The organism is Priestia sp. FSL H7-0729, from assembly GCF_038005685.1.
Lineage (GTDB): Bacteria > Bacillota > Bacilli > Paenibacillales > Paenibacillaceae > Paenibacillus.
This window is the reverse complement of sequence record NZ_JBBOTQ010000006.1, coordinates 230,687-340,632: the sequence shown is the minus strand read 5'-3', so window position 1 is coordinate 340,632 and position 109,946 is coordinate 230,687. Positions and strand designations below refer to the sequence as shown.

87 protein-coding genes and 1 riboswitch (1 of these 88 cut by a window edge) are annotated in these 109,946 nt (G+C 47.1%); of the genes, 28 read left to right on the top strand and 59 right to left on the bottom strand.

The window, feature by feature from the left end:
* The coding region (locus MHH93_RS16750) for a hypothetical protein (protein ID WP_500054919.1) at positions 1–3,388 on the bottom strand (3,388 nt) is incomplete at its 3' end.
* Positions 3,389–3,601: 213 nt separating this feature from the next.
* Here MHH93_RS16750 and MHH93_RS16745 point away from each other — a divergent pair.
* Positions 3,602–4,873, top strand: coding sequence for a YheC/YheD family endospore coat-associated protein (locus tag MHH93_RS16745; RefSeq protein WP_500054918.1), 1,272 nt, complete (start codon positions 3,602–3,604; stop codon positions 4,871–4,873).
* Between the two features lie 84 nt (positions 4,874–4,957).
* The gene (gene asd, locus MHH93_RS16740; RefSeq protein ID WP_500054917.1) at positions 4,958–5,749 is read left to right on the top strand and encodes an archaetidylserine decarboxylase; all 792 of its coding nucleotides are present in this window, start codon (positions 4,958–4,960) and stop codon (positions 5,747–5,749) included.
* Between the two features lie 348 nt (positions 5,750–6,097).
* Here asd and MHH93_RS16735 read toward each other — a convergent pair whose 3' ends face one another.
* Both MHH93_RS16735 and pdxR read right to left on the bottom strand, forming a co-directional pair.
* Positions 6,098–6,883: an AraC family transcriptional regulator gene (locus MHH93_RS16735; RefSeq protein WP_500054916.1), complete on the bottom strand. Its 786-nt coding sequence runs from the start codon at positions 6,881–6,883 to the stop codon at positions 6,098–6,100.
* A gap of 179 nt (positions 6,884–7,062) precedes the next feature.
* Positions 7,063–8,523, bottom strand: coding sequence for a MocR-like pyridoxine biosynthesis transcription factor PdxR (gene pdxR, locus MHH93_RS16730; RefSeq protein ID WP_500054915.1), 1,461 nt, complete (start codon positions 8,521–8,523; stop codon positions 7,063–7,065).
* Between the two features lie 155 nt (positions 8,524–8,678).
* On the opposite strand from pdxR, the gene MHH93_RS16725 reads away from it, so the two are divergent.
* The 3 genes from MHH93_RS16725 (at position 8,679) to MHH93_RS16715 (ending at position 11,149) form a co-directional block, all read left to right on the top strand.
* Positions 8,679–9,296 (top strand): pyridoxamine 5'-phosphate oxidase family protein, encoded by a 618-nt coding sequence (locus MHH93_RS16725; RefSeq protein WP_500054914.1) that lies wholly within the window; start codon positions 8,679–8,681, stop codon positions 9,294–9,296.
* A 178-nt stretch (positions 9,297–9,474) separates the two neighbouring features.
* Complete coding sequence (locus MHH93_RS16720; protein WP_500054913.1) at positions 9,475–10,773, top strand: aminotransferase class I/II-fold pyridoxal phosphate-dependent enzyme; 1,299 nt, start codon at positions 9,475–9,477, stop codon at positions 10,771–10,773.
* A gap of 250 nt (positions 10,774–11,023) precedes the next feature.
* Positions 11,024–11,149, top strand: coding sequence for a YjcZ family sporulation protein (locus tag MHH93_RS16715; RefSeq protein ID WP_206759599.1), 126 nt, complete (start codon positions 11,024–11,026; stop codon positions 11,147–11,149).
* A gap of 167 nt (positions 11,150–11,316) precedes the next feature.
* On the opposite strand, the gene MHH93_RS16710 is transcribed toward MHH93_RS16715, so the two are convergent.
* From MHH93_RS16710 to MHH93_RS16690, 5 genes are all read right to left on the bottom strand, one after another.
* Positions 11,317–12,534, bottom strand: a complete 1,218-nt coding sequence (locus MHH93_RS16710) for an ABC transporter permease (RefSeq protein WP_500054912.1) — start codon at positions 12,532–12,534, stop codon at positions 11,317–11,319.
* A gap of 2 nt (positions 12,535–12,536) precedes the next feature.
* Complete coding sequence (locus MHH93_RS16705; RefSeq protein ID WP_253440582.1) at positions 12,537–13,289, bottom strand: ABC transporter ATP-binding protein; 753 nt, start codon at positions 13,287–13,289, stop codon at positions 12,537–12,539.
* Positions 13,290–13,316: 27 nt separating this feature from the next.
* Positions 13,317–14,690: a DEAD/DEAH box helicase gene (locus MHH93_RS16700; RefSeq protein WP_500054911.1), complete on the bottom strand. Its 1,374-nt coding sequence runs from the start codon at positions 14,688–14,690 to the stop codon at positions 13,317–13,319.
* A 210-nt stretch (positions 14,691–14,900) separates the two neighbouring features.
* A complete protein-coding gene (locus tag MHH93_RS16695) occupies positions 14,901–15,674 on the bottom strand; it encodes an SDR family NAD(P)-dependent oxidoreductase (protein WP_500054910.1) in 774 nt (257 codons plus the stop codon).
* A gap of 56 nt (positions 15,675–15,730) precedes the next feature.
* A complete protein-coding gene (locus tag MHH93_RS16690; RefSeq protein ID WP_062837913.1) occupies positions 15,731–16,189 on the bottom strand; it encodes a chemotaxis protein CheX in 459 nt (152 codons plus the stop codon).
* Positions 16,190–16,645: 456 nt separating this feature from the next.
* On the opposite strand from MHH93_RS16690, the gene MHH93_RS16685 reads away from it, so the two are divergent.
* Positions 16,646–17,548, top strand: a complete 903-nt coding sequence (locus MHH93_RS16685) for a LysR family transcriptional regulator (RefSeq protein ID WP_036605798.1) — start codon at positions 16,646–16,648, stop codon at positions 17,546–17,548.
* Positions 17,549–17,578: 30 nt separating this feature from the next.
* Positions 17,579–18,388, top strand: a complete 810-nt coding sequence (locus tag MHH93_RS16680; protein ID WP_500054909.1) for a histidinol-phosphatase — start codon at positions 17,579–17,581, stop codon at positions 18,386–18,388.
* 483 nt (positions 18,389–18,871) lie between these two features.
* On the opposite strand, the gene MHH93_RS16675 is transcribed toward MHH93_RS16680, so the two are convergent.
* The 6 genes from MHH93_RS16675 to MHH93_RS16650 form a co-directional block, all read right to left on the bottom strand.
* Positions 18,872–19,504 (bottom strand): GNAT family N-acetyltransferase, encoded by a 633-nt coding sequence (locus tag MHH93_RS16675; protein WP_500054908.1) that lies wholly within the window; start codon positions 19,502–19,504, stop codon positions 18,872–18,874.
* Positions 19,505–19,670: 166 nt separating this feature from the next.
* Complete coding sequence (locus MHH93_RS16670; RefSeq protein WP_500054907.1) at positions 19,671–20,402, bottom strand: metallophosphoesterase family protein; 732 nt, start codon at positions 20,400–20,402, stop codon at positions 19,671–19,673.
* Positions 20,403–20,666: 264 nt separating this feature from the next.
* Positions 20,667–21,641 (bottom strand): metallophosphoesterase, encoded by a 975-nt coding sequence (locus MHH93_RS16665; protein ID WP_500054906.1) that lies wholly within the window; start codon positions 21,639–21,641, stop codon positions 20,667–20,669.
* Positions 21,642–21,816: 175 nt separating this feature from the next.
* The gene (sdhB, locus tag MHH93_RS16660) at positions 21,817–22,581 is read right to left on the bottom strand and encodes a succinate dehydrogenase iron-sulfur subunit (protein WP_036605794.1); all 765 of its coding nucleotides are present in this window, start codon (positions 22,579–22,581) and stop codon (positions 21,817–21,819) included.
* A 473-nt stretch (positions 22,582–23,054) separates the two neighbouring features.
* Positions 23,055–24,797, bottom strand: a complete 1,743-nt coding sequence (gene sdhA / locus MHH93_RS16655; protein ID WP_500054905.1) for a succinate dehydrogenase flavoprotein subunit — start codon at positions 24,795–24,797, stop codon at positions 23,055–23,057.
* Positions 24,798–24,840: 43 nt separating this feature from the next.
* Complete coding sequence (locus MHH93_RS16650) at positions 24,841–25,509, bottom strand: succinate dehydrogenase cytochrome b558 subunit (RefSeq protein ID WP_500054904.1); 669 nt, start codon at positions 25,507–25,509, stop codon at positions 24,841–24,843.
* A 295-nt stretch (positions 25,510–25,804) separates the two neighbouring features.
* On the opposite strand from MHH93_RS16650, the gene MHH93_RS16645 reads away from it, so the two are divergent.
* Positions 25,805–26,728 (top strand): LysR family transcriptional regulator, encoded by a 924-nt coding sequence (locus MHH93_RS16645; RefSeq protein ID WP_500054903.1) that lies wholly within the window; start codon positions 25,805–25,807, stop codon positions 26,726–26,728.
* A gap of 59 nt (positions 26,729–26,787) precedes the next feature.
* Here MHH93_RS16645 and MHH93_RS16640 read toward each other — a convergent pair whose 3' ends face one another.
* Positions 26,788–27,459 carry a potassium channel family protein gene (locus MHH93_RS16640; RefSeq protein ID WP_500054902.1) on the bottom strand — a complete coding sequence of 224 codons (672 nt, stop codon included), beginning with the start codon at positions 27,457–27,459 and terminating at the stop codon, positions 26,788–26,790.
* Between the two features lie 17 nt (positions 27,460–27,476).
* Positions 27,477–28,796 (bottom strand): TrkH family potassium uptake protein, encoded by a 1,320-nt coding sequence (locus tag MHH93_RS16635; protein WP_500054929.1) that lies wholly within the window; start codon positions 28,794–28,796, stop codon positions 27,477–27,479.
* A 444-nt stretch (positions 28,797–29,240) separates the two neighbouring features.
* On the opposite strand from MHH93_RS16635, the gene MHH93_RS16630 reads away from it, so the two are divergent.
* Complete coding sequence (locus MHH93_RS16630) at positions 29,241–30,938, top strand: CPBP family intramembrane glutamic endopeptidase (protein WP_500054901.1); 1,698 nt, start codon at positions 29,241–29,243, stop codon at positions 30,936–30,938.
* Here the strand turns inward: MHH93_RS16630 and uvrC are convergent.
* Positions 30,907–32,994: an excinuclease ABC subunit UvrC gene (uvrC, locus tag MHH93_RS16625; protein WP_500054900.1), complete on the bottom strand. Its 2,088-nt coding sequence runs from the start codon at positions 32,992–32,994 to the stop codon at positions 30,907–30,909. The genes MHH93_RS16630 and uvrC overlap by 32 nt on opposite strands.
* Before the next feature lie 192 nt (positions 32,995–33,186).
* A complete protein-coding gene (gene trxA / locus MHH93_RS16620; RefSeq protein ID WP_278298389.1) occupies positions 33,187–33,504 on the bottom strand; it encodes a thioredoxin in 318 nt (105 codons plus the stop codon).
* A gap of 264 nt (positions 33,505–33,768) precedes the next feature.
* Here trxA and MHH93_RS16615 point away from each other — a divergent pair, with 264 nt between their 5' ends.
* Positions 33,769–33,924: a hypothetical protein gene (locus MHH93_RS16615; protein WP_017692450.1), complete on the top strand. Its 156-nt coding sequence runs from the start codon at positions 33,769–33,771 to the stop codon at positions 33,922–33,924.
* Between the two features lie 132 nt (positions 33,925–34,056).
* On the opposite strand, the gene dnaI is transcribed toward MHH93_RS16615, so the two are convergent.
* The 11 genes from dnaI to MHH93_RS16560 form a co-directional block, all read right to left on the bottom strand.
* Positions 34,057–35,007, bottom strand: coding sequence for a primosomal protein DnaI (gene dnaI / locus MHH93_RS16610; RefSeq protein WP_500054899.1), 951 nt, complete (start codon positions 35,005–35,007; stop codon positions 34,057–34,059).
* A 248-nt stretch (positions 35,008–35,255) separates the two neighbouring features.
* Positions 35,256–38,054, bottom strand: a complete 2,799-nt coding sequence (locus MHH93_RS16605; protein ID WP_500054898.1) for an alpha-mannosidase — start codon at positions 38,052–38,054, stop codon at positions 35,256–35,258.
* The gene (locus MHH93_RS16600) at positions 38,051–41,230 is read right to left on the bottom strand and encodes a beta-galactosidase (RefSeq protein ID WP_500054897.1); all 3,180 of its coding nucleotides are present in this window, start codon (positions 41,228–41,230) and stop codon (positions 38,051–38,053) included. The genes MHH93_RS16605 and MHH93_RS16600 overlap by 4 nt, the downstream gene beginning before the upstream one ends.
* Entirely contained in the window at positions 41,227–42,546 is a 1,320-nt protein-coding gene (locus MHH93_RS16595) for a glycoside hydrolase family 125 protein (protein ID WP_500054896.1), read from the bottom strand. The genes MHH93_RS16600 and MHH93_RS16595 overlap by 4 nt, the downstream gene beginning before the upstream one ends.
* Before the next feature lie 255 nt (positions 42,547–42,801).
* Complete coding sequence (locus MHH93_RS16590) at positions 42,802–46,017, bottom strand: alpha-mannosidase (RefSeq protein WP_500054895.1); 3,216 nt, start codon at positions 46,015–46,017, stop codon at positions 42,802–42,804.
* Positions 46,018–46,021: 4 nt separating this feature from the next.
* Positions 46,022–48,376, bottom strand: a complete 2,355-nt coding sequence (locus MHH93_RS16585; RefSeq protein WP_500054928.1) for a glycoside hydrolase family 3 N-terminal domain-containing protein — start codon at positions 48,374–48,376, stop codon at positions 46,022–46,024.
* Positions 48,377–48,412: 36 nt separating this feature from the next.
* Positions 48,413–49,333, bottom strand: coding sequence for a carbohydrate ABC transporter permease (locus MHH93_RS16580; RefSeq protein WP_062837930.1), 921 nt, complete (start codon positions 49,331–49,333; stop codon positions 48,413–48,415).
* Between the two features lie 23 nt (positions 49,334–49,356).
* Positions 49,357–50,286: an ABC transporter permease gene (locus tag MHH93_RS16575; RefSeq protein ID WP_500054894.1), complete on the bottom strand. Its 930-nt coding sequence runs from the start codon at positions 50,284–50,286 to the stop codon at positions 49,357–49,359.
* 77 nt (positions 50,287–50,363) lie between these two features.
* Complete coding sequence (locus MHH93_RS16570) at positions 50,364–51,836, bottom strand: ABC transporter substrate-binding protein (protein WP_500054893.1); 1,473 nt, start codon at positions 51,834–51,836, stop codon at positions 50,364–50,366.
* Between the two features lie 257 nt (positions 51,837–52,093).
* On the bottom strand, positions 52,094–53,629 hold the full coding sequence (locus tag MHH93_RS16565) for a response regulator (RefSeq protein WP_500054892.1): 1,536 nt from the start codon (positions 53,627–53,629) through the stop codon (positions 52,094–52,096).
* A gap of 1 nt (position 53,630) precedes the next feature.
* Complete coding sequence (locus tag MHH93_RS16560; protein WP_500054891.1) at positions 53,631–55,460, bottom strand: sensor histidine kinase; 1,830 nt, start codon at positions 55,458–55,460, stop codon at positions 53,631–53,633.
* Between the two features lie 276 nt (positions 55,461–55,736).
* Between MHH93_RS16560 and MHH93_RS16555 the strand changes: the two genes are divergently transcribed.
* Positions 55,737–58,559: an endo-beta-N-acetylglucosaminidase gene (locus MHH93_RS16555; protein WP_500054890.1), complete on the top strand. Its 2,823-nt coding sequence runs from the start codon at positions 55,737–55,739 to the stop codon at positions 58,557–58,559.
* Between the two features lie 145 nt (positions 58,560–58,704).
* Here the strand turns inward: MHH93_RS16555 and MHH93_RS16550 are convergent, their stop codons facing one another.
* Positions 58,705–60,279 carry a class I adenylate-forming enzyme family protein gene (locus MHH93_RS16550; protein ID WP_500054889.1) on the bottom strand — a complete coding sequence of 525 codons (1,575 nt, stop codon included), beginning with the start codon at positions 60,277–60,279 and terminating at the stop codon, positions 58,705–58,707.
* A 251-nt stretch (positions 60,280–60,530) separates the two neighbouring features.
* Here MHH93_RS16550 and MHH93_RS16545 point away from each other — a divergent pair, with 251 nt between their 5' ends.
* The 4 genes from MHH93_RS16545 to MHH93_RS16530 all read left to right on the top strand — a co-directional run bounded on the left by MHH93_RS16545 (position 60,531) and on the right by MHH93_RS16530 (position 64,710).
* A complete protein-coding gene (locus MHH93_RS16545) occupies positions 60,531–60,878 on the top strand; it encodes a winged helix-turn-helix transcriptional regulator (protein WP_500054888.1) in 348 nt (115 codons plus the stop codon).
* Between the two features lie 292 nt (positions 60,879–61,170).
* Positions 61,171–62,052 (top strand): SDR family oxidoreductase, encoded by an 882-nt coding sequence (locus MHH93_RS16540; RefSeq protein WP_440391494.1) that lies wholly within the window; start codon positions 61,171–61,173, stop codon positions 62,050–62,052.
* Between the two features lie 692 nt (positions 62,053–62,744).
* The gene (locus tag MHH93_RS16535) at positions 62,745–64,133 is read left to right on the top strand and encodes an N-acetylmuramoyl-L-alanine amidase family protein (protein ID WP_500054887.1); all 1,389 of its coding nucleotides are present in this window, start codon (positions 62,745–62,747) and stop codon (positions 64,131–64,133) included.
* A gap of 31 nt (positions 64,134–64,164) precedes the next feature.
* Positions 64,165–64,710: a GerMN domain-containing protein gene (locus tag MHH93_RS16530; protein WP_500054886.1), complete on the top strand. Its 546-nt coding sequence runs from the start codon at positions 64,165–64,167 to the stop codon at positions 64,708–64,710.
* A 152-nt stretch (positions 64,711–64,862) separates the two neighbouring features.
* Here the strand turns inward: MHH93_RS16530 and MHH93_RS16525 are convergent, their stop codons facing one another.
* Both MHH93_RS16525 and MHH93_RS16520 read right to left on the bottom strand, forming a co-directional pair.
* Positions 64,863–66,398: a replication initiation and membrane attachment family protein gene (locus tag MHH93_RS16525; protein ID WP_500054885.1), complete on the bottom strand. Its 1,536-nt coding sequence runs from the start codon at positions 66,396–66,398 to the stop codon at positions 64,863–64,865.
* 385 nt (positions 66,399–66,783) lie between these two features.
* Positions 66,784–67,077, bottom strand: coding sequence for a YuiB family protein (locus MHH93_RS16520; protein WP_124117510.1), 294 nt, complete (start codon positions 67,075–67,077; stop codon positions 66,784–66,786).
* Positions 67,078–67,487: 410 nt separating this feature from the next.
* Here MHH93_RS16520 and hemQ point away from each other — a divergent pair, with 410 nt between their 5' ends.
* Positions 67,488–68,234 (top strand): hydrogen peroxide-dependent heme synthase, encoded by a 747-nt coding sequence (gene hemQ, locus MHH93_RS16515; RefSeq protein ID WP_024632647.1) that lies wholly within the window; start codon positions 67,488–67,490, stop codon positions 68,232–68,234.
* Between the two features lie 255 nt (positions 68,235–68,489).
* Here the strand turns inward: hemQ and MHH93_RS16510 are convergent, their stop codons facing one another.
* Together MHH93_RS16510 and MHH93_RS16505 are read right to left on the bottom strand one after the other, a co-directional pair.
* Positions 68,490–68,744, bottom strand: coding sequence for a hypothetical protein (locus MHH93_RS16510; RefSeq protein WP_500054884.1), 255 nt, complete (start codon positions 68,742–68,744; stop codon positions 68,490–68,492).
* The gene (locus MHH93_RS16505) at positions 68,741–69,934 is read right to left on the bottom strand and encodes an NAD(P)/FAD-dependent oxidoreductase (protein WP_036605766.1); all 1,194 of its coding nucleotides are present in this window, start codon (positions 69,932–69,934) and stop codon (positions 68,741–68,743) included. Before MHH93_RS16505 ends, MHH93_RS16510 begins: the two co-directional genes overlap by 4 nt.
* A 568-nt stretch (positions 69,935–70,502) precedes the next feature.
* On the opposite strand from MHH93_RS16505, the gene MHH93_RS16500 reads away from it, so the two are divergent.
* Both MHH93_RS16500 and MHH93_RS16495 read left to right on the top strand, forming a co-directional pair.
* Positions 70,503–71,477 (top strand): NAD(P)/FAD-dependent oxidoreductase, encoded by a 975-nt coding sequence (locus tag MHH93_RS16500; RefSeq protein WP_500054927.1) that lies wholly within the window; start codon positions 70,503–70,505, stop codon positions 71,475–71,477.
* 76 nt (positions 71,478–71,553) lie between these two features.
* Positions 71,554–71,805: a hypothetical protein gene (locus MHH93_RS16495; protein ID WP_500054883.1), complete on the top strand. Its 252-nt coding sequence runs from the start codon at positions 71,554–71,556 to the stop codon at positions 71,803–71,805.
* A gap of 21 nt (positions 71,806–71,826) precedes the next feature.
* Here MHH93_RS16495 and MHH93_RS16490 read toward each other — a convergent pair whose 3' ends face one another.
* Positions 71,827–71,970 (bottom strand): sporulation histidine kinase inhibitor Sda, encoded by a 144-nt coding sequence (locus MHH93_RS16490; protein ID WP_017692430.1) that lies wholly within the window; start codon positions 71,968–71,970, stop codon positions 71,827–71,829.
* 355 nt (positions 71,971–72,325) lie between these two features.
* Positions 72,326–72,985: a YheC/YheD family protein gene (locus MHH93_RS16485; RefSeq protein ID WP_500054882.1), complete on the bottom strand. Its 660-nt coding sequence runs from the start codon at positions 72,983–72,985 to the stop codon at positions 72,326–72,328.
* 238 nt (positions 72,986–73,223) lie between these two features.
* Here MHH93_RS16485 and MHH93_RS16480 point away from each other — a divergent pair, with 238 nt between their 5' ends.
* Positions 73,224–73,478 (top strand): hypothetical protein, encoded by a 255-nt coding sequence (locus tag MHH93_RS16480; RefSeq protein WP_062837940.1) that lies wholly within the window; start codon positions 73,224–73,226, stop codon positions 73,476–73,478.
* Positions 73,479–73,504: 26 nt separating this feature from the next.
* A complete protein-coding gene (locus tag MHH93_RS16475; protein WP_500054881.1) occupies positions 73,505–75,034 on the top strand; it encodes a Ppx/GppA phosphatase family protein in 1,530 nt (509 codons plus the stop codon).
* Here the strand turns inward: MHH93_RS16475 and ppk1 are convergent.
* On the bottom strand, positions 74,994–77,075 hold the full coding sequence (ppk1, locus tag MHH93_RS16470) for a polyphosphate kinase 1 (RefSeq protein ID WP_500054880.1): 2,082 nt from the start codon (positions 77,073–77,075) through the stop codon (positions 74,994–74,996). The genes MHH93_RS16475 and ppk1 overlap by 41 nt on opposite strands.
* A 248-nt stretch (positions 77,076–77,323) precedes the next feature.
* Between ppk1 and MHH93_RS16465 the strand changes: the two genes are divergently transcribed.
* The 3 genes from MHH93_RS16465 to MHH93_RS16455 all read left to right on the top strand — a co-directional run bounded on the left by MHH93_RS16465 (position 77,324) and on the right by MHH93_RS16455 (position 79,915).
* Entirely contained in the window at positions 77,324–77,551 is a 228-nt protein-coding gene (locus MHH93_RS16465) for a hypothetical protein (protein ID WP_017692425.1), read from the top strand.
* 349 nt (positions 77,552–77,900) lie between these two features.
* Entirely contained in the window at positions 77,901–78,950 is a 1,050-nt protein-coding gene (locus tag MHH93_RS16460; protein ID WP_500054879.1) for a glycoside hydrolase family 53 protein, read from the top strand.
* Between the two features lie 509 nt (positions 78,951–79,459).
* Complete coding sequence (locus MHH93_RS16455) at positions 79,460–79,915, top strand: hypothetical protein (RefSeq protein WP_500054878.1); 456 nt, start codon at positions 79,460–79,462, stop codon at positions 79,913–79,915.
* A 9-nt stretch (positions 79,916–79,924) separates the two neighbouring features.
* On the opposite strand, the gene MHH93_RS16450 is transcribed toward MHH93_RS16455, so the two are convergent.
* From MHH93_RS16450 to MHH93_RS16425, 6 genes are all read right to left on the bottom strand, one after another.
* Positions 79,925–80,263: a hypothetical protein gene (locus MHH93_RS16450; RefSeq protein ID WP_500054877.1), complete on the bottom strand. Its 339-nt coding sequence runs from the start codon at positions 80,261–80,263 to the stop codon at positions 79,925–79,927.
* 190 nt (positions 80,264–80,453) lie between these two features.
* Positions 80,454–81,332, bottom strand: coding sequence for an EamA family transporter RarD (rarD, locus tag MHH93_RS16445; RefSeq protein ID WP_500054876.1), 879 nt, complete (start codon positions 81,330–81,332; stop codon positions 80,454–80,456).
* 150 nt (positions 81,333–81,482) lie between these two features.
* The gene (locus MHH93_RS16440; RefSeq protein WP_500054875.1) at positions 81,483–82,061 is read right to left on the bottom strand and encodes a hypothetical protein; all 579 of its coding nucleotides are present in this window, start codon (positions 82,059–82,061) and stop codon (positions 81,483–81,485) included.
* A 211-nt stretch (positions 82,062–82,272) separates the two neighbouring features.
* Positions 82,273–82,914 (bottom strand): NAD(P)-dependent oxidoreductase, encoded by a 642-nt coding sequence (locus tag MHH93_RS16435; RefSeq protein WP_472476469.1) that lies wholly within the window; start codon positions 82,912–82,914, stop codon positions 82,273–82,275.
* A 310-nt stretch (positions 82,915–83,224) separates the two neighbouring features.
* Positions 83,225–87,124 carry a carbohydrate binding domain-containing protein gene (locus MHH93_RS16430; protein ID WP_500054874.1) on the bottom strand — a complete coding sequence of 1,300 codons (3,900 nt, stop codon included), beginning with the start codon at positions 87,122–87,124 and terminating at the stop codon, positions 83,225–83,227.
* A gap of 495 nt (positions 87,125–87,619) precedes the next feature.
* Positions 87,620–87,976: a HesB/IscA family protein gene (locus MHH93_RS16425; protein ID WP_253440679.1), complete on the bottom strand. Its 357-nt coding sequence runs from the start codon at positions 87,974–87,976 to the stop codon at positions 87,620–87,622.
* Between the two features lie 671 nt (positions 87,977–88,647).
* On the opposite strand from MHH93_RS16425, the gene mqnE reads away from it, so the two are divergent.
* Both mqnE and MHH93_RS16415 read left to right on the top strand, forming a co-directional pair.
* Positions 88,648–89,754 (top strand): aminofutalosine synthase MqnE, encoded by a 1,107-nt coding sequence (gene mqnE / locus MHH93_RS16420; protein ID WP_091020813.1) that lies wholly within the window; start codon positions 88,648–88,650, stop codon positions 89,752–89,754.
* Between the two features lie 236 nt (positions 89,755–89,990).
* Entirely contained in the window at positions 89,991–91,052 is a 1,062-nt protein-coding gene (locus MHH93_RS16415) for an NAD(P)/FAD-dependent oxidoreductase (RefSeq protein WP_253440680.1), read from the top strand.
* Here the strand turns inward: MHH93_RS16415 and MHH93_RS16410 are convergent.
* Entirely contained in the window at positions 91,049–91,303 is a 255-nt protein-coding gene (locus tag MHH93_RS16410) for a YuzB family protein (protein ID WP_036605750.1), read from the bottom strand. The genes MHH93_RS16415 and MHH93_RS16410 overlap by 4 nt on opposite strands.
* An 80-nt stretch (positions 91,304–91,383) precedes the next feature.
* Here MHH93_RS16410 and MHH93_RS16405 point away from each other — a divergent pair, with 80 nt between their 5' ends.
* Positions 91,384–91,629, top strand: a complete 246-nt coding sequence (locus MHH93_RS16405) for a NifU family protein (protein ID WP_062837977.1) — start codon at positions 91,384–91,386, stop codon at positions 91,627–91,629.
* Between the two features lie 152 nt (positions 91,630–91,781).
* Here MHH93_RS16405 and MHH93_RS16400 read toward each other — a convergent pair whose 3' ends face one another.
* A complete protein-coding gene (locus MHH93_RS16400) occupies positions 91,782–92,561 on the bottom strand; it encodes an SDR family oxidoreductase (protein WP_500054873.1) in 780 nt (259 codons plus the stop codon).
* Positions 92,562–92,734: 173 nt separating this feature from the next.
* Between MHH93_RS16400 and MHH93_RS16395 the strand changes: the two genes are divergently transcribed.
* On the top strand, positions 92,735–93,733 hold the full coding sequence (locus MHH93_RS16395; protein ID WP_500054872.1) for a DUF2167 domain-containing protein: 999 nt from the start codon (positions 92,735–92,737) through the stop codon (positions 93,731–93,733).
* Positions 93,734–93,856: 123 nt separating this feature from the next.
* Here MHH93_RS16395 and MHH93_RS16390 read toward each other — a convergent pair whose 3' ends face one another.
* The 6 genes from MHH93_RS16390 to MHH93_RS16365 all read right to left on the bottom strand — a co-directional run bounded on the left by MHH93_RS16390 (position 93,857) and on the right by MHH93_RS16365 (position 99,383).
* Positions 93,857–94,696: a MetQ/NlpA family ABC transporter substrate-binding protein gene (locus MHH93_RS16390; RefSeq protein WP_215075674.1), complete on the bottom strand. Its 840-nt coding sequence runs from the start codon at positions 94,694–94,696 to the stop codon at positions 93,857–93,859.
* 74 nt (positions 94,697–94,770) lie between these two features.
* Entirely contained in the window at positions 94,771–95,430 is a 660-nt protein-coding gene (locus MHH93_RS16385) for a methionine ABC transporter permease (protein ID WP_500054871.1), read from the bottom strand.
* The gene (locus MHH93_RS16380; protein ID WP_500054870.1) at positions 95,431–96,465 is read right to left on the bottom strand and encodes a methionine ABC transporter ATP-binding protein; all 1,035 of its coding nucleotides are present in this window, start codon (positions 96,463–96,465) and stop codon (positions 95,431–95,433) included.
* 125 nt (positions 96,466–96,590) lie between these two features.
* Positions 96,591–96,733: riboswitch (SAM riboswitch) on the bottom strand.
* Positions 96,734–96,870: 137 nt separating this feature from the next.
* Complete coding sequence (locus MHH93_RS16375; protein WP_500054869.1) at positions 96,871–97,587, bottom strand: Cthe_2314 family HEPN domain-containing protein; 717 nt, start codon at positions 97,585–97,587, stop codon at positions 96,871–96,873.
* A 198-nt stretch (positions 97,588–97,785) separates the two neighbouring features.
* Positions 97,786–98,724, bottom strand: a complete 939-nt coding sequence (locus MHH93_RS16370; RefSeq protein WP_036605745.1) for a COX15/CtaA family protein — start codon at positions 98,722–98,724, stop codon at positions 97,786–97,788.
* A 314-nt stretch (positions 98,725–99,038) separates the two neighbouring features.
* Complete coding sequence (locus MHH93_RS16365) at positions 99,039–99,383, bottom strand: thioredoxin family protein (protein ID WP_017692403.1); 345 nt, start codon at positions 99,381–99,383, stop codon at positions 99,039–99,041.
* 142 nt (positions 99,384–99,525) lie between these two features.
* On the opposite strand from MHH93_RS16365, the gene MHH93_RS16360 reads away from it, so the two are divergent.
* On the top strand, positions 99,526–100,812 hold the full coding sequence (locus MHH93_RS16360) for a DUF2515 family protein (protein WP_500054868.1): 1,287 nt from the start codon (positions 99,526–99,528) through the stop codon (positions 100,810–100,812).
* 108 nt (positions 100,813–100,920) lie between these two features.
* On the opposite strand, the gene MHH93_RS16355 is transcribed toward MHH93_RS16360, so the two are convergent.
* From MHH93_RS16355 to MHH93_RS16320, 8 genes are all read right to left on the bottom strand, one after another.
* The gene (locus MHH93_RS16355) at positions 100,921–102,549 is read right to left on the bottom strand and encodes a putative polysaccharide biosynthesis protein (RefSeq protein ID WP_500054867.1); all 1,629 of its coding nucleotides are present in this window, start codon (positions 102,547–102,549) and stop codon (positions 100,921–100,923) included.
* 61 nt (positions 102,550–102,610) lie between these two features.
* Positions 102,611–103,102 carry a DUF456 domain-containing protein gene (locus MHH93_RS16350; protein ID WP_500054866.1) on the bottom strand — a complete coding sequence of 164 codons (492 nt, stop codon included), beginning with the start codon at positions 103,100–103,102 and terminating at the stop codon, positions 102,611–102,613.
* A gap of 3 nt (positions 103,103–103,105) precedes the next feature.
* Positions 103,106–103,855: a Cof-type HAD-IIB family hydrolase gene (locus tag MHH93_RS16345; RefSeq protein WP_091020802.1), complete on the bottom strand. Its 750-nt coding sequence runs from the start codon at positions 103,853–103,855 to the stop codon at positions 103,106–103,108.
* 504 nt (positions 103,856–104,359) lie between these two features.
* Positions 104,360–105,232, bottom strand: coding sequence for a metal ABC transporter permease (locus tag MHH93_RS16340; RefSeq protein ID WP_500054865.1), 873 nt, complete (start codon positions 105,230–105,232; stop codon positions 104,360–104,362).
* Entirely contained in the window at positions 105,232–106,191 is a 960-nt protein-coding gene (locus MHH93_RS16335) for a metal ABC transporter permease (RefSeq protein WP_091037906.1), read from the bottom strand. The genes MHH93_RS16340 and MHH93_RS16335 overlap by 1 nt, the downstream gene beginning before the upstream one ends.
* Before the next feature lie 3 nt (positions 106,192–106,194).
* Positions 106,195–107,016: a metal ABC transporter ATP-binding protein gene (locus MHH93_RS16330; protein WP_500054864.1), complete on the bottom strand. Its 822-nt coding sequence runs from the start codon at positions 107,014–107,016 to the stop codon at positions 106,195–106,197.
* Positions 107,017–107,046: 30 nt separating this feature from the next.
* Positions 107,047–107,991 (bottom strand): metal ABC transporter solute-binding protein, Zn/Mn family, encoded by a 945-nt coding sequence (locus tag MHH93_RS16325; RefSeq protein ID WP_500054926.1) that lies wholly within the window; start codon positions 107,989–107,991, stop codon positions 107,047–107,049.
* Positions 107,992–108,228: 237 nt separating this feature from the next.
* A protein-coding gene (locus MHH93_RS16320; protein ID WP_500054863.1) for a peptidoglycan D,D-transpeptidase FtsI family protein crosses the window boundary here: on the bottom strand, positions 108,229–109,946 show its 3' portion. It continues 262 nt past the right edge of the window; only the last 1,718 of its 1,980 coding nucleotides appear in the window; the start codon falls outside the window, past its right edge — the gene reads right to left on this strand; it ends in the stop codon at positions 108,229–108,231.

The window sequence follows — 109,946 nt, the reverse complement described above, 5'->3', positions numbered from 1 at the left end:
CACTGCCATCGGCCAACTTGGTACTTATTACGGATCCATTTTGCAGATGAATGGCACTTACCGCTTCCTCTTCCAAGTGGAACATGCCGATGCTGTGCTCCTGGATATGGTCAGCAAGGATCGCTCCTTCCTGGATATGGCGGGATTGCACACTTTCGGATGCGATGTGGATTCCCGACACGGCATCTTCGAGCAATTTGCTGCCGGTTACACTGCCGTCTGCCAGTTTGGCACTGATGACGGACCCATTTTGCAGATGAATGGCACTTACTGCTTCCTCTTCCAGATGGATTGTGCCGATGCTTCGCTCCTGAATATGGTCAGCTTGAATGGCGTCTGCCTGAATATGCTCGGTTTGCACGCTTTCGGCTGCAAGATGAACTCCCGATACCGTACCTTCAAGTAACTTGCTGCCGTTTATACTGCCGTCCGCCAGTTTGGCACTCGTTACAGATCCATTTTGCAAATGAACCGCACTTACGGAGTCCTCATCCAGATGTATTGAGCCAATACTGTACTCTTGAATATGATCAGCAAGGATCGCTCCTTCCTGGATATGACGGCTTTGCACACTTTCGTTAGCAATGTGAGTAGCTGATACTGCCCCAGCGGCCAATTTGCTGCCATCTACACTACCACTCGCTAGTTTGGAGCGGGTTACGGATTCATCCTGCAAAATAATTGTGCTTACCGCTTCTTCTTCCAGATGAGACGTTCCGATGCTGCGTTCATGGATATGATGAGGCAGAATTTCACCATCCTGAATATGACGGGAATGTACAGCTCCTTGCTGCAAGTGAACAGCACTTGTCGACTCTGCCTGAAGATGCAAACCACTGATCAAACCCGGCTGAAGATGAGCCGCTGTAATGGATAAAGGAGCCAGATGGTCTGTTTCGACAGATCCAGGTGCCAAGTGATGTGATGTGACCACCTGTTCAGCAATATGCTCCTCATGAATGATGTCTGCCTTCAGATGCTGTGAGCTTACAACTTGAGTTCCCAAATGTTCAGATTTCACGCTGCCTTCAGCCAGATGCACGGATTGTACAACGGATGGTTGCAAGTGTTCGCTACCTACAGCAGCCTGTTGCAGTTCTGTTCCGGATACCGAGTCTGCTGTCAAATGGTCCCCACTTACAGACCCATGCCGAAGTTTGTTGCCCGTAATACTGCCATCAGCAAATAATTCCGGTGAGCGTATTTCTTCCGACAAATGTTCGAGGGAAACAGCGTGCTGCTTCAAGTGATATCCGCGAATCGTTCCTGCCGGAATATGTTTGGCGTTAATACTTTCTGCCATAATTTTGGAAGACGTTACGCTCCCGTCTGCCAGTTTAGCTGACGTAACAGCAAAATCCGCCAGTTTATCTGTGGCAACACTCTCTGGTGAGAGCTTCGGGGAGGTAACCGCATGATCTGTTAAATGAGGCGGAAAAATGGACCCGCCAGCCAGCTGGGCTGAAGTTATACTACCCGGAGCCAATTTGTCTGTTGTGACCGCTGCCCGTGCAATAGCATCCGTTTCAACACTGCCTGGTTGAAGATGAGGTGCGCCTACGGCATGTTCTGTCAGGTGATCTGACTTCACTGCATAAGGTCTCAGAGCCTCGGAACCCACACTCCCTGGAGCCAGATGTGTACCCGTGACTCCACCGTTCGCCAGATGCGAGGAACTAACACTTCCCGGGGCAAGCGCTCTGCTGCTCACTGATGCTGTTCCAAGCTTATCTGTTGTTACACTTCCATCTGCGAGCTTAACATCTGTAACGGCAGCATCCTGCAGCTCATACGTACCTACGGCAGACTCTGCAAGATGCCGCTCGGACACCACGCTATCTGCAAGAGCATCTCCGGTCACACTTCCGGTAGACAGATGTGTTGCCTCGATGCTTCCACTTGCAATGTGAATGGAGTGAATTGCAGCATTATCCACATGTACTGGCGTGATTCCCCGATTTGCAATGTGTTCCGCACGAATGGACCCTTTGGCAAGATGTTTACCCTGTACGGCTTCATCCGCAATTTTGGCAGAAATGACACTCTGATCAGCGATCTTGGTGGCCGTAATGGACTGCTCCAGCAATTTTGCTGTTCCAACAGACTGGTCTGCCAGCTTGCTGCTGGTTACCGCACCTTCTGTCAAATGCTCACTGCCCACTTCTCCATTGCCAATCTGCTCCTTGCCAACGGCATGAGCGCGTATCTGGCTTGAACCGATCGAACCGTCCAATAGATGTCTTCCACTTAGTGAACCCTCAGCCAAATGTCTTGTTTGGATGGACCCATCTTCAATCTGGTCACTTCCAATACTGCCATTGGATAGGTGTGAACGACCGACAGCCCCTTCTGCCAGATGTGTCTGTTTAACAGCACCTGCCTGAATATGGTGAGACTCGATGGATAATTCTTCGATTTTGCTGCCTGTGACAGCAGCTTCACGAATTTTGGAGGTAGTCACTGCATCGTCAGCCAGTTTGGAAGTATGCACAGCTCCTCCGGTGAGATGCCTTGTATCCACACCACTAATTGCAATCTTGTCTCCAGTTACGGCATGATTCTTGATTAAATCTTCCGTTACCAGCATGCGGCTAAGATGCCTTGTACCGATAGAACCATCGGCAATTTTGCTTGAATCGATGACCTGGTTGCCAAGCTTCTGAGAAGTAATACTGCCATCCCTAATTTTCTCACCGGCGATGGAAGCATTTCTTATTTTTTGACCAGACACAGAGCCGTCAATCAGGTGCTCCTCCGATACAGACGCTTCTGCAAGTTTCGCGGAAACAACGGCCCCGTCTGCAATGTGAATGCTCGTCACCGCATAATCCTGCAATGCTTCACTACCGACCGCATCCGGTTTCAACTTGGAGGCATCCACAGAGAAAGGAGCCAGTTTGCTCTCTGTGACAGCAAATTCACTCAAGTCATCCGTGTAGATGTAATGTCCGGTATGACCCGGCATCTGGTTCTGGTTCAGGATCTGCAGCCGATCCCGGCTTGCTATTTCCTGCTTGTTGATGTCCGGTTCTTCTACCAAAGCAGGCGGAGCCACGCTGCTAACCTGAATCTGCTTTTCCAGGTTATCTTGCGTCTCCACTTCCTTGCTATCAGACTCAACAGGTTCCGGCTTGATTTTGGCTTCGCTCTCTAGCTCTTCCAGCTCGTTCGTTGAAGCAGGCAGTTCTGTTGATTCAAATTGGAATTCTTCCGATGCCTGAACAGCCTTCGAATCCCTTTTATTCGCATTCAAGCGTTCTTCCCTATTCATGGTGAAACCTGAATTCATCTTGTCTGCCCGGCGATCAGTCAGTTCCAATTCCTTGAATTTCGGGCTCACATGCCGCAGTTTCGGCGTTGGGACCTTCTTTTTGCCATTTTTACTCATGCAGCTTGCTCCTTCCTCAAACGTTCATCTCCGGCATCATATGCTTCCATATGGGCATCTGCCACTTCATTTATGAGTTTCACGGAATCCAGAGCACCAATGTATAGGCATCAAGACAGGAAGGTTCTATGATCTTCGTGGAAATAGGCGTGTCAGGGCAGCTGAGGAAAGGCGGCTGTCCACGCCCCCGTCCCAGTCATGTCATAGGATATTATGTCTGAGCAAACACTGGTGCTTGGCGATGCATCTTACACACCGGTCTGCGTTATCGCGATGTCTGAGCCATGCGGTGACAGGCCGGCATTCCATGAATGGACGATCCATGGTCGCGATAACATCGAAGGAGGAACGGTCATGCTCCAAGAAACGATCGGCATTATGTTCGATTCACGCATGTACCGGGGGATACCGGCCGGAAGGACCGGTCAGGAATCACTCGCGAATTATGAACAGGCAGCGGCCAGTTATGGATTAACTCCCTGCTTTTTGCGGCTGGAAGATATTGATTCGGATCAAAAAACATGTCTTGCCTATGTAAAAAAAGAAGGCAGATATGTTCGCGAGCGCATGCCATTGCCCTCCGTCATTCATAACCGTTCACTTCAGCTTCGCCGGACGGAACAGCATCAGATCACCAAGCTGATGTTGCAGGGTATCCAGGTATTCAACGTTCGCAATCGGTACCGTAAAGATCACATTCATGACATGCTTCATCAGGACCTCGCCTTGCGAGAACACCTGCCCCATGCAGTTAAAGCTACGCCAGAGTCTCTGGCCTATATGATGGAACATTATGATGACCTCGTCATCAAACCGTGCAGCGGCAGTATCGGTCATGGCATTATGCGAGTCTTTCAGCGAGATGGACAGTGGAAACTGACCTGTGAGACAAAGGCTGCACGTAGAGGGTGGGCCACCTTCCGATTGAGCAAAGGACAGCTTCCTTCCTCCACCCTAAGGCGGATTTTTCGCCATGCCTACCTCATTGAAGAGCGTATCCCACTACTTCGTTATGAGGGCAGGCCGGTAGATCTGCGGGTATCTGTACAACGTGGCAGCGATGGTCTTTGGGGAATTACAGGCATGTTTGCCAAAGCGGCTCCTGCCCATACGTTTGTCACCAATATCGCCCAAGGTGGTAAAGTCATGAAGCTCGAGGAGGCTCTTGGATCAGGAGAACCTGGTTTCGACCTGGGCCGTTTGGAACGCAGAATCGGGTTCGTTGCACTTCGAATTGCCCAGATATTAGCGGCCAGTCTGCCACACCTGGCTGATCTGGGCCTTGATCTCGGGATAACGCGCAGCGGCCAGATCTATTTCATTGAATGCAATGGACGCGATCAACGTTACGGTTTTCGCAAAGCAGGAATGTCGGAACACTGGAAGTCAACGTACAGCAAACCCATGGCTTATGGACGGCTGCTGCTGGAACAGAATTCGAGAATTCCGAGACAACCGCAGACATACGATAGGAGATCATATTGATTTCGTGTGCATTCTGTGTCAATATTATGCAGAACGGCCGGTCTTCCGGCCTTGAAGTTCGCATTAACCCTAAGGGGGATATTCATGGCAAAAACGCTGTTGCGATTAATGACCGAGCTTTCTTCGCGCAAATGGATCTCCCGGACTGTGGGAGCCTTCTCCAAAAGCCGGGGAAGTAAGGCATTTATCCCTTATTTTGTCCGGACCTACGACATCCCTGTTCAAGAGGCCGAGAAAGATTGGAAAGAGTACCGTTCACTGAACGATTTCTTTACCCGCAAATTAAAGCCGGGCATGCGCCCGTTGGAACTTTCAGAGCATGCACTGATCAGCCCGGTAGATGCCAAGATTACGGCAGCCGGTCCAATATCTGCAGGGACACTCCTGAATGTTAAGGGACAAAATTATACACTTGCTGAATTATTAAACCATTCTCCCCATCTGGAGAAGTACAAGCACGGGTACGGGTTCGTTCTCTATCTCAGCCCTCGCGACTATCACCGCATTCATGCACCTGTTAGCGGCCGTAAAATAGAGAGCGAGCACATCAAGGGCAAAGTTTATCCCGTGAATGACTTTGGGCTGACCCATATGAAATCCGTGCTTAGTCGAAACGAACGGCTCATTACGTATATCGCACACGATTACGGTGAAGTGGCGGTTGTCAAAGTAGGTGCGATGAACGTGAGTAGCATACAGTATGCTAGCGCGGACACAAGTACCTGGGCTCAAGGCGATGATCTGGCCTATTTTGAATTCGGTTCCACTGTTGTTCTGTTGACGCAGAGTGGCACATTCGAACCGAAACCGGGCCTACAGCCAGGCGATTCGGTCAAAATGGGTGCATTGCTTGGTCGTTTGAAACCGAAGAAATAATGAGTTCCTACGCAAATAAAGAGGATGGCGCAGCACCTGTAACCAGGTATTGCGCCATCCTCTTTATGCATTCATCTTCCATCCATGTATACATGCAATACGAAGCTTCGCTTCGTCGTTATTGGTCTGCTGAGTTCTCCTCAAAACCATACATCCTGCAAATCCTCTGCCGGTTTGAATCGGCGGAGACGGTTCCGGAAAATATTGCATCCCTTCGTAGAGCATCCCCGGTTGCGGACCCGACGTTTTCCGTTCATCACAAGTTCCCCCTTTTGGTCATCTGGAATGCTAGATATTTACCCTTGCGTTCCAGACTTGAAACGTTGTCATGTTCTTCCCATCCAAATGTTAACGAATCTCGGACGGGCTTTTGCCTGTATACTGCTTGAACTGACGACTGAAGAAGAAAATATCCCGGTACCCCAGGGCATCAGCCACTTCGGTCACATTCATGCCGGTATGTACCAGCAGATGTTCTGCCCGTTCAATACGCATGCGGATAATATAAGATTGCACGGATGATCCGACCAGTTCCTTGAACTTGATCGAGAAATATCGGGGCGACAAGCCAGCCCGGGCAGCCAGATCTTCCACCCGATGTGTAATCCCCGGATGCTGACGCACATAATTGGCGACCTCCTGGATGACATCGGACAACTGGTTGCTTACCTTTTTCTCCACAGGTTCTTCCGTATCGGCGCGCAGCAAATGAATCATCAATTGCTTCAGAATCAATCGACTCTCTTCATCACGTCCGTACACATCCGATAAGAATAATCTTACATAACGTGCCAGCAAGTGCTCAAACTCCACTGTTTCCTGTACCTCGCGATAGGACTGGGGAAGATCAGTAACAGGCACGTCCACATCAAAATGAATATACGTAAGTACCAACGGTTTTTGCTTATTATGTGTTGCAGTAGGATGATCTCCCGGCCTGAACAAAAAACAACTCCCCTTGCCAACCTCATACGACTGGTCATTCAGTACAAGCGTTCCCTCACCACTCCATACATAAAATAAATCATAGTTTTGCATCGGTTTTTCCCGCTTCTGCCACTTCCAGCCCGGTTCACAGACAATTTTGGCGACAGCGGGCAAAATAACAAATGATGACGGCGATGCCTGCAGCATGTCGCCACTCCCCCTTGATAGTTAATCTCTCTGCATATGGCATCATTCTGATCTGAATCTCACATCTTCAATCAAGGCCATATGTACTTCAGCATCTAGCATCATTCAATACAACTTGCTCATATATGATCTCTGCTCCAATAGGAGCGAAATGGTCTTATCCTATTATACAGCGGAATTCACCGAAACGAAAATGTGCACTTCTCCCAGGCTAGCCGCATTCGCCGAATTCCCTCTGTCATCTCTTCTTTCTCCAGATGTGCAAACCCAAAACAGACCGCCGGATGAGCTGAAGTCAGCCAATATCGCTCTGCATCTCGAAACAGTACGCCATCCTCCTGAGCGAACTTTTTAAACTGCTGGTAGCTGTCAGCATCGCCATTCCAGGTGGCATAGATATGCAGTCCTGCATCACCAAGTTGCATGGTGAATGCTTCCGGTAACTGTAGTTCCATCTCTCGGACAAAAAAATCATGCCGTTCCCCATATAACCGGGTTAACCGTCGTAAGTGCCTCAGATAGCCTCCTCTGGTCATGAATTTGGCCAGTGCGCGCTGCTCTAACAGCGCCGGAGGTACCGGTTCATACAGCGTCTTGGCGGCAAGGAGGGGTTCTACCAGACCCGGTGGCAGTACGGCATAACCAAGTCGGAACGAAGCCACCATCGTTTGTGAGAATGAACCGACATAGATGACGCGCTGTTCACGATCAAGCACTTTGAGGGGTTCAATCGGTCTTCCACCCCATCGGAATTCACTGTCATAATCATCTTCAATAATGACCGCATTCCGCTTTGAGGCCCACGCAAGCAAGGCACGTCTTCTGTCCAATCCCAATACGGCCCCTGTTGGAAACTGCCGGGTGGGAGTGACAAATAACGTCTGTGCCTCCCAGGGCTGAGGTATAATGCCTGCGGTATCCACCTCTGCCGGGATGATATGCCCACCACAGGACTTGACGGCATGGGCAATACCCGGATAACCCGGATTCTCCAATACAACTGCTGTATTCTCCGTAATCAGCAATTGAGATAGGAGAGTGATGCCTTGCATGGAACCACTGAACAGTACAATCTGAGATGATTCTGCCTGGATGCCGCGTGTCCATCTGAGATGGGAGGCGATGGCCTCCCGCAGCTCCCGATCCCCCGCTGCGCCGCTCGGTTCTCGCCAACCACTGCGATGAACCGCAGCGAGTGCACTCTTCCACTCCCCTAGTGGGAAATGTTCTGCGGGCATGCGCGCCATCTGAAAATTAATGAAGGACGGGTTCGGTGAAGACATCTGCGTCCGCAGGACATCATGTTGCGTATTCAACCTCTGCACCCGCTCGCCCCATGGAGACAGTTTGAGAACGGCTTCCTGTTTCTCATTTTCTCGAGTGGATAATGTTTCGGTTACAAAGGTACCTCTTCCCCGATGTGCATGAACATAACCATCCGCAAGCAGCATGTCGTATACCTGAGCTACCGAACCACGTGACATCTCATATTGCCTTGCCAACTCACGGGTGGAAGGAAGCCGCGTGCCTCTCACCAATGTTCCTGCATGAATGGCATCACGTAACGCATGGTACAATGCCTCATATTTGTATCGATGCTGAAGTTCATAGGTATCCATCGCTAGCCACAATTCCATCATGCACCTCTCTTCTTCATTCGTCTTCATTATGTGATCCTGACCAATTGGCCTACTAAAGTGAATCTAAATTGGATCTATTTCATTGTCAATGTATGAACTATTGTTATGCATAAGATATGGCGTTCTATTATACATTCAATGATGGGGGAATACACATGAGACGGAAAGAATTCACAGTAGATGAAGAACAAGAGATTACGGCATTTCTGGATCAGTGCTCCTTCGGGTTTCTGGGGACGGTCAGCCCGGATGGACAGCCACGGGTTACACCGCTGAATTTCGTTTATATGGACGGTTGCTTTTATTTCCACGGCAGTCTGGCTGGCGAGAAGATGAAACAGATCAAACAGGATTCCTCGGTCAGTTTCACGGTAGCTGAAGAGTTCTCCCTGATCCCCTCCTATTTCAGTGATCCTGAGCTTGCCTGTCCGGCGACTTCTTTCTTCAAAAGTGTCATGGCCTTTGGTCAGGCAGAATCGGTTAAGGATCTGGACATTAAGGGTAAAGTACTGCAACGATTCATGGAAAAACTCCAGCCGCAAGGCGGATATGTACCGATTGATGCTACTGACTCACGTTACACAGGCAACCTCAAAGCTGTAGCCGTTGTAAGAATCATCCCCGAACGAGTCACTGCCAAATTTAAATTCGGACAAAATTGGTCCATTGAACGCTTGGATCATATACGGGGTGAACTGGAACAGCGCAATGAGGGACGAGATGCTGAAACCGCTGAGATGATGCGGAAATATTGTCCATTTCATCAGCAATAAATTTCATCTTCAGAGGATTCATCCAAGGTTGAATTCAACGATAACTCACGCCAAAACCCTCTGCAACAACGCGGTAAAGTGATATAACTGTCATATTGCGTAATTTCCGTGACGGGGGCATGTCAAGGTGATATAATGTTAGGCAGTTGAATCACAAAGACTTGGAAGGATGAAAAGAATGAATCCACTGGCTGAACAGTTGAACGAAAGTATTCAGACAGGCAGCAGTCACGTCTACTCCATGCTGTCACAGCTTGGCAAAGAAATTTATTTTCCTAAAGAGGGGATCTTGAGTCAATCTGCTGAAGCAGCAAGCTTGGCCAAGACCCATAATGCCACGATTGGTATCGCCCTGGAGGGTGGTGTGCCGATGCATCTTCAGGTTATTCAGGAGAAGCTGTCTGCATTCCAGCCAAAGGATCTGTATCCTTACGCTCCACCTGCAGGCAAACCTGAATTGCGGACCGTCTGGAGAGACAAGATGCTGAAGGAAACGCCTTCTCTGGAAGGCAAAACATTCGGCAATCCGATTGTCACCAATGCATTAACCCATGGACTAAGTATCGTAGCCGACCTGTTCGCCGATGAAGGGGACGCTGTCATATATCCGGATAAAAACTGGGAAAATTACGAGCTGACCTTCGGAATTCGTCGTCATGGCCAGTTGGTTCATTATCCCCTGTTCGATGATCAGTTGAATTTCAACAGTGACGGTCTGCTTCAGGCGTTGCTTGATCAAAAGGACAAAGGTAAAGCCATCGTACTGCTCAACTTCCCGAATAACCCTACAGGTTATACGCCTGGAGCCGAAGAAGCAGATGCCATTGTAAACACGATTCGTCAGGCAGCCGAAGCCGGCGTTAATGTGGTTGCTGTAACAGATGATGCATACTTCGGGCTGTTCTTCGAAGATTCCATTCATGAATCCCTGTTTGGCAAGCTTGCCAATATTCATCCACGTGTATTGACCGTAAAAGTGGATGGTGCAACGAAGGAAGAGTTCGTATGGGGCTTCCGCGTTGGATTCATTACGTATGCCCATGAAGATGCAGCTGTTCTGCACGCTTTGGAACAGAAAACTCTTGGTATCATCCGGGCAACGATCTCCAGTGGCCCGCATCCTTCCCAGACTTTTGTACTGGATGCGCTCAAAGCACCGGAGTTTGAAGCACAGAAACTGGAGAAGTTCGAGATTATGAAAGGCCGCGCCAACAAAGTGAAGGCCATTCTCGATAGCGGCAAGTATGAAGATGCATGGGACTATTATCCGTTTAACTCCGGTTACTTCATGTGCCTGAAGCTGAAGGAAGTTGGCGCTGAAGAACTTCGAAGCCACTTACTTCACAAATACGGCGTGGGTACCATCGCGCTAGGTGAAGCGGATCTGCGAATTGCATTCTCCTGTATTGAAGAATCCGGATTGGAAGATCTTTATGAGACCGTCTATCGTGGAGTTCAGGATCTGCGAACGACTTAGTTAAAACAGACCTGAACCCTGAAGATATAAGAACCCTTTGTATACTGGCGACGTTACATGTCTCCGAATATACAGAGGGTTCTTTTGTATTTTACAATTCGCCTGAGCCCCCGTACCTCACCGGGACAGTTGCCCAAAACCTCCAAATTCCAGCTTTACCGGGCATCGGCCCAATCAGCCCACCCCCATCGCACATAGTATACGATGTACGCAAGGGCGTGCCAAACAACCACTTGAAAGGGGAATGACCATGTCTGGAGTTGAAGATACAAGAGGCGGTTATGGATGCGGCGGTTACGGAGGATTTACGAACACAGGTGCCATTCTCGTTCTGTTCATCTTGCTCGTCATTATCACGAAATCATTCCTCTGTTAGTACCAATACACACATGCGCGGGAAGCAAGTGATCTGATTGCAACATGAAGAAGGTTATTCCGGGACACAGCCCGGAATAACCTTCTTTGTTGTTTGTATAATAATGATCACCGTCCAACTCGAACCACCATCTGGGCTGGCGAGAGGTACGTATTTCGATCAATCGTTTACTCGTCTTCTTCTTCCTTCAACCACTTGTTGCCTTGCGAACGGCGCATGATCACAATCACCAGTATGCCCAAAATAAGGGCTACCCCGGTGACAGCCAGTCCACTCGCTCCGCCAGCCAGCATAGGCAGCCACATGAGCAACGCAGCCAGCGCATGTAAATGGAATATGAATCCCAACACCTGAGAACGACGACTCTCTCCCGAGATCGGATAGATCATGATCCAGAACGATTCACTATGACTGCGACGCAGCGCACCAAGCTGTACACCTGCAAGCAACAGGAAGAACAGATACACGCCAACACCAAAGTAGCTGCCTGCCGTCCACCAGGATAGTAACATGCCCAGTACAACTAGGCGTAACACGATGGAAAACACTTCGGTTCGAATAAACGTTTTGGTCATCAAATAACGGTAAGCTTTCCCCGCATTCCATGGGAGACCGCTCCCCCATTTGCTAAGCCAACGACGCGAACTTACTTTCTGTCCGGATGAAGGTACATCCACGAACCAGCCAAGTGTACGCATAACTCTGCCAGCCTGCCCCTGCTCCACCTGAATCAGACGTTCCCACGCCACCCGATGTTTCACTGGTACACGCAAAGCGACGATGTAGACGACAGCCAGTAACAGCAGGAACCATACGCTGCGCTGAGGTGGCTGCCATAGCCATGCACCAACCGCCAGCACAGCCAGTGCCCAACGTAAGAGACGATATCCTCTTGATGCCCCGACCTGAACCATTCTTAGCTCTTGCCATGCTCCATAACTGGACAGCCCTTTCCACAGCAGTAGGAATACGATGAACCAGCCAAACGGGCGTGCATCCAGATCTGCTCTAACATAGAGAGGCCACAGTGTAACAAACACAAGCAACAGGCCCAGACTTTTATAGATGATGCCCCGGGCAAAGCTGTTCTTCAAATATTCCTGCATCCGGTATTCCTGTGGTCGCAGGAACACAATATCTGCCGGAAGCAGATATGTACGATAACTGCTAAACATCACCAGTGGTGCGAGCAGTAACAATGCAATCCAGCGAATCGGGAATTCGGCGGGAATGTTCTGAACAAACGATGTATACCAGGCGGAGAACGCAATGACGAGAAATAAAAAGACCATAGCTACACCGCTCTGGATGACATATCCCAGATAAGGAAGAATTTCGTTCCAGAATCCTGTGCGTCTTTGTTTCCATAGCAGCTTGAGATCCATGCTCAATCCCTGCCTTGTACGAGGGAATAGAACATGTGCTCCAGCGTGGCATCGGATTCCCCGAATTGAAGGCGCAATTCATTCAATGTCCCTTGAGCAATAACCTGTCCACGGTGCAGAACGATAAAACGGTCACAGTAATTTTCAATCGTGGACAAAATGTGTGAGCTGAGCAAGATGGATGAACCCGAAGCCTTCATCTCAAGCATAAAATCAAGCAAGGAGCGAATACCCAGCGGGTCAAGCCCCAGGAAAGGCTCATCAATAATGTACAGTGGCGGTCCTGCCACAAAAGCACACATAATCATGACCTTTTGCCGCATCCCCTTGGACAGATGAGTCGACAGACTTGTACTTTTCTCATTCATACGGAATAATTGCAGCAATTTCTCCGTACGTTGCTTGAAGTCAGCCTCCGACACATTGTACGCTCTTGCCGTAAACTCGAGATGTTCCATCACCGTCATCTCATCATACAGTTCAGGTGATTCCGGTACGAATGCCATGGCCGATTGGTAGATCTGCGCATCCTCGTCCCGCTTTTTGCCCATCACTCGCACTTCGCCCTGTTGTGGGGTCATCAAGCCGAGAATATGTTTCATCGTTGTACTTTTGCCAGCACCGTTTAAGCCGATTAGTCCGACCATCTCCCCACGTCCAACTTCCAGATCGATACCGTGAAGGACCGGTCGTTTGGCACTATAACCTCCGCTTAACCCGCTGATTTGCAGAACAGGCGATTGAACGTTTTCCATCTATCCCTGCACCCCTTTCGTCAGATTCTATTCTTCGGAGCGTGGCGTTTTGTCTTTACTCCACTTGGGTGCTCCCTTGTTTTTACGATCCTGATCGCGCTCCGTGCGGCCTGTATTGCCAGTTGGTTTGCTACCCGTTGGACGCGAATTGGAGATTGTAGCTCGGGTACCGCCATTGCGGCTGCCCTGACCTGGTTTGCGATCTCTGTTTTGTCCCGGTTTTCTGGAGAAAGAATGCCCCTCCGGACGCGTGTCCGGACGCGGATCTGCTTCCAATACTTTACCGCCGAAGAGAACACGTTCCTGCAACTCGATGCCGAGTTCACGCGCGAATTTGCGCATAATGAAGATCTGCGTCTCATCCACAATGGACAGTACAATACCCGAACGTCCCATGCGGCCTGTACGGCCTGCGCGGTGAACATAATGCTCCGAGTCAAAGGCAGGGTCATAGTTAATAACCATTGGAAGTCCTTCGATATCCAGTCCTCTGGCAGCAACTTCGCTGGCGATCAGCAATTGCAGTTTGCCGTTACGGAAGGCAGATAATACGTTGCTGCGGGTCACTTTGTCAGCATCCCCATACAGTGCAGCAGCGGACAATCCCAGATGATTCATTTTTGCTTCCACTTCACCAATGTCTTCAGTTGCATTTACAAATACAATTGCCCGATCCGGATTGTACTGTCTGACCAGACGACGCAGCATGTCAATTTTATTACGGTTTTCTTCCACAAAATAATAATGCTCCAAGCCCGCAGCAGTAGCGCGATCCGGCTCAATTCCGATCTGAACAGGCTCTTTCATCTCACGCTTCGCGAGTCCAGCCGTATGCTCATCAATTGTTGCTGACAGGAAGATCAGCTGACGATCACGCAATGCGCTCTTGAGTACAAAGTTCACGTCACTTACGCCGCCGAGCTGGAATACTTGATCCGCTTCATCAATGACGATGGTGGAAACATTGTGCATTTTCAATTTTTTAAGTGTAATTAATTCCTTCAGTCGTCCCGGTGTGCCCACAACCAATTGTGGATGCTCACGCAATTTTTCGATCTGACGTTTAGCTGCTGCGCCACCAATCAGACCCAATACGCCGATCTTGCGTTCTTCCCCGTAGCGCTGTGCCTCACGTACAATCTGCATCGCCAGTTCTTGTGTAGGTGCAATAACGAGTTTCTGCGTACCTTTGACATCCATTTTGATGGATTGTAGCATTGGCAAAAGATATGCCAGGGTTTTCCCTGTTCCCGTCTGGGATTTGGATACAACATCCCGGCCTTCCAAAATAACCGGGATCGTCTGAGCCTGTACAGGTGAAGGTTCGTTAATGCCATGTTTCGCCAAAACGGCCTCCAGATCCTGTTCCACGCCAATTGAAGCAAATGTTTGATTCGTCATGTATGTCCATCCTTTTAATTTATTCATTTTGATGCTAGCCCTGCTTGCACTTATTAAAACCGAAGCCTGTCATCACATTACCTTTCATTATATGCGAAAAAAGCCTACGTACCAAATCTTATTCCAGAATTGTATGTATACACGCCAAAAAAAAGAAAAGCCCCTCGGCGGAGCCTTTCTTTCATCCGTATATGATGCCTCGTATCACATTTACTTCTGATTCATTACACCGTGCGACAATCGATCTGCAAGACGTGGGAATAGCTGATACAGCCATATGCCAGCAGAAGCAAGTCTCGGTAGATTTACTTCTTCCTTGCGCTTTTTCATCGCCCGAATCATATGACCTGCAACGTCTTCCGGTTTCAACATCATCCAACGTACATTATTCACATAATTGCCAGATGGATCAGCCCGATGGAAAAATGGTGTATCAATCGGACCTGGATTAATCGTAGTCACCATGACTCCGGTCTTACGAAGCTCTTGACGGAGCGCATTACTAAATCCGAGTACAGCATGTTTCGTAGCTGTATAGGAAGCGGATTTGGCTGTACCGATTTTGCCAGCCATGGAGGCCACGTTCACAATCTGACCTTTGCCACGTTCCAGCATTTGCGGAAGCACTGCTTTGGTGCAGCGGACAATGCCCATGTAATTCACGTCCATCATCTCATCGAATTCCTGTACAGACATCTCTGTCATCGCTGCAAATTTTCCATAACCTGCGTTGTTCAGCAAGATATCGATTCGTCCGTATCTATGCAATATTGCCTCCACAGCTGCCTGAACCTGCTCACTATCCGTAACATCAAGCGTGAGTAATTCATGCGGCCCTTTCAGCGAGGCACCAATCTCTTCCAGCTTGTCCCGCGAACGGGCAGCCAGAATCGGGATGGCTCCTTCTTCTATCAGCATCTGCGCACACAGCGCACCGATACCACTCGATGCACCTGTGATAAACACTACCTGATCTTTCAACATACCCGACGTCCTCCCGTATTGAACACATATTGCCTCTTGAGGCATATGGCTCTATTCTACGAGATCATGACCTGAATATCCATCTCACCAATACCGTCCATCAGCAAAGGAATGCTTAATGCTTTCGTTGCACTGAATGTAGTCAGATGTTCGGACTTCATCACTTGTGGAGGTGTAATATCAACTACAACACCCTGATTCGACAGGATGGTACTAGCATTACCACTGATCATATTACCCAATTCCGAAATCGCGCTTTTGCTCATTTCATCCATTTCTGTAATGACAAAACCACCCATCATCGCAGATACAATTTTCAATGCCACTTGTTCATTGATTCCAAATACAATGTTCCCGCTAAGTTGTCCAGTCATTCCAATCACGATCCAGACATGGTCTGCAATGAACTCTACATTTTTCACGCCAAGACTCCCGGTGGAAGGCGAAACCTGGATGAGCTGTTCGAATACGTTCCGTGCCGATTCCAGGAAAGGATTAATCACTTCCGCTTTCACTGTCTATGTCCCCCTCACACTGGGTTATTGGTCACACACCAAAAGTCCCATATTCATTAAATTTATTATACTTTATCACGTACAAGAATTCATTAAGAATTCGTTAAATCATGTGTACTATAATTTATCGTCATCCGTAGGGCAAATGTTTATAGCTGATTCTAGCGAATAAATAGAGCTTTTCACTTCTTTTGAAGAACGGATTTCGATCATTGCGCGTGGCAAAAGGTATTTAGGACTTTATTACTGCTTTATCACAACTGTTAAAAAAATCAAATTCTTGTATTCGCATTTTTTTCACAGTCTCTTGAACTACTTTTACTCCTGACAATTACCTTCATTGCTCTGCTGTCCTGAATCACCTATAATTTAAGATAAAGGAACAATAACCAGTTACGGGATTTCATCGCACCACATCTACATATCGAAGATACTTTTCCTGCAAGGAGGTCACCTATGAACATAAGCCAACTGGAGACATTAATTACCATTTCCAAAACGATGAGCTTCCGCAAAGCGGGTGAACTGCTAAACTTGACTCAGCCTGCCGTCTCGGCTCAAATCAAAAGTCTGGAGGACGAATTCAGCACTGTTCTTGTAGATCGTAACCAACCCGTTACCCTCACAGACCGTGGACAGGTATTTCTGGAACATGCTGAACGCATGCTCGACATCGTCGATGAACTGAAACAAAAATTGTCCGATCTCGATGAAACGCCTCAGGGACGGATCGTGCTGGGCACGACGACTTCCATTGCTATTCAGATCCTGCCGAGGGTGTTATCCTATTTCCAGGATCAATTCCCGCTCATCAAAACCAGTATTCAATCCCTTCCTTCATCACAGATCTATACCCAGGTCGAAAATGGTCTGGTTGATATTGGTATCGGTTATCTTACGGAGCGTAATCCCAACCTGAATACATCGGTGCTGTACTATGACACATTTGAACTTGTGGTATCTCCTTCCCATCCACTGGCGAAGAAAAAACATGCTGCAGTGGATGTGCTCCGGAGCACCCCATTGATTCTGCTGTCCCCTGATACCGTAGGGCGACGGTTTACGGAAACCATCTTCAAGAAACATAATATTGAACCTAATATTGTAATGGAGTTATCCAGCAGCGAAGAAGTGAAACGGATGGTCGAGATTGATCTAGGGGCAGCTGTGATCTCCAAACAATCGGTTGCGCATGAGTTGCGTCAAGGTACATTGCGAATGATACCTTTAAGTGAGCTGGAGGTCAGTCACCCTGTTGGTGTCATCTATAAGTCGAGTCGGTACCTCAACTCAGCGATGCAGCAATTCATAAGTGACCTCAAAGGCATGCCGGAAACCCAATTCATCAGTTCAGAATGACAATGGGCCATGAGAAAGGAAGGATTCCATATGAAATTTGATCTTCATACACATCATTTTCGTTGTGGTCACGCAGACGGCAACATCCGCGATTATATAGAGGCAGGTATTAAGGCAGGTCTTCAGGCCATCGGTATCTCGGATCATACACCCTACTTTGGTAGCGAACTTGAGCAAGCATTCCCACGGATCGCAATGGGCAAGTCTGAATTGCAACATTATGTGGAAGAGGTTCTTGCTCTGAAAGAGGAGTACTCTGGTAAAATCGATGTGCTGCTCGGCATTGAATCGGACTACTTCCCTACTCATGCGGAATTGTACCGTACCACACTGGGACAGTATCCTTTTGACTATATTATTGGTTCCGTTCATCATACCGAGGATGTAAGCATCTTTAACAAAACCCGGTGGAACGGACTGAGCGATGCTCGCAAAGTTGAAGTGAAAGAAAGCTATTATTCATTGATCCGGCAATCGGCTCGCAGCGGTATGTTCCAGATCCTTGGACACATTGATGCTATGAAAGGAAACTATCCACCGTTCTCCGAAATTATCGCGGATCAGGCCATTGATGAAACGTTGCAGGTCATCGCAGAATCCAATGTAGCGATCGAAATTAACACATCTGGCAAAACCAAACTCAGCGGTGGCTGGTATCCCTCGGATGCCATCCTGGAACGCGCCCATCATTATGGGGTGAAGGTGACATTTGGATCGGACGCTCATAAACCGCAGCGGGTTGCAGACGAGCTGGATGACGTTCGTACACGTCTCAAGGAGATCGGATTCACCGACTGGGTATACTTTAAGCAGAAACAGATGCAGGTTGTACCACTGTAAAATAGAGCAAACACAAAGACCCCCACAGCGCGCTTGTAAACGCCGTGGGGGCCTTTGTGTTTAATTCTAAATTAAAACTATGATATAAGTTCAACTGAACATTTACACGATAACGGAGAGGACAGAAATAACCTGAAGAAACGAAGTGTTCGCCTAAAAGCTTTCTGAAAGAAAGCTACATTGAAGCATACGCTACCCCCAGATTTGCCCTTTTCAAAAGGGGATCAAAAAATCTGGGGATAACAGCGATCGGAAGGTTATTCTGTCATCGGAGTGTCCAGTGTAACTACTCCACAGTTAACTTATATGGACAAAAAAAATGAACCCGCTCGCGCGGGTCCCAACAGCATTATCTATTATCAAAAAGGGGGTCATGAGATAAGTTTACCCCCTGTCTGTTAGAGTTCAATTGCAGCTATATTTCAATTGTGTAACAAATGATTGAAGTTCGATTCATTTACGTTTGACTACCCTTACTCTATGTCATTGCGGCTTGTCAGATACCAGGGTTTGCAGGTCTTTTTCCTGAAGCGGGCGTACGTATTGTTCCCGGTACATACTGTACACTTTAACATCCATCAGGGATTCTGATCCCTCGTCGTCCTCATCATTCAGCCCGAACGAGGGAAGACTCCGCTCATAGGACATCCCTATTTTGCTTAGCACCCGTTGTGAAGATACATTGGCCTCATAACAACGTGCTTCCACCCTCCCCAGATGAAGATCGTCAAATCCAAACTGCAGCAGCCGCTGTACCGCCTCGGTAGCCACCCCCCTGCCCCAACAGGACCTGTTCAGGATATAACCAATCTGTGCGGTACCATTCTGATCATTCCAATGCTGAAATGAGGTGATCCCAATGACCTGCTCCTTGCCTCTCCAGCAGATCCCATAATGTAACGAATCCAGCTTGGCACTGCTGCTCCGTATCTGGTTCAATAACCGTCTCGCCCTAATCGGCGGAGGATGGCTTCCCCTATTCACATATCGTATGACTTGAGGATCGGAAAAGAGTTCTGATAATGTGCTGTAATCACTCTGACGTAAGGATCGCAGGACAAGACGCTCTGTCCACAAAGCCGGCAGGCCTTGAACCAGCATTTTTCGGGTAAGCATGACAATCGCTCCTTTTGCCTAACGGGCTTGAGTCCGGTAAGACAAGCATGCTCTTAAGGTGATCCGGCGTAATACCATTTGAACTGAACCACGAAATGTAGTATTCGCTTTTAGTGTGAATATATTGCATCATTCAATTCCTAACGCTAAAGAGCCCGGATGTTGACTACTCCTGCAACCCGCGATAGATGCCCGTACGAATCTCACGAATATAGAAATCTAGTGCAGGAACATTCGCGGACTGTGCAACCTTTACTTCCTGCTCAATATCATAAGGCACCCGCACAAATTGAACATTGAACGGGGTATTGTTATCGTTGCTGTCTTCACCCTCCAGAATACAGTAGGAAGCCTGGGGAAGATCAAGTGGATTACCGACACTGCCTGCATTAAACAGCAACTTGCCATTCATATACTGCAAGTATGCGTTATGCACATCTCCATATCCTACAACATCTGCTACACCTTGCTCAGGTTGATCCGCCGGCGGATCAAACATCGCCAACCTCTTTTCCATCCCGTCCCATGGCTGCACACGATGGTATACACTTTGAGGTGAAGCGTGGACCAGACGGATGGTACGACCGCTAAGTTGAAATTGATGACTGAAGGGTAGGTTCGCCAAGTATACCAATCGTTCCTCACCGAGCCGTTCTGCTTGCCACGTGAAGTTTTCGTTGTCTTGGTTAACCGCAACCAGTTCATCCCAGTTACCCCGGATGACAAGTTCGCACGTCGCTCTTACCTGATCCACAACCTGTACCGGTTCTGGGCCCTTACCCACGAGGTCACCAAGACAAAAGATTCGCTCCACGCCACGACTTCGGATATCTTTTAACACTGCTTCCCAGGCAGTCATGTTGCCATGAATGTCGGATACAATCGCAATTCTTTCCATCTGGATAACCTCCATTCATGTTGAGTCGTTCACTGTTGTACGTTTACACTTGCCACTACGATGACAGAATAACCTTCCGATCGCTGTTATCCCCAGATTTTTTGATTCCTTTCTTGAAAGGGAAAATCCGGAGATAGCGTATGCTTCCGATGTAGCTTTCTTTCAGAAAGCTTTTAGGCGAACGCTTCGCTTCTTCACGTTATTTCTGTCCTCTCCGTTCTCGTGTAAAAAGTTTAGTTGAACTGATATGATCTCATATTCCTTTTATGTGGTTAATCCTTTAAGTTCAAAAACCGTTAGTTCTGGTCTGCACAGGAAACGAATAGGCAGTTGAGTCATGCCAAAACCACGATTCACATACACCGGCATCTGTGTCTGGGTGGTGTAATACACCCCCTGGACATCCGTGTAATACAATCCCTGCACATACTTGTGTGAACCTCGCGGAGTTGTCAGTGCCCCGATCCAGGGAAAACGTACCTGTCCACCATGGCTATGACCGGAAAGTTGCAATCCGAAACCATAGGGAGTGGCAATGTCGGCATAATCCGGTTCATGCATAAGTAACAATTTCCACACATCATGATCCAATCCCTTGATGGCTTGAGCAGGATCAGGCCTGCCTGTAAGTGCGTCATCCAGACCAGCTATGGCCAGACGTTCGTTCCCTTGTTCAATCACCACATGTTCGTTCCGTAACAATGTGAATCCAGCTTCTTGGAACATGGTTGTCACTTCATTCTCCTGTCCGCCCCGATAATCATGATTCCCCAAAACAGCAAATTTGCCATACTTCGCTTGCATGGAGGCGAGTACCGGAATACATTCGCGCATCGGCTCTGATTGCCTCTCGACGATATCTCCGGTGAAACAGATCAAGTCCGGTTGCTGCTCAGCAATCGTTGCTGCCAGCTTCTTCATCTCTTTCACCCCGGTATGAAAACCAAGATGGGCATCGCTGAACTGAACTACACGCAAACCATCGAACGCCTTTGGAAACTTCGGAAGTTTCAGCTCTACTTGCTTGATCTCCAGACGACGCGGTTCCCATAACCAGGCATAACCTCCTGTGAGCAAACTGGCACCCGCTGTCATCAAAACCATGCGCAATAAGAAACTTCGGCGAGAGGGATCATGATCCTTTTCTTCCCCAGGAAACACAGACTCTTCTGCACCTGGTGCTTTTGGCGAGCGCTGGGACGGTGAGTTGTTGCTACCCTGACGCGGTGTCTCTGCCATATCTCCCCCTCCTTCTACGCTATTAATCCATCCCCTTAGTATATCATATTCTGCATGGGTAGCCCGGTTCCTCTGCTTCATTACAAAAAGAAGCCGGGATCTCCGGCATGTTGTTGCACGGGATCACGACTTCTTCTAAGTTGCAGATTACACTTCTGCACATGTTATGACGAGATTATACACCCAACCAGCGTTTGAACATATGCTTGGTTGTTTGTTTGTTCATTTCGGCAATGGAGGTTGTCAGTGGAATGCCTTTTGGACACGATTGCACACAGTTCTGTGAGTTACCACAGCCCTCAATACCTCCGTCTTCCATCAACGCTTCCAGACGATCGTCGGCGTTCATCTCCCCTGTGGGGTGAGCATTGAACAGGCGCACTTGAGAAAGTGCTGCTGGACCGATAAAGTCTGTTTTCTCATTGACGTTCGGACATGCCTCCAGACATACACCACATGTCATGCATTTGGACAGCTCATATGCCCACTGACGCTTCTTCTCAGGCATCCGTGGACCTGGACCGAGGTCATAGGTACCATCGATCGGAATCCATGCTTTTACGCGTTTCAGGGCGCTAAACATCCGGCTACGGTCGATGACCAAGTCACGAACCACCGGGAAGGTCTTCATCGGTTCGATACGAACGGGCTGTTCGAGCTTGTCGATCAGGGCTGCACAGGCTTGACGTGGCTTACCGTTGATAACCATAGAGCAGGCACCGCAGACTTCTTCGAGACAGTTGGAATCCCAGCATACGGGAGCAATGGATTTGCCATCTGTATTGACCGGGTTCCGTTGAATCTCCATCAGGGCGCTGATCACATTCATGTTAGGACGGTACGGAAGCTCAAATTCTTCGTTGTACGAAGATGACTCCGGGCTATCCTGACGGGTGATGATAAACTTGACGGTTTTGTTGGCTGTAGCTTGTTCCGCCATATCGTAGTCCCCTCCTCTGGTGACGATGATTGGTGTTGCTGATGCGCAAAATGTTTTGGTGCACGGGAGACGCTTCGTCAGCGGAATGCCCCTCTGATCGCTGTTATCCCCGGATTTTTTTGATCAACCCTTTCCAGGGTTAAAATCCGGTGATAAAGGCGAGCGCTTCGCTTCTTCTGGGCATTTCCGCTTCCTCCGCTACGTCGTGCACTGAGTCACTTTGCTGGAAACTGCACTCCATTCATGCTGGATTGCGGTAATTTTAAATATGCAAGCTTTGCCAATGCGTTGCTTGCTTATGAACAGGTATTCCGGCTTCCTCTGCTGCGTTGTGCACACAGAGTATCTTTGCTGAGAACCTTCACTCCATCACGTTGATGGCAGTAACTTTGAAGAAGGCTCTGCTTCTCCAAAGTTCTCTTGCCTTCTGTTCAGGTGTTTAACTATTCATTGCATGAATAGTATGGTACTTCTTAATCCTTGGAGTAATCCCGGATACGTGGTGGGATCAGGGATACGTCTACTGGCTCGTACGAGATTTTCGGGCCTTCCTTCGACCAGCTTGCGATGGTCGTTTTCAGGAACTCTTCGTCATTACGTTCCGTGAATTCCGGTTTGTAATGCGCGCCGCGGCTTTCGTTACGCAGCAGTGCGCCGAGAGTCATTGCTTCTGCCAATTCAATCATGTTCCACAATTGGCGAGTGAATGCTGCGCTCGGGTTATTCCAACCGGAGCTGTCATACATGTTGATTTTGCCATAACGTTCTTTCAATTCCTTGATCTTGCCAATCGTGGCTTCAAGCTTGTCGTTGTAGCGCACAACCGTCATGTTGGCTGTCATCCACTCGCCAAGCTCTTTATGAATGACATAGGCATTTTCCGTGCCCTGCATTTTCAAGATGCCTTCATATTTGTCGCTTTGTTGTTTGGTGTGTTTCTCAAATACGGAAGAAGGGATATCTGCGGACGACTTTTTGAGTCCTTTGATATATTCAGCCGCTTTTGGTCCAGCCACCATACCACCATAGATCGCGGATACCAGTGAGTTTGCACCCAGACGGTTCGCACCATGATATTGATATTCACATTCACCAGCTGCGAACAGCCCCGGAATGTTAGTCATTTGGTTGTAATCTACCCACATGCCGCCCATGGAATAATGGACTGCCGGGAAGATTTTCATCGGGATTTTACGCGGGTCATCGCCCATGAACTTCTCATAGATCTCAATGATTCCGCCCAGTTTAACATCCAGTTCCTTCGGATCTTTATGAGACAAGTCGAGATAAACCATGTTCTCGCCGTTCACGCCAAGTCCCATATCCACGCAGACGCTGAAGATCTCACGTGTTGCAATATCACGTGGAACCAGGTTTCCGTAGGAAGGATATTTTTCTTCAAGGAAGTACCACGGCTTGCCGTCTTTGTACGTCCAGATCCGTCCACCTTCACCACGCGCGGATTCGGACATCAGACGCAGCTTGTCATCCCCCGGAATCGCTGTCGGGTGAATCTGAATGAACTCGCCGTTGGCATAATTTACACCTTGCTGATACACCGCACTTGCCGCTGTACCTGTGTTAATGACCGAGTTGGTCGTTTTACCGAAGATGATCCCCGGACCACCGCTCGCCAGAATAACCGCTTCTGCGGGGAAGGTCTGTACCTTCATCGTTTTCAGATCCTGAGCTACGATTCCGCGACATACACCTTCATCATCCAAAACGGCCTGCAGGAACTCCCAGTTCTCATATTTCGTAACCAGGCCCGCTGCTTCCCAGCGGCGTACCTGCTCGTCTAATGCATAGAGCAGTTGTTGTCCTGTTGTTGCTCCGGCAAACGCCGTACGGTGATGCTTTGTTCCCCCGAAACGACGGAAATCAAGCAAACCTTCCGGTGTCCGGTTGAACATTACGCCCATACGGTCCATCAGGTGGATGATGCCAGGTGCTGCTTCGCACATCGCTTTAACAGGAGGTTGGTTCGCAAGGAAGTCACCGCCATATACCGTATCGTCAAAGTGTACCCATGGGGAGTCGCCCTCACCCTTGGTATTCACCGCTCCGTTAATGCCGCCTTGTGCGCATACAGAGTGGGAACGTTTAACAGGAACCAGTGAAAATAAATGAACATGGACTCCGGCTTCAGCCGATTTGATCGCCGCCATCAATCCTGCGAGACCGCCGCCCACAATAATTACATTCGATGATGCCATTGCTGTTCACTCCCTTATAAGTCAGCATTTATACACTAAATGCTTAAATTAGAACTGTTTTTACTGCATCAATCATTGAAGTTGCTACCTGGAAATCAATGCTCCGGAAAGCAAATAGTGAAGCAATAAACATGATGGAAACAATTGCGAACAAGGTCATACATACATAAGAGGATACACGCTGCGCGCGCGGACCAACTGTAATTCCCCAGCTAACGAGGAACGACCACAGACCATTAGCAAAGTGATATGACGCCGCAACCACACTGATCATATATATCGCAAAGGTTATCGGATTCGTCACCGCATCATGTATGACGCCGCCAATCTCTTCATGGGATACATTACCCAGCGCAATCTGTACACGCGTTTCCCATACGTGCCAGATGACGAATACAAACGTAATGATACCGCTTATCCTCTGCAACGTGTAACGCCAGTTGCGCTCATTGCCAAAACGGCCCACGTTAGGCTTGGCCTGATAGGCAATATAAAGACCGTATACACCGTGATAGAACAACGGCAGCCAGATAAGTAACGCCTCGATCACAATAACAAGAGGCAAACCGTTCAGAAATGCAACGGCACCGTAAAAAGCTTCTTTGCCGCCTTCAACTGCTGTGAAGTTTGTCACCAAATGCTCAGCAAAGAACAGACTGAGCGGAATGACGCCAAGCAAGGAGTGCAGCTTTCTGGAGTAAAACCCTTTCATAAAATGTCGATCCCCTTTCGCTAAATACAACGTTTTCATAAATAATTTCACTTATCATGACACGAATCCTTTTCCATGAAAAGGTTCGACAAATTGTTCCGTTTTCCCCAGGTGTGAACAACTTGTGTCACGAACCATGTTACTCCTTTTTTTCTTATAAGGGAATTGCAATATAATTATTAAATGTTATAACCTATAGGTATAAGCAGTGAAACATTGGGTTTACAGGCCATACAACATGGAAAACGATTAAGCAAGGGCAAGAATCACATTCATGGAAAAGAGGTTATTGTTCATGTTTGAGGAGTTAAATGCATTTGCGGCGGTCGTGGAGCAGTCCAGTTTGAACCGCGCATCGAAGTTACTGAACTTGTCCCAACCCGCACTCTCACGCAAAATTGCCAAGTTAGAAGACGAACTTGGGGTAGCCCTCTTTCATCGTCGAGGTAAACGTCTGGAATTGACCAGTGTGGGCCAGTTCGCCTATACCTTCGCGATAGAACAGAAGCAGCAGCAACAGAGATTCCTCACCATGCTCGCCCAGTATAAAGATGAAGAACAGAGCGCCATTACACTCGGAGCCAGTCTGACGACACTTCAAACCACGTTACCACCGCTCGTCAATGCCTTCATGGAGAAACATCCAAATGCCGAACTGAAACTGTTGACTGGGAAAACACATGAGATTGTCTCGTTTGTACGTGATAAAAAAGCAGATGTGGGCATTGTCGCTTCTTCCATCAGCGAAGTAGGGCTGAACTGCGTACCGCTCTTTGACGATCACCTGGAACTGGTAGTGCCGCTCACTCACCCTTTGTCTGGCAAGGAAGCCGGAATGGAGCATCTGCAGGATCTGCCGATGATCACATTCTCCAAAGGCACCTGGTACCGCAAATTAACGGACGACCTCTTCCAGCGCTGTGCCGTGATGCCGGATATTCGCATGGAGATTGATTCCTTCGAAGCAATCATCCGCCTTCTGCCTTCCGCCAAAGCTGCTGCCCTATTACCCAAGTCTTATCTTCGTCCACAATTGCTTGCAGACAACGATCTGGTTTCTGTTCATTTGCCACAACTACAGCAGACCCGAAGAACAACCTGTATGATCTATGGGGAAAAGGAAGACCTCAGCGAGACCTCCAGACAATGGGTCAAGGAGACGGCTGCGCTCTTTACAGCAAAGGCGCCATTGCCCTCACGGAGGACTACGACGCCTTAGCATTGATCTGAATCAGCCAGGCTCCAACGCCTGGCTTCCATTTTCACTCATTATAATGATCAGCTTTCCTGGCTGATAACCTCTTCCTCAAATCGGTCAATATCTGCATTATTACCGATAATCACCATAATATCCCCCATCTGAAGTGAATCCAGAGCTGTCGGAGCGATGATAACCCCAGTTTCTTTCTGCAACGCCACAATGCTGCACCCAAAACGTACACGTGCATTCAGGGTCGAGAGTGTTTTGTTGTGCAGACAAGCGGGAACCTTCATCTCGACTATACTGTAATCGTTGGATAGTTCAATGTAATCCAGCAAGTTCGGGGTAACCAGCTGGTGGGCAACCCGAATGCCCATATCCCGCTCGGGATAAACAACACGATCAATCCCGAGCTTATCCAGTGCTCGTCCGTGAAGAACGGATATGGCCTTGGCTACGACCGTCTTGACGCCCAGCTCTTTTAACAGGATCGCGGTGAGAATGCTCGTCTGAATGTCATCCCCGATGGCTACGATACCACAATCAAAATTGCGAATACCCAGAGAGCGCAACACTTCCTCATCCGTCGCATCGGCTACAACGGCATGGGTAACCAATTCACTCATGTCTTCGACGACTTCTTCATTTTTATCGATCCCGAGAACCTCGTAGCCGAGTTCCATTAATTCCTGTGCCAGACTGGAGCCAAAACGCCCAAGCCCAATCACCGCAAACTGCTGTGTTTTCATTGTTCTTCACGAACCCCTTATCCAATAATCATTTTGCCTTCCGGATACCTGTATAACTCTTTACCCTTTTTCTGCCCAAGTGCATACGCTAATGTAATGGGTCCAAGCCTTCCTGCAAACATGGTAAAACAGATCAGGAGCTTCCCGATGGTGGTCAGCTTCAGCGTCAGTCCGAGCGATAATCCCACGGTGCCAAAGGCCGATGTCGTTTCAAATAAAATCATCATAAAACTGGCTTCTTCTGTAGTACTTAGCGCCATCGTTACGGCTATGATGAACAAGAGGGCCAGCAATGTAATGGTGAGTGCCTTGAAAATCCGTTCCTGTACGAGCCGATAGCGGAAAAACACGATATCTTCCCGTCCACGCATCATGGCGATGACCGCTCCAGCCATAATCATAAATGTCGTTGTTTTGATCCCGCCTCCGGTAGAGCCTGGTGAGGCACCAATGAACATCAGAATGATCATAAAGAACTGCGTTGCCTGTCTAAGCCCGGCAATATCTACCGTATTGGCTCCTGCTGTTCGCGGCGTAACGGACTGGAAGAATGAACCGAGAATTTTGCCACCCCAGTTCAGGCCACCCAGTGTCCGAGGATTGCTGAATTCAAATACGAAAATAACGAGTGCACCAAACACAATCAACAATCCGGTCATCAGCAATACCACTTTGGAGTGCAGAGACAGCTTCCGCGTTTTGCGGTAATCCACCAGATCTGACAACACCACAAAACCGATACCGCCAGAGACAATCAGGAACATCGCTGTAAAATTAACCAACGGATCATACACATAACCGGTCAAACTGCGGAAATCCCCAAACATATCAAACCCCGCATTGTTGAACATGGAGATCGCATGCCAATACCCATAATAGATCGCCTGTCCGACTGGCATGTCGAATGACCAGCGAATGGCAAACAGTGTGCCACATATGCCTTCGATAATGAGTGAGTAGATCACCACTTTACGAATCAGTCGGACGATGCCCTCCATCGTGCTCTGGTTCATCGCTTCCTGTAGAATCAAGCGTTCTCTAAGCGAGATACGCCGTTTGAACGCAATGGCGACCAATGTGGACATCGTCATGAAGCCCAGTCCGCCAATCTGAATCAGAATCGCAATCACAACCTGACCCAGCACCGAGAAATGAGTCCCTGTATCCACCACTACCAAACCGGTGACACAAACAGCCGAAGTTGCTGTAAAAAGCGCATCAATAAAGGCAAGACTGTCACCATTACGGCTGGATGCCGGAAGCATTAATAACAATGTGCCTACCAATATGATGCCAGCAAACCCTAACACAAGAATACGGGGTGGCGATAATCGCATCCATTGAACATTCAGTTTCACTTGAGTACTTTCCACCTCTTCTTAAATGAAAATAACTCCACACCCGTGGAGCCTTCTTCATTTGAAATGCTGTTACCAAACGTTAAACATGTATGATCCAGATTAAAACGACATATATAATGAAGTTGGAATATATTCTATTCGTTCCCTTGTTGGGCGAAAGACATGCGAATCATTGCACATTTGCTTCAAAATTATAAGCGCTGCGGCGTTTACAGACAAAACGTTTTTTGTGTAAATCGGATCGAATTCAGCCAAAAAGGGAAGAACTCAGATATGGCGACGGATGGATCAGATTCTTTCGATCCTTTTCATTCATTTTCAAGGATTTACACCAGTTTTCGTTACATGATTGGCATTCCATGCTTGCCCTGTGCTATGTTAACTTTAATATCCATATTAAATAAGGAGGAACACCATTACATGAATCCCTTAGGGCAGCCTTTGCAACTCAAGGCTAACTTCAAGCGGCTGGGGTTGCTTGCGGCGATTGGCCTGATTCTATTTTTTGTATTTCAGATCTTTCCTGCTACCTCATCGCAAACGACAGAGATTTCGTCCACGTCCTTCATAAGCAAGGAAGAAGCGACACAATCCGCACGATCATTCGCAGCTTCTGTGGATGACTATACACTGCCAAATGATGGCGGAAAACCCCTGGTAACCTACCAGACACATTCCGATATCTACGGATATATGGCCAAAACCAAACAACTTGATACCTATAATCAGAAATGGGAAACAAGCTATCCTTACGATGTATTCCGCGTCCGTTTGCCTGATCAGGACAGGGGCGGTTATCTTAATGTTGACGTACATATGAAAACAGGAAAAGTGGTTGGCTTCAAACGGGAACTGCCTTCTTCCCTTTATACCGCTATTGAGGCGGAACAAAGCACCGGCAAGGTGACCACATCGCAAGTGCTTGCCGAAGGCAATATTTCCCTGGAAGAGAAAGAACGGCTGGCAGCTGGCGTTCTGACCGAATTCGGTTATGAAGTGCCAACACTTCAACTGGATACTCGCGATGGTGAAGCCGGACTGAAGTATACAGATTCTGCAAAAGCCATCGGAGACTCCAAGCTTGAACTGAATTTTACGTTTGAAGAGGGTGCGGTACGATCGTTCGATCCTGGCTTTTCGGTACCTGAATCCCATACCGACTATGTAAAAGCTCAGACGAGCCAAGCCAACTGGATGACTTATGGCGGCTATGCATTCCTGACCTTTGTTCTGGGCGTGCTGGCCATCATCTATAGCATCCTGACCCGCGCACATACGTCGTTCAAACGAGGGATTATTCTCTCCCTGGTGTATTTCGCAGCTTCGGTAATTGGTACACTGAACATGATTCCACTCTTCCAGGCACAAGGGCTCTCCAACTTCATGTTAGCATTCCTGATGTTAATACAGGCGGGTATTACACTGGTTATGAGTGCAACCATCTATCTGTCCCTCGTTGCCGGTGACGGCATGTGGCGTAAAATAGGTCTGAACCCGTGGCCTCGTGCCAAAGAACCGGGATACGGAAAATATGTACTCCACAGCATGGTTGCTGGTTACCTATGGGCATTCATTCTACTGGGTGTGCAATCCATCCTGTTCTTCATTCTGGAGCGAAGCATCGGCACATGGTCAACAACGTCAGCAGATCAATCTACATTTAATATGTCCTATGCCTGGCTCTTCCCGATCATGGCCTGGATGGCCGGTATTGGTGAAGAAACGGTCTATCGACTGTTCGGCATTCGCATGATGCAGAAGATTGTGCGGAACACGTTTATTGCCTGTCTGATTCCAACCATCATATGGGCACTTGGACACACATTGTATCCAATCTATCCCGTAATCACCCGGCCCATTGAGCTGATGGTGATTGGACTTCTGTTCAGTCTGATCATGCTGCGTCACGGCTTCATTGCCGTTGTATTCGCGCATGTAATCTTCGACAGCTTGCTGATGGGACTCAGCCTGGTCTTTATGGGCGATGCCCTGAATATGACTGCTGGACTCTTCTGGATTGTTTTGCCGGCCATTGTTGGATATGTGGTCTACAAATTCAATCCAAAACAAAAAGAGAAGCCGTATGTTACGACTCCTCATCACGAAGTGCTGCAATAATCTGATTTGCCAACTTGTCACCAATAGATAGAGGCCGGAAGTCTTCGACGCTGGCCTCTTTTATTTTGCGCAAAGAGCCAAAATGCTTCAACAGCAGCTTACGCCGCTTCTCACCGATCCCTGGAATGGCATCCAAACGTGAAGTCACCATCGATTTACCGCGCTGTTCGCGGTGGAACGAGATGGCAAAACGGTGGACCTCTTCCTGTATCCGCTGTAACAGGTAGAATTCCTGACTATCCCGAGGCAGGGAGATGACTTCCGGTGGAGTACCGATCATCAACTGTGAAGTCTTATGCTTCGCATCCTTCACCAGTCCGCATACCGGGATAAACAGCCCCAGCTCATTTTCCAAAATATCGACCGCAGCCGAGATCTGTCCTTTACCACCATCGACCACAATCAGGTCAGGCTGGGTCAGGTTTTCTTTCAGTACCCGCTCGTAACGGCGACGGATGACTTCTCTCATGGTTTCATAATCATCCGGTCCTTCAACCGAACGGACCTTGTATTTCCGATATTCCTTCTTATCCGGTTTACCATCCGTAAATACAATCATGGCAGATACCGGGTTCGTTCCCTGGATGTTCGAGTTATCAAATGCTTCAATACGGTGAAGCTGATCCAGTCCAATATATCGGCCTAGCCCTTCAGCAGCTTTGGATGTCCGTTCTTCATTTCGCTCAATTAGGCGGAACTTCTCTTCCAGCGCCACACGTGCGTTATCCACAGCCATCGTAATCATCTGCCGTTTCAATCCACGTTGCGGAATGAGCACTTTAATCTCCAACCACTCCTGTAAAGCAGCAGCGACCTGCGTTGGGTCCTCCAGACCTGCCGGAAGTTTCTCAGTTAGTGCAGATGCATCCGTTATTGAAGCATCCTCTTGCATGCTCTCAGGTTGCTCACCTTCTGTTTCAGCGGAACTTCCGTAAGCTGCACGAGATTCAGCAACCAGTGATTGGGAAGTGATCGTTTGCTTCACTTGTCCCGTCTGTTCGGACTCCACTGTAACAGCGGCAGATACTGCTCCGTCTGCAACAGCTACCGAACCCTCACTATCTCGATCTTCAGCGAAGTCTTTAGGCATTTCCGGCAACAAAATTTCTTGCGGCAATGCTGGATTATCGCTGTAATACTGCGTCACGTAGGAAATAAAGTCACTGTACGCCTCACCGTAAAACGGGAAGGTTGATACGTGACGTTCAATCATTTTACCCTGACGCATATATAGAATCTGGACACACATCCAGCCTTTATCAATGGCAAAACCAAATACATCACGGTCTCTGGCATCGGCCATCGTAATTTTCTGTTTTTCCATCATTGCATCGATGGCGATTACCTGATCGCGCAGCTCCTTGGCACGTTCAAAATAAAGATCCTCCGCAGCCTCTTGCATCTTACGCTGCAAATCCTTCTTGATCTCTTCGTGACCACCACTCAGAAATGAACCTATCTCTTGTGAAATCTGGTCGTACTGCTCCTTCTCCACTTCCTTCACACAAGGGGCAAGACACTGTCCCATGTGGTAATACAGGCACACTTCTTTGGGCATTACACCACATTTGCGCAGTGGATACATACGATCGAGCAATTTTTTCGTTTGGTGTGCCGCATACGAGTTCGGATAAGGCCCGAAGTATTTGGCTTTATCTTTCAGCACTCGCCGGGTTACTTCCAACCGGGGGTGCTTTTCATTTGTAATTTTAAGATACGGAAATGTCTTGTCATCCTTGAGCAACACGTTGTAACGTGGCATATGTTTCTTGATCAAGTTACATTCCAGAATGAGTGCTTCCATATTACTGCCTGTCACGATATATTCAAAATCACGGATTTCGGACACCAGACGCTGCGTCTTTCCGTTATGACTGCCGATAAAATAAGAGCGTACGCGATTCTTTAGCACTTTGGCCTTACCTACATAGATAATCGTGCCTTCACTGTTCTTCATCAGGTAACACCCAGACATATCTGGCAACAGAGCGAGCTTGTGGCGAATCTGCTCCAATGCCTTCTCCTGATCCTGCAGTTCATTCATGAATTGATCCATAATTCGGTGTATCCTCCTTCCCGAAAAAGCTGAAATCCTCGCCTTAGAAAAATTCACACAAACGCTACGATAACATGTAAATTTCCAGTTTCATTTTATATAAATAGTATACTTTATATTGTCCTATATAAAGGTATTCGACGCAAAACGCCCCCGGCATGTAAACCGGAGGCGTATGTGTAAGCCTGTAACTTATTGGTGTTTTGCGATAATTCCTTTGAGTGCATCTTTCGAGTTCAGACCAACCACTTTATCTACTGGTTGACCGTCTTTGAAGAAGATCAAAGTTGGAATGCTCATTACGCCAAAGCGGGAAGCAGATTCCGGATTTTCATCCACGTTAACTTTAGCAATTTTCACTGCATCGCCAACTTCTGTGGACAGCTCTTCCAGGATTGGAGCGAGCATTTTACAAGGACCACACCAAGGCGCCCAGAAATCAACAAGAACCGTTCCTTCGCTTTCTACTTCAGCGTTGAAGGATTGATCGGATACGTTAACAATAGCCATGAAATTGTCCTCCTTATATATACTTACGGTTTATTTTAACCTGTAACGTCGTGAACGACACTCCCAGTATAACACAGGTACGTCAAACTTGTGAATTGAACGCTGCAATGTTCATCTTCCCAACATCAAATCTTCACAATTATAGAAGTTGGCATGCCAACTTCAAAATCTTTACAAACGCTTTCTTTTCCAAGTATACTAAAATTACTCCGGGTTTCAGCCCCCATACGGGCAAGCTGTCATTCCCCATAAGGAGGCAATAACATGGATGCAAATGTGCGGATCAGCGACCCGCGTGAACATGTGAACGAGGAACCCCGCAACGATCTATTTGATCTGATCGCGGGTGTTGCCGGCATGGCCGGCCTGATGACAGTGATCTTTTTCGGTATGGTTATCTTCAAATTCCTCACCGAATAGGACACTCACAGGTCTCACGCAGGACCAGAAAAGCCCGGTTTTCGCGACAATGCGAAAGCCAGGCTTTTTTTGGGACTACTTATTGATTGAAAAGAAAGTACATGTTGACGATCAGACCCATAGATTAACCGATTAACGTTTGCCTCGCTGATTCTCACCCCGAACGGAGATGACATCCACGAATGGACGAATCCGGTCCATGAGACGCTGGCCTTTATTCATTTCCTCGCCGTCCCGGTTGGTGAAGCTAAGATGTTTCTCCAGCCCATCCAGATTGTAATTGGACGTATAGAACGTTGGTTTGCGATTCATCCGATAGTTCAGAATGGACCCCATCACATGATCCCGAACCCAAGGGTTCAGATTCTCTGCCCCGATATCGTCAAAGATAAGCAGATCACAACTTTTCAGAATATCTGTCATTTCCTTCAGCTTCTGCCCTTCACTGATCATGGATTTCAGATCCTCCACAAAGTCAGGCATATAAATAATGACACCCGTGTGTCCTGCAACCGCCAGTTCATGCAGCAGGTAACACATCAGAAACGTCTTGCCTGTTCCGAACGTCCCTTCCAGAAACAGTCCTTGCGGAGATAATCCGTTCTCCTTGGTCTCCCTAATATAACGAAGCACCTGATTCACTGCCGGAGCACGCATGCGATCCTTGCCCATGATCTCCACATCGTTGTATCCGGCACTGAGCGCACGCTCATCCACATAGAAACTGCGAATGCGTTGCTTAATGATATGTTCATTTTGCCGGGCGACATGTTTGGAACAAGGTGCTTTTATATCTATAATTTCGGGTTTACCGTTAAAATGTTCTACTTCCAGTTTGCAAAAGTGACCCTGAAAATCGTTAGGACAGTTGTCGAGTCCCGGACAATTCGCACAGTTCTTAGAGTCTTTAGCATACTGAAACAGCTTGCTCAGATCGGTCATGAGCTGTGCATCTTGCAGTTCAGGATGACCTGCACGGAATTCGCGTACGTACTGATTTTCCATCAATTCCGCCGCAATCCGCCGCGATTGCTCACGAAAGGCAGGGTTCAGCTGCTGAAGCAGTCCTCCCAAGGATTCCATGGCTTCAAGCCCCCTTATGTTTCAATATAGAATGAACAATTGAAGTGTACCCATGGCCATCTTGATGGCATAGGCACTTTCGATCATTAGCAATTCTACTGTCCATTCTATAGAAAAACAATCAATAACTCAACAGATACATCTTGTAAATAGCGTAACCTTTCCACCACCGTACATAATGCCTCGTGCATAGTACACTTACAGTCCTGTACCTTTTAGTGCGTGTTCAAAATTTTGCTCTTCAACCTCTATTCGCGACGCAAGCCGACAGTAATAATCTCACATGGACCTGTCTGTATGTTCCATTCCTTGTTGGCAAATGATAATGTCGATGCCTCTTCTATGCTGTAGGCATGAAGCATCTCGCCCTTTTCCTCCAGGATGTTGCTCTTATATGCCGTTTCGAATGGCTGTGGGTTCGCCTGCGATGTTGAAAGCATCAACGTAGCAGTGCCGGTAGTCATATTGAACCAGCGTAGCATCACATCACCGGAATCTTCATTCACCTTGAGTGAAGAAAAAGCCAAGCCGTCCGCTTGCCATGCAAACGGTGTGTTGCTAGGTGTCAGATAACCCGGGTGTACTTCGGTCTGTGCCAACGTCCAAGGAACCTGGAACTGATAGGCTTCAATATATGCACCAGACGCTGCACCATTGCCATCGTGAGGAATAATCTCCATCTGAAATGTATGTTCACCAAGGCATTGTGCTTCCGGTGTCGGGAACAATCCCCAGTCTCCGAGTTCACCCACAGCACGAAGCAACGTAACGGCGATGGTGTTGCGTCCATCCTGAAGAACTTCATATTCATTCAGACCCAGATTGGCTACGACCAGTCCCGCATCTTGTTCACTCACATCCACAAAACTCTGTTGATGCTGTGTATTGCTTGGATTCTGCCACTCTGGTGCAGGCGTGTTATCACGCGTTGCAATTTCGAACATGGAATCCACATGATGAACAGCAGATACAATATCCGTTGGGAAGAGTGCCCGCACCCGATGATCCTTTGCCTGATTGTTGAAGGTCGTTTTCAATTGGACGCCTTTTCCACTACGACTAAGTGATATCACAGTGCGGATCTGTAGCGGGATCATTTTCGCTGAACGCTGGGCTTTGCGGTGTGGATAATAAATCAGCTCCCGTTGTTCCTGATCCAGCATCTCATCCGCTGACTCCGGTATTTCCCAATGGTGAATCACTTCGAACGATGCCAAGTATGATGTGGCCTCAAGGACCCGAATCTCAGCCTGAAGTGCTTCAGTTGTCCGCGCCACTTCGTTCTCTGTTTGCTTGAACATGTATTCATTACCGATATCGCCCACATTTTCGTACACGCCAAGGTCTTTGTAAGTCCGGCCTGTCCGTTTATCCGTGAGGGTGAATGAACCATTGTCTGCAATCGTGACGATCATATGTTGATTTTCCATCCCACGTTCACCACGCAACAGGGTAGTCGTTTTCGATGTAATACCACTCGTTGTGGCATCCATAAAGTTGACCAATGCATACGTCTTCAGGCCAAATGCAGCTACATTTTCTGTTTCAAAACGAATACGAATGCGCCGACAGCTATACGGCTGACGGAAGCGATCATCCGGCAGATCATAGCCAAATTGCAGACCCAGATCCTCCACCGTACATGGAATGTGATTACCATCTTCATCTACCAGTATGCGATTTGACAGGTCAACGGCTTTCATCTGTGCCGCCATTTCCTCCAATATATATCCATCCCGGAAATACAACCGAGCCGCGTCCAGTTCCATCTGAACTACACCGCTGCGTTCCCAACCCGTTGTATTAAATACCACAACAGGTCGAGCCTGCTCGCCGTAACGCTCAAATATGGAGGTATCAACAGCTGTAGCAATCTGGCTGGTGCTCTCTTCAATTAAAGCCTCTGCTACATGACGGCTCTTATCAAACCGTGTCACCATCTCGCGATGTACCTCATCCACACTGCATCCACAGATGCTGTCATGGGGGTGATTCTGCATGAGCGTTTTCCAGGCATATGTCAGTTGATCATGTGGATAGGCATGTCCAAGCAGATAAGCATAGGATGCCAATGGTTCAGCCACTTTTTCCAGCATGGTCTGGCCTAACTGGTTCATCTGTTTCAGATACACACGAGCCGAGGCGGTGTTCACCAGAGTTCCCCAGCCATCGGTACGCTGACTGCGCAGTTCGCCTTTGACCGTGGACAGTTCATGTTCAGACGATGCTCTCAGGGCGGTCAGATAGTCCGGGAAGTTTGAGTGAACAAACTCGATATCGGGATATAATTGCTCAGCCATACGGATGGCTTCCGGCAGGTCTCGCTGAATCGGCTGATGATCACATCCGTTCATGTACAGAAGCTCATTGGTGGATGCATATTTCTCAGCGTCTGCAAGCTTGGTTTCCCAGAACTTGCGAGCCGAAGCCTCGTCTACCGGAACTTCATTCCCGTTGGAGTACCAGTTGGCAAACAATACGCCGAGCACTTTCGACCCATCTGGCCCTTCCCACATCAGCTCCGAGAAGCTTGATTCATATCCGGCATCCGATACCGTATTATTAAATCCTGTAGGCTTCACACCACGTCCAAAAAACACATTATCAATGCCTGATTGCTGCATCAGCTGCGGAGTCTGTCCGACCAATCCGAATGTATCGGGAAAATAACCGATTTTCGAAGGGGGGCCGTAACGTTTGGCATCCTTGTGTCCAACCTGCATGTTGCGCACATTGGCTTCACCACTCGTCAGAAACGCATCCTGCAAAATGTACCATGGTCCAATCACAATCCGGCCATTGCGGATATGCTTCTCCAGTCGTTCCTTCTGTTCTGGTCGAACCTGAAGATAGTCATCGATAATAATCGTTTGTCCATCCAAATAAAAGCTTTTATAGTCTGATCCTTCATCCAGCTGATCCAACAGTGAATCGACGAGCTGAACGAGCCGCATATGATGCTTCTCATACGGCAAGTACCATTCCCGATCCCAGTGGGTATGCGAAATAATATGCGCTCTCTTCGACTTGTTTGTCCGGTTGGTCATCGTGTTACGCCACCTCTTTCCTCATGTTGTACAATCTCAACCTCATCCGGGCGATACACGCCATTCAGCTTTCCGGAAGCATCTGTGGCAAATAACACGGAACGATTTTTCTCCAATTGGAACGCATACGATACACCTGTACGTTGATCTCTAACATGAACTTCATGGTTCAAGGCAAACTCCGATACGAATACATACAGATTTCCTTTTGGAAAACTCAACTTCCGGCCATAAATCCCTGCGATATCCCCACCGGATATCCATTCCAGCTCCTGTTGGACGCCAGCAATCTCAGTGGCATAACGATACAATTCAGCAAGTGGTTCATCCCGTCCATTTAACTCGAGCGGCAGTGGGGTCCAGATCAATTTCCCTTTACCCAAAGGCAAAACGGTTACTTCATCTGGTGTATCTTTATCCTTGTGAAGCAACGTCTCCTTCGCCACCTCGGCGATCCGACGCCGTCCATAGGTCACCCGGTGATTCACGCCATTAATATTCAGCAGTTCTTCCCGCTGCACGTTACCCAAACTGCGTTGGCCTACAAGATGATCAGCTCGGTCAGTTGCTTTCCAATATGCGTCCAGCCCCAGCGGCCCTGTAATGAGCAGGCTCGTGCCTTCCTTCTCTGCAAACGTGAGCAATTGATGCAGTGCGTCGCTGTCCATATTATGCGGACTCGGAACGATAATCAGCTTGGGTGGCTGTTGCTCCAGCGCTTCCAGATGATATTCGGATAACGCACGGAATGGTAGTTTCAGATCATAGGACATCACGCGAGTCAGCTTTGTTGTGGCATCATAGGCCAGGGCACGGTTGGAGAAATCATTGGAATACGGGAACACCACTGCAATATCCTCCAGCTCACGGTCCTCAAAGAGATCACGAATGCCATGCATGAAGCGGCCAAAATCATAAGACACATCCGCCTCCGGCTTCTCCGTACCATCTGCACGCAGCGCTCCGATATGAGACTCATTGGCATTATCCATATAGAAGTTGGTGTTCCAGATCCATTGCACGGCTCCTGCACCGCCTGTCGAGAAAGCATAGGCGTACTTGCGTTCGAGAATGCCGCGCAGCTCTTCTTCCGTACGTTTGGCTCGTCCATCCGGTGTTTCCACATACATGATACCCGTCTCCTGAATGAGATTAGGCTTATGTGGCGTTTTGGCAAAAATTCCGTCCCAGATCAGATCATCGTTTAACCACCAGGAATGCACCGTTGTATAATCCACTTCACGTTCATAGAAGAACGGCGAAGGGCGCTGCGCACCAAGGGCTTCATCCTGCCCCACGGTGACCAGATGATCGGGAACCAGATCCTTGATCGTACCTACAAGCTCTCTTGCCCAAACATTGTGCATCTCCATAGAAAAGAGACAGTAATCGAGCCAGCGTGTTCCTTTTTTGGCCTTGTGCATGTCCTGTACATCAAAATTAATCTCTTCTGCCTCCGGGATCACCGCGGCTGCAAAATTGGGAAGCTGCTTCGGTGACATGTTCCATGCCTCCCGCAACGCTTCAATCGTCTGATGCCGCTGCTGAAGCCACTCGACAAAAGCCTGCTGTTCATACGAATCCCTCGCGGAGCGTGGGCCAGCTGAGAAGATGCGCACTGGATCAAACATCGATGGCTCATTAATCAGATCCCAGTCCACATGCGTTGTGTGCGTATGACGACTGACAATGCTGCGAATGAAACGTTTCTGTGCTTCCACACTTTGCGGGTCCAGATACGGATTCGTTCCTTCCCATGTCTCCGGTGTGAAAGAGAAGAAGGTGAACGTGACCTGCAAGCCATGACGCTTCGCCGTTAAAATAAAGGCATCAATGGCACGGAGTACATCCTCTGCCATATGTCCGTCCACCTGCATCATGTTGCGGTAGGCCGTCCAGATCCCCGTACGTATCCAGTTAATTCCGGCTTTTTCCATCTGATCCATATCTCGATCCCAGACATCCGCATTCGGCAGAAACAGAAATTTCCGTGCCACATCCGATGTCATGTAGGTCATGCCTACAACAGGGAGAGGTCGTCCATCTTTAACAAAATAATCTCTGCTGCGGGTGATTACTTCCCCTTCAGTTAGCAATGCGGCATCCTGTCCCCAGAAGCCTTGACGCAAGATCCGAACTTCTCCGTCAGGTGCCTGTGCGCGGCATACAATCCGATACAGTCCACTTTCAATGGAAACCGGGAGAAGGATTCGTTCGAAACGCTGCTCACCGGAAAGTTCCATCTCCAGTCGATGGTTCCATACCTTCTTCGCCGTGCCACTTGTGCGATCCTCATGCTCCGCTGTTATGTCAAACGTCCACAGCTCAGACGCTGTACGCCTTTTGCCTGCACGCTGTACAATCTGGCCTTGAAGTGTGAGTACTGCCCGCTCATCTGGCTCATACGAGGCATAATTCGTTTTCAGAGATAACTCGGTTACACCTTGCGCACAGAACTGTGCCCACTTCACGATCTCAGCAGCACCATCCTGCTCCCAGAATGAAGGGGTCAACGGTAGATGTACGAACATCCAGCGCGAACCAACGAAAGTCCCGCGGGAGTTTTCCCATAGGACGATTGGGGCAGCAATGCTTCGATCATCTTTGTTGATCCCGCGAAGCAAAGAGTGAATCTGTGTACTCATCGTGCCTGCAGAACCCATCTGGTGCGGCAAATCACTGTTTTTGGTCGTATGCGGAACCAGATTCCATGTATCTGAAATCTCGAAAAGTCCTTCTTTGCCGGCCAGAAGCGGGATCTGTTCTGATGAAGTGAATGATTGCACACCGTCAGCAGATACGTTTAACGCCTCATGAATATAGAGCTCCTGGTGATAGGCGGTCTGCTCGGACTCTACAACCCATGCCCCATTCTCATATCGAACCGGACGTTTGAAAGGCGCACCACCAACACTGATCAGACTCCCTCCCTGATGCAGATAAGCTGCAATCTCCATCCAAGCCGATTTGGGAAAATACGGAGCATGCAGATTGACGAAACATCCTTCACCAGCCGTCGCTTTCAACGCCTCTGCAAGTTCATCAGCGTTTACAACACGAATCTCTCCGACTGCTTCCCATGTATTCAGAGCCTGCTCAGTTGGAAAAGCTCCCTCCACTGGAAACGCAGGATCAGCGAAGATTATCAGCTTTTTATCATTAGGTTGCATACTCATAACAGGCCATCCTTCATGGATCTATAGACCAACTGGGAGAACAGGCTGTTGGACCATGCAAACCATTTTCGTGTAAAAATCGTTGGATCATCGGCGTGGAAACCTTCATGCATATAACCGGTATCTGCATCTGTCGCTTCAAGCATGCGAATAATCTCCAGTTTCTCCTCGGCAGACTGCGCAGTCAGTCCTTGCATGGACAAACCCATATGCCAAATATAATTCGGAGGGGTGTGCGGGCTACCGATTCCTTTGGCAACCTTGCCCTCATAATAGAACGGGTTCTCTTTGCTCAAGGCGAAGCGGCGCGTATTCTGGTAGATTGGATCATCCGCTGTGACGTAACCCAGATATGGAATGGACATGAGTCCCGGTGTACCCGCATCGTCCATGAGACAGTGGTTGCCATAACCGTCCGTCTCATACGCATAGATGGGTCCGAATTCGGGATGACGATAAATACCGTACAGCTGAATCCCGTGATCCACGTCCTGCTCAAGATCCTTCAATTCCTGCAAAAGTTCCATATCCCGGAATACCCACTCGGCAAACTCCTGCATCTGACGCAGAGCGACAACCGCAAACATATTGCCCGGAATGTTGTAGTGGAAATCACAAGCATCGTCACTGGAACGGAAGCCAGACCAGATCATACCCGTGTAGTTTACTGGCATACCTTTGCCGTGATTGCGCAGGGAATCTGTTGGGATACCGTTATTGCGAGTGAAACGATATGGAGATTGTTCCATGTGATGTTGTTCGACTTTGAACAGGTCCACGATTTTACGCATCGCTGCCTTGAAGCTTGAATCAAAAATATCGGTCAGCTCGGTTTCCTTCCAATATAAATAGGCCAACCGCACAACAAAACATAATGAATCGATCTCAAATTTGCGTTCCCACACCCAAGGGGACATGTCGGTCTCGTCCGTGGTGTTCCAGTGCCAGTCGTTGGCCGTCTCATTGAAGGCATTGGCATATGGATCGATGTGAACGTACTGGATATGACGTTTAATCAGCCCGCCAATAATACGTTGCAGATCCTCGTCTTCTTTTGCAAACGGAATGTAATGGACCACCTGCTCCACGGAATCACGCAGCCAGGAAGCTGGAATATCTCCTGTGATGACAAAAGTGGTACCATCCTCCATCAACTTGGTTGTTGTTTCAATGGTATTGGGAAAGCAGTTTTTGAATAATTGAAGCAGTTTTGGACGGTGAGCCAGCTTTTGTTCTGCTTCTTCAAGCACGGCCTGAATGGATTGTGGCAAGGGGACGGGCGGCATTGGTATTTTGGGTAATCTGAACTGTTCCATGGATGAGTGCAACTCCTTAAACAAATTGAATGGTGTAGCTATACAGGATGAAACAAAAAATTTACACGGGACCACTGCGCGGTCAGAAATATCCTCCGATCGCTGTTATCCCCAGATTTTTTTGATTCCCTTTTCTAAAGGGTAAAATCTGGGAATAAAGGCGAACGCTTCGCTTCTTCGAATTCTTTCTGTCCTCTCCGTTATCGTGTAAATTTTTAGTTGAACATGTATAGCTCAGAAATATTTCAAAAAGGTTTACCGCAGTAGCACGGTTTGTATTTCGTAAGGTTTAAAAGATAGTGTGATCTGGCCGTTCGTGTGGGACAGTGGTTTGATTGGTTCTTCCAGTGCATTAGAGTGATATGCTTGCTCGAACGCATGTGGCCATTCCAATGTGATGTCTTCGCGTTTGCCTGATGATTCATAGAAACGCAGCACGGTTCCTTGTCCATCCTCTGCCAGTTTGACGGTATCCAGAATGACGTGATTACTGTTGAAGTTAATCCAGGAGCCTGTTGCTGGACGAGATTGTGCGGCAGTCGTCGTTGCATCTGCGGTTGGATATACTTCTGACTCTGCACTTTGTTGTGATTGATCCCTCTGTTGCACCTGTTCCATCGGGTGCACTTGTTGTGGCTGTTGTATTTGCTCTACTTGTTGAACGACCACTTCCGTGTTCAATTCGGCTGCCTGACGTACGGTGTGTGCTGTTCTCCAGTCTCCGTCGTGTGGGTACAAGGAATATGTGAATTCATGTTCTCCCAGATCGGCGGTGCGATCAGGCCATTTCGGTGCACGCAGCAAGGACAAACGAATCGTGCTTCCTTGCACGTCGTACCCGTACTTGCAATCATTGAGCAGGCTCACGCCGTATCCATATTCGGATACATCCGCGAACCGATGTCCACAGACTTCATACTGGGCTTGTTCCCAGCTTGTGTTGCGATGCGTCGGACGTTCCAATGCGCCAAATGGAATCTCGAACGTGGCCTTGGAGGTCACCACATCAATCGGGAAGCCGACTTTCAGAAGCTTGTGATCTTCATTCCAGTTCACCTGTGTCTGGAAGTCGATTCGCCGTGAGTCATGATAAAAGACAATATCTTGTGTGATCACCGATTGATGAAGCTTCCACCGGAAGCGCAAGACATCCTTCGTTGTACCCGCCAGCACCAGCTTTTTCTCCAACAGTTCCACTTCGCCAGCAATCTGCTCTTCATAACGACTGTCGATATCCCATGCATCCCATAACGTCGGACGATCGTGGAAGAAGTGAAGTTGATTGCCACGTTCACCCGGCTTCAGCATCTCACGCTCCGCAGTTTTATCCCACAGACGGGTGATCTCCCCACGTTCGTTGAATTGCACATGATAAAAGGCGGTATCCCATGTATCAGCAAAGGTTGGTTGTGCGGCAAGGCTCGTCATTTCCCGTACATTCGTTTCCCTTGTATTTTCCGGAACCAGCCATATCGTCTTATATCCAAATGCGGGAATGTCCGTCACGAGAATAGACATGCTGACATCCTCCCGATCCATCCGCAGGCGCTGGCCTTCTTCATCAATTGCGTAGCGATCCAAACCATTCTGCACAGACAACTGAACGACTGCACTCCGTTTCCAGCCCAGGCTGTTGAATACAACATAAGCTACCGAACCTTCTGGTCCCTCGGTGTTGATACCCGTTGTCAATGCTGCAATGCCTTGATGCAGTCCGGTTCTACCTAATTCAAATACCTGTACATATTCCTCATTCGACGTCACGTAGGACTCCGTAATCGCCGATCCTGGTATAATATCGTGGAATTGATTCAGCAAAATTAATTTCCAGCCGTCGTGCAGTGCTGAACGCACCTCAGCTTCGGTATTCGCCTCCATAGTCGGTTGAGCGAGTGTATTCCACAGCTCAGCTTCTCGATACAGAACTTCCGCTTTCCGATTGTTGCGCTTATTGCGTGCATGGGTCGTGTAGGTTCCCCGGTGTAACTCCAGATACAGATCACCATGCCACTTCGGAAGTAGAGGTTGTTCCTTTTCAACTCCGGCAAAGAAAGCTCCGGCTGTGCTGTATCGACTGGCTGGCTGCCCTACCATCAGGTCAGCGCGATCCACATACTCCAGCATTTCGCGTGTTACGCCACCGCCACCATCTCCGTGTCCGTACAGAAGCATGTGCTCCGGATGCGCTGCTTTCTCGCGGTAGGACTGCCAGTGATCATGAATGTCCTTCGGCAGCGTGTGCTCGTTAACACCATGATTGAGATAAGACAGAATTGGCGTGCCGTCAATGCCCACCCAGTGAAACAGATCATATGGAAACACATTTGTATCATTCCAGCCGAGCTTCGTCGTCATGAAATACTCTACGTTGCCATGCTTCAAAATCTGCGGCAGGGAGGCACAGTACCCGAATGTATCCGGCAGCCATTCAATCTGTGATGTCTTGCCAAACTCCTCCATATAGAAAAGCTGACCATATAACATCTGGCGAATCAGGGACTCCCCGCTCGGGATGTTCAGATCCGGCTCAACCCACATGCCGCCCACCAGCTCCCAGCGACCTTCTACAATCCGCTGCTTTACCCGCGCGTACAGCTCAGGGTCATGCTCTTTCAAAAATGCATATAACAAGGGTTGGCTCTGCGAATACACATAGTCAGGATATTCATTCATGAGTGCATCCACGGTGGAGAAGGTACGGCTAGTCTTACGTACGGTCTCGCGCACAGGCCACAGCCAGGCAATATCAATATGGGATTGTCCCACCATATGCTCCAGACCTTCCGCGTTTCCGCCAATCTCACGCACATGATGCTTCAGATTATGCTCAATCTGACGAATACGCTCTCCCTGCTCAATCTCTTCTGCTGACATGCCTACAAATTGATCCATCGCACGATACACCAGTTCTAACAGGCGAACCCGCCGAAAGTCACTTTCCGGTAGCAACACAGCCGAATCACGCACAATAATGACGGTATACATCAGACTACGAACCGCTTCATTTGGTCTCACCAGCAGGCTCGTAATGGATGTGATCGGCGGCTGAATAACCGCCTGTTGATTCAAGGGGTCCACGGGTTCAGGGATCGGATCAAACATCTCGATCTCCAGTTCCGGATTGGTCCCGACTTTGGTCGGATCAAGCGTGACGTAGGTGTGATTGCGGTCCAGACCCTGATAAGAGTGCCCGTTCACCCGCAGCAAGCCTTCTCCGCCGGTTTCAAATACAAGCCCATATGGTGCTTGCTGCCACGTAGCAGGGATCTCCAGACGTGTTCTGAAGAAATAAGTCGTTCCCTGTTTGCTCGGAAAACGCTCAAAATCTTGTCCTTCCGGATATTCACCCTGATCCTCATACTGTCCTGGTACATTATAATAAGCACGGGTAATGTCCCAGCTGCGCAGCTGCAATTGCTCCAGCCACTGATGTTCGGACAACTCGCGAATAAATCGTCTGATACGTTCCACAATTTTACGCCTCCCTTACAGTCAGTTCGGCCATTTGCGTATCGTTTACGCTACTGCCGATATGGATATGGAATTGTCCTGGTTCAACGACAGGCTTCAAATCACGCCCAATATACTGCAACTGCTCCGCTCCAATTTGGAATTCCACGGTCTGTGTCTCTCCAGGCTTCAGGTGCACTTTCGCAAACCCCTTCAGTTCCTTGGCGGGACGAGTCAGTGAGCTGACCAGGTCAGAGATGTACATCTGTACTACTTCTGCACCTGCATAAGGGCCGGTATTGGTCACATTCACCGATACGGTAACTGATTCACCGACTGTCATTGACGAAGAACTCAGCTGCGGTTCGCTGTACTCAAATGTGGTATAACTCAGTCCGTATCCAAATGTATAACGTGGCTCCAGATCCTCTTCAAGGTAACGCTTGCCGCGGGAACGTTTGCCGTTGTAGTAGATCGGTAATTGTCCGACATGCTTCGGAATGGAGATCGTCAATTTACCCGATGGATTCACATCACCGAACAGAATATCTGCAATGGCATGCCCGCCCTCTTGGCCCGGATACCACGCCTCCAGAATTGCATCGGCATGTTCATCTACCCAAGGCTCAGTGATGGGGCGACCATTAATGTAGACAACGACAAGCTTCTTGCCGAGCTTGTGAATCTCCTGAATGAGTTCCAGCTGAACTCCGGCAAGACCCAACGTCATCCGGTCGATGCCTTCGCCGCACTCCATATCGTTCCATGAGTTATCCGATACATTGGAAGCGCCCGTCTTCAGATCGATCGTTCCTTCTCCAAAGTCACGTGCACTGGAGCCGCCAACCACCATAATGACCGTATCCGCCTGGCTGGCAATTTCGATGGCACGCTCAAATCCTTCTTTTGAATCACCTTTAATCCGACAGCCCGGTGCATAAAGAATCTGATCTGTACTGCTGTCACCAGTCAAAGAACCAACAGAACTCTTTTCCGTTTGCCCATTCACATGATTAGCCAGCTTGCTGCGAATCCCATCCAGTACCGTTGCCACTTTGGACTTCGGTTGCGGAGATGTGTAATCGCCCAGTTGATTGTAGGCCTGATCCGCATTTGGACCGATGACGGCAATCTGGCCCACATTTGCTATCGATAGAGGTAGCGTATCAGCCTCATTTTTGAGAAGTACAACACCTTCCGCTGCCAACTGGCGTGCCAGCTGAACGTGCACTTCACTGCCAATCACTTCTGCTGCCCGATCAGCATCCACATAAGGCTGTTCGAATAAGCCCAGTCTGAATTTCAGTGCTAGCACGCGAGAGACAGCCTGATCCAGGACCTGTACATCAAGCTTGCCTTCTGCCACCGCCTGCTCCAGATATTGCCCGAACATCTCACCGGACATTTCCATATCGATGCCTGTCTCTATCGCCTGCACCGATGCATCCAGTCCATCTGACGCGACATCATGCCCACTTGCCAGCATGTTGATCGCGCCACAATCCGTAATGACCAGACCGTCAAAGCCCCAATCCTTACGCAAAACATCTTCCAGCAATTCTGTATTCACGGTGCAAGGCGTGCCATCAATTTCGTTGTACGCTGGCATGATCGACGCCGCCCCAGCTTCAACCGCTTTGCGGAAAGGGTACAGATCCACTTCCAGCAGTTCGCGCCAGCCCATATGCACAGGTCCCGCATTACGCCCACCTTCCGAGCTGCCGTAACCAACAAAATGTTTTAGCGTAGCAGCAACTGCATCGTCCCGTTCCAGACTTTCACCCTGAAGTCCTTCCACGGAGGCAACCGCCAGTTCCCCAATGAGATACGGATCTTCTCCGAAACATTCCTCTGTACGTCCCCATCGCGGATCACGCACAACATCCAATACCGGAGAATAGGTCACCGCGCCACCTTGGGCACGTGTCTCCCTTGCTACTGCCTGGCACATCTCCCGGTATAGATCCACATTCCACGTACTTCCCAATAAAAGGGGAACGGGATAGACCGTTCCGTCAATCGCCATATGTCCATGCGAGCACTCTTCTCCGATCAGGATGGGAATACCCAGTCTGGAATGCTCTACCGCATAGCGTTGAATGAGATTGACCGCCTCCGCGCCTTCTCTGGCGGATAGGCCATTTTCCAGCGTAACGCCAGTCCAGGGATCTGCACGAAGTGCCCCGTAGAGGGAGCCAATGCCCCCATTTTCCACTTGCTGCTTAAAGGAATCGTTTAACGTGATGTTGCCTTGATCATTGGTATAAGTCTGCCAGCCAAATGGCTGCGTAAGTTGGCCTACCTTTTCTTCCGTAGTCATTAGGCTCAGTAGGTGTTGCACCCGTTCCTCTACGGATTTGCTCTGGTCTTTGTAAGTCATCAATCTGCATCTCTCCAATCCTATAACAAGATCCGTTTATTCTTTGACCGCGCCCACTGTCAGACCCTGTACAAAATAACGTTGGAAGAACGGATAAGCGAATATAATCGGCAACGTGGCAAGCACAACCATCGCCATTCGGGACGTATCCTGTGGAATGGACTGCATGGCTGCCAGACTCATCGAACTGTTAGCAGAGTTCTGCTGAATAAACTGGATGCTCGACTCAATCCGCATCAGCATGGATTGCAGGGGCACCAGATTGGGATTATCGATGTATAACAGCGCATTGAACCAATCATTCCAGTAACCGAGTGTGCTGAACAACCCGATGGTTGCAAGCCCCGGCAAGGAGAGTGGAATCACGATTTTCATAAAGGTATAGAACTCCCCGGCTCCATCAATTTTCGCCGATTCAATGACCGCATCCGGTACACTGGTCGAGTAGAACGTGCGCAGAATCATAATGTAGAAGGCATTCATCGCCAGCGGCAGAATCAGTGCCCATAAGGTATCTTTCAGTCCAAGTAGCTGGGAAACAACCATATAGGTTGGAATCATCCCGCCGTTGAACAACATGGTCAGAATGGCAAAGATGGAGAAAAATCTCCGATATCTGAAGCTCTTGCGTGAAATCGCATACGCATACAGCGACATGAGAATCAGACTGATGATGGTACCAAGTACCGTCACCAAAATGGTAACTCCATACGCCCGCAGCAGCGTGTCCCCACTCTGCCAGACAAACTGATATGCCGCCAGACTCCATTCTGCCGGAATCAGACGATATCCATCACGAGCCAGTGCTTTCTCATCCGTAAACGAGATGATGACTACAAATATAAAAGGAAATACACAGATCAGAGCGAATAGACCTGCAATGATGTTCATGATTACGTTCCAACCGCTGGATACGTGGTGGAAGTCGCGTTTTTTAACAAGCCCTGCTTGAGCCATGGTGGTTCACTCCTTTCCCTGTCCTAGAATAGGCTGCTGTCTTTATCTACTTTGCGCACAACATAGTTGGAGATCATAACGAGTACAAAACCTACGACGGATTGATACAATCCCGCAGCTGTACTCATGCCGATCTCACCACTTGTTTTCAATCCACGATAGACATACGTATCAATAACATTGGTAACGGAATAGAGCGTACCCGAATCCCTTGGCACCTGATAGAACAGTCCAAAGTCGGCATAGAAAATGCGACCTACAGCCAGCAAGGTCATGATTGTAATGATGGGTGATAATAACGGAATCGTAATATTGCGAATTTGCTGCCATTTGCTTGCCCCATCGATCATGGCTGCTTCATAGAGCGATTTATCAATTCCCAGAATGGAAGCCAGATAGACAACGCTGCTATAACCAATCGTTTTCCATAACGCTACGAACACCAGAATATAGGGCCAATATTTCGCCTCGGAGTACCACTGAATCGGTTCCATCCCGAACCAGCCAATAATCTGATTCAACATCCCGCGGTCCATACTCAGGAAACTGAAAGCGAAGTAACCAACGATAACCCAGGATAAAAAATACGGCAGAAACATACCGGTTTGATACAGTTTAGCGAGTCGTTTATTCACGAGTTCCGAGAGCAGGATTGCCAATGCTACAGAGAATACCAGTCCCAGGAAGATAATCGCGATGTTATAAAAGAGGGTATTGCGTGTAATGAGCCATGCGTCACTTGTGCTGAACAGGAATTTGAAATTGTCCCAGCCAACCCATTCACTCTTCATCAGACTTGCCCAGAACCCTTCACGGCTGAAGCGATATTCCTTAAAGGCAGCCACTGTACCCACAAGAGGCAAGTAGGAGAAGAAGAAGAACCAGATGGCGCCTGGCAGCACCATGAGCAGCATGACCCGGTTTCTAAGCAGGTTTTTCAAAAATGTAGTCATTGTGGAGTTCCTCCTTCAGGCTTGAATGAAAAAGGACCGGACGCGATAAGCAGCCGCCCGATCCTTACGATGTACTGTTACTTGTTTTCCGCTCTCCAGGCATCCAGCTGGCTTTGGGCTTCAGCCATTACTTTCTCCAGTCCGGCTTGATTGAACTTCTCAATCACTTGATCCAGATTGGCTGCCGGGTCCAGTGTACCTGTCATCAGTGCTGCCCAATACTGTTCTTTCACGTTCTGTACCGCCGTCAGTTCGGCAGATACATTGCTTGCATCAAAGTTAAAGCTCAGGATCGGGGAATTGATACCTTCAGCGTTAAACTTCTTGAACTCATCCCATTTGTTATCCGGGTCATTGCTGTTCAGATAGAGCAGCATGTTGTTCCCAAGGGAGTATGAAGGCATATCGTAGTTTTTCGATTCAGGCAGATTTTCCATATGCGTGTCATCCACTTTTTTGTAGTGTGTACCCTCGATACCGGAATCCACCATATTGCGCAGCACAGGATCTGTATTCAACAGGTTCAGGAACTCCATCGCTTTCTCTGGATATTCCGAGTTGGCCGAGATGGCCATGATGGAACCTTGTACAGAAGTATTCGTTATAATTGCTTCACTTGCAGGTGTTGAAACGACTTGATAACCGTAACTTGCAGACCATTGGTTGTCCGCGAGCGGCTGAGTCTGTGCACGATCCAGGAACCAGTTGCCCGATGTTGTCAGGTCGTTCGTTGAACCTGTTGTTGCCGCTTCTGCTGATACATAACCAGCCTTGTAGTATTTGTGCATCGTGGTAAGTGCTTCTTTCATTTCAGGTGTTTCCAGTATGTTTACAAGCTTATAGTCTGTTGTATCCAGCTTGATTGCCATGGGCAGATTCTGAATGACATAGTCATAAGGCACGTAAGGAACATAGTTTTTATCCATGGCAAATGGTGTTACACTCGCCTCGTTTTCCTTAATTGTTTTGAGCAGAGGCTCCAGACTGTCTAATGTACGAACGCCAGAGATGTCCAGCTTGTATTTATCAACCAGCATTTGGTTAAAGCGCCATACCTCTTGTTGAGGCAACTCTTTGTTGGCTGGAATTCCGTAATTGTGACCGTCTACCTTCGAACCACTGAGGAATGCAGGATCAATGGTCTTGGTGAGATCCTGACCGTATTCAGCAAGCAGGTCATCCAGTTCAAGGAATGCGCCTTTTCTGGCATTTTGTACATAATCGAATCCACCAGAAGAAGTGAACAGAATATCCATTGGCTCACCTGAGGCTACGTTAACCTGCATCTTCTGCGGGTAGTCACCCCAGTCCACCATCTTCATCGTCACGGTGGCATTAATTTTCTCTTTGGTATACTTGCTGACTTCTTCCATTACTTTATTGACGTCTTTCTGAGGGGTACCGATGGTATACCAGATCAACTCTACCGCGTCATCTCCTGCTCCCCCGGATTCTGAAGCATCTTTGCTTCCTCCACAGGCACTAAGAACAAGTGTAACGGCCATTAACAATGCAAGAACGAGTGAGAAGCGTTTTCTTTGTTTACTCATTTCTTTGATCCTCCCTTTTCGTGTTCCCTTAGCTCTACTTACTAACTGCTTTAACCTTATCGAATGAAAGCATTTACAAAAAGAAGATAAACTTAAGTTTTCGAGGTACAAATTAAAGAGAATTCTCCTTGGACAACTATTTTGTACCTGTTTAAATAAATCGCTTACATGAAAGAGACATGCCGGGTAACATATGGCATGATCTTCATCCATGCTTTCCTGTTCCCGATATGTCTCTTGGATCTTCGTCCATACAGTTAGATCTCCCCGTCACCGAAATAACCAAACACCTTGAAGTCAGTCGGCGAAATTCCCACGTATTTGCGGAACTGCTTATAGAAATATCCTGTCTCCCAATACCCCACATTTCGGGCGATCTCATGTACCTTCAGATTGGAATTGCGTAGTTGTTCCTTCGCACGTTCAATCCGGTATTTGTTGATATATTCGGCAAATGTCTCCCCAGTCTCCTTATGGAACAATTGTCCCAAATACACCGGATGCAGATGATAGTGGGCACCCAGCAGCTTCAGGGAAAGTTCTTCTGCGTAATGTTTGTCGATATGTTGGAGCACCTGGTTCACAATCGGATTCTTCAGATCCTGCAATAGGGATTGGATCGTCTGCGCCCCCACTTGCTGAAGCGCCTGCACGAGTTCATCAAAAGTGCCACTGTCCAGTACGAGTTGAAGCCCTTGTTGGTATATGGCAGACTCATCCGAGTGCTTGATGCTCTCCAGTTCCATTTTGAAGCGAATCACAACTTCCAATGCGGTATTCTGTAGCTCCCCAGGCGTAAGCCCATCGCGATGCTGTTCAAAATCCATGCGAATCCGGTCAGCAAGTTGTTCTGTATTTCGGGACAGGATCAGTTTCGCGTAATCCCTCCAGTCAATGAAGAAGGACGCTGCCGAGTTGCCGCAACGATCCAGAATGGCATAGTCAATGACTTTCAGATCAGGATAAATCATCACATACTGGAGTGCCTTTTTGGCCTCAGCATAACTGGTCGGCGCTTGGTACAGCCCTTTCATTAACCTGCCTGCTCCAATGCGTGCCGTAGGGTGGGTTACCGTTATCGCATCAGATAACGCCCGAAGGCCATCCATTAACTCCTGTTCCTCGTCGCGCGAACCATGAATATTGGCAATAATGACGATGTCTCCATCGATATCATGAAATACGTTCAGATGGCGTCTGTCGCTCAGCATCTCTTCTACGCGTTCAAACATGCCGGACACTTGCCCTTTGTCACGCAGGATGGCTACAGCAACGTCCGGTGCATCCAGCGAAAGATTCATGAACTGGGCACGTTCTTCAAATTCAGCAGCTGCAATCTGTCCCGTAAGCCATCGATGAAGAATGTTATCTTTCAGAATCTGAATGCCATACGCATCATCGGCTTGAGGTGATACCGTATGATCCAGCTTGGATGCTGTGTTGCTCAGCGTGGATTCCAGTTCCTCCACATTAATCGGTTTGAGCAGATAGTTTTCGATCCCCAACTGCATGCCTTCCTTCAGATATTCGAACTCATTGAAACCACTGAGGATAATGACCTTAAGCTCAGGTTGTACACGCCTTGCTTCCCGAATCAGATCGAGACCATTCATGAGTGGCATGGATATATCCGTGATCAGAATGTCCACAGGCTGAGAAGAGAGCGCTTGTAACGCGGCCTGCCCATTACCTGCATGACTCACAATTTCCATACCAAACGAAGACCAATCCACAATATCGTATAAGCCTTCAATGATGAATGGCTCATCGTCCACAATAAATACCTTGTACATATTACACACCTGCCCCTTCTGTATGTGGATAACGCACCCTGATCCGTGTTCCTTCTCCGAGGGTGCTTTCTATGGTGATACCGAACTCTGGCCCATATAGGAAGCGCAATCGACTATGAACACTGCGCAAGCCGAACATCTGACCGGACTCTTCAGGACGTTCCAGTTCTTCAAGGATTTCCGTCAGGCGTGCAGGATCAATACCTTTGCCATTATCTCTGACCTCCACCTGAATCACATCATCCGTCTCTTCCACTACAATGGATAATCGGTTATCCGAACGTTCTGTCTGAATGCCGTGTACCACATAATTCTCAATGATGGGTTGCAGCGAAAGTTTCACCACAGGGTGTTGGTAATAAGCAGCGTCGATCTGGATCGTATATATGAAAATATCCTTGTAGCGGATTCGGAATAACTCCAGATACAAGCGGCAAGCTTCCATCTCATCCTTCAACGTATAGTTTTTCTTCTGCTGCACCAGGCTCTTGAACAATACAGATAGGCTATAGATCATCTCGCCGACATCTCTCGCCCCCTGGGATATGGCCCTCATCCGAATCACTTCAAGCGTATTGTAGAGAAAGTGCGGGTTGATCCGCGCCTGTAATGCGACCAGTTCGGTCTCCTTTTGTTTGATCTCGGCTTTGTAGACGCGTTCAATATATAGATTCAGCTCATCAAGCATATCGTTGAAGCTATGTGAGATCTGCCCCAGTTCATCATCACGTGGATCGTCGATGCGAGCCGTCAGGTTGCCGTATTTCACTTTTTGTGTGAATCGAATGATTCGACGGGTTCGTTTCGCAAAGTTAATAATGAAAAACGCCGGAACCAGCACGGCAAACAAAATACATACGATGCTGATCGAGATGATGGTATTGCGAATGCCCGCATAGGTTTCAGCCATCTCTTCCACCGGAACAGTGCCTATGACCACATAACCCTGATCCGCGGAGACAAACTTGTTCACATACATGTTCTGCTCCTTTTTCATCGCATCCATATCCGTCTGATCAAACAAGGAATCGGCCACATTCACATAGGGGTACGGCTTGCCATAATAATGATTGTTGGAGTCGAACAAGACTGTGCCTTTGGCCGATAACACCACGATTTCTCCCTTCAAGTTACTATCGTAGTTATCCAGTGCATTACCGATTCCCTGCGAGTCAAAAAACACAAGAAACTGCCCCAGATTACGAAGGGTCTGCGTATTGTTAATCGGTACGCGGATGGAATAGAGCGCAGGGTCCCATTGATTGATCTCTTTGCGAATCCAGTAGTTGGGTGCACTGATATTGGGCGTTTCCATCGCCATCACGTCCGGTATATAGGAATGGGCTACATTGGTGTCCAGCTTGCGGAACTGCTTGTGCTGATTGAAGGTGGACATATCCTGCTGCTCAGCGCTATATAACATGAGTTGGTTAATCTGCGAATTACGATCCATAATGTTCTGAAAATGTTTCAACACATCGGCCGAATAATCGTCCTGATTGGCGTAATATCCATTCGTCATGTGCTGTACATATTCAGCGTAGGAGTGATTCATCAGATATGTAATATTGGCAGACAGTGCCTCATTCTGATGCATGTCCCTCACCATGTTTTGCACCGATTCATACTGCTGATGCATGTACCGATCCACATGTTCCATCGCCGCTTTCTGGATCGCCAATTCCCGGCGAATCGTGGAGTCGGACACCGTTAGGAAGATGATATAAGACAGCGTAATGATCGTGACAATCGATATCATGGAGAAGATCAGGAGCATTTTCATAAACATATTATTTTTGAAGAAATTATTGTAAACGCTAACAATTTTCAAGTCGCATGTTCCCTCCGATGCTGTGATGACAGAATAACCTTCCAATCGCTGTTATCCCCAGATTTTTCGATTCCCTTATGATTAGTTCAGCTTACATAGAATTATATCACCCGGCTTCTGACATTAACTTGTCACCTGTAACTTTTCTTTAGTTTGTACTCGCGATTCTTTAATTTCACCCTATTTAAAAACGCTTTCATCCACTATCGTTAACCATAAGTTTTATCTTTGTGTAAAAGAATACCAACCATTCATTCCACTTGAAGGAGGAACAGCATGACACGCAAACTCAAACCGAAAGGCATCATTCCCAAGGTCACTGCCATGGTTCTGACTACGGCACTGATTGGACAAGTTGTTGCATCATCCGTTTATGCCGGAGACACGCTCCCTTACACTGGTGAAAGTGCCAAAGGGGTGAATCAGCCCTATCAACACGGGTACACTTCTGCACAGATTCTGAACTGGACACCCGAAAGTGATATCCATGGCGATCTACTTCGTGCCCATGTTCCCTTGCAGCCCCGTAATGAAGCATTCGCTGCAACACAGGCTTATCCTGAGCTTAGTCCGGACACCCAACTGTTCACGATGAGTGGTGATTACGGCAATGCATTCTTTGATAGCACACCATATACGAATGAATTCAGTCAGTATCTGTTCAATTATTGGCAGTATACGGACTACTACAGCTATTGGCATGGCATGGCTTCTGCCGGAGTACCCGAGGAGCTGTATGACCCGAGTAAGGAATGGACGGAGAAATACTTCGAGTTCGGCATTCTGAACATTCCGAATCCGGCCTATACCAACGCAGCCCACAAAAATGGCGTCAAATCCATTGCCAACATCTTCTTCTCAGACAATGACCGTGGACCACAAACGTACAAACAAATGCTGATCCAGGATGAAAACGGTAATTTCCCTGTAGCCGAGAAGCTGGCCGAGATGGCAGAATACTACAACTACGATGGATACTTCTTCAATCAGGAAGAGGTTGCCCGGGGTGTAGCCCCTGAGGATATCGCTTCCTACAAAAAATTCATGAAATATCTAAGAGATAAAGGCCTGTACGTTCAGTGGTATGATTCGACCATCAATACAACAGGCAAGATTCAATACCAGAACCAGTTTAACGGCCTTAATAGCCCCTTTGTACAGGATTCTGTTCTCGGCAGAGTCTCGGATTCCATCTTCCTGAACTATGTATGGAACCACAAGATGCTCCGCGATTCCCGTGATCATGCCCTTAGCTTGGGACTTGATCCACTGGAAACCGTATTTGCTGGTGTTGAAGGTGGTCATGACAAATTCGGTCGCTGGAAGCAATCCTACGACCTGCGCCATAACCTGGATGAGAACGGTCAGCCCATGAATAGTATCGCGACACTGGGTGCCGACTTCACCCACAACGCTCTGGATGAAGAGATGGGCGATGGCAGCACCAATCACCGAGCCGAAGATGAGTACCAATGGATGACCTTTGTGCGCGATCGTGCCTGGTGGTCAGGGCCGAATCAGGACCCAACGGATGCACGTCGTAATGCATCTGCCGATCTGTCGGATGTGTATGCTTCCGGTGCAAACTGGGATGGGATTGCCGCATATCTCACCGAGCGATCCGTCATTAATGGCTCCAATTTTGCGACAAGTTTCAATACCGGCCACGGTCTGAAATATTATGAAGACGGTGCCGTCTCGAACGACAAGGAATGGTCCAATATCAACATTCAGGATATCCCTGTCACCTGGCAATGGTGGATGGATAGCGAAGGCGACAAGCTGAGTGTCGATTTTGATTATGGCCCATCTTATGAGAAAGGCGCAAGGTACAACTACGAATCCATTGGCGCATTCCAAGGCGGCAGTTCACTCGTGGTAAACGGTACACTAAACGCGGAGAATTTCCTGCGCCTGTACAAGACCGACCTGTCCGTCAACGGACAATCCAAATTGGAGCTGACGTATAACAAACCGTCTACCAGCGATGCTTCTTCTCTGCATGTTGGTTTAATCTTCGAAGATGATCCGTCTAACGTGGTCAACGTAAATGTGCCTAATTCAGGCCAGCATACGGAAGGCTGGAAGACAGCTACATTGGATCTGAGTGCATATCAAGGAAAGACCATTGCCGCTATGGGATTATCCTTTGACCCGAACGGTAAAATCATTGAGAACTATCAGATGAATATTGGTGAGATTCGTATGTTCGACGGTTCTGCGGCTGTACCGGATGCACCTACCGGATTCCATATTGCCAAAGCACTGACCAACACCAATGAACTGGTTGTTGCATGGGACATGAAGGACTATTCAGAGGTCAAGCAATACAATTTGTATGAAAATGGTGCCTATGTTGGCGGTGTGTATGATTCCACTTTTTATATTAAATCGCTAAAACAGCCTTCTGGAGAACTGTCCATACGTGCTGTTGGTGCAGATGGTACCGAAAGTGAAGCAACCGTCCTGCCTTATGATCTGAATGCAGCCGTTCAGAATATTGATGTGAAATTCAAAAAGAATGGCGATGCCATTGTAAGCTGGAACAACCCGAAGAAAGCAAAAGATACAGGTAAAGACAAAGACAAAGATAAGAATACGGATAAAGATAAAAATAAAGACAAGGGTAAAGGCAATGAGTCTATCCAACTCACACTAGAAACCGAATACACCAATAAACCCTTCACCAAGTCGCTTCAGGTCAAAAAAGAAAAATCCTCTGCCGTTCTGACCGGACTTCCAACCAACGGTGAACATTATGTACTGAATATCGCCATTAGCGGGCAGAATCCGGTTACCCATACCGGACAGCTCGCAGATCTTCAGATTACACCATATGCCAAGGATAAGGTCACGGTAAAAGATGGGAAGTACACGCTTGCCCTGCCGGATCTGGAGGACTGGTACAAGATCTATGTATATGAAAATGGGGTAGCACGCGAGTTCGGCGTCACTTACGTTTCGCAGAAATTCCCGTATATCATTCGGGGAAGAACGAAGCTGAGTGAACTTACCTTCACACCAGCGTCCAGCAACAGCTCTTTAAAGCTGGTCATTGAGGATTATGCGGGCAATCAAGCCACGACAATTTTGAGATAAATATAATTTTCGTGTACGCCAGTATGCTGGTTGAGATACGTACAGCCCTTCACTTCCCAAAGGAAGTTGAAGGGCTGTTTGTTCCTATAGGAACGCATCCACCTGCTGAACATTCATTGCTTTTTGAACTAACGTATTTCTTTGATTACACCCCGTTGGATAACATTGAGGATAGATACTTCCGCAACTGCTTTTTGTCTATTTTATCCACAGCTGTTCTTGGCAAACTATCCACAATGAACAGTTGAGTCGGCCATTTGTACGGAGCAAGATATGGCTCACAAAACGCTCTCATCCGTGTCAGATCCAGACTATCACCGTTCCGTAACACTATGAAAGCGACGAGTTCCTCTCCTTCGTCAGGAAAAGGAAGTCCGACTACAGCCGCCTCGCTTACCGCTTCATGGTTCATAATGACATGTTCCACTTCGGCACAAAACACATTGGAACCGCCCACAATAACCATATCCTTCAAGCGATCAAACACATAAAGGTAACCTTCCACATCCAGGCAACCGACATCCCCAGTTCGGATCCAGCCATCCTGCATGGTCTCGGCAGAAGCCTCCAACTGGCGCCAATACCCCATCATGGTCTGTGCACCTCGAACAACGATTTCTCCTGCCTTACCCGTCATTGTCTCACTTCCGTCCGGATTTAATATCCGAACTTCGAAGGCCTGCTCACCCTGGGCAGCCAGGTCGGCGGGACGACCTACAGATCGAAGGAGATGAGGATTGCCTATATGTTGAGCAGGAAACAGGCGGCTTATGGACATTCCACATTCCGCTTGTGAGTAGTTGTTCACAATTAAAGCTTGAGGGAATTGCGATACAACCTCCTGTAGTGTATCCGGAGAAATAATGGACCCTCCGCAGCCAATAAGTGTTAGGCTCTTCAAATTTCTCCCCCCGACGGATGCCTCACGAGTAAGATCCCGAAGCAGTTGGCCTACTGTGCTGAGTTGTGTAATCTGATCACGTTCAATAGCTTCCATAATGCGGTTTACATCCGCCGGGTATTCGTCTAGGAATACAAGACAACCTCCCGCAGCCATGGTCGCCCACAACTGGAACTGGCCCACCAGATGGGATAGGTTGAGCACTAACACACGACGCTTGAGATCATGACCGAAGCCTGCAGAAGGCGTAAGTTGATTCCAAGCAGCCATACCACGATGCGAATGCATCACCCCTTTTGGCCGGCCGGTTGTCCCACACGTATAAATCAGGACTGCCGTATCGTCCACACTTCGTTTGAAATGGTCCTTTGGATAGAACGCGGGTTCATGCTGTAAAAGAGCAGCGAGCGAACTGGCATTCGGCACTTTCTCGTCTGTCGTGAACAGTTTTGGACAATACCCAAGAAGCTTTACCGTGGCTAACGCGGCTTCAGCATGTTGGTCATCATGAATAACCATATGCGGTTCTGCATCCTGAAATATGGCAGCGAGTTCAGATACTGTTAGCAAAGGAGACGGCACAAGCGGTATAGCACCGATCCCAACTGCTGCATAAAACGCAACAACGAGCTGGGGATCTGGATCACCTAAAAGGGCAAAGCGATCGCCGGCCCGGAGTCCTTCAACATACAGGGCGTGACCCAGTCTTTCGACTAGACCATAAAGTTCTCCATAACTCATTGTTTGGCCGTGTCGTATTAACGCAGGTTCCTCAGGGTACAGACTTGCTGCAATCGGCAATCGTTCGGATAGAAGCAAGTAAATTACCCCCACATTTAAATTCCCACTTTTTCCGTTAAGAAAACTATGGAATAAAGAGAGAGTAGCATATATCTGGAATAATAAGTAATCACTATCCCCTATTAAAACCATAAATTTTCCTGATATTACAGTTCTGCCAACAGAAGATCCTTACCGTTACCTACTTGGTAGCATAATTAGGCATTTTGATGCCTTCATAACAGATGTACTATAATAATGGGAATTAAATGAGGGATGGTGTTTCTTAATTGAAAACTTTTTATTGTGATCTTGAAATTACCTTAGATGTTATTGGCGGAAAGTGGAGACCTCTTATTCTGTATTACTTAATAAAAGGTCCTAAACGGACGGGTGAATTGAAAAGGCTCAAACCAACCATTTCTCAGAAAATGCTAGTCCAGTCGTTGCGGGAGTTGGAGAGCAATAATTTAATCATAAGAAAAATGTACAATCAGGTACCACCAAAAGTGGAATATTCCATATCAGAAATGGGGATGTCACTTGAACCCGCTTTGCGAACTCTTTGTGATTGGGGTCAGATCTATGCAGAGAAGACGTTGAGCAAGGATGAATATCAGAGATTAAATGTAGAATAGAGTAATTTCAAAAATCAATTTATGATCTGATTCATCACAATTATCACTTTTTGGTTACTATATAACCAAAAAGTACGTACTATTTTAAAAGTGCTACATGGTACATAATGAGCCTTGTAATATAAAGAAAATCTAAAGAATTGAGAATAGGAGTGTGTAAGCATCGTAAGCTGGCGTGAATCAGTCGGTGAATGGGGTAATACACTGACGAATGTAAGACGGTAATTTTTCAAGATGAGAATGTAAAACAACTATTTTCATGTATTTATAGACGTTCAAAGGAGTTGTTAATATGGGGAAAATACTTATTACTGGAGCAACAGGTAATCTCGGTAGCAGAACGCTAGAACTTCTTCTCAAAAAAGTTCCGTCAAGTCAGGTCGCTATATTAGTCCGTGATCCGGAATCTGATAAAGTGGCAAGATTTATTAAAGAAGGTGTGGAAGCGCATCAGGGTGACTATTTTGATTATAACTCTCTTCTACGAGCTTTTGATGGTGTTGAAAAAGTGATGCTCATTTCCGCGGTAGCATTTACCGATCGCAATACACAACATTTCAACGTTATCGCTGCTGCAAAGCAAGCTGGGGTTAAGCAAGTGATCTTCACGTCGATCATACGAAAAGAAAATTCAAATCTTATTTTGCCCGAAGTAACGATGTCAGACTTGTTTGCTGAACAAACGCTTAAAGCATCCGGATTAGACTATACCATCCTGCGGAATCCACCATATCTTGAAGTCCTCAATTCGTTCTCTGGAGATGCACTTAAATTTGGAGGTGTGAGAGTACCCGAGGGTTCCGGTAAAGTAGCCGCTGCATCTCTGGATGATTTGGCGGCAGCCAACGTGGCTGTTCTCACCCAAAACGGGCATGAAAATAATACGTATCATCTTAGTGGCAGCGAGGCGAGTTCTTTTGCAGACATCGCTGAAACCCTCTCGGAGATTAGTGAGGAAAATATCACTTATGCGACCATTAGCGAAGATGATTATCTTGAAGTCATGGGCTGGCCTACCGGTACGAATGATTTCTTATTAGGTTGGATGCGAGCAATCAACACTGGAGAATTCTCGGAAACGTCTGGAGATCTTGAACGTCTGATTGGCCGAAAACCAATGTCATATAAAGAATTCTTTAAAATCAATTCTCCGTTTTCTAAAGTTAAAGATTGAAGTTAGTTAGCTGAATGAATTGGAGTATTGAAAAACATTAGAAAAACACATATCTAATTATGTAAAAAAAAGCCCGGTTCAAACCCGGGCAAACATAAACTTTTGTATAAATCACTTACTTATAAACTATACCATCTTCTGATGCAATTCCTCCTCTGAACATGAAAGATACCAATAAAATCCTGAGGTTACGGATCAATTGATTTAACGAATCTATTCCATATTGTTGAACAACAAACTCCACGAATAGGAACGAGAACCAAAACCTTTCATCGTACCGAAATCCCACGTATCATTATCTAATTGTTCGAACGTTGGGACTGCTAAATATAATTGGTCACCAAAAGAAGACATCATTGCATTTCCTTATGGAAATACGGAGAAGAGCATTTTAGCAATATACATACTAAGAAAGACCGTTTTATTCATCTCCCTCGGGCATTTTTTAGATACAATACAGCAAGCAGCAAAGTTAAACCGGTTAAAAAAATTGGCTCGAAAGAATTCCAGCAGTGGTTTAGATTAGATAAATAAAAAAACACATTTTCTTTACGACTTTCATGTCGTTTGCAGCGTTCATATTAATGAACAGAATATTATTGTAGATTTGGGTTTTCATAAAAAAAACAGGAGGTGATTAGTTTTCCCCCGTTAGGAGTCTAGTACTACGCAAATTATAACCGAGGTGTAAAATGAAGAAATCTATCATCCTGTTACTATTCAGTACGCTGCTACTCATGCTAATTCCCCTGCACACCCATGCAGCTACGAATCAAACTAAAATTATTTTAGATGGTCAGGAGCTAGTTTTACCTCATGATATTGAAGTCGTTAATGTACGAAACAATATTATGATTCCGATTCGAGTAGTCGCCGAGAATTTAAAATTCAACGTGAAATGGGACCAAAAGACACAAAATGTAAATATCGAACAAGCTTCCAATGCAATCTCTTTGACCGTTGGGAAGGATCAAGCTACAGTCCAAAACAACACCGTCCAACTTAATATCGCTCCACAAATGATCAAGAATACGGTTGTTGTTCCTCTGCGTTTTGTTAGTGAAGAGATGGGTCTGCGAGTGGGCTGGAATAACAAAGACAAGATTGTTACGCTAACTAGCAATAATGGTTCGGAGCCACCTTCCCCCTCGAATGGGAATGATGCAACCACTAACCTGGTTCATGATATAACTTATGCCAATAATCAACTCGTCGTCTCATTAGACCGTGAAGTTGCTCCAGTCATTTCTACACTTAAAAATCCTGAACGAATTATCGTGGATTTCCCATCCACCAATTTCGGAAACATGGGACAAGTCCCCTCTGGAGGATCCATGGGAAGATTGGATGTTAACGAATTTCCAAGTGTGACTGAGGTACGATATTCCCTTTTCAAAAATAATCCTCCTCAAGTTCGAATCGTAATCGAATTAAACAATATAAGTTCGGTGAATTACAAAAAGCAAAATATCGCCGGCAAATTTATCCTTGATCTAAGTATGGTCAATGAACCTGCGCCTGCAATCCCAGTGAACAGCGGCAAAAAAATAGTTGTTATTGATCCGGGACATGGAGGAAGTGATCCAGGTACAATAAGTTTTACCAAAAAACAAGAGAAGCATTTTGCCCTTGCTCTAGGCCTAAAAGTGCAAGCTCTTTTGGAAAAGGAACCTGATATAGAACTAATGATGACTCGGGAAACGGACATCTACCCTACAAGACCGGAACGTGTTAAACTCGCCAACGATCTCAATGCAGATGTGTTTGTATCCATACATGGTAACAGTGTCCCTGCTGCTCCTCAGATATCGGGAACAGAAACGTATTATTACCAACGGGAGAGTAGTAAAGCACTAGCGACCCTCATTCATAAAAATCTGATCGATGCCTTGGGATTTAAAGATCGTGGCGTTAAGAACGGAAACTACCAGGTCATCCGAGAAACCACGATGTCTGCCGTTCTTCTAGAAATCGGATTCCTAAGTAACCAGATTGAAGAAGAGGCCATGATGTCGGAAACCAATCTAAATAAAGCGGCACAAGCCATTGTGGATGGAATAAAAGAGTATTTGCAGCTATAGGGTAGAGAATAATTTAAGAGGATGTGCTTCTATGAAAAAAAGAATCTATTTGGTTATCACCATTTGTACGATAAGCATACTAGCGGTAGGTTGTGGTACCAAACCTGCTTCTACCAGTCCAGTGCAGGGTTCCGATCCGACAAGTACGACACCAGCGCCAATTGTTAACCCGAGCGAAGAAAATGAAGAATCTCAAGAAATTGAGGTTTTTTACGCCGATGATCAACTATTACAAATAGAGCAACATAAGAAGGAAATTACATTCAAAGATGACTCCGAAAAATACAGTAAGACCTATGCAGCCCTTCAAAGTAGTGATCAAACCGAACTAATTCCATTGTGGAGTAATATTGAACTACTTTCTGCTACTTTTGATCAAGGGAAATTAACGCTGGATGTGCATATTCCGGATGAAGCAAGATTAGGGTCTGGCGGAGAGATTTTAGCAATTGATGCTTTGAAAGGAACCTTTTTTCAGTTTGATGAAATAAACAGTATTGACTTGCTTGTTGACGGAGAAGCAACCGACAGTTTAATGGGTCATGCAGAATTAGAACATCCACTAACCCGTGAATAGATCCATAGGAAAAAACATTCTCTGTTTGGAGTGTAGAGATGCCACAACATACAATGCATGATTTAAAAATAAGAGCCATTCGCATCAATACGTTGCGAATGGCTCTTATTTTTTCGGTAAAAGTGGATTTGCACTTCTTCTTGGTCAGGGAGTTATAAAGTTCCTTTTTGTTTACTCGCCTGCATCTGCTGGGCAAATCTCATCATCTCTTCGAACTCTTCCTCAGATACGGCATCCCCATCGGTGCTTATGTCTTGTACAATCGGAATTTCGGGCTTGGCTTTGGTTCCTTTGCCGTATGTACGGGTACGGGTTCCAGCTGCACCAGCAGCCTGTTTGCCTTTGACCTTGGCCTGATCACGGATATATTGAACTGCTTTCTCATATGAGTTCACCTGTTTAAGCAACATGTTGGAGGCAATGGCCTCAACGAAGTTACGGTTAATCCGCTGCTCTCCGCCGGATACGAGCAATGCCATCAAATAATGAATCAATACATTGATAACTTCACCCGGCAACTTGTAACTAAGATCAATTTTCTCAAATATATCGATCAGATTGTCCGGTACTGCACCTGGGAAGAACGTCTGTAGCAGACGCGTATACGGCTCATTCCGCAACATCATATTGTATTGATGGATATCACACTTGGTCATAAATTGCGGAGGCACTTCGACGTAGTATTCCATCTGCACTCCATGTTCAAGAGGTGGTTCACCGGAGTCCTCTTTCCGTTCAGGCTCCTCCATGTGCTGTCTCAATGCCACTACCTTGGCTGCCTGTACGGTCTGTTGCTCATGACGCTTCTTCGTCTGTCTAAACTGCATGCTCGCCTTATGCTGGAGATCATCCAGAATCAGCTGGCCCTGTGGACTGAAGATATCATCTTCATCCAGCAGACGGCATACATCCTGCACACTGAGGTTGAACTTGTTCACGACATAATTCACAATGCCCAGTTGTTCATGATCGAACCGCAGTTGCTCCACATGACGGCGATTGACCGACTCTCGCGGGAAACGCAAAATAATGTCGGCGTAGTTCAAACTGTTTTCTTCCGCTGCATCATTCGTGCCTGTCCGCTGTGCCGTAGTTGAGACTTCCGACAAAGCCTGCTCCAACTCGTAATCAATCACATGGGTATTCAATTCAAATATATCGTAAAATGGAACGGAAATATTTTCTTTATTGGCTACCGGATAAGGCGCGTCCCCATTCTCCACTGCCGAGAAACCGGAACGCAGGGAAAGGACGGCGAATTTGCCAATCTTGTCACGAAGCAGCAGTGTCAAATGCTGTGTCCGGAAAAATTCTGCCGGAGAGAGCGGCGGTTGCAGCTCATATTCGTAGATGTAATCATCATTTTCCGGTATATATAGCCGTGAAGTCTGAAGAAGCCCCACTGCCTCAAGCTTGGATGCCTGCTCTACCAGATATTTACGCCCTTTTTCACTTGGCTCCAAGCCAAGCGTCATGAACAACCTCCGTTGCTGTTCAAGCGGCGAATAACCGACCTGTTCACCGGGAAGATGCTGAAACAACAGCCGATACAAGCCAACCGCAAAAGCACCTACCATGGGCTGATATGCTCCTGTAAGCATGCGGTCATCCAGGGCGCTAAGTCCAAACTCCCTGTATACGCAGTAGCGATGATGTTCAGTATAATGGTGCAGATTCTTCATGCGCATAGCCTGATCTCCTTCTCCCCAAAAGTATGTTTATCTATTCTATCATAAATGTCTGATCCTCAAATGTTCAAAAACAGGTAAAAAGATGGCCTGTTCTCGCTCCGTTTCGTCCTAGGTCGACATCATTCACGTTTTCGCCGAATTCAGCAAATTTCTAAAATAAAAATGTCGAGAGCCGCTAGAATACTATAAAAGCTGTAGCCGCAGAATACAAGGGAATATCTGAAGAGAATGTTCTCCAGATGTATATGAAGTACAAGTGTACAATAATCCTTCTAATATAAAGGAATAGCAAAAAAGCCTTCCCTTTGTACTCGTAAGCGTTTACGACAAAGACAAGACTTTCACGCGATTACAGTGGCATGTGTTACCTCGTTCCAACAATCTAAAACATTCTGTACCCACCCAAACGTAACTTCTGGATCGTCCAGCCACTAATTACCGCACCAGCCAGTCCCGCTACGCCCGTCATATAGTCCACAAGCTGGAAAGAACCCAGATGTGACATCAGAGACGACGAATGATCCCATAGAGAGTATACAACAACAGGCAGAATTACAATGATGAACAGATAGGAAGGAAACCAGGTGGTCTTCATCAGCATGTTCAGAATGAAACCGATACCAAACATCATAACAAAAAATAATACCATTAATACCAACACAGGTATAAATTGCATCGGGCGACATTCACCTCTTCTTTCACACATTCGGGTTTCACTTCTGGATAGTAGTTAGTGTACCGCAAAAAATGTGGCGAAGCAACGAACTTTCTGGACAAATTTCCCTATATTCACGCTCTGTTCATTTGCCCTTCTGCTTCATGTTGGGATACAATGTAAACGATAAAGTACTCACCCGTCCCTTATAGTGCGTGTTCAAAAAGACTGGTTTTCAGTACCGAGAAGATGGAATGAAGCTAGAAATGGAGTAGCGGAGCGTAGGAAGCTACGTGAGCAACGGACATTTCGGCTGAATGCCATATTCGATGCTGATGATGCCAACAGGCATTATTCGTAATCAAAAGCAGACTTTTTAAACAACCCCTTATAGGGATTTGGAAATATACCTTGCAGGAGGAACACAACCAATGAACGAAGCAGCATCAACACTGGAGGGCTGGTATGCCCTGCATGATTTTCGCTCGATTAACTGGGCCGCCTGGAAAGCAGCAGATGATGAAGAACGTGCTGTAGCACTGGACGAGCTGGAGGAATTCTGGAAGGAATGGAAAGAAGTCGAGAATTCTTCCCAAGGAAGTACGGTCGTGTATACGGTTGTAGGCCAAAAAGCAGATCTTGTCATGATGCACCTGCGCGAAACGCTGGAAGATCTGAAGGCTGTTGAGAACGCGTTTAACAAAACGATGTTTGCTCAATATACAACCAAATCGTATTCCTACGTCAGTGTAGTGGAACTGAGCAACTACCTTGGCAAAGAAGGCGAAGACCCGATGCAAAATCCAGAGATTATCGCCCGCCTGAAACCTGTTCTGCCACAACGGCAATACATCTGCTTCTATCCGATGAACAAAAAACGTGAGCTGAATGACAACTGGTACATGCTGTCCATGGATGAGCGTCGTACCATGATGCGCAGTCACGGCATGATTGGTCGCAGCTATGCAGGCAAAGTGAAACAGATCATTACCGGCTCCGTCGGTTTCGACGATTGGGAATGGGGCGTTACGCTGTTTGCAGATGATGCACTCCAGTTCAAGAAACTCGTCTATGAGATGCGTTTTGATGAAGTAAGTGCCCGTTATGGCGAATTCGGTTCGTTCTATGTGGGAAGCCTCTTGAACGAAGAAACGTTGGAAGACATGCTTAAGCTGTAAAATAGTACACCGCACAAAAAAGCACCGCGACATCTCCTGTAAGGGATATTGTCAGCGGTGCTTTATTATCTATGAATATTCTACTACCTCAAGCTTGATTTAGATCTATATTGTTTGAACTATTTATTTACACAAAAACGGAAAGGACAGAAAAAACCTGAAAAAGCGAAGCGTTCGCCTTTATCACCGGATTTTCCCTTTAACAAAAGGGAATCAAAAAAATCTGGGGATAACAGCAATTGGAAAGTTATGTCTCTAATCCTGCTCCTCTTCATCAACAGCTTTCAGTGATTCGAGGAATTCGGCTGTGGCCCGGTCACGGTCACGACCTTTCTCTTTAAGCCGCTCAATCGCGGGCATAATGAGAATATCCACTTCTTTCTGCACGATGTAGGCCAGATCATATTGATCCTGTTCCTCGAGATAACCACCGACCTGCATCAGGGCGTTGTATCGATCCAGTTCGTCACGCGTTAATAATCCCCGGACCTGAACACTGCAATGTCTCATCCAAAAAACCGCCCTTTCTTCAGGACTAGCGGAATACCACCAATGATGAACAGATAACGCAGATCAACCAGCTTCTTCAATTGAGCCGCTTTCCAACCCTTGTATTTCTTGCCGCCAACAACAGCAATCGCTTCACCTTTACCCAATGAGGCAACCGTTCCTTTGCTCGTAAATACAAATGGTTGTGGCTGTTTTTTGCGAATGGATGCCACGACGTTCTTGGCGCAGTTCACACCTTGCTGCATCGCAATCTGGGCTGTTGGCGGATAAGGCCGTCCTTCCGCGTTAAAGACAAGTGAATTATCACCAATGACATAAACATGCTCATGTCCAGGGGCCCGCAGATAATCATCTACCTTCACACGTCCTCGCATCACTTCAAGACCTGCCTGTTCAAGCAGTGAGTTACCGCGAATACCACCGGTCCACACCACTGTGGCAGCATCGAGCTTTTCACCCTCACCCACAATAACCCCGTCTGGGAGACATTGCTTGATTGGAACACCAATTTTGAAAGTAACGCCCTTCTTCTTCAGCACATTCATCGCATGTTCTACCAGCTCCGGGTCAAATCCAGGCAAGGCCGAAGGCGCCGCCTCTACATTATAGATGTGCACATGTTTTGGATTCACGTCGAATTCCTTGCACAGTTGTGGAATACGATCTGCAAGTTCAGCTACGAATTCAACACCGCTGAAACCCGCTCCACCTACGACAAAGCGAATACGATTTCGTTTGTTATCGTTTTTGTACATCGCAAATTGATATTCGATGTGCTCTCGAATCAGTCTGACCGAGTTAATACTGCGAATTGTCATGGCATGATCGAGCATACCCGGAATACCGAAGGTCTCAGGCTCACCGCCTAGTCCAATAATCAGGTAATCATAGGATAACGTACCGTCCTCCAGAATGATCTTCCGATCCTGCAGACGAATCTCCTTCACTGAAGATTTCACCAGATCAATCTTGAATTCATCAATCAGCTTCGATATAGGAACTCTTGCATGCTCAATGGTATCCGTGCCGGCTGCCGGCATATGTAGATGTGTAGTAATATAATGATAATCATGCCGATTCACCAATGTGACGTCGGCCTCGTTATAGTTCAATTCCTTCTGCAGCCGCTGGGCTGTCAGAATCCCGCCATAGCCCGCGCCGAGGATGACGATTTTGGGAATACTGCTCATGTCTATACCCCTTCCGGTTTCACTTGCATCAGTCCGATCCTGGGTGAGATGCAAAATGCACATACTTACAAATATTGATGAGGTCTTGCCCATTATGACGACAAATGTTAACTTCGCGAATTTATTTAAACGTTTGCATCAATTTCATAGCTCATTCAATTGATTCGTTTGCCACGCAAGTTATCGTTTCAAGTTGTGAAATTAACCACAAGATTATACAAAATACGGGATCTGTCTTCATATTACATATTGACTCTAAATTAGACAAAAAAAACACATAGTACAGGTCAAGGATATCTGTATTTCTAGCAAAGATCAAGGTTTTTTTTGTTATTTTTCATAACCTTTCATTTCCAATTTCATCCTATTCTCATCTGATCTTCATCAATTATTCTCAGATTCGTGATACAGCTAACTTTGCAACCCTGAATACACCGTTTATAATAGGAAAGACAGTTCAGCACCCATGCCGGTTATGATCCGTAGCCTGCACATTTTACCTGTTAACTACCTATTAAAATATGAAAGGTGTTGTTGATTCTTGACTGCACAGAATTCCAGTCATGATATGACTGATTTACTTATTATCGGTGGAGGCCCTGCGGGTCTGTTCGCCGCATTTTACGGTGGGATGCGTCAGGCATCCGTTACACTGGTTGAAAGTATGCCTCAGCTTGGCGGGCAACTTGCTGCTCTTTACCCGGAGAAATACATCTATGATGTAGCCGGATTCCCGAAAGTAACCGCTCAGGAACTGGTGAATAACCTTATTGAGCAAATGAGTCATTTTAACCCGAACATCCGCCTTGAAGAAAAGGTTGTATCGGTTGAGAAAAAGGATGAACAACATTTCATCGTGAAGACGGATGAGAATGAATATCATGCCAAAGCTGTCATTATTACAGCTGGAGTAGGTGCATTCGAACCACGTCGCCTGGAGCTTGAAGGTGCTGCCAAGTTCGAGAAGAGCAACCTGCACTACTTCATCAGTGATCTGAATGCCTTCGCTGGCAAAAAAGTACTGATCAGTGGCGGCGGAGACTCCGCAGTAGACTGGGCACTCATGCTGGAGCCCATCGCTGAACAAGTGACGCTGATCCATCGCCGGGACAAGTTCCGTGCGCATGAGCACAGTGTCGAAAACCTGATGAATTCCAAGGTGAATGTCGTTACACCAACCGAAATCACCGAACTTCATGGGGATGATACCATTACCAAGGTAACCCTTTCCCATGTGAAAACGAAAGAAACTCAGGAAATCGAAGTAGATGACGTGATTGTTAACTTCGGATTCGTCTCTTCTCTCGGACCCATTGCCGAGTGGGGCATCGAAATTGATAGCAACTCCATCGTTGTTGATTCCCGCATGGAAACATCCATCCCAGGAATCTTCGCTGCCGGGGATATCACAACATACCCGGGTAAATTGAAGCTGATCGCTGTCGGATTCGGTGAAGCTCCAACAGCCGTCAACAATGCGAAAGTATACTTCGATCCAGACGCCAAGTTGTCCCCAGGACACAGCAGTAACATGAAACGCTAGTTTCGCTGTATTAACATATATTGATACAAAAAAGGGTATCTTACTCCTGAGTGAATCCATATCAGGAGGGATACCCTTGTCTTATATATGCCCGCTGTGTAACGGTCTGGTTGTACCGGAGCAGGCTTGCCCCCACTGCCTTCAGGGACTGTTAGAATGCGGCAAATTGGACGACTACACCGGACCATACAGCCCTTACGTATTCCAACCTTCCTCTGACATGGCAGACGAAGCCGAAAACGTTTGCAATCATGTGATGTACTGTCACCATTGTCAGACGAGCACACCATGGCTTGTCTCACTATGGAACTTGTCCGGAAACCTGTGACATTGCCTGCAATGAGGATCTCTAGTGAAGAATGGCAGATACGTCGGTACCCAGTTTGCGCTTATGGATTTCTGCCAACAGCAGTGCGATGAAATCTCGTTCGAGATTCAACTCAATCGCTTTATGGTAGGAATCCAACAACATCTCATCGGATAACATAGCCATTTCCCGCCACAACCTTTCCTTTTTTTTCCTCAAAACTATCATATCAGAGATTCATATAGAGAACAAGCGTTCTTGTTATCCACAACAATATGTGGAAATCCTGTGCATAGTTTGTTGATAAATGGTAAAAATGTTGAGTAATCAACATGTATAGTGTGGACAATACTTATGCACAGGAAGGATGTACGATCATCAGAACGTTGATAGGCATCGTTTTTTTAAAATAAATTCATAGTTTCAAGACTGGTTGCGAGTAAATTACCCAGTAATGTAAAATTTCAAACGTTTTTCATTCTGTTTTCTTCTATATATTATCGGTTTTCCTTACATTTTCTTGAGCTTTTCCATCAATTTTCTATTGCGGTCGGGTATTCACTTCTAAAATCCAGATCTTGCCGGAATAATCCAGTCCATAATCAAAACCAAGCTGACCTACACCAGGGAACTGACGTTCCATAATGTACGTGCATGTCAGTGTAAGTGAACGCATCTCCCTGCGTTTGTGCCGACCGGATATATGAGGCAGGGATAAGCCAAGAGCTTGCCTTCCTGATAACATGGTGCCCCCCTTGCTCAGATTGGTCACACATAATCCGGGACGAGCAAGTCGTCCAACCAAGGAACGGAATACCCAGCCTCGTTCGGTCTTGACAACTTTGACTCTGTAATCGACAGGTCTTCCTTGTATCGTTGCCAGATGAATGCCTTGCTGGATCAAATACCTGCGTCTGGCTTTCACACGCACCAGAGAGCGATACATCTGGCTGAAACTGGCGAAAGAACGTGTCGTTTTCATATGGGTGTATCGATAAGCCCCACCGCTCGCCGATACCCGGATGACACCGTAACCTCCGCCTCCTACAATAGGTTTGACATACACCATTCCATAACGACTGAGCATGTGCAGCAGATTACCCGAGTTGAATGCTTTGGTCTGTGGAATATGGACAGCCGCTACCGGGTACTTCATCAGTGCAGCTGTCTTCCGCCATTTGCTTGCAAGTTGTCTCGACATGGGTTGATCTCCTTCCTTGAAACAATAGTCCTTCCTTATACATACTCAACAGAAGCCTTGCTTTCTTGGATGTTTGTCCGCGGCAGGGGCCCCTTTTCCATGTAACCTGTCCCAGGGTGATGGCGGAAACGGGAACAAGCGCCCGGTTTGCTTTTCAAACAAGTCAATCTGTCGTATGCTACTAAGGAATGGCTTGGAAGGGTTTTAAATATGAGGATCTAAGGAGCGTTTAGAACAAATGGAAGCATTTTTCAAATCCCTGTATGGCGTAGCCTATTTTGCAATGTCGATCGTTCTGGTAGCCGTTACGGTACTTCTCTTTGTCACAGGTATTCGACTGTTTATTCAAAAGCGCAATCGCGGCTTTGCCGTGAGTTGTCTTATATTTGCCTGTTTCATCGTTTTTATCATTGTTGTTATGTTAACTACGCCCTTCTCTGCCACACCGCCGGGTTCACCGGAAGCCATGGCTGCCCTTCTTCACTTCGGGTAGTTGAACCTCTGTAGAAGGAGATGCTTATGACACGTACTAATGAAACCATAGGAATTATTGATATCGGCTCGAACTCCATTCGTCTGGTTATATATGAACTGGATCGGGACGCAGCCTATCGCATCATTCATGAAGACAAATATGCCGCTCGTCTGAGCAGCGTTGTTGAACCAGATGGAACCATCCTTCGTCATTCTCTGGATAAAGCCATCACCATCTTGCGTCAATTCAAGGCAACCTGTGAAGCGTATCAGACCACACTGATCCGTGCAGCAGCTACGGCGGCCATTCGTAATGCAAGCAATGTCTCGCAAATTATAGAATGGCTGGAGACAGAGACGGGGCTTACCATTGAATGTGTATCCGGCGATCGGGAGGCTTATTATGGTTTCCTTGGTGTCACTCAATCCATTGATCTGGCAGACGGTTACGTCGTAGATATCGGAGGCGGCAGCACGGAAATCACAGTCTTTCGGGATCGGAAGAGGTTACATAGCATTTCCCTTCCTATTGGTGCAGTGAATTCACATGCCCGTTATGGGGGTGAAGATCAGTGGACCGAGGCGAATGCAAATGCGCTGTGTAACGAAGTCATCGAAGCTCTCCGTGGACAAGATTGGATTCGTGAGCATCCTGACCTGCCACTCATCGGACTTGGCGGCACGATGCGTACACTCGCCAAAGTGGAACAGAAGCGTACCCAGTATTCACTGCCAGTCACACATCATTATGAGATCAGCAAGGAAGCGATGGAGAACATCGCTCGCTCCTTGCCACATCTCACCTCCGCACAGCGTAAAAAGGTACCTGGGCTTGCCAAAGATCGTGCAGATATCATTGTGCCTGGCGTACTGATCCTGCAAACCGTCTTCCAGTTAATACAGGGAGATCGTTATGTGGTTAGTGGTGCGGGTCTACGAGACGGGTTGTTGCGTGATTACTTGGCTGGAGGTCAGCCGGTCGTTCCGGACGCACTGAAGGACAGTATCCGCAACTTTATCCATTTTGGTCCGCCTATTCCGGAGAAACGTCTGCAACGAATTCATCAGGATGCGGTTGCCCTATATACTGCACTGCAAGGTACCGCTCCTGATGAAGCAGATGCCCGAATCCTCTATGCTTCCTCCATGCTGCATATGGCAGGCAAACAGATTAACTATTTCCGATATGCGCAGCACTCGGCCTATTGGATTATGAATGCAAGCATCTATGGACTTTCTCACCGGGAGACGATCCTTAGTGCCAGTGCGGCCGATTATCATCCGAAAAAAAGAACGCCCCAGCTGCTGAATAAGCATCGGGACATTCTAAAAAACTCGGATGAGCGACATGCTCATCGTATAGGCTCACTTCTGCGCGTAGCCGAAGCCATTAATCGGTCCGAGAGTATCGCTGCGATACAAGCAACAAAAGAAAACGACTCGCTGCAGGTGCAATTCACCTGTACAGCCGAGCCGTTACTGGAACTTGATGGCCTGGAAGAGGCCGTCAAAGATCTGCAGGAAGCCTGGGGAGTTACGTTATCGTACTCCATTCAGCAGGCTTCCAAGGGATAATACCCATGGCCTCCGTCTGACTTCTCAGCGGGGGCTTTTCATTTTCTACAAATACATAATTGCCGCCAGGCATGAGTTCTCTCGCTTTGACATTATCATTAAGTGACAGATTAAGTATATCGACCAGCATCTTCTTCAGCTCTGGATCGAATACAGGGCACATCAGTTCAATTCTTCGATTCAGGTTACGTGTCATCCAGTCTGCACTGGAGATGAATACATCCGGATTCCCATTATTCTCGAAATAGAACAACCGGGAATGCTCCAAAAAGCGATCCACAATGCTGATTACCCGAATATTCTCACTGAGCCCCTCTACCCCCGGACGCAGGCAACATACGCCTCGCACAATCAGGTCGATCTGCACACCGGCTTGAGAAGCCTCGTACAACTCATCAATCATATCCTGATGAGATAAGGAGTTGATCTTCGCAATGATTCTGGAAGGCTTGCCTTTCAGCGCATGCTCCGTTTCTCGACGAATCAGTGAGAACAGTTCATCCTTCATACCATCTGGAGCTACGCGGAATGCCTGCAATGCCTTCGGACCGGAATATCCGGTAATCTCATTAAACAACTCGGATGCGTCTTCTCCAATAATCGGATTGGAGGTGAACAGTCCCACGTCCGTATACACTTTGGCTGTGCTCTCATTATAGTTACCGGTTCCTACATGAACATATCGTCTCAACCCCTGCTGTTCCCGGCGTACGACAAGAATGATTTTGGCATGTGTCTTGAGTCCAACCAGTCCATAGACCACGTGACAGCCCGCCTTCTCCAGCTTACGGGCCCAAGCAATGTTACGCTCTTCATCAAACCGGGCTTTCAGTTCCACCACCACCGTGACCTGCTTACCACTCTCAGCCGCATGTGCAAGTGCCGGGATCAGGCGTGAGTCGCCATTAACCCGATATAATGTCATCTTGATGGCCAGCACTCTTGGATCTTCCGAAGCCTCCAATATAAAATCGGTGACCGGTTCAAATGATTCGTATGGATGATGCACCAATACATCTCGTTTGCGCAGTAATTCGAAATGACTTTCTCTTGGCAAAAATTCAAGTGGATACACCGGCTTCACCGGACTGTATTTCAGATGGGAGAAACCTTCCAGACTATCCACGAATCCAGCCAGAAAACTCAGATCGAGTGGTCCATCAATTTCGTACACCGGGTCCTGGATTTCGAATTCTTCCTGCAATTCTAATAAGGCATCCGGTCGAAAATCCTTGCAGACTTCCAGCCGTACAGGAGCCCCACGGCGTCTGCGTCGCAATTCTTTTTCAATGGCCTCAAGCAGGTCTTCCGCTTCTTCCTCATTAATGAACAGGTCCGCATTGCGGGTCACCCGGAATTCTTGCGCAGCAAGTGAGACATATCCACTGAAAAGCGTATGAATATGATGTTTGATGAGGTCTTCAATCAGGATGAATGTTTTCTTTTTGCTATTCGCCCGAATGGGAGCCTGAACTACCCGCGGCAGATTGGAAGGTACCTGGACAATAGCCATAAACGGTTCGCCCTCTTGCTCCCCTTCCTTCTGAAGCATCACAGATAGATAGACAGACTTGTTGTGTACTAACGGGAACGGACGACTCTGGTCAATCGCCATCGGTGTGAGCACCGGAAAAATAATCTCATGAAAGTACTGGTCCATTGCACGCTGCTGTGTCACATTGAGATCGGTATATTCCTGAATATTCACGCCTTTTTTGGCGAGTAAACGAATGAGTTCACGATACGTTTTATACTGTTCGGCGACCATGGTCCCGGTTCGTTTGATCAATCTGCGATACAATCCCGAAGGCGTGTATCCTGTAAAATCCTTTTGCGTGAATCCGGCCTTGATCTTCTCTTTCGTCTCCGCCACCCTGACACTGACGAACTCGTCCAGATTACTAGCGACAATGCCGAGAAATCTCATGCGTTCCAGCAGAGGCGTTGTTGGATCCTGGGCCTCTTGAAGTACGCGCCGATTAAATTCAACCCAACTCAAATCACGATTAACGTAGTTGCCTGTTTTGACGTCTCTATGCATGTATGGCCTCCGAATGTGTTGCATATCTATTCTTCGTTAGAAGTTCTCCTATAATTGTACTATTCGTAATCAACATCAAGCGTCAGCGCAGTGTAAACGCTACGTAAAATTTATGTAAATGATACCTCATGGCCGCAACTTTTTCCATCCCTTTACAAAGGTCAATAGACAGAGTAAAGTGAAGTACAGTGTGATTTGGTCCGGTTGCTTGTTCTCATTCCAAATATATTTGATTAAAGGAGTATATAATGAAATCCAACAAACCTAGAACGTTACAAAAAAATATAGAGTTTTTCACGGCTGCACTATCGCAATGCATGGTAAGCGCATGGCAGGAAGACCCGGCTGGCGTCTATTGCGAGGTAGGTTGTGGCATTGTGGAACGAATCAGTGAAGACAGTGTGCGCATCCGAAACAATGACGGAACAAAGAGCCATTATGCACGAGATATCACGATGTTCCAGACTGAAAAATAATTTTGCATAAATACGTAAAAAAGACTAGCTTTCCGAAACAAGGTGTTGTATACTCTTGCCACAAGGAAAGGAGGTGCGTCAACATTTCTAATGTCATGTTGAACGTGTCCCTTACCCGATCCACTAGCTCAAATTAAAAGAGTCTAGTGGAGGCGCGGGATACGGATCAATGTTTCAAAAAGCGCCACGGGTAGAAAAGCCGTCTTCGGACGGCTTTTTGTTTTGTCTTTTTTTCTGTAGAGAGGTTGAGAAAACACCCAAAATATTGGAAATAGACCCTTTAGTAGCGCCAACCAAGATGGCTATAATGAAGATGCAACTCAACCAAAATACGAGGAGGCATCTTGTAATGTTCAAAAATGTAAGGGGTTTCAAGACATCCATCATGTTAGCTTTTGTTTTGTTATTCACCTCCATCCTGTTGCCCGCAGGTCAGCATGCCAGCGCAGCACCAAGTTTCGCCAAAGGAGCCGACATCAGCTGGGTTCCCGGCATGGAAGCCCAAGGGTACAAATGGAAAGATAAAAACGGAGTTCAGCGTGACATTATTGATATTTTGAAAAAAGACTATCAAATCAACTCCGTTCGTATTCGGGTATTCGTTAATCCTTCGAATGATTATGGGAACGGTTACATGAATAAAGATCGTGCAGCTGCACTCGCACAACGTGCAAAGAATGCTGGCATGAGCGTGATGCTCACCCTGCACTACAGCGACTCTTGGGCAGACCCTGGTCAACAAACCAAACCTGCTGCCTGGAAAAACTATACCTTCCAACAACTCATGGATGCGGTATGGAACCACACTCGTGATGTGATGACGGCGATGCAAAGCAAAGGCGTTACCCCGGACTGGGTGCAGATCGGTAACGAAACAAGCAACGGCATGTTATGGGAAGATGGCAAAGCATCCACCAACATGAAAAACTATGCGTGGCTGGTGAACACAGGCCATAACGCAGTGAAATCCCTAAGCAGCGGTACCAAAACCATTGTGCATCTGGCGGGTGGGGATGATAACGCCCTCTATGTATGGAATATTGGTGGACTGATCAATAACGGAGCTAACTTTGACATGATCGCCATGTCCCTCTATCCTTCCGCTTCTGGCTGGAACACCGCTGTCACGAATACGGTAAACAACGCCAAGGATCTGATCAACCGTTATGGCAAAGAGATCATTATCTCCGAAATCGGCATGGACAATAATCAGGCTGCCGCTGGTAAAAGTTTTGTCGCGGCGATGAAAAACCAAATCCGCAATCTGCCAAACGGTAAAGGTAAAGGTGTCTTCTACTGGGAGCCTCAGGCTACACCAGGATACAACGGCGGCTACGGCAAAGGCGCATGGCAGTCCAATATGATGCCAACGGCTGTCATGGAAGGATTTATTGACTAGTTACGGTGGGTAGAAGTTTAAGTTTGGAGCAATGGTGGCGTTCCGGGGTCGGATCGTTCTTATGATCGCTGTTGTATCCTAATTTCTTGAACAACTTTCATAAGTTGAAATTAGGATACAAAGGCGCAGTGTATGCTTCCGATGTAGCTTTCTTTCAGAAAGCTTTTAGCTTCGCTTCTTCAGAATCGATTCCGCCCCCTCCACTACGTCGTTGCTCCTTGGGACACTTCTAAAACCGTGTGTAGTCAAATGGATCAAGTAGTAAGGTAAAGCAAGGGCTGAAGGCGCTGTTCCCGATGGGAGTAGCGCCTATTTGTGATGAGGTGCGTTGAGGTTGCAGCGTGCTGGACGTTCCCGGATCAGATCGGGCACTTCTAAAACCGTGTCGCGGTAAATCGAGGGGTGCACACTCAGGCTGGAGACTGATGTTCTTTTGGCTTACATATGAATATAATAAGTTTATTGAGATAAAACATAGATCAACTTCTTATTGGAGCGGGGGAGTATGGATGAGTTTTTTAAAAGGGATGGGTCAATTGGCTGGGGAAGTTACAGGGAAAGTATTGGGTGGCAGTGTGCGGGTGGTCGGTGAACTCGCGGGAAGTCCTTTTATCAAAGAAATCGGGAATGGTGTAGAGAAAGCTACGATTAATACAGGCAAAACCGTTGGACAACTGGCTAGCGGAACATATGATCTGGCCAGTGGTGCAATTCGAAAAGATGATACCGCCATAGACGCGGGACTTGCCGATATTGGAGGTGCTGTAACCAATACCGCAAAAGGTGTAGCGATATCAGCCAAGTATGTATATAACAGCGGTAAAGATGTTGTTGTGGGCATGCAAGAGGAAGATAAGGACAGAGTCAAGCTTGGTGCCAAGAATCTTTTAGCTGCTGCTGCGGTAACAACACTCGCTGTCGGTGTCATTGATGCAGTGGATGGGCCTGAAGGTATGGATACGTAGGAATGTGGATCAGATCACCAATAACACGGCAACTGCAGAAACACAACTTAGCAGGGCAACAAAAATATGGAGACAACTAAATGAGATTTTTTCAAGAACAATTCGCTGTTTCTTCTGAATAAAGCACGAATAGACAAACACTGTCACCACAACGGGCAGATATAAGTGAAGATCAGGACCATCCGTACTCGGTAATAATTTATTAATATATTCACCTATCGTCTCGTTGAGCATCATAAACCCATATATAACACCAATGATCGCTGAAATAGAAAACTGAAATACTGTCCGAACTACATTGTTCTCTGTAAAGAACAGACCACGTTTACCGTACAGCTCATTGACCATAATATATCTGTTGCCTCCTCGTTTTTTGATTACTCTTTCTTTAGCTAATACCCCTGTATTTTACCATAACATTGATCCAGCTACTTTTTAGTTTTTGTCGAGTTATCGTTCCCGCTCAAACAAAAAAATCGCCCTGTCCACCTGAGCGGCAGACAGGGCAACCTATGATGATACCAGAATACCTCTACGTTCAGCTGACCTTAGCAAGTCTCGTAGCACGCATCGATGCAGCAGCGTACACGATGAGCGCTGTCCAGATGAGCGCGAAACCGACGAGCAAAACTGGCGAGACCGTTTCCTTGAACACGAACACGCTCAGAATCAGCATGATTGTCGGCCCAATATACTGTACAAATCCGAGTGTGGATAACGACATCCGAGCTGCCGCCCGTGCAAAGAACAACAGCGGCAGCGCAGTCACCACGCCGGCTAGAAGTAATTCGATGAACATGGGTGCAGGCAGCGTCCATGCCGTTGCTTTTCCCACTATGGCCAAGTAGATCCAGTAGCCGAGTGCGATGGGCAGAACTACAGCGGTCTCCGAAAATAAGCCCACAGAAGCGTCTTGCTTAATCTTCTTCTTCGCCAGACCGTACAAGCCGAACGACACAGCCAGCGAGATCGCGACCCATGGGAAACGTCCGTAGTCGATGGCAATGATAAGCACCGCGACACCAGCGATGGCAATCGCGATCCATTGTCCACGGTTTGGCTTTTCATGAAGGAAGACAACCGCCAGCAGCACATTCAGTAACGGGTTCAAATAATAGCCTAGACTTGTCTCAACCACATGACCATTGTTAACTGCCCAGATGAAAATCAGCCAGTTAATAGCAATTAACAGTCCACTCGCTGTAAGGGACAGCAGGGTCGAACGACTGGTCAGGATGCGCTTCATGTCACCCCAACGACGTTGGACAGCAACGAAAATCCCCATAAAGACAAATGACCAAACGACCCGGTGCGATAAAATCTCGCCTGCCGGTACATTCTCAAACAACTTCCAATACAGCGGGAGAACCCCCCACATGATATACGCAATGATTGCGTTGATTAACCCATTGTTCATAACTTTTTCCCCTCTTAACACTCTGATGTCTCAACGGATTATACGCCTCAATCCTCGTTTTAGTAAAGGGGTAATAGGTCATGCTGGAAGCCATGCTCTCGTTCAACTGACTTTTCTTTGAGCAAAAAGTTTTACTTTAGCGCAATGAAATTATACTTTGCCCTTTTTCTTTCTTATAATCATAAAGAGAATAAAAATTGCTGCTAATACGACTATACCTACGATATACATATCCATATCTTGCTCAAACATAAACCACATTTTGTGTTCTAAGTTTACTTGTTGTTTGGGTGGATATCCTTCCCCGAATAGTTCAGTTGCTTGATTAATACTGTTCATTTCGATGGTCGAACTGCACGGACTACTGTTTAACTCGCCATTTGCTTCACTAAAGTAGATTAAGTATTTGTTGCCTTCCTTGAAATCAAACCCCCAAGTATAGTTCGTTGCGATTATTAGTTGAGAGTTAACTTCAGTATTCCAACTCCTCTCAGCTTCCACTAAAATATATCTGAATTTCTCTTTTGTGCCCGTAAACCCCTCTTGCTTTAAGTCCACCTTTATTTGCTTTACTTCCCCATAGACAGCTCCAGTATTTCTTTCTAACTCTTCTTGGGGACTTGCCGATTCGGCACATGACAAAGCGTTAATATCTTGTGCATTAAAACCAAAAAACACGGTAGAGATTAAAAACATCAACGTGATTATACGTAGCTTCAATTTTTCCACCTTCTTCTCATCATGTTAATTCGTACATCTTTATTGACCTGTTTAACAGGAAAAATGTTGCATTTCCCTCTGGCCTTAGGTAGATCAACAAAAAAGCAACCAACCGGACACAGAGCGAATGCTGAACCCCCCTTTTCAAAACGTAAAAAACGGACACCGATCTGTGAAGATCAGCGTCCGTTTGTATGTTCCATATTATCATTTAAAACTGTTATTTCACTTCGCCAACAACGGTAAAGCGCTCGTTTTTGTGTTGTGGATTCTCGATCTCATCCACCAAAGCAATCGCATAGTCAGCATAGCTGATGTAGCTGTTTCCTTCGCTGTTGACCAGAATTACATCGTTACCAGCTTGATATTTACCTGTGCGTACACCTTCTGGATTAAAGAATCCAGCCGGGCTCAGGAATGTCCATTGAATACCTGAGGATGCTTGCAGATCCAGCAAGTTTTGTCCTTGGTTCGTTGCAGTTGCTTTGTAAGCATCAGGGAATCCAGGGGATTCAAAAACACGCAATGTTTTGGACTCGTCTGTGAACAGGCTTCCTGCTCCACCCACGACGATAAGACGAGTGTTTGGGGCATCCTTCAGGATGTTGATCAACGCTTGTCCTACTTCCACATGCAGGTTCTCTTTCCCCGCTGGGGCACCAAAAGCATTTACAACCACATCGAACGCTTTAAGATCTTCAGCTGTAAGATCGAATACATCTTTCTCCAGCGTATTCAAGCTTTTATCTTCCAATTTGGATGCATTACGAACGATCGCCGTCACTTTATGCCCTCTGTCTGCTGCTTCTTTCAAAATCACACTTCCTGCTTTGCCTGTTGCACCAATGATTGCAATGTTCATCGTAATCTCTCCTTTAAATTATCAATATTGTTTATGTTGAACTTTATATTGTAACTATAATTGTTACAACTAAACTTGTCAACCCGTATTCTTTTCTCTCTTTAAAACCTCGTAAAACGAAAAGATTTGTAGTTGGATTTCTATCTTTTATCGTCCTTCATTCCGAATTAGAAAGGCCCTGTCCATCCATAGATGTACAAGGCCTTCTAACTATAAAATGTATCAGCAATGGGCTAACAATGTAGCCTGACCAGACGGTTCGTTAACCGTCATATTACTTAGATATTATGCATCCATGAATATTTTTACGTCATGCGATTAGTTGTTCCCTTCTTAAAGACAGTCCATTCGCTCCAGCAGATAGGAAAGCTGATGGGTTCTCAATAAGATTCGTACTCGTTGCATTTCCAGGTATTCCTGGAGTTATAACACCTGAATTGTATGTGCTTACCCCGAGAGGAAAGAGATAGTTCCTTCCCGCATTGTTATCCCATGTACCGCTACCGTTGTTAAATACCGCTTCCAGTCCCGTAGCAGTTCCTACATCAATGGTAATTTTGTTATATCCGGTGAGCTCGGATGCCGGAATGGCAACGCCTGGTGGTGTCGTCCAATTACCTCCTGCAGGGCGGTAATGAATATTGGGCTGGGCAAAACCCTGCTTGTAGTAGATGGTTACACTGTTACTTTTCGGGGCATCATCGGTCGTTACGCTTAACTCAGCACTTGCATCCGATTTGTTCTGTGCTGCATCATAGGCCGTGACTGTATAAACATAACTCGTTGATGCCTTCAGGCTATTATCCGTATATGCAGTTGTCGTACTCGTGCCGATTTTGACACCGTCACGGAACACTTCATACCCGGTTACGCCTACATGATCGGTCGACGGATTCCAAGCCAATGTTACACGATCAGCCGCTTTTGCAGTCACGGTCAGACCGGTTGGTACGCTTGGAGGTGTTATATCCACGTGAGGCGCTCCTTGTGTAATGACTCCGGAATTATAGGTACTAACCCCTAATGGAAACTGATAATTTTTTCCTCCATTATTATCCCATGTGCCACTACCATTGTTAAACACAGCCTCCAGCCCCGTCGCTGTACCCACATTGACTGTCATCTTGGTGTATCCGGGCATCTCGGCTGCCATCATTTTCACACCCGGAGCAGTCGTCCATGTCCCCCCTGTTGGACGATAGTGAATATACGGGTTCGGATAGCCCAGTTTATAATATATCGTTACCGCATTACCTTCTTTGGTACGTACCGAAAGAGCCATACTAGCAGGTGAAACGTTACCTGCTGCATCTATCGCTTTAACCGTATATACGTATTCTGTTGCCGGTGCAAGGGACTCATCCGTATAGTTTAGTTTGGTTGATTCCCCTACTTTTAAACCGTCTCGATAGATTTCATATTTTGCTACTCCGTAATTATCCTGGCTGGCTGACCAGTCAATTGTCACAGCGGATGAGGTAGCATTCTGTACAGCTACATTTGCAGGCGCTGTTGGTGGCTCTGTATCTGCTGCCAACGTTTGGATCTGTACAGTTGAACTGGCGGAAGAGACATTATTCGCCTTGTCTCTCGCCTTTATACTGTATGCATATGATTTCTTAGGCTCAAGACCGCTATCCGTATATTCCGTTGTCAGCGAACTTCCGATTTTGACCCCATCCCGATAAATATCATAGCCCTCTACACCCACATTATCAGTGGATGCTGCCCATTGCAGTGTAATGCTGCGATCTGTCACACGTTTTGCATTGACTTCTGTTGGCACTGAAGGCGGTGTCCGATCGACCACCAGGAACGGATGTGTACCCTGGATTGTTCCATTCGCATCCTCCACAATTTTGCCCGATGTGTCTTTTTTATATTTCCCCATACCCACATATACCGTCTGTATCTCACTGCGCGTAACATTGCCATTCGCATCGACAGCTTCAATATAATAATCGACCAGTTGATCTTGGAAATCGTTGAAATACGTGTAATACATATCCCCGATCTCCTGAGCAGGCACACGCTTAAACATATCTGTGCTGGTTGGCTGCCAGGCCACACCGTTCATATCCGATTTAAGGTCACGTTTCGTCATCGGATATTCTTGCCAGCTACTAACCTTCGTCGGATCGATGTTGGATACCCCTTTGGCCTTGAGCCCAGCAGGATCGTACACACGGAAGGTGTTGTCCTTGGCATCTGCCAACTTATCCCGATGTGTCCGTACCTTCACCTTAATATCATTCACACCGTTAACATCATAAGCATAGGTATAAATGCCGAACGTATTGTCAAAATAATGAAGTGTCCATCCTTCCGCCTTGCTGACATTAGCGCTTCCAGGATTATATGGATAACGCTGCGGCCACCATATCGATGGTCCGGTACGGTCCTTCGCAAGTTGACTACTTACATAAGGCTTGGAAAAGAAAAGCGACTGATTGAAAGATAACGTCGGCTTTACCCCATCATCCACATTCTCATCATAATAACCAAACCCGGAATCCAGTGCAGGCAGGAGGAAATACCAACTTAGCTCTGCCGGGTTCGCACCTCCCTTATAATTATTAGCAGGATCTCCTTTTACCGGGTAAGCCATCATCCAAGGATTAAGCTGATTGCCCTCATAAGTGATCTCACGGTCTAGTGCCGTCGTTGGCTTCCAATGGTTCGGATTGCTGTCCAGCCAAATCTGTTCAGCTGTCTTGGCATAATTCAGTGCAGCTTGCTCAAGCGCAAAATTACGCTCCAGATAATGGTATCCATATTCAAAAGATACGGTCATCCCTTCCTGTACACCATCCAGATTTTTCTTCGGCTCCAGATTAAGGCCTGTAGCCTTGTTGAACGCTTCAAACTGCCCCTTCCAGATTCCAAATGGAAGACGCCAGTGATACCATGTCGGATCTGATGAGGAGTCCCGCGTATCGATCCATGAACCGTCTTGAACATGCACTACATCGTCGGCTTTTGGTGTGTTAGTCCGCAAGTATTCATTGATACTCTCTCCCTTCACACCCGGCTGAGCATAAGTCACATTTCCTGCATTGCGCCAAGTATCCTCTGATCCTGCACGTCCTGAAGAATTATCCCCATCATGGGCAATCACGAAGAACTGCTTCTGATCAACCATTCCTTCAAAAGGCTTCAGCGCATCTGCCTTGACTGAACCCTGATACCCTTCTTCCCACGACTCTGCCTGGGCCACAGGGATACCAACAATCTTTTTCTCAGCACCAGTTTCAGGATTCACATGACGCACCCAATGAGGCGTAGAAGCAAATGGATATTTGTTATGAACCACCTGTTTCTCATTGAACATGGGAGAAGATACCCACGAACCCACATTGCTCGTATTCTGCAAATCCGCTCGGTTTGGCGGTGACACCATCGTATCTTTGCCCGGATCGTTCAGTAGCGGATAGTCCTGGAGAGTTCGCGAAAAATGATTATTTCCAATTACGGACCACTCAATGCCGAGTTGATCCAAGACCGGGATAATCCGTTCCGAGAAACCCAGCTCGGTGGGGAAAAAACCTTTGGACGATTTAAAGCTGTCTCCCAGAAAAAAAGGTTGTGCCAGCACAGCATTCTGGTAGATCAAATCCTTTAGCAGATATTCGTTGCCAGCCAGTGGCCCCATGGAATGGTGTCCGGAGAAGTGAATGAGATCCATCGTCCGTTCTCCATTCGTTGTTTTGAGGTTATTGTAAGCATTCTTCCATGGCGCACCCCAATCTTTATTGTTGTAACCGTTTACATTATTGGTATACATAAAACTGTTCACATTGTTCAATACCGAACCTGACATGGTTACCTGCATCCCTGCAGCAGGGTGATTGTTCCTCAGGTCACCAGCAACTTGCCATGGCCAGTTCAGATAAGCACCTGTCTTTGCATGGTGACTATAATACGCCACGAGATCATCATGGGGCATAGGCATTCCCCCGGGTAGAAAGTATGGATAACCTGCCGGAGGGTTATTTTTCAGATCGATGACTTGCCCATCATATGTGTAGCGGATTGGGGACCCCACAGATGCAGAAGCATACTTGGATGTGTCGTAGTAGGCCCAGAAATTGGGCATATGGTTATGATACACATGAGAAGCCGAAATTTCGGCATAAGCCGCTGTATTTTGGGTAGAAATAATAATCGATAATACCAACAGGAATGCGCCGAGCTTGCGCTTAAGATCCATGTTCTTCCTCCCTTATTTGCTCCCCTATGGGAAACAAGAATTCTCGTTATTTACCTAAGCTCTCTAACCCATTTAACGTTTTAGCATGGTCTGGCTCAAGACACTTTCTAATTTGTATCTATACAACTCCTCCTCCTTCCCTCTCCCCTGTTGTTTCGTGTTCTTCTGTGCTGTTCAAATTTAGATATCTTTTGTGCAAACGTTTGTACAAAAGGGGATATCCTAGAGATTCCTTTAGAACACATGGCTTATAAATCCGCTTCTTTAGCAGGAAGACTGTGCTCTTAAATCTGCAAACGTTTGCACAAATAATATACTTTCTATTGGAACAAAATGTCAATGCTGAAGAAACGTGATTTTATACCGTATATATATCTTGGAATCGGTAAGTCAGAGAACTCAGCTATCCTGCCATAAAGTCAAAAAAAAAAAACACAATCCCAAGCGAATGTCCTTCGCTGGAACTGTGCCTTATCATTGCAACCACCTTCTATATTAACAATCCTTATCCGGCACACCTGCATCTTCCTTCGTACGGAAAGAAGATCCACAGCCGCATGTTGCTACTGCATTGGGATTATGGATGGTGAACCCACCCGACATACCGGACTCTTCAAAATCAATTTCAAGTCCATTCAGATATTTCAGGTTTTCCTTCTCGACTACAACCTTCATATTCTGAATATCCATATACAGGTCCTCATCGGACTCTTTATCATCAAAGCCCATGGCGTACGAAAATCCGGTGCAACCGCCCGGTGCTACGCCAAGACGCAGGAACATACCAGGTGTCTCTTGCTGTGCAAGCATCTCTTTCAATCTGTCAGCAGCCGTTTCGCTGATGTTAATCATGCCAGGTCACTCTCCTTTTTCATATAAAATCATGTTCAAAAAGGGCGCTTTTCAGTACCAAGAAGATGGGATGAAGATAGAAATGGAGTAGCGGAGCGTAGGCAAAACTACGTGAGCAACCAAAATGTTTCCTTCGGAAACATACTTCGTAAGCCTCCAGCTTATTTCGGCTGAATCCCATATTCGACGCTGAGATGCCGCTAGGCATCCTTTGTAATCAAAAGCGTACTTTTTGAACAACCTTTCACTAACTCTTCTTTAAATTATACTCCACCCCGTCAAGGGTCTCAAGTCATGTTTGCCTCTTTCCGCGTTCCCCCTGTACTCCTTTTTCTTCCCAGTGTATTGAACCCCTGGGACACGAGGTTTATAATGAATAGGTGGTCGCACTGAAATGTCGTTATTTTGTCATGACTTATTCAGACGATGGCCATAATTGGAGTTGTAATTTTTTTCACATTTCGAGACTGCAACGCAGTCCCCAATGCATATATGAGTCAACAGACTCCATTTTTTGAAAAAATTTAGCTTTCATATGCAGCACACGCTGCACCGGGTAAATAAGAGTTAGTCCAACTAAGAAGGCGGCAGTTGACCGCATCTTTTCTATGTAGTTCTGTATGCAGATCCTACACACAACTCAAATCCGGTTAAGAACAGGAGGAAACAATATGTCTACATTGGTAACACCGTTCACAGACAAAAGAATGGCTGAAATCGTCGAGAAAGTGCAGAACGGCGTAAGGCTGAGCGTAGAAGATGGCGTATATCTGTATGAAACAGATGATCTGCTGACTTTGGGCCAGCTGGCCAATGAGGCCAACCTGCGGAAGAATGGTAAGAAAGTATATTTCATCGAGAACATGAGTCTTTACTTTACGAACGTATGCGAAGCCCACTGCGCTTTTTGTAATTTCCGCAAAGACCAGGGTGAAGAAGGCTCTTATACATTATCCGGTCAGGAAATGATCGATTATGTGGAACAGCATATTCATCCGGGCGTACGTGAGTTCCATATCGTAGGCGGACATAACAACCATGTTCCTTTTCAATATTATGTCGATTCCCTGCGCGCTTTAAACGAGAAATATCCGGATGTTACACTGAAAGCTTACACGGCAGCCGAGATTGATTTCTTCACCCGGATTAGCGGACTCAGTATCAGAGAAGTTCTGCAAGAGCTGCAAAAAGCAGGTCTGAAAACATTGACTGGTGGCGGCGCTGAGATTCTTTCCGATGAATACCGCAAAAAAATGCGTGTAGACAAAGCCAATGTGGACCGTTATCTTGAGGTGCACCGCACAGCTCATGAGCTCGGCATGCGTACACATACGACAATGTTGTATGGATCGATCGAATCCTATGAGGATCGCGTTAACCATATGGTGCAGATTCGTGAACTGCAAGACGAGACCAACGGATTCATGGTCTTTATCCCGCTTTCCATGCAGCCAAAAAGTAAAAATGCGAGCATTATGCGTCGCAACTCGGCTTATGAGGATCTCAAAACAATTGCGATTAGCCGTTTGATGCTGGATAACATCGATCATATCAAAGCATACTTCATTAACATCGGTCCACAGCTGACTCAAGTCGCTCTTGGTTTCGGTGCTTCGGATGCACACGGTACGATCGTTCGGGAACGGATTAGTCATGCGGCAGGTGCACTCACACCTGAAGGCCTTACACGTAAAGAGCTTATATGGCTCATTAAGGGCGCAGGACGTATTCCGGTAGAACGTGATACGTTCTACAATGAAATTCAAGTGTACGAATAGGATATAAATACAATCTACAATCAATATTGCACCTGCACCACTCCAGAACGCAGCTTTCATGATAGGGAGACGTTTGAATTCGAGTGGTGCAAACTGCTGAATAATATCTTTAATTTTCAATGCCTACTTTTCAACTAATCAAATCCTAACAAAAGGAGCAGCTATGTTTTTTGCATAGCTGCTCCACAGTTTACAGCCCCATTTCAGTGGGACTGATGCAGAAAGGAAGCCGAGTCATGAAAAATTTTGTCATTCTTGGAGGCGGATATGGCGGCCTCACCATCATCAAGGAACTTCTGGAAGGTAAGATTCCATCCGATACACAGATTATTTTGGTGGACCGCAGCCCCTTTCAGGGATTAAAGACCGAATATTACGCACTCGCAGCAGGAACCGTATCCGATTATGACCTGCGCATCCAATTTCCAGTGAACGATAAAGTTACTTACCGTTATGGAGAAGTTACTTCAATTGACCTGGAACAGCGTCAGATTGAATTTGAAGGCCAAGACCCGCTTGAATACGATAAGCTTGTTATTGGATTGGGTTGTACAGACCGTTTCCACAACACACCAGGCGCTGAAGACTACAGCTGTACCATTCAGAGCTTTAGCAAAACACGCGAGACTTACCTGCGACTTAATGAAGTCAAAGCCTATGGCAATGTGCACATTGTAGGCGGTGGATTAAGTGGTGTCGAGATGGCAGCCGAACTTCGTGAGAGCAGACCGGATCTGAACATCAGCATTCTGGATCGTGGTGAACGTGTATTATCCGCTTTCCCGCAACGTCTGTCCGTGTATGTACATGAATGGTTTAACGAACATCAGGTAGAGACACGTGGACATATCGCCATTTCGCGTGTTGAACCCAATGCCATCTATAACCGGGATGAACAGATTCTAACGGATGCTGTCGTCTGGACTGCAGGCATTCAGCCTGTAAAAGTGGTACAGGATCTGGACGTGACCAAAGATCCTCAAGGTCGTGTCGTCCTGAATGAATACTACCAAATCCCGGAATATACCGATGTATATGTGGTTGGTGACTGTGCCAGTGTACCGTATGCACCTAGCGGTCAAGCTGCGGAAGTACAGGGTGAACAGATCGCCCATATTCAGCATGCCCTCTGGAAAGGCGAAAAGCCCAATCCACATCCACTCAAGCTTCGTGGCACACTCGGTGCACTCGGCAAGAAGTCTGGGTTTGGGCTTATGGGCAAAACGTCTATGATGGGACGTGTACCTCGTATTTTGAAAAGTGGTGTGCTCTGGATGTCCAAGCGCCATCTCGGTTAGTCGAGATCGAGCTCGTCCCAGACATCGGCTTCGGCAATTTTGGCCAGAATGGCGTTATATAGATCTTCCACTTTGTCCGTGATGACAACTTCACCATTCACCAGTGCAAATGGAGTCATAGAACATTGGCCGCAGTTGGTAAGGCAGCCGTATTCAATCACGTCATAGTCTGGATTTTCTTCCAGTTGATCCATGACTTCATCTGTGCCAAAATGCATATTGTTGGCACAAAATTCAATAATCGGTCTCATGTAGGTTCACCTGCTTTGTTTGACCATTTTAATTTATGGCCATTTGTAATATAATATAGGAAGGAAAGGAGTTGAAAAATATGAGCGAAAACGCACAAGACACCATGTATGATGAGGTATCTGATGTTCTTGACAAGCTTCGTCCGTTCCTGCAACGCGATGGCGGTGACGTGGAACTGGTTGACGTGGAAGACGGCATCATTAAGCTGAAACTGGTCGGTGCCTGCGGCAGTTGCCCAAGCTCCACTATTACCTTAAAAGCCGGGATTGAACGCGCCCTTCTTGAAGAAGTTGAGGGTGTACAAGAAGTCGTACAAGTATTCTAATCAATCCTTCACGAATAAACCTCAAGAGCCTTTCGCTTCGCAGAAGCGGAGGGCTCTTTTTTTTGTGTACATATGCAGAGCGTCATTAATACTGTCATAATCAAGATGACCTTAACCCGAACCAGTTTCGACGTACATTTCTCCGTCTCAACTTAAGCATCCTCACGCTGTATGGTCGGACGAATCGGATCAAGTCCTCCAGATACATCCATAATGTTGCCTGTTATAAAATCGGAATGATCAAGGCATAGGTACGTAATCACTCGTGCGATATCTTCACCGCTGCCAGGACGCCCTCTTGGCGTTTCCTCGTCCGTGATGCCCGCCATTTCATCAATTGTTTTCTCTTTGTTGGCACCGCGAATATCTCCCGGGCATACCATGTTGACCGTAATTCCATAAGGAGCTTCCTCAACGGCGAGTGTCTTTGTAAAAGAGACCAGACCTACCTTGGCAGCCGCGTATACGGCGCGATGAGGCCATGATCTCGCTTCTCCCGCATGACTGAAGCCAAAATGGATAATGCGTCCCCATTGCTTGCGTCTCATCTCTGGCAATACACGCTGATCCAGCAACATCGGCCCCAGCAGATTTCCCTGCACGAGCATCTGGACCTCGGCTTCAGAATAATCCGCAAATAATCGTCGTTCACGGACAAATGGACCCGCGTTATTCACCAAAATATCAATGCTGCCCAGATTGTCTTCCACCTGTTCAACCAATGAAGAGATATCTTCTACCTTGGATATATCAGCCTGGATAGCAATGCACCGCACACCCTTGGCTGTAATCTGAGCCCTTAAAGCCTCAGCTTCTACTCTGCTGTGTACATAATTGAGGGCAATATGACATCCCTGATCTGCCAGACTGAGGGCCGTCATTTTACCAAGACCTTTGGCACTTCCCGTTATGAGGGCAATCTTTCCCTTCACGTTCATCCCCCTCTTCAAAGAGCAGTCACTATCCAGTATAAAAGATTTATCGTCCTCCCACAACTCGCTTATCCAGAAGGGATTATCCACCTTTAATTCCAAATATATCTTGAATAAAATTAAATACCTATGGTATTGTCGAGGATATAACCTGAAAGGACCTCTACATGAATATGAAGAACAAAAGATGGATATCTTTTCTTACGCTACTAATGGTGAGTGTATTCACAGTTTCAAGTGCCTTGCAGGTATCAGCGGCAAGTGAGAGTGACCAGGCACCTGATGAATACGATTGGATTAGTGGACCAGCATCGGTCTCTCTGGACGGTAAAGCCACACTCGAAGTCCCTGAAAGTCATTCCTTTCTGGATAAAGCCAATACCCAACGCTCGATACTTAACAGTGGTGGAAAACCTAACGGGAATGAAATCGGAAGCCTGACCAGCAATAGCGAATCCGGCTCGTGGTATGTCGTGTTCGAGTACGTGAAGACAGGTCATATTCATGATGATGATCAAAATTTGAATGCCGAAGAACTGTTAAGCAGTTATATCCGAGGCACAGAAGAAGAGAACAGAGAGCTCGATCCTGAATATAGAACGTACATAACAGGTTGGGATATCGAACCGGCATACGATAAGACCAAACATCAGTTGGTCTACTCCCTTGGTTTCAAAAATGCAGATCAGCAAGCCATGGTGAATTACAATGTAAAACTCCTGACACGTGAAGGGTACATCACAGCCATTCTGGTTATTGATACGGCCAACTTTCAACAGAGCCGCCAGGCATTCGAGGAAACCGTCCTTAATCAACTTCAGATCAATGCGGGACATACCTACGAGGAATATAATGCTTCGACTGACAAAACATCTACCATAGGGCTCAACAGCCTTCTGATGGGCGGAATCGGGTACACGGCTTCCCAAAAATTCAGCGCTCTTCTTTTGCTCAAAAAAGGATGGGCCTTAATCTTGGTTGTCGTTCTTGGGCTAATCGGTTGGATCAGATACAAAATCAAAAGTTCACACGGAGATGAAGAAAAACTCTCTCCCTCCGAGAGGACGTACCTGCAGGAAGCAGATGAACAGCAGCATGCTGATCAGAATGAATTATCCTACTACCGCCAATCTGAACACCATTCCAACGCTGATACATCAGAAAAACTCTGACTTAGCGTGTGTCAGCTTCATTAAAACAAAATAACGTAAGAAGAGGATGTCCTTCCGTCATAATCATGACTTATGGGACATCCTCTTCTTACGAGTTCACATCATATCATACATATCGTTAAATTATTCAGTTGCAGGTTCAACCGCACCTTTATAACGTTCTTTAATGAATGTTTTCACTTCTTCGGAGTGCAAGGCAGCAGCCAATTTCTGAATTGCATCTGCATCCTTGTTGTCCTCACGGGAAACGAGGATGTTCGCGTATGGGTTACCTTGCAGATCTTCGATCAGCAAAGCATCATTTGCCGGATTCAGGTTCGCTTCAAGCGCATAGTTAGCGTTGATGAATACCAGATCCGCTTCATCCAATTGACGAGGCATCATGGCTGCATCCAGCTCGATGATATCCAGGTTCTTCGGATTGGCTGTGATATCCTGAATCGTAGATGTGATATTTGTGTTGTCTTTCAGCGTAATAATGCCTTCCTTCGCAAGCAACAACAGTGCACGTCCACCATTGGATGGGTCATTTGGAATGGCTACTTTTGCGCCGTCAGCCAATTCATCCAAAGACTTAATCTTTTTGGAGTATCCGCCAAAAGGTTCAACATGGACAGGTGTTACAGTAACGAGGTTGAATCCACGTTCTTTATTCTCTGTGTCCAGATAAGGCTGGTGCTGGAAGAAGTTTGCATCCAATTTTTTATCAGCCAGTTGTTGGTTAGGTTGTACATAGTCATTAAACGTAACGACTTGCAGACGAATACCTTGTGCTTCCAGCTCAGGCTTGATACTTTCCAGAATCTCTGCATGTGGTGTCGGTGAAGCTCCAACTTTCAATTCAACCGTGCGTGGTGCACCTGCTGAATTGTCTGCGCCACTATCGGCGTCCTTGTTGTTTCCGCAAGCTGCGAGAACCGCAATTAACATAAGACTAAGTAGAGCGAATGACCATTTTTTCATGTGTAAAACCCCTTCTCTAATCATTTTTTCATGTGGCGTTCGAATAAATGCCTTGCCATCATGTTATCTATGTGTTATTTCCTGGTGAAAAATGTAACCAAGCGATCTCCAGCCATCTGGAGAATTTGCACTAGAATGATCATAAATACAACGGATATAATCATGATTTCATTTTGATAACGATAATACCCATAATTGATTGCCAGCGTTCCCAGTCCTCCACCACCAACCATGCCCGCCATCGCCGTGTAAGAGACAAGCGTAACGATGGTAATGGTTATCCCAGCAACCAAACCAGGTAATGCTTCAGGCAGTAATACCCGTCTTACAATCTGTCCGGTCGATGCACCCATCGACTGTGCTGCTTCAATGACACCCCGGTCAACTTCTCGCAACGTTGTCTCCACCAATCGAGCAAAGTAAGGAGCTGCTGAAATAACCAAAGGAGGTATAACACCTAACACTCCTGTAGCTGTACCGACGAGTGAACGAGTGAATGGAATAAGAGCAACAATCAATATGATAAATGGAACTGATCGTAAAATATTTACAATCAAGGACAATATAATGTACACCGTCCGTGACTTGATCGAAGCAGATCGGGCTGTCATAAACAGCAGAACTCCGAGTGGTAAACCAAAGATAACGGTGAATAGGCCTGATACACCCAAGATTTGCAGTGTCTCTATGGAAGCTTTACCAACCTCTTCCCAACGTACGGTTGAAAAATCCATCTAACGTAGCACCTCCACATCAAGTCCCTCAGCGGTCAATTCGGATATCGTCCGATCAATCGCATTGGAATCACCTTCGAACCGAACGGTCAGCTGACCATAAGGAACCTGTTTAATCGTAGAGATCGTCCCTTGCAGGATGGCAAAATCCACACCCGTCTTACGAACCGTCCTGGACAAAATCGCTTCATATGTTTTGTTCCCCAGAAAGGATATCTTCACAAGTTTGGAAGCAATCCCTATCTGCAGTTCAACGCCTGCATTCGCCAGAGCCGTCTCTTCCAGAGCCAGTCCTGCTTCATGGTCTCGCATCATGAAGTCCCGCGTAATTGCATGCTGCGGCTTCAGGAACACTTCTGTTACAGGTCCCTGCTCCACAATGCCGCCTTGATGAATGACAGCCACCTTGTCACAGATGTTCTGAATGACATGCATCTCATGTGTAATCAGCACAATCGTAAGGTTGTACTTTTCGTTAATGTCGAGCAATAACTTCAGGATTGAATTTGTCGTCTGCGGATCAAGTGCTGAAGTAGCCTCATCACAGAGAAGTACATTTGGATCACTCGCAAGTGCTCTGGCAATCCCTACACGTTGTTTCTGTCCACCCGATAATTGAGCTGGATATTTGTTGCTGTGGTTCTCCAGACCAACCAGATTGAGCATTTCCTTCACTTTGCGATCAATGGCATCCTTGGGTGTATTCACAAGCTTTAGTGGAAAAGCTACATTGTCATATACCGTTGCCGAGGATAACAGATTAAAGTGTTGAAAAATCATGCCGATCTTGCGTCTCTGTTGCTGCAATTCGGTTTTGCTCAGCGCTGTCAGGTTGACCCCGTCAACCCATACTTCACCCTCCGTAGGCCTTTCCAGCAAATTAATACAGCGAATCAATGTACTCTTGCCCGCTCCGGAATGGCCTATCACTCCGTAGATTTCACCCTTTTGGATGTTCAAATTCAGCTCGGATAAAGCAGTTGTAGCTTTTTTCCCTTTGCCGTACGTTTTCGTTAACCCTTTTAATTCAATCAATCGCACTTGCCCCTTTCCAACCACCTACATGTATCTTTACCCGATCTTAAGGAAAACTCCCCTTTAAGTACAAAAAAGAGCCCTTTGCAGATACAAAGAGGGCTCTTCACGTGAAAGAATATACCTTCTCATCTGCCAAAATCGTGCCTTGCACCATTTTGTAGGAATTAGCACCTAACATCTATAACGAATGATACATGTATCATGTCGGTTACAAATCGGTTGCCGGGCTTCATCGGGCCTGTCCCTCCGCCGCTCTCGATAAGAAATATGTTGTTGTAGGATTTTATAAGTTCATGTAGTTCATGCTTTATAATGTGAACGTAAACTTTGAAATATTAGTTCAATCTTCGTCCTTATGACCATTCTAATTAAAACTCAGTATATTCCAAGTATTCCGATTTGTCAAAGGGAATTATTTCTTTTCCATATATTATTGATATAACGATAAGAGGTTGTTAACGTTTCACAAACCATATCCACGCCTTGACGCATTTCCTGCACATGCTGATTCAGATCCTCCAACTTCACTTTACCTTGCAATGTCTGGTGAAGCTGCCACAGGTCATCGTGCATTTCTGAGTTCATGTAATGAATCTCCATGTTACGTCGTTTACGCAGCTTACTCATCGGTTCCCGATACGAATCCTTGATCTGAATCAATCGCAACGCAAGATCATGATGCTCCCTCGCATAATCGAACTGCCTTAACACCGTAAAATAAGAAAAATGCGCTTTTGTATTTGAAGTATTCAACTGGAATATTTCATTTAATACGGTGCCGACTTTATCCAGAATGGCAAAGCAGCGAATGAAGCCATCTTTGTAAAAATACACATACCGGGCATACTCAGCTTTTTCAGCTGGCGTCATATCATCCGTTGAACCTGCAACGACCTTTTTACGAAAATGAGCAGCAGCAAAACAGCTTTGCTCCAGTTCATCCAGAGAGGAGATGAGTCCCTGAGTCCACACATACAGCTTCCGATAGTCATGGGTGGGATCATGGTCCACATGCATCTGTCGTTGAAATAGCTCAAGCGTATGCGCCATTGCGTCCATCGCTTCCTTCAATTTACCTTCGTTTATACGCGGTTTTTCCCCCAGCAACGTTCGCAGCATATACAACCTCCTCTTTTCCAATTCAACAAGAATTCATCACCGTAACACTTCATCCATTCCGTGTAATTGCTGCTTGCCATAGGTTGCCCTGATCCCCCTGACATCAAACAAAGTCCACCTGTCCAATGATGTACATCACTGGATGGTGGACTTTCATATTTAGCCCAAGTACCTTTGGAAAAAGAATGGATCTATATCTTAGAAACGATTAGCCGGGCGATGCAGCTTGTACACCAGGAAACTCATATACGTTAAGACCCCGAACAATATGGCAATATCCAACATATGAGCAAGAGCTACAAACATGTATACTTCCGGACGGTTCATTGTCACCATCATGAAAATACCAATGACTACTTGCATCAGAATAAGAACAACGGATACCACACCCAGAGTACGCATTTCCTTGTTGTCCGGATGATTACGGTAAGCGAAGTGACCCAAAATTGCGATTACAATGACGAGCGACGCAGCTGCTGCACGGTGAGCAAAAGCAACCGCTACCCCACCCGAAAGCTCAGGAATAATCTGCCCGTTACAGAGCGGAAATCCAGAACATCCGCCGGCAGAATCCGTGTGACTCACAAATGCACCTGTGTATACCACGAGATATGTGTAAATGGTGGAAAACCAGACCAGATTCCTGAATTTTTTACTAACCCGAGGGTATTTATTCAGACGCTCCAATCCACCATCTTTTGCCTCCTGCCTTATGCCCAGCGCCATCATTAGGGAACTGGCAAAAGCAATCAGTGCAAAACCGAAATGCAGTGCCATAACTGCTGAAGATTGGGAGAAGACGACGGCAAAAGCCCCCATAATACCCTGGACGATAACAAATACCAAGGTTAAGAAAGAGAACAATTGCAGGTCACGGCGTGACTTGCCGAACCGCAGAAAAGCAACAAACGAGGCTATGGACAGAAGTCCAGCCAGTGCGCTTACAGCACGATGGGAATATTCAATAAGTGAAGCCACAGTATGTGCAGGAACGAGTTTTCCGTTACATAAAGGCCATTCTGTTCCGCAGCCAAGGCCCGATTCCGTTTTGGTTACGATGCCTCCACCAAAAGTGGCCAGAAACATGACGAGACAGGTTAATACGGTTAACCATTTAAACAAAGTTAAGTGTTTCAATTTTTTCTCACCCGCTGTTGGTTTAAGATGGCGAAGAATATTCTCCGCTTGTTTCGGTACTTTGACACTTATTTCACAACTAAATTCATTATACCGGATAAAATGTTCATTGACGCCCGCGCTTTGTGACAAAATGTTAACGTCTGGTGAAATAATGACCGACAGGTCATTGAAGTTATATCTATGAGGGATATGCCAGTTAATTGCATCTTGAACAGAGCCCTGAACACACAAACGCCATTTCCCTATTTCAAGAGAAATGGCGTTTCATCTAGTATACCCTTTAACAACATGAACCTGTCATACTTTTATAATCATTTATGGATCGTGTTGTACACTTCGACTGCGCGATCCAGGAACTGCTCAATCTCTTCTCTCGACTTGCGCAGCTTGTTCACATACCGTACAAGTTCACGGCCATCTGTATACGCCACAAAGCTAGGAATGCCAAGAATATTCTGCTCTTCACTAACCGTTCCAACCTGATCCACGTCGACCTCAATTAAAGTCAGTTCACGTGCATATTTCTCTTCAACCTCAGGCATAAACGGATCGATGTATTTGCAGTCACCACACCAGTCTGCCTTGAATACGGCAATCGTCAAACGCGGGGATTGGATGGCTACATCAAAAGCCGGTTTGGAAGTAATCTGTTCCATTCGATTCATCTCCCTTTCTGTACCTTGTCTTACCCTAAGTGAAGCAAATTGGCGAGTGGAAGTCAAATAATCAGCGCATACTTAGAATAAACCACATGGACTGTGCATTTAAATGCAGTACATCATGAAAGGATGTCACATCATGACTTCCATCAGAACCGATTCTTCCAGCGAACAGCATCACGGGTCCCTCTTGCAGATTGTCCGTTCCATTCCGGGTGCTGCCCGGGAAATCTGGCGTGGCAAACAAGCTGCATGGCAAGCTTCAGCACAGCTTCGTCACCCAATGCGTGACATCCAGTGGGATACCGATACGGCAGCTGCCCTGCAGTCTGAAGTGGAGCGTTTGTTACCTGCCAGCAGCAAGTCTTTTGCACGTACGGACCAGGTTCAAAGCGCACTCGTCTGCGAAGAAGATTGCATCATCCTGGAAGAGATTAAGACACTCACTCAAGAGCATAATCGGAGTAATATCACTCGCACGGCAGCCTATCTCGAATGTTATGAACAATATCCTGAACTGCATTGGGCACTGCTGGCCCATATGGTCTCTCGTAACGGTGGTTATCACATGACAGATCTTCAGAGTGATTTGATGCATAATCTTCAAAATCAGAGCGATCGCGAGCATATGTACCGGCTGCTGGAGCGATGCAATGCACTCATTTTCCAGGATGCCTATCCCCAGCTTCAGCTGTATATGCACAGTCGCCGGATCGGACGAAGTTGTTTCCATCTCTTGTCACACTTTCACGTGTCGGCGTTCATGACGCCGTTTTGGGAACGCTTTTGGCTGGAACGGTGCAGTTCACTGCTTAGTGTGGCATTAATTATTAATGAGCAGAACTATATCGAGAGCCGGGTCGTGCAACATCCTTATTTTCAAAAAGAAGTACTCTCCAAACCCGCATTCCATCTGCATAATCTGGCCGGTCTGAATCATATCGTCTTTCCTCTTGGGCGGGGAGCAGGACTCGCAGGACGCGTCATTGAACATTTTGGCAAATTGGATGAGCGAATCATGTTTGGCAAAGGGCTATATGCCCTGTTGTTTGGAATGGAGCAAGTACACACACAAGTGTTGGCATTCGCACGTTCGGTTCCCCATCGTGGCTCGCGTGCCGAATATTGGCCTGGCCTGTTTACCAATCATGAAGACGAGGCAGGTGATCAGACATTATACGCTCAAGCGCTACTTGATGAAGAATGGCTTCCAGAAGGGCAACGACTATATAGTCCGGAACTGCTCGCCGTATGGGGGGACACGCCTTATGAACCGATTACCAGACAAGACTGGCTTCAGACTCGGGATTGTCTCGGTTATCTGACGGCACCGCGCCGGCCATGGCTGTTTGAGATGAGTCACGAACACCGGTATGGTATGCTGAAAACAGCACTGGCTCATGATGCTAAAGCCATCACACACTGATGCTGAGGATTGACAAATATATAAAAAGCCCTGTCCGCTTCAATAGCAGACAGAGCTTGTATCCTATTTTCACAACATATTGGAGTTTGAATGATGCTCCTTGTATTCTTAACCTCTTTGCCCAGCTCCACGTTGGAGACGCATAAGTGGACGGAGAATTTTTTGCAGAATACGGGGATAACTGCCCAGCTCGTCCTTGCGCAGGACACGCAGCACAACCATGAGAACCAGATACACCACCACCACAAGCACACCAACCACAAGGCAGGTAAACAAGAAGGATACACGCGCTGGCAGGAACAGTCCAAAAATCATATTTCCAATCCAGTTCGTTGCAAATCCTACACCTGCTGCAAGCAAGACCGTAATGATAAACCCTTTCCAACGATCTCCCATGATGGAGAAATCAACGATTTTGCGCAGGACACGCAGATTCAGGTATGTGATCACCAGGAAACACAGTGCCGTTGCAATAATAATGCCGTAAATACCGAAGATTGGCGCCAGAATCAAACTTGCGACCAATTTGATCACAACACCTGCTGCCACACTCACCATCGTAATCCGCGGTTTACCCACCCCAAGCAAGATGGAGTTGGTGGTCATCATCGTAATCTGGAAAATGGTACCGAATGTCAGCAAGGCAATGATCGGCGTTCCATCCAGATTGGTAAACAGCAATCCGTTGACCGAATACGCCGCCGCACATAGTGCAATGACAATCGGCATACCTGTCAGAATCGAAATGCGCAACGCAAGTGTAACCTGATTCTTCAGATGGGCTTCATCTTTGCGGGCAAATGCTGCCGAAATGACAGGCACCAACGACTGACTCAAAGCGATAGCCAGAATCGGAGGAATACCCGCAATACTTTGGGCCTTCGCACCAAGGATCGCAAGGACACCTGTCGCTTCTTCGAGTCCGATCTGGCCACTAAGCAGTGGAACCACAAGGGATGAATCGATGAAGTTAATGGCTGGAACTGCAAGTGAGGACAGCACAATTGGAATAGACAGCTTGAAGATATCACTGTAGATACCTCGCATCGGTAGCTGCTTTGCAGGCTCGTAATTCAATTGGGCCGCGCGGTCGCTACGACGCAGCTTCAGGGTGAAGTACAACATGACACCAAAGGCGCCCACACTTCCTAATACCCCACCAAATGAGGCACCCGCAGCAATCGTTTGGTCATCATAATTCCATTGCAGCATAACATAAGCCACGATAATGGCTGTACCTACACGGGCGAACTGTTCCACAATCTGTGAAATACCGCCTGCTGTCATGTTGCCACGTCCCTGGAAATATCCACGCATCATCGCAATGGCTGGGAACAGCAGCAAGGCTGGAGCCAAAGCGCGAATGGCGCTGACCGATGCCGGTACTTTGGAGACATACGTGGCATAATAAGGTGCCGCGAACCACAACAAAGCAGACATGACTACCCCGGCGACAGCCGCAAAGATCAGGGCTGCACGGTAGATCTGTTGGGCTTCACCCGCACGTCCGAGCGCATAACGTTCCGACACCATTTTGCTAAGTGTACTTGGTATGCCCGCCGTTGCTACAGTTAACAGCATTAAATATACCGTATTGGAGATCGTAAACGATGCGTTACCGACGTCTCCGAGGATATGCTCAAGCGGTACCCGCTGAACCAATCCGAGTACTCTCGCGATCAGCGCAGCGGCCGCCAGAATGAGCGTACCCCTTATGAATGTTTCTTTCTTAGACAAACGAATTCCCCTTCTTTCCTCCACACCGGACATGCATCCCGTTGAAGCTAATCCTGAACAATTAGGCGAATCTTACCACCCAGATAATAAAGAGAACAATCATGACGATTTGCAAAATAATTTTCATCACGGTGCTCGTAAATAGCCCTACCACGGAACCAAATCCGACTTTTGATGCTTTGGAAGGTGAAGACCCTCCGATTAGTTCCCCGATAAAAGCACCGATAAATGGTCCCAATACCAGTCCGAATGCCGGAATGACAAATGGGCCAATGATCACACCAATGGTACTGAGCGTGGTCGATAACTTGGAGCCACCAAACTTCTTCACGCCCCATGCGCTGACGACATAATCAGCCACGAACAACACAACCACAATCAGAATCTGGATGATCCAGAACCACACACCGAACGGATCAAAACTAAAGAACCAGCCGTAGACCAGAAACGCGAAGAAAATCGCTACAGCACCAGGCAGTATAGGATAAACCGTTCCAGCCATCCCCACTGCAAACAGCAGCACAATTATAATCCAGGCAACGGTTGCGAGCAAAGGTTACTCCCCCTTCAAAATATGTTCACGAATCACTTCGACGATGCCGTCTTCATTGTTACTCGCTACGATGAGATCAGCCGCTTCCTTCACCTGTTCCTGCGCATTGCCCATAGCCACGCCAAGACCCACGGCCTCAATAACAGCCAGATCGTTCAAGCTGTCTCCGACAGCAACAACTTCGGACATCTCGATGCCCAGCAGCTTGCAGACTTCCGCTACACCACTAGCTTTGGATACGCCAGCAGGATTGATCTCAATATTAACGGGTGAGGAATTCGTCATTTGCAGACCACCCATTTGTTGCAGTTCCATCATGATCTGGTGACGAACTTCATCCACTTCGGTATTGAAGCCGAATTTCAACCATTCCAGACCTTCGATATTGTCCGTCCAGCGGTCACGGTTGAACAGCTCTTCCACGGAGTATGCCCAGTACCAGCTGTTATATTTCTCACCGATCTCCTGCATTCTGCGAATCAATACCGGGTCCATCAGATGACGCATATGCAGATCATGCGGGGCTTTCCATACCTCACTGCCGTTAACGGTAACCATCGGTGTCTCCAGCCCAAGCTGCACCGCATAAGGCATCGCGTGGAATACGGCTCTTCCCGTGGATAGGCACACATGCACACCCCGACGAATGGCAATCTGAATCCACTTGGCGGTCTCCTGCGTAATTTCATGATTATCGTTAAGCAATGTTCCATCCATATCCAATGCAAGCAATTTGTATTTCAGTTCACTCATACAGTAGTTCCTCCTAGGTTGTCTCTCTCTCCAAATTGAACTCATGGATATCCATTCAGGCACTACGCGGGCAGAAAACCTTTCGATCGCTGTTATCCCCTGAACTTCTTGATTCCATCTACAATGGAAAAATCCAGTTATAAACGCGACCACTTCGTTTCTCTAGGTCCTTTCTGCCCTCTCCGTTCCACAATGGTTCTCCAGTTCAACTTAAAGGTTCTCTTTATCTGATTTTAAACATTCTTTCACAACAAGATCGCCCGGCACCCGTAACAACGGACGCTCCGGACGTCACAGCTAACGACATTTTACCACAGATCATCTGTATGCAACAAAATAACCCGTAATCGGCAGGATGACGCTACAATATCATTTTATATTGTATATCTTATATGCGGTTGCCCTTTGTAAAAGTCATACGTCCAGACACGCAGAAAACCGCCTGCCATGCAGACGGCTTGTTATAATCTTGTTTTTTCTACCTTTAATTCACATGAAATTCAATTACCGTGCCGCGAATTTGCGACGAGCGTAACGGAATACGATGCCATGTTTCGGAGACAGCAGCAGTGCGAGAACAAACAGAATTCCAGCAACCGCCACCATGCAGCCCGCGATGGAAGCATCCAGAGCGTATGCCATGATGTAACCTCCAACCGAGGAAGCTGCCCCGATCAGGACGGCATACAGAATCATTTTCCCCAGACGATCTGTGAGCAGGTAAGCCGTCGCCGCAGGTACAATCAACATGCCCACCACGAGAATCGAACCAACGCTTTCAAATGAAGCTACGGATGTCATGGAAACGAGTCCCATGAGTAGATAGTGGAACAACACTACTGGAATACCGCAGGCCGCAGCCAGCGCCGGATCGAAGGCACATAGCTTGAACTGTTTGTAGAACAGCCCAATGACGACGAGGATGACCAGCAAAGTGATGCCCAGCATCCAGACTGCTCTCGGCCCGACATCCGTACCTCCAAGGGTTAGTGTATCCCACTGTACATAAGCGATCTCGCCGAACAAGACACAGTCCAGATCCAGATCAATGTGCTGAGCGTTCAAACTAATGAGAATGACCCCTACGGCGAAGAGTGCTGTGAACACAATTCCGATGGAGGCATCAGACGAGAGTCCCCCTGCCTGCAAACTCTGTATGAAGAACACGGTCAGTAGTCCAAACACGGTGGCACCGAGCAGCATCCACAAAGAATCTCTGGAACCGCTCCACAGGAAAGCAATCGCAATACCAGGGAGAACCGCATGGCTTATCGCATCCCCGACCAGAGCCATTCGCCGCAAAATCAGAAAACAACCGAGGATGGCACAAGCAGAAGATACCAATACAGCCGTTAAGATAATCCAAAACGTTACCATTACATCTCCCCCCGTTCCTGCTGATTCCGCTGTGTGGCGAGAGTCTGAAGTGTAGCCCGCTCTTCACGCATATACGCGGATTTGGCCTGAATACTGCGTAACCGTCGAGCTAATAATCCACGACGAGGAGCGAGCAAGGCTGATCCGGCAAACAACACCGTAGCCGCAAGAACAGTTACAGGACCTGTTGGGAGATTAGGTACAAGTGTGCTGAAGATGGTTCCTGTTGCTCCACTCAATGCACCAAATATGCCGGCCAACACCACCATCAGTGCGAGTGAGTCGGTCCAGCAACGTGCCGCTGCTGCCGGAGTTACCAGCAAGGCTGCAACAAGCACCACACCAACCGCCTGAATCCCGGCCACCACCGCGATTACAGTCAAGAGCAGAATAAGCTGCTCCAACATGGCAACTGGCAGTCCCATACCTCGTGCAAATCCCGGGTCAAAGCTGACCAGTTTGAATTCCTTGAACCAAGCCAGACAGGCGATCAGTAGCACGAGACATACGCCCCCCATGACATACACATCCGTCATGACCATGGATGCCGCCTGCCCAAACAAATATTTATCAAGTCCGCTTTGGCTTCCGCTCGCTCCATGCTGGATACGTGTCAGCATCACTACACCAATCCCGAAAAATACGGTCAACACAATGCCCATCGCCGCATCTTGCTTGATCCGGGAGTAGCGCGTAATCCACGAAATTCCGAAGGTAGCAACGATACCAGCCACCAGCGCACCAAACAGGAATAATCCTACAGACTTCGTTTCCGTCAACATAAATGCAATACAGATCCCAGGCAGAGCAGCATGAGCAAGGGTGTCCCCCATCAGACTCTGCTTACGAAGGAAGGTGAAGGAGCCAATAATTCCACTGCTGAATCCAAGCAGCAGACAGCCAAGCAATATCCAACGTGTATTGGGGTCGGACAAGATGGCAACGATCCAGTTCCACATGTACTACACCTGGCCTTTCTCCGTCCGGCTTCCGATCATCGCAATCCGGCCTCCGTACGTTTCTTGCAGTGTATCCGGTACAAATACTTCACTTGTTGGTCCACCTGCCACCAGTCGTCCATTAAGCAGCAGCACATGGTCGAAGTATTCCTCAACTGTCGCCAGATCATGGTGAACAACCAGTACCGTCTTGCCTTGTTTCTTCAACTGTTCCAACAGGGAAATGATCGCTTTCTCCGTGGTAGCATCCACACCTGCAAAGGGCTCATCCATGAAATACAGGTCTGCGTCTTGCACGAGTGCCCGCGCCAGAAAGACACGTTGCTGCTGTCCACCCGACAGTTGGCTGATCTGCCGGTACATGTAATCGCCCATGCCAACTTGCTCCAGACAGTGTGCCGCCAGGTCCCGCTCTTTTTTCCCCGGACGACGGAACCAGCCCAGATGACCATACCGTCCCATCATAACCACATCGAGTGCATGCGTTGGAAAATCCCAGTCGACCGATTCTCGTTGTGGTACATATCCAATGTGGCGACGTTGTTCCCGGTACGATTGTCCGAAGATCCGTACCTCTCCATGCATCTTCGGTACCAGTCCCAGAACGGCTTTGATCAGGGTCGATTTCCCTGCACCATTCGGTCCGAGTATTCCGATGAGCTGTCCTTCCGGGATATCGAAGGATACACTGCTAAGCACCGGCTTTTTGTGATAGGCAACGGCCAAATCCCTCACACTAAGAGGAGCCGACGTAGGCTGCGTTCCCTGCAAGTGACTATTGCTCAGATTCGTAGGGGTTTGTTGCGATAAAATGGTATCATTCATAATCCTGTACTCCTCTCTTCATAGGATTCATTATTTTAAGGCTTCTACAATCGTCTCAACATTGTGGCGAATCATACCGATATATGTGCCTTCTTCCGTTCCTTCAGCCCCCATGGCATCCGAGAACAGTTCTCCACCAATGCTGACCGTATGCCCTTTTTGAGCCGCTCCGGCAATAATGGCTTCCATCGCTTTGGCAGGCACACTCGATTCAACAAAAACGGCTTTGATCTGGTTATCCACGAGATAATCTCTAAGTTCGCTAACATCTTTTGCACCGTATTCGGCTGCTGTACTAATTCCCTGAAGCCCCATCACTTTCATGCCATAAGCCTGACCGAAATATCCAAATGCATCATGTGCCGTGACCAATACCCGGCTTGCTTCCGGAATCTCCAGAATCTTCTCGCGTACCTCGGTATCCAGATCTTTGAGCTTCGCCAGGTATGTCTCTGCCTGAGCCTTGTATTCTTCCGCATGATCCGGGTCCGCCTCCACGAGCGTATCGCGCACGGCCTCTGCCGCATGCATCCAGTGGCTGACGTTAAACCAGACGTGTGGGTCATATTCCGTGCCGCCTGTGTCTTTGCCTGAGTGTAACTCCTCGACTGGAATGGTCTCTGTAACGGCTGTAACCAGCTTGCTTGAGGACATTTTCTCCAAAATGTCTGTCATTTTGCCTTCGAGATGCAGTCCATTATAGAAAATGACTTTTGCTTGTTCCAGCTTGCGAATATCACCTTGGGATGCCTTGTACAAGTGGGGGTCAACGCCCGGGCCCATGAGCCCGGTAACCTCAACATATGCTCCGCCTACCTCACGTGCTACGTCAGCGATCATGCCTGTTGTAGCGGTTACTTGCAGCTTGCCCTCGCTGCTCGTCTCCGCATCACTTGAACATGCTGAAAGTACGACAACCAGCACCAGAGCCGCTAGCGTGATGATCCCCCTCTGAATACTCCTCATCTTCACCATTAACAATTCAATCGTCCCCTTTCCCTCTCCTAAAAGTATTGTCCACATCTAATTTTGTTGTACAAGGTATTAAGTTTTAATCAAGACTAATAATGTTTCCCTTGTGCAAATTTTATCCGAAGCCAAAAAAAAAGGCAAGGGATTATTTCCCCTGCCTGTCCTCATATACATTTAATTCACTTCATGAACCTTTTGGTTACAATGCTAAAAGAGCTGATTCCCGCGATGTTCTTTGCGTTACTCTTTGTCTTTTGCTTCGTCTTTTTTCCCTTTTGGTGTCCCGTCAAGACCGTACACTTCATCGTATGCATCGAAGATTTTCCGTGCAATCGGCGACGCACTGACTGACCCGAACCCACCTTCCGGTACAACAACAGCTACAGCAAGCTTTGGATTATCCCGTGGGGCAAAGGCTATAAATACACCATTCTCTTTTTTGTTCGGTCCGGTCCCCTGCTCTGATGTTCCTGTTTTTCGTGCATAATCGTATGGGAAACCGTCAAATGAACTTACTTTGGTAACCATACCTTTATGCACTTCATTCCAGTGCGCATCGGCAAAATCAACTTCATTAAGAACCTTAGGTTTGATTTCCTTCACCACATTGCCATCCGCATCACGGATTTCCTTCACCAAGTGAGGCTCCATCCGTTTTCCTTTATTGGCAAGCATCGTCGTGTATTGTGCGAGTTGCATAGTAGTGTACTTCGCTTGTTGTCCAAACGAGGCAAACGCCAAACGTGTTAGAGCTGATTCCGTTTCATCATTATTATATTCTAAAGTGCCTAGGTATTCTTTGGGTAAATCGATACCCGTAGAGACACCCAATCCGAAATCTTTCATATGTTCATCCCACACCTTAACACCCTTAGTTGAGCCATATTTATTTAACAGGCGCTTACCCACCATATCGATCATGAAAGCATTGGAGGATTTCTCGATTGCTTTTCTGGCCGTAATGGAACCATTATAAGCGGAATGCGAGTTTCTCACTTGTCGTCCATCTTTTCCCAGAATGGCATATCCCTGATCATGATAGGTCTGTCCTGCTGTAAATAGTCCCTCTTTTAATCCAATAAGCACACTTAGCGGCTTGATTACTGATCCAAGAAGTACTACGGATTCAGCATGACTAGGCTTGGCATCATTTGGAGGGAACGACTCAGTGGTTCCGTTCCGGAATACAAACTTGATTTTGTCATAATCCCAATCGTTCGGATCATAATCCGGCATACTCGCCATCGCTACCACATTTCCCGTATCCACTTCCATGGCTACTGCATATCCGGTAATCGCCTTCGGGAGTCTGCGCAGTTCGTCCGTTATCGCCTCTTGGGCGGCCATCTGAATTTCCTTATTAATGGTGGAAACCAGACTGTAGCCTTTCTCGGGTGGAGTCTGTAGCATCGTTCCATCCGGCAGATTACGTGCATCAATATCAATGGACTGGTAGCCACTTCGTCCACGAAGTTCCTCCTGGTATTGCAGCTCCAATCCATCGAAGCCAACCTTTTCTTCCTCATGATACACAAGCCCTGGATCACGCTGGGTACTTGCCCCCTCGCGGATGGCCTTATATTTGGCAAGGCTGTCTGGTGCTCGCTTGAACTCTCTTGTATAACCGACAACCTGAACGGCTACACCATCCGGGTCATATTTCCGTATGTTTTCTTCCAGCACCATCACGCCTGGATATTCCGCTTTTTTCTCCATGAAAAAGGCAATTTCTTTGGTCGATAGATCAGACTTCACCAGCCTCGGCACATATCCGAACGTTTTCTGGTAATCCAGATCCAGCCGTTTAATGATCTCTTCCGCGTCCGGCTGCTCCTTGTCCCCTGGATTAAACTGCTTAAACACAGCCGCGAGATCATGAGCCAGTTCCTCTGCTTCCTGCCTGCGTTCATCGTTCCGATAATCCTCATATAAGAGCACATACAGGGACTGTACAGGTT

Coding starts and splice junctions, on each gene's coding strand:
- MHH93_RS16745 (WP_500054918.1), top strand. CDS start 3,602: ATGTCTGAGCAAACACTGGTGCTTGGCGATGCATCTTACACACCGGTC.
- asd (WP_500054917.1), top strand. CDS start 4,958: ATGGCAAAAACGCTGTTGCGATTAATGACCGAGCTTTCTTCGCGCAAA.
- MHH93_RS16735 (WP_500054916.1), bottom strand. CDS start 6,883: ATGCTGCAGGCATCGCCGTCATCATTTGTTATTTTGCCCGCTGTCGCC.
- pdxR (WP_500054915.1), bottom strand. CDS start 8,523: ATGATGGAATTGTGGCTAGCGATGGATACCTATGAACTTCAGCATCGA.
- MHH93_RS16725 (WP_500054914.1), top strand. CDS start 8,679: ATGAGACGGAAAGAATTCACAGTAGATGAAGAACAAGAGATTACGGCA.
- MHH93_RS16720 (WP_500054913.1), top strand. CDS start 9,475: ATGAATCCACTGGCTGAACAGTTGAACGAAAGTATTCAGACAGGCAGC.
- MHH93_RS16715 (WP_206759599.1), top strand. CDS start 11,024: ATGTCTGGAGTTGAAGATACAAGAGGCGGTTATGGATGCGGCGGTTAC.
- MHH93_RS16710 (WP_500054912.1), bottom strand. CDS start 12,534: ATGGATCTCAAGCTGCTATGGAAACAAAGACGCACAGGATTCTGGAAC.
- MHH93_RS16705 (WP_253440582.1), bottom strand. CDS start 13,289: ATGGAAAACGTTCAATCGCCTGTTCTGCAAATCAGCGGGTTAAGCGGA.
- MHH93_RS16700 (WP_500054911.1), bottom strand. CDS start 14,690: ATGACGAATCAAACATTTGCTTCAATTGGCGTGGAACAGGATCTGGAG.
- MHH93_RS16695 (WP_500054910.1), bottom strand. CDS start 15,674: ATGTTGAAAGATCAGGTAGTGTTTATCACAGGTGCATCGAGTGGTATC.
- MHH93_RS16685 (WP_036605798.1), top strand. CDS start 16,646: ATGAACATAAGCCAACTGGAGACATTAATTACCATTTCCAAAACGATG.
- MHH93_RS16680 (WP_500054909.1), top strand. CDS start 17,579: ATGAAATTTGATCTTCATACACATCATTTTCGTTGTGGTCACGCAGAC.
- MHH93_RS16675 (WP_500054908.1), bottom strand. CDS start 19,504: ATGCTTACCCGAAAAATGCTGGTTCAAGGCCTGCCGGCTTTGTGGACA.
- MHH93_RS16670 (WP_500054907.1), bottom strand. CDS start 20,402: ATGGAAAGAATTGCGATTGTATCCGACATTCATGGCAACATGACTGCC.
- MHH93_RS16665 (WP_500054906.1), bottom strand. CDS start 21,641: ATGGCAGAGACACCGCGTCAGGGTAGCAACAACTCACCGTCCCAGCGC.
- sdhB (WP_036605794.1), bottom strand. CDS start 22,581: ATGGCGGAACAAGCTACAGCCAACAAAACCGTCAAGTTTATCATCACC.
- sdhA (WP_500054905.1), bottom strand. CDS start 24,797: ATGGCATCATCGAATGTAATTATTGTGGGCGGCGGTCTCGCAGGATTG.
- MHH93_RS16650 (WP_500054904.1), bottom strand. CDS start 25,509: ATGAAAGGGTTTTACTCCAGAAAGCTGCACTCCTTGCTTGGCGTCATT.
- MHH93_RS16645 (WP_500054903.1), top strand. CDS start 25,805: ATGTTTGAGGAGTTAAATGCATTTGCGGCGGTCGTGGAGCAGTCCAGT.
- MHH93_RS16640 (WP_500054902.1), bottom strand. CDS start 27,459: ATGAAAACACAGCAGTTTGCGGTGATTGGGCTTGGGCGTTTTGGCTCC.
- MHH93_RS16635 (WP_500054929.1), bottom strand. CDS start 28,796: ATGCGATTATCGCCACCCCGTATTCTTGTGTTAGGGTTTGCTGGCATC.
- MHH93_RS16630 (WP_500054901.1), top strand. CDS start 29,241: ATGAATCCCTTAGGGCAGCCTTTGCAACTCAAGGCTAACTTCAAGCGG.
- uvrC (WP_500054900.1), bottom strand. CDS start 32,994: ATGGATCAATTCATGAATGAACTGCAGGATCAGGAGAAGGCATTGGAG.
- trxA (WP_278298389.1), bottom strand. CDS start 33,504: ATGGCTATTGTTAACGTATCCGATCAATCCTTCAACGCTGAAGTAGAA.
- MHH93_RS16615 (WP_017692450.1), top strand. CDS start 33,769: ATGGATGCAAATGTGCGGATCAGCGACCCGCGTGAACATGTGAACGAG.
- dnaI (WP_500054899.1), bottom strand. CDS start 35,007: ATGGAATCCTTGGGAGGACTGCTTCAGCAGCTGAACCCTGCCTTTCGT.
- MHH93_RS16605 (WP_500054898.1), bottom strand. CDS start 38,054: ATGACCAACCGGACAAACAAGTCGAAGAGAGCGCATATTATTTCGCAT.
- MHH93_RS16600 (WP_500054897.1), bottom strand. CDS start 41,230: ATGAGTATGCAACCTAATGATAAAAAGCTGATAATCTTCGCTGATCCT.
- MHH93_RS16595 (WP_500054896.1), bottom strand. CDS start 42,546: ATGGAACAGTTCAGATTACCCAAAATACCAATGCCGCCCGTCCCCTTG.
- MHH93_RS16585 (WP_500054928.1), bottom strand. CDS start 48,376: ATGACTTACAAAGACCAGAGCAAATCCGTAGAGGAACGGGTGCAACAC.
- MHH93_RS16580 (WP_062837930.1), bottom strand. CDS start 49,333: ATGGCTCAAGCAGGGCTTGTTAAAAAACGCGACTTCCACCACGTATCC.
- MHH93_RS16575 (WP_500054894.1), bottom strand. CDS start 50,286: ATGACTACATTTTTGAAAAACCTGCTTAGAAACCGGGTCATGCTGCTC.
- MHH93_RS16570 (WP_500054893.1), bottom strand. CDS start 51,836: ATGAGTAAACAAAGAAAACGCTTCTCACTCGTTCTTGCATTGTTAATG.
- MHH93_RS16565 (WP_500054892.1), bottom strand. CDS start 53,629: ATGTACAAGGTATTTATTGTGGACGATGAGCCATTCATCATTGAAGGC.
- MHH93_RS16555 (WP_500054890.1), top strand. CDS start 55,737: ATGACACGCAAACTCAAACCGAAAGGCATCATTCCCAAGGTCACTGCC.
- MHH93_RS16540 (WP_440391494.1), top strand. CDS start 61,171: ATGGGGAAAATACTTATTACTGGAGCAACAGGTAATCTCGGTAGCAGA.
- MHH93_RS16535 (WP_500054887.1), top strand. CDS start 62,745: ATGAAGAAATCTATCATCCTGTTACTATTCAGTACGCTGCTACTCATG.
- MHH93_RS16530 (WP_500054886.1), top strand. CDS start 64,165: ATGAAAAAAAGAATCTATTTGGTTATCACCATTTGTACGATAAGCATA.
- MHH93_RS16525 (WP_500054885.1), bottom strand. CDS start 66,398: ATGCGCATGAAGAATCTGCACCATTATACTGAACATCATCGCTACTGC.
- MHH93_RS16520 (WP_124117510.1), bottom strand. CDS start 67,077: ATGCAATTTATACCTGTGTTGGTATTAATGGTATTATTTTTTGTTATG.
- hemQ (WP_024632647.1), top strand. CDS start 67,488: ATGAACGAAGCAGCATCAACACTGGAGGGCTGGTATGCCCTGCATGAT.
- MHH93_RS16510 (WP_500054884.1), bottom strand. CDS start 68,744: ATGAGACATTGCAGTGTTCAGGTCCGGGGATTATTAACGCGTGACGAA.
- MHH93_RS16505 (WP_036605766.1), bottom strand. CDS start 69,934: ATGAGCAGTATTCCCAAAATCGTCATCCTCGGCGCGGGCTATGGCGGG.
- MHH93_RS16500 (WP_500054927.1), top strand. CDS start 70,503: ATGACTGATTTACTTATTATCGGTGGAGGCCCTGCGGGTCTGTTCGCC.
- MHH93_RS16490 (WP_017692430.1), bottom strand. CDS start 71,970: ATGGCTATGTTATCCGATGAGATGTTGTTGGATTCCTACCATAAAGCG.
- MHH93_RS16485 (WP_500054882.1), bottom strand. CDS start 72,985: ATGTCGAGACAACTTGCAAGCAAATGGCGGAAGACAGCTGCACTGATG.
- MHH93_RS16480 (WP_062837940.1), top strand. CDS start 73,224: ATGGAAGCATTTTTCAAATCCCTGTATGGCGTAGCCTATTTTGCAATG.
- MHH93_RS16475 (WP_500054881.1), top strand. CDS start 73,505: ATGACACGTACTAATGAAACCATAGGAATTATTGATATCGGCTCGAAC.
- ppk1 (WP_500054880.1), bottom strand. CDS start 77,075: ATGCATAGAGACGTCAAAACAGGCAACTACGTTAATCGTGATTTGAGT.
- MHH93_RS16465 (WP_017692425.1), top strand. CDS start 77,324: ATGAAATCCAACAAACCTAGAACGTTACAAAAAAATATAGAGTTTTTC.
- MHH93_RS16460 (WP_500054879.1), top strand. CDS start 77,901: ATGTTCAAAAATGTAAGGGGTTTCAAGACATCCATCATGTTAGCTTTT.
- MHH93_RS16455 (WP_500054878.1), top strand. CDS start 79,460: ATGAGTTTTTTAAAAGGGATGGGTCAATTGGCTGGGGAAGTTACAGGG.
- MHH93_RS16450 (WP_500054877.1), bottom strand. CDS start 80,263: ATGGTCAATGAGCTGTACGGTAAACGTGGTCTGTTCTTTACAGAGAAC.
- rarD (WP_500054876.1), bottom strand. CDS start 81,332: ATGAACAATGGGTTAATCAACGCAATCATTGCGTATATCATGTGGGGG.
- MHH93_RS16435 (WP_472476469.1), bottom strand. CDS start 82,914: ATGAACATTGCAATCATTGGTGCAACAGGCAAAGCAGGAAGTGTGATT.
- MHH93_RS16430 (WP_500054874.1), bottom strand. CDS start 87,124: ATGGATCTTAAGCGCAAGCTCGGCGCATTCCTGTTGGTATTATCGATT.
- MHH93_RS16425 (WP_253440679.1), bottom strand. CDS start 87,976: ATGATTAACATCAGCGAAACGGCTGCTGACAGATTGAAAGAGATGCTT.
- mqnE (WP_091020813.1), top strand. CDS start 88,648: ATGTCTACATTGGTAACACCGTTCACAGACAAAAGAATGGCTGAAATC.
- MHH93_RS16415 (WP_253440680.1), top strand. CDS start 89,991: ATGAAAAATTTTGTCATTCTTGGAGGCGGATATGGCGGCCTCACCATC.
- MHH93_RS16410 (WP_036605750.1), bottom strand. CDS start 91,303: ATGAGACCGATTATTGAATTTTGTGCCAACAATATGCATTTTGGCACA.
- MHH93_RS16405 (WP_062837977.1), top strand. CDS start 91,384: ATGAGCGAAAACGCACAAGACACCATGTATGATGAGGTATCTGATGTT.
- MHH93_RS16395 (WP_500054872.1), top strand. CDS start 92,735: ATGAAGAACAAAAGATGGATATCTTTTCTTACGCTACTAATGGTGAGT.
- MHH93_RS16390 (WP_215075674.1), bottom strand. CDS start 94,696: ATGAAAAAATGGTCATTCGCTCTACTTAGTCTTATGTTAATTGCGGTT.
- MHH93_RS16385 (WP_500054871.1), bottom strand. CDS start 95,430: ATGGATTTTTCAACCGTACGTTGGGAAGAGGTTGGTAAAGCTTCCATA.
- MHH93_RS16375 (WP_500054869.1), bottom strand. CDS start 97,587: ATGCTGCGAACGTTGCTGGGGGAAAAACCGCGTATAAACGAAGGTAAA.
- MHH93_RS16365 (WP_017692403.1), bottom strand. CDS start 99,383: ATGGAACAGATTACTTCCAAACCGGCTTTTGATGTAGCCATCCAATCC.
- MHH93_RS16360 (WP_500054868.1), top strand. CDS start 99,526: ATGACTTCCATCAGAACCGATTCTTCCAGCGAACAGCATCACGGGTCC.
- MHH93_RS16345 (WP_091020802.1), bottom strand. CDS start 103,855: ATGAGTGAACTGAAATACAAATTGCTTGCATTGGATATGGATGGAACA.
- MHH93_RS16340 (WP_500054865.1), bottom strand. CDS start 105,232: ATGGTAACGTTTTGGATTATCTTAACGGCTGTATTGGTATCTTCTGCT.
- MHH93_RS16335 (WP_091037906.1), bottom strand. CDS start 106,191: ATGTGGAACTGGATCGTTGCCATCTTGTCCGACCCCAATACACGTTGG.
- MHH93_RS16330 (WP_500054864.1), bottom strand. CDS start 107,016: ATGAATGATACCATTTTATCGCAACAAACCCCTACGAATCTGAGCAAT.
- MHH93_RS16325 (WP_500054926.1), bottom strand. CDS start 107,991: ATGGTGAAGATGAGGAGTATTCAGAGGGGGATCATCACGCTAGCGGCT.